We start from the raw sequence: 86,137 nt of genomic DNA on the forward strand, positions 1-86,137 counted from the left end.
CGAAGCCCGTCAGGCAGTCACCCTCAAAGAGGCCGCCTGAGTTGCAAAACCGTGTCCAGACAATCCGAGCCGGTACACAAAACATATACTTGATACATGCTTGCCGAAGTGAAACCGAACGTGAGTTAAATAATTAATCGGGTGGCATGCAATCTGACGGAGGACCTTCGCGACGCACCGTTGTGCGTTGCGTTACAGAACACGTCGAACCTGTCCATGATCACTCTCACCTCATCCGAACTCATGCTGTTACAGCAAAGACTCGGCGAGCGCCGTCGCGAGTTGCTGGCAGCGCTGCACGGCGAATACGGAGATGTCGCCGGAGCCCGACCGCCCGAAGTGCTGGGCCCCGAGTCGCATCCCGACGAGACGGCATCGCGCAAGGCGGGCGATGAGTTGCGCGTTGCGCTCGCGCGGCATGACTTCGTCGAACTGCAGCAGATCAACGCGGCGCTGGCACGCATAGCTGCCGGCCTCTACGGCGCATGCGTCGAATGCGGGGCCGCGATCGGCTACGAGCGGCTTGTCGCCGCGCCCTACACGGCCCGCTGCGTTTCGTGTCAGACCGCGTTTGAAAAACATCGCGCGACCCGCCAATAAGAGGGGCCCATCAGTTACAAAACGCCTGCCTCGCGCGATAAACGCAGTGGCCACGCCCGTCGATGTCGTAAGCCTCGCGGGCGCTGACGCGCAAGATCACATCGCCAGAGGCGATCGAATCGTCGTCCGACGGGTCGCGCGAGCTCAGGGGGAAACGTCAGGGAAACAGTATCGCAGCGTAGTTGCGCGCGCTGGGCAGGACGTGAATAACGTCGATGCGCTCGGGAGGCTCGCCAACAACACGGTAGAAAATCTGGTGACCACCGTGAACCCGGTGACGCACGCCACGGACTTCATAGCGCGGCACGACCGGGAATGCAAGGCACACGTCCACAAGCCGCGCGCACTTGTCGCGCAGCTCGCGCACGAAACCCAGCGCGCGACGGGGATTGTCGCGGGCCATGTAATCGCCGATCGCCTCGAGGTCGGCCTCAGCGTCAGGAAGAATCTGGACAATCATTGCCGGTTGCTGGCCATCGCATGATACTTTGCTTCAAGCCGGTCGAACACGTCGCTGGCGGGCTTGCCCCGACCGGCCTCCGAATCGCCGATGCCGCGATCGATGATGGCATCCAGCGCGTCGAGTTGCAGTTCGCGATCCAGGATGAGCTTCACGCCTTCGCGCAACACCTCGCTTTGAGAGCTGTAGCGACCCGACTCAACCAGCTTCGCCACGTAGCCCTCGAGCTGTTGCCCAAGATCCGCATTGATCATAGCTATACCCCGGAACGTCCATTCGCCCGACCGCCCGATAAATATTATAGGACGATGCGGCGCAGCCGGTCCGGGCACCCAACAGCGTTCCGCGATCACAGTGGCGGCGATCGCGTCGAGTTCCATGCCCTGCGCCTGCAACCCATAGCCCCTTAGCACATAAAGGGGGAATACGATCCCTGCCAGCGCCGAACACAGCCCGCTGAGCGCATAGACGCCCACCTTCGTGCGCGCGACGGGCAGCCCCATCAACAGCGCCGACCGCTCATTGCCTCCGACCGCATAGACATTCCGGCCAAAGCGCGTGAAGTGCGCGACGTAGACCGAGAACGCGAGCATGGCGGTCGCGATAAGCGCACCCGCGTTGAGCGACCCGCCGCCAACGGAAACTCGAGGTGGCGCGGGATCGGGCCTGAATCTGGCCCTGTACGACACAGGAGTCGATCACGATCAACGAACCGACTTTCATGCGATCGCCAGCCTGCGCAAAGATGAGGAAGAACGATGTTGCGGTAGAAACCCGTATATTGCTCCCGAGACCGGGTTGAGAAAGGCGGCCAGTCGATGTCCGCGTTCTTGGCACACAATGCACGAAAATCAAAGGCACCCCTTGTGGCGCAAGGATTCCGCCTCGATTCTGGATTGACAGATCTGTCGCGCTCTACGTGAACCGCGTCAGGTGCGAGTCAGGAGGCGCATGATCCGCGGGTCGTGCCGGACATCGACAACCTGGCCAATGGTGATTCTGGTGGCGGCGTCGTGAGCCGGATTCAGAAGATAGTTGTACGCAAACGGCATCACCGCGCTGGGCACCTTGAGCAAGGCCGTGTTGCCTGCGTCCAGCCACTCGCTGCCGGCGGCCCGCGTCCATGACACGTCTGCGCGCCAGTCGTCCGGCATCGCGTCCTCTTCAATCTGCGCGACCACCACCTCATCGGTAACGTCCACGCGGAGCAAACGATAGGTATCCGGCAGGTCGGCCGTCGAACGGATTTCCTGATGAACGAGCGTCTCCAGGAGTGCGCCGGCGGGATGTTCCGCCAGATAGACGACCGGCCGTCCGGCGAAGTGCCATCGGCCCGGCGCGCGTAATCCCCCTATTCCCCGCAGGTCGGCGTAGTTACTGATTCTCCACAACACCATCAGGCGAAGTACCCTTCGTCGATCTGCACCAGCGCTTCCTCGACCAGCCGTGCACCATGTTCTGTACCAGCCATTTCAAGCGCACTGCGGCCGGCAAACCGGTTTTGCGGGTTTCGCAGCCAGCGCATCGCCTTTTCCGCGTTTCCAAAAGCGGTGTTTGCCTGTGCAACGATCCTCGCCAGGCGGATTGCGCGGTCGGACTCCTCGATTGACAGACGTTCGTGCTGTTGCCGGCGATGGGTCAATGTGCGTCGGGGAATGATGAACGCCAGTTCGTCCGCCTTCAGGCCCTGCGCCCCCAGACGGTCTATCACATCAACGTCGACCCGTTCCTGAGCGAGCATGGCGAGATCCGCGTCATTGCGCACCCGCGCTGCCAGCAACTGCTCGAGAATCGCGAACTCTGCCCGGCGCGGGTCGGTCCCGCCGGACGGTATAAAAGCGACGGTCATCACGGGATGGGCCTCCTTTGGCAAGTTGCCCTCCAATTATAGGCATTTTGCCGCCGCATCGGCAACCCTCGCTTCGCGGCTGGAATTGGCAGTCGAACCCCGTATACCAACGCTGTCAAAGCCAGATTCAAATGTCGTAGCTGCACGAGTTACGTCACTCTTCGCGTTACCCGGAACGCGTGAAATGCGCCGGCGGCCCGTAGGCACAGCTGAACTGCTTCATTGTCGCGCGCCGTGGAAAACACTTTAACGGATGAGTATCACCTTGCCCAATGAGATGGCGGAGCTCGTGCGAGCCGAGGTCGCCCGTGGTGAATACGCATCTGACAGTAAAGTCATGCGCGACGCCTGCCCGTGCGCTGTCGGCACGCGAAGTCCGGGCGCGTCCAACAAAAGTGCGCGATGGCCGTACATGACCTGGAGCAGCATCGATTCAACCCGCCGCGGCGTCGGACGCACACCGTGGTCGAACGGGTCCCGGGGGCCAGAGTCAAGCCTTCACAGCCGTCATCCAGGTCCTCGCACGGGTGACGGCCGCTCAACGAAGTTACACCAAGGTCTGTTCCTGGCCGTTAATTGCTAATCGTTGTGCAACCGACGAGAGTGTTGCGCGAGTGGCAACGCCGCAGTCTACGCAAGTGTGGGAACATCCAGATTGGCGATGCGCTGGTCTGGATTGTCGGCAAGCCGGTGGTCGCGCTCGACCCGATAGAAGATGCCGCCGTTGTATGCGGCGAGAATAATGAATTCGAACGCGAGCGCCGCAAACAACACGATCAGCTGCGGAAACTTACGTACATTCCTGCTTTTCAGTGCGTCGTAGAAATCACGGCTCCATGTGTTCAGGCGGGCGTTGATGCCCACTATCAACAGGTCAACAGGTCCATTGTGACGATCGCGATCAGCATTCCCCGCGCGGTGCCACGTTCCTCGGAGACCCAGTACGGCTTGATCAGGCTCCACGCTGAGACCTCGGGTTGCCCAGTTGGAAGGCCGGATGGTGTGTTGGTCATGAGCTCACCCTTAACGCGAAGCGATCGCGGACCTCCGACACAGTCTGCGCCTCGGACCGCGTCACCCACCCCGCTCGCACCCGCCCAAGGCGGGACGGCTAAGGCCGCCCCACGAAAGACGAAAGACCTAAAGCAAACCGATTTTCAAGGATCCGGCCACCCCGCAGTCGCTCAGTCTGGCGCTTGGATGGCTCGATCCGATTTCAAATCAATCGGAAGGTTCATTTCACTTGGCGCAACGTGCAGGCCCATGAAAAGGCGATGAGCAAACTGGAGTGGTTCTTGCGGAAACACCCGAGCGGGCTTGAGCTTGCGCAGGAACAACTGGCAATCCGGAGTCCAGCCGCCGGGCCATGATGATCGCAAGCAGCGCGACGCCAATTCCAGACATTGCCGCACCGGACAGCCATGGTCTTCCACCGGTGTAGCGGCCGAGCGCATAGCCGCCGATGAACTGCGTGACGATTGCCAGCAAGTTCGAGACGCGCAACGCCAGTACTACCTTCGATATAAAGATGAATGGAACCACGACCGGGAAGTCGCCAGGACGACGAAACCGAATCGGCCCTGCGCTGACGGTGGACATCCTGGGAAACCTGTGCACCGTCATCGAGTCTCATCCGTGGGAAGTCGTCAACGATATCGTCGAAAGCGCAGCGACCCCGGCCATCAAGCGGGCAAAATGGGTAACAAAGCTCTCGTCGGAATCTACTGATTTGATAACTGATCGAACTGGCGACGATCTTACGTTCGCACTTCGTGCCAGCAGTATCGGCTACGGTGCCCGGGCTGGGCTTCAAATTCGCATCCCGCTCTTCGTTCTATCGAAAAGAATTCCGCGTCGCGACTACACGGCCATACATTGATTCGCCCCGTTCGCCTCTTACGCTGCCCGCACTACCCACGTGCCGCTTTTTGATATACGTCCGAGGCGTGTAGTGAATTCTTCCACGATGCGACTGCAAGCAACGCACCCGAATGGGAGGCGAGCCGTGAGAGTCATCGTTTACATCCGTGCCATCGCGTTGTGGTTGCTGTCCGCACATGCTTTCGGCAATCCAGCCACCTATCCACCATTACCGGCGCTTAACATTGACATCTCGCAAACGTCCGTCTCCGGGCTCTCGTCAGGCGGATTCATGGCGGTGCAACTGGGGGTGGCGTATTCGTCAATCATCACGGGTGTCGGGGTTGTCGCGGCCGGTCCGTACTACTGTTCGCAAAATGACCTTCTGACCGCGACGTCCCGATGCTCCTGCACCATCCAGCCGTCCAGCGCGTGCGAGGTCTCGCAAACCAGCACCGATGTGCCGAAGCTCGTCTCGTTGACGAGGGCTGCTTCGGCACGCCACGTCATTGACGATGTCTCGAACATCACGCGGCAACGCATCGTCACGCTCTCAGGCGCGAGCGATGCGACTGTCCCGACGCCAGTCGTCACCCAGTTGATGCAGTTCTATGTCGCACTGGGCGTGCCGGCGCAAAGCATTTCGAATATCGAACTCCCCGATGCCGGCCACACGATGCCCACCATGAACTATGGTGTGGCGTGCGCAACGAGCGAATCACCCTTTATCGGCAAGTGCCATGTTGATGGCGCGAAGGACATACTCGGGTGGATCTACGGTCCTGACCCGCTCGTGCCACCCGGTACGACGACGCGACGGGGACGCTTCCTCCGCTTTGACCAGACCCGGTATCTTCCAGTGGACCGTCCTTCGACTTTCACCTGGACGACGGGCATGGACACTACCGGCTGGCTCTATGTACCGGGCGCATGCGATGGCGGTGCATCTTGCCGGTTGCACGTCGCCCTGCACGGCTGCGAGCAGGGTCAGGACTATCTGCCGCTCGGCTCGCGGCCTGCCGGCCTGTTCTACGGGACGACATTCGTCCGGCACGCAGGCTACACGCAGTGGGCGAACGACAACCGGATTGTCGTGCTGTTTCCGCAGGCTGTTTCCATTCCCGGACTCAACCCGAACGGCTGCTGGGACTGGTGGGGCTACACGGACAGTCACTTCGCCGACCAGCAAGGCGTCCAGATGCGCTCGATACGTAACATGATCGGACAGTTGACTTCTGGCGTCAGGCGTTGATCGACGGGCGGTGCTGGACCAGGGCGATTCAAGGATAGACGCGATGAAACCCATGACCATGCGTCGGGCAGCAACTGCGGCCGTCACTGCATTGTTGGTGAGCCTCGCTCACGCGACGACTGCGGGCGAAGCGTTCGGCAGTCCAGGCGTAGCGGCGATGCACGGACCGTCACAGAAATCCTTCCTCGGCACCGCGCTCAGTCCATCCTCGCAAATTTATTTCACCGGATACCGTGGAATCGTGTCGGAGGTGTATTACCCGGTGCTGGATACAACGGAGACGGTCGACCTTCAGTTTCTCATCGGCGATACGGCCGGCACCTTCGTCGACGAAGAGAAGCTTGCATCGTACAGCGCGGCGCAGACCGACCCGCGCACGATGAGCTGGCAGGTCGCAACCGGCAATGCGGGCCACGACTGGCAGATTGGCAAAACCGTCTACACCGATCCCACACGCAATTCGCTGATCGAACGCGTCACCTTGCAGGCACTGAACGGCAAATCACTGGGTGATTACCGGTTGTACCTGCTGTTCAAGCCGCATCTGGATAACATCGGCTCAGGCAACACGGCGTACACCGCGGTCAGCGCCAATGGCCGGACGATGCTCATAGCCAACCGCAACTCGCGCTATACGGCGCTTGCATCTTCGCTGCCGTGGATGGTGCAGACAGGCACGGCGATGTTGTCGAACGGATTTGTCGGGCGCAGCGATGGCTGGACCGATCTGCTTGGCGGGGCATCGCCCGACAAAAAGATGGACTGGACCTATTCGTCGGCGACGGGTGGCAACGTTGCGCAAATGGGCTGGCTCGACCTTGGCGACGGAACCCGGACCAGCATCTCGTTCAATATCGTGCTGTCTTTCGACAGCACCTCCGCCCGCAACGCCATGCAGACCGCGGCCGCCACGCTCGACGACAACCTCGACGATCTGCGATCGCAGTACGACGCTGCATGGCATCAGTACGCTTCAGGCCTCTCGACACAAAACGGCACTGCTGACGACGAATACTATCTCGCCGCAATGGCGCTCAAGACGATGCAGGACAGGAGCAACGGCGCGATGATCGCGGGCATCGGCACACCGTGGGGCGAGACGCAGGGCGACGGCAATCCTGGTGGTTATCATCTCGTGTGGTCGCGTGATCTGTTCAAGTTCGCCAATGCGCTGATCACTGCGGGCGACACAACGACGCCCGTTACCGTCGTCCACTATCTCTTCGATACGCTGCAACAGAAGACGGACTGCGGCACCGCTGAATACAATGCCGCCGCCTGCCCTCAGGGCTTCAGCCGGGCCGGGCGCTTTCCGCAGAATGCATGGGTCAGCGGCTGGCAGTACTGGCAAGGCACGCAGATGGACGAGCAGGCCATGCCGATTCTGCTTGCGTGGCGTCTGGGTCCGGCCGTCTATAACCCGCTTTGGCCGGCCATCCGTTTGACAGCCGACTACATTCTTCGCACGGGGCCATGGACGTACCAGGACCGCTGGGAAGAAAACTCAGGCTATTCGCCATCGACGATCGCCGCGGAAATCGCCGGACTCGTCGCCGCCGCGCACATAGCCGAAGAAAACGGCGACAACGCGCGTGCGGGCAGTTACCTCGCCGCTGCCGACTACTGGCAGCAGAATGTGATGCGCTGGACCTACACAAACACCGGCTTCTACGGAAACGGTCACTATTACATGCGCATCAATCCAGCCATTATGGGCGGATTGGGAAACGGCCCGCAGCGATACGAACCCGCCTTCTATCCGGACTCCGGACAAAGCTTTGTCGTGAAGAACGGCGGCGGCACACATGACGAGCGCGAGGTCGTCGACGGCGGCTTTCTCGAACTGGTACGCCTGGGCGTGAAACGGGCCGACGACCCGACCATCGTCAGTACGATGGCCGCCTACGACGCCGTGCTCGCGACGACTGAACCGCACGCCAGTCCGGCCTGGTTTCGCTATAACTCCGACGGCTATGGCGAACACAACGACGGCAGCGACTTCGACGGTACGGGTGTCGGGCGTGCGTGGCCTATCTTTACTGCCGAGCGGGGCATGTATAGCATCGCGAAAAGCGGCACGGGGACGAGCGGCACGCCATACCTGAACGCCATCCGGACCTACGCAACGCCCGAAGGCTTCATTCCCGAACAGGTCTGGACGCAGAAGACGACGCTGCCTGGCGACTGGCAAGTCATCACGCCGCCCGGATATGCACCTGGCGAACCGACGAAATCCATGGCGCCGCTCAATTGGGCGATGGGCGAATACATCAGCCTGCTGGCGTCTATCCGGGCAGGCAAGGTCGTCGACATTCCGTCCATCGTGTGCGCCCGCTACAGCAACTGCGCAGTAGAACCGGCGCCCGGTCAGGCTTCGATCGCGATCAGGGTGAACGCGAAAACGCAGCCCGGGCAATACATGTACGTCACCGGCAACGCGGGTGCCCTGGGCAACTGGAACACCAGTCTGGGCCTGCCCGTGGACCCTGCCGCCTATCCGATATGGAGCAACACCGTCAATCTGCAGGCCGCCAGCACCATTCAATACAAGTACTACCGCAAGAACGCCGATGGCAGCGTGACGTGGGAGAACCTGCCAGGCGGCGGCAATCGCACGCTGGATACGCCGTCGGCCGGTAGCGCCGCATTGAGCGACACGGTGAACTGGTAGGAGACAGCGCCAGAGAATTAATCCCTCTGTGCCACCGGCCACCGTAGTCGCATTGGCCCGCATCGCTCCTTGCCTTTTTGAGGTGCCGATGCGGAAACACCGGGCGAAAATCCGCTCGACATGGCTGTTCGCATCATCCGACCGGATGTAGAGGAGGCAATCATGCTGGCAACGAAAGTTGGACTTGTCGACACGACGGGCACGATCGACACGCAAACGATGGCTGCGGTTGCCGCGGCGCTGAATGTGCAGGTGACGCGTGACCTGCCAAAATATTGGCCAGTCAGTGCCTCGGTCTCATACCTCACCGATCATGGAAAAATCCCGCAGGGCGTGTGGCCTGTGCAACTCGTCAAAACCCTGCCTCCCGACGAAGGCGGCTTCCATATGACGCGCCATAACCAGCCCTACGCGAAGGTGATCATCACCCCAGGCAGTGACGAGTGGGCAGTCGACGCAAGTCACGAGACCATTGAAATGCTCATCGACCCGAATGGCAACCGGCTACAGACCTCGAATGCAATAGAGATCGTCGACGGCAAAATCCAGGATGGGACGGGCCGCTTCGAATATCTGGTCGAAGCCTGTGATCCGTGCGAAGCCGATCCGTACACTTACACGATCGATGGTATAGCCGTGTCCGATTTCATTACGCCCCACTTCTACGACCCCGAGGTCACCCCCGACGCGCGCTATAGCTTCACGGGAGCGGTGAAGAAACCACGGCAGATCCTGCCGGGCGGATACATCAGCTGGGTGGACCCCGTCACCAACGAAATGCAGCAGATCCTGTGGGTCGATCCGAATCAGCCTCCCGTCCAGCGCAACCTCGGGTCGGTCTCAGGCGGGAGCCTGCGTCTTTTCATCGAAGCGAAGACATACCGCAAGAGCCGCGAGCACCGGGAGCAATTGAAGCCCGAGGCCAGAGCCAAACGAGCAGCTTATCGGCAAGCCCTGGTTGCAGCCGCTGAAGTGCGCGCTCGACACTATAGCTAGTCCCGGTACAAGTTTTTTATGGTCCTCACCGAGGTATGAGGCGGTGAAGTGGGATTGCAACCTGCGTCCCGGTTCTCTGCCCTCCTTCCCCCTACGGGCAGGCGGCCCTCGTCTGTGTCAAAGCCATTTTGAAATGTCCGCTTTCCAGCCAAGTTCAAATGTCCATTTTTTTGGTTTAGAAGTTTGTTTCTCGGAGCTTTTGCTTCACGCAGTGTCGAAGGATGGCGTTTGAACTGGCAAGGCGCTTACGCGTGTTCCGACTGCAGGCCTCGCAGACGCGTGCGCAATCGTCCGTCGGTGTTGATCTGCTGCAGGAGCACGCGACGCTGCCTGACCTGCAACAGCAACCACGCCGAAAGCGTCGGGTGACGCTCGAACAGTTGCGACAGCGCACCGACCGTCCCACGACTGCCGCGTTCACCCCGAACCGTCACAGGGCTCAACCGGACGTAGCCGCCGATCCGCACATGTTTGAGCAGGGCGCGAAATCCGTAGACGCGTCCGTCCGGATGGAGCGACAAACCCCTTTCGAGCCAGCGATAGAGCTGTCGCCGGTTGACGCCCGTCGCCTGCTCGATATCCTTGACGCACTCGCCCTGCGCATAGCGCTCGATCGCCTGCATGTGCAACTGGAAGGTGTGCCGATCTTCCTCCCTGTTGAGTTCCGTATAGGCGACGGCTGGCCACGCCGTCAGGTCGAGCGCCTGAAAATCGGGTTTGCGCCGGCTCATGTCACTGACTCCACAGCGACAAACTCGGCGAGCAGCGATAGCGCATCGGTTCTCAAGCCCTCGGCACGCGCGCGGCCTGCGTGCAGCAAACCGAAAACTGCGGCACGCACAAGGATGGGATCACCCGTCGAGAACTCGCGCTCGATCGCGAGCAGGCGTCGCGGCGAGCGCAGGAAACGTTCGATCGCGCGCGACAAGGCCGGCGAAATCAGCCCCCGGTTCGCCACGAGGTACGGCAACATACGCTGCCAGTTGTCGATCCACATCCGCGACGCCGCCAGTTCCGCCGGCTGAATCAGCGTAAGCGGGAGCTTTAGCACACCGAATGGAGAATCGTGCAACTGAGGGTCGTGCGTAGGGGCACCGCCGAGGCGCGCCGGGTGTGTCAGCCGTCCTGTGCCATGGCCTCTTGATGCCGCGCATAGTTGAATGGCAAGAGGTCCGTCACGTCGGCGTCCGGTGGACGCTGCGGCAGTTCCTTGAGTACGTGCAACAGGTAGTCGTAGGGTTCGACACCGCAGGCACGGCACGTCAGCATGAGACTGTAAATCGTGGCGCTCGCTTTTGCGCCGTCGACCGTGTCGCTGAACAGCCACGACTTTCTCGAAGTGGCGAACGGCCTGATGTCCCGCTCGCAGATATTGTTGTCTATTGCGGCTCGCCCGTCAGTGACGTAGCGGCTCAGATATTCCCACTGGTTACGCGCATAGGCGATTGCCTTACCGAGCAGGCTCTGGGGCGTCACCTTCGGCGCCAGTTCGTCAAGCCACGCCCTGAACGCCTCGAGCACCGGCACACTGTGTTTCTGCCGCAAGTCGTATGTGTAGTCGGCACGTGTCTGGCCGGCAGGCAGATCGCCTTTGGCCAGGGCCTCGACACGGTACAGGGCCTGGAAGTATTCAAGCGCCTTTGCCACACGAGCGTTCGGCGGCTTCGGCTTTGCGCCATCCCCTTTCTTCTGCGCGGCCTTGTCCGCCTTGACGAACAGCCTGCGCGCGTGCGCCATGCAGCCGAAGTGCGTTGCCTTTTTCAGCGTGCGCCACGCACTGTATCCGTCGCTTACCAGCATGCCGCTGTAGTCGCCGAGGAATTTCTTCGGATGCTCCTGGCCTCGCCCTGGCTGGTACTCGAACAGCACCACGGGTTCGGGGCAGTCTTCGGCGCTGCGGTAGACCCACGCATAGCTTTTACTCTGGGCTGATCTGCCGGGTTCCTTGAGCACCTGAAGCGTGGTCTCGTCGCCGTGGATCAGCGACTGCGACAGCAATGTCCTGTACAGCGCGTCGTACAGGCGGGTGTAGTGCAATTCGCTGGGGCGGATGACCCAGTGTGCCAGCGTGCCCCGGCTCACCGGAATCTGCCAGCGGGCCATGGCGGCCTGCATCCGGTACAACGGCATGCCGTCGACGTATTTCGCGGTCGCCACCGTCGCGATCACCGACGCATCCGCATGGCTGCCCGGCAGTGGCTGTACCGGCATCGGTGCGAGGACGACCGGCGTCTGTTCGGCGTGACGCTCGCAGTGCCGGCACGCGTACTTTGCACGCACGTTCTGGTGAACCGTCCATTTGAGCTCGACATGCAGCTGTTCGCTGATGTCCTCGCCGATGCGATGCATCGGATTGCCACAACACGGGCAACCTCGCTGCTCTTGCGGCAGATCGTACTCGATGCGTTCGCGCTTCAGGTACGCCGGCAACGGCTTGCGTCCCACCTTGCGCCGCTCAGGCTTGCCGGCCGGTGGCAAACCGGTGTCAGGCAGCGCCGGCTGGATACCTTCGTCGTCCTCGTCGCATGGTTCGCTCCGGGCGATCTGCTCGGCTTCGTCGAACACGCGATCCTTGCGTTTTTCGCTTTTCGGCGCGTAACGCTCGGCCGTAAGCAGGCGGACCTGTTCCTCGAGCTGCCCGACGCGCTGGTTCAGCTCGTCAATGTGTTTCGCGTCGCCGGCTACCCGAGCTTCGAGGGCGTGGATATAGCCCTGGACCGCCTCGGGTAAGCGCTTGAGGTCAGGTGCATTCTTCATGCGCTCCAGGATAGCGAAGCGCGGTGCGCCGTGGGTTTACGTCAATTTGTAAAAGGCGCCCGGCCGTTGTTTACGTGCAACGTACCGGGCTAGCTGGCGTGCTCGTAATGGCGTGCAGGATGACGGCGAAGCGCGTCGATGTCGATGCCATCGAGCAGCCAGTGGAGCTGCTGTGTGGTCAGCTCGATCACTTCCTGATCGCGTCGCGGCCACACGAAACGGTCTTGCTCGAGGCGGCGCAATAACAGCCAGAAGCCGGTGCGCTCGTACAGCAGGAGCTTGATCCGGTTGCATTTACGGTTGCGAAACGCGTACACGGCGCGCGCGAGCGGATCCAGTCGCATCGAATTCTCAACCACGGCGGCTAGGGTATTGATGCCGCACCGGAAGTCGACCGGCTCGCGATGCAGATAGACCCGCAGGTCGTCAGCGAAGCGCAGCATCACCGGCTCCTCAATGCGTCGATCATCGCTGTGAGCAGCGCCGTGTCCTGTTGCATACATTCAAGTTCGAGACTCACCCCGTTGGGCAACTGCGCCATCAGGCGTGACGGCAACGGCGGGCGTTGCGACGGACGCATCGGTTCACGCCGTGCAGCAGCCGGCTGGGCGTCGGGCTGGGACGGCATGTGAGGCAAGTGCACAGGTTCGGCATCAACCACTTCCAGAACAGGAACAAATGCCGGCACACCGGCTGGTGTCGGCTGCCGTTCAGTTCGGGAGCGTGTCTTTTTACGCTCGAGGCCAATCCACTTGCGAAGCTGGTTGGCGTTCACGCCAGCCTTTAGTGCCAGCCCGGCAACGGAGGCTCCCGGCTTCTGGCACGCTTCGATCAGCTTGCGCTTGCCACCACGGTCGTACCGGTTCTTGCCGTCGGCCGATTTACCGATCACCCGCAATGGCAGGAAGTCAAAGTCAGTTTGTAGATCAGTCATAAGCTGCGTCCGCAATGTGGTGGCTGCGGACGCAATCTTGTTCCTTCTCATACACCGGTTCCAGATGAGTCGGAACTACCGCTTACGAATCAGCCTTACCTGCAGTTCAGCGTTGGCGACATCCCCGGTTTGCTTCGCGTCCGCGTCGGTGATCGAATCAGACAGGATAACTAACTCTTAGCGATCAAGGTAACGTACCCAGAACTCCGCGAGATAGCGTCGTTCGCCAAACTGGATGAAACCCGGTCGTTCGCAAAAGTGGTTGGTCCTCGGATCGGCTTCGAGCAGCACCCACTGTTCAAGCGCGGCGCGCCGGTAGAACGTCAACCGGCGATCCAGTTTCAGACTGAAGGCTTCGAGGCGGTGTGCGCCTCGCGGCCGGGCAAGCGCCACCGGCTGCCAGATGTGCAGGGAATGTTCCATAAGATCAACGCCTTACGGACGGGATTCGAAGTCTAGGACGCGAATTGACGAATTTAATGCGGACTTATGCGAATTGGCGACTTTATTTCGTTCGGACTGTCGATAATTTTGTCAATTCGACGCGTCATCACCTTGTACGGCAGAGAATCCGGATTGACAGAATTAATGCGCTCTACGGCTCTGGTCGCTCGTGCAGCTGGGCAAGCCGCTGTCGTCGCTGACGCACGAGGACTGTCTGCGCTACCAGGCCTTTCTTGCCGACCCGCAGCCCGCTTCAACCTGGGTCGCCGGCGGCGGTCGCAAGCATCCGAGGGGCGACGCGCGCTGGCGCCCGTTCTACGGGCCGCTGTCGCCCGCGAGTGACGCCAGGCGATGGTGATCCTGAACGTGCTGTTTTCGTGGCTGGTGCAGGCCGGCTATCTGGCCGGCAACCCGCTCGCGCTGTCGCGCCAGCGCACCCGCAGGGCCGCCCCGCGCATCACCCGCTATCTGGAGCCCGGCCTGTGGCAGGAGGTCAAGGACTTCATTGCGTCGATGCCGCAGAACACCGCCCGGGACCGCGCCCACTACCACCGCGTGCGCTGGCTCTTTACGCTGCTGTACCTGGGTGGCCTGCGCATCGCCGAGGCCGGTGGCAATACCATGGGGCAATTCTTCGTGCGGCGCGATATCGACGGCACGATGCGCTGGTGGCTGACGGTGCATGGCAAGGGCGACAAGGAACGCCTGATTCCGGCCACGCGCGAACTGATGGCGGAGCTCACGCGCTACCGGCAATCGTTCGGGATGACGGCCCTGCCCTCACCCGGTGAGGCGACGCCGCTCGTGCTGCCGGTCGGAAAAACGGCGGGTAGCACGGCGGGAAAAACCGCGGGCCGCACGGCGGGCAGCCCAGGCGACCCGACACGAAAGAAAACCGGAGAGGCATCACCCCGGCCGCTGACGCGGGCCGCGCTGCACACGATCGTCAAGGCCGTGTTTGCCGGCGCCGCGCACCGGCTGCGCGCACGCGGCGAAGAATTTGTGGCCCGCGCCGACCTGCTGCAGCAGGCCTCGGCGCACTGACGCCCACCTCGGGCGCGACAGCGCCGGCTTGGGTGCGTCAGCGCCGCCCTTCCGGGGCATGGAAATCCCGGATAACCCCTCTTTGACACCGCGGCCAGAGCCAGTCTCGAAAAGCGCATCATAGTGCGCACATTTTCATAAACTGTGTCAAATGCGCATCATGTTACACATTTCCAAAACTAGCCTATCCAGGAAATATGCGGCCGAACGAGCAGAACGCGCACGATTGCGCGCATACTAGCCACATGTTATGCTAATGCGCATTATGATGCGCAAAAACGTTCTCGATCAGCCTATCAATAACATCGAACGCCTCGCTGCAAGCTTGCGGGCGACGCGGCGCGACCGCAAGCTGACACAACAGACGCTTGCGGAACGCGCAGGCGTCGCGCGGCGCACGGTCACCAATGCCGAGAGCGCGGAGAATGTGGGCATCAAGGAGTTGTGCCGCCTCGCCAACGCTCTGGGGTACGAACTGGTTCTGCGGCCCAGGGATTCCGTTGTGCTAGAAGACCTCCCGACCATCTTCAAGGACGATGAGGAATGAGTTCCGAGGCATCGCTGGACGTCGAGCGGCTGTTCAGGCAAATCCGTGCGCTCGACGTGCACTCACCGCAAGGTAAAAGCGGCCTGCTGGCGAAGGAAAGCCGGTATGTCTTCAATTATGCGGAGGTGGCCGACTCTGCCGCTGTTTCGCTGACCATGCCGGTTCGCCATCAAAGCTACGCTAGCGGCGATCTGATGGGCGTCTTCGCAATGAATCGACCCGAAGGGTATCTGCGGTACGTCATCGAGGAGCGCCTTGCCCGCTACGGAACACCAAGCGATATGTTCCTGCTGTTTCTCGCGGGACGCAACCAGATCGGGCGACTTACCTATTCCGTCCCGGGTGAGAGCGTGCCAGAGCATGAAGGCGAGCGCCTTGATGAGCTCCTCTCCTTGCCGTCTCGGCGAGTCTTCGAGCGTCTGGTCGACCGGTATGCGCTTGGCTCCGGCATTTCTGGAGTTCAGCCCAAGACGGTGGTGCCGATCGCGGACGAAAGTGACGCCCTGCCCTACGAACACGCCGCGCTGCCGCTCAAGACGGTGATTGTCAAAGCTGAAGGCGACGATTTTCCAGGGGTCGCCCGAAACGAGTTCTTTTGCATGTCGGTCGCGAAGGAGGCTGGACTTGATGTGCCCCAATTCTGGCTCTCGGACGACGGGAAGCTTTTCGTGATGGCGCGCTTTGACCGGCTCGGCGACGGTTCTCCCCTGGGCTTCGAGGATATGGGTGTTCTCACAGGCAAAAGCAAATATGAGGGCAGCTATGAGATGGTTGCAAAGGCCGTCGACATCTACACGCGCTCTGATCAACTGCAGAAGAACCGACTCTTTGAACGTGTTGCTTTATCTTGCCTGCTTCGTGATGGCGACGCCCACATGAAGAATCTGGGTATCGTCTACGACGATCCAACCGGTTCGCGGCGGCTGGCGCCAGTGTTCGATGTCGTATGCACTGACATCTATCCGGATCTCGACGGCAAGATGGCCCTGAAGCTCAATAAGTCCAAGACGTTTCCCGTGCACAGTGCCCTCATCGCATACGGAACGCGTTTGGGGCTGCACGCCGATGACTGCGAGGTCATCATGACGCGTCTGCGCGATGCATACGCGACGGTAGCTGAGCGGTTTGAAGAGGATCGACGGTATCAGGAAGACGACCTCCTAAGCTCCATGCGGCATGCCATTGAGCGCGAGGGCGTTCGGCCTGTCTCGCGGCCGAAATTCCGCTAGTGCCGCTGCCTCTCGGACGGGTCTTGCAGCGCACCGGGAGCAGAAGGCAACACGGCGCGCACTGCCGCGTGGCAACGCGTGCCCCGAGGAGGCTACCGCTGGTTAGCGGTTAAAACTGCCGGCGCAGGAGCAGTGATGAGTCCCGCTGCTGTCATCGCGTGCGGGGCGAATTCGAGCCACTGCCGGACCGTACCTGGATCGCGCGCTCGCTTTGCTGGCGCAAGACACGTTCTTTGCGCCCATCGACCGATAATTCGGTCATGTCAAATACGTAGGACAACCAACAAAGCATCGCATCCGATACCGCTTAAACATCGAGACGCGTCATGCCGTTCTCGAATTAACGACCAATATTTCTGAACCTTTAACCGCCAGAGCGTTGGGCGACCACGCGACCGGAGGTCGTCGGGCAGCTTCCCTGCCCGCCTGGCCATCCGTTTGTCAAGTTGCGGGTTTGCTCCGCCATCTCAAAGGCGTGGTCGACGTCTGTCAATACCGAGACCGGTTATTATGTCAAGCGGCCGCACCTGACTCGCCCTCCTGCACCGCCCGCTATGCCCGCTGATCGGCCTTTACTGACATTCAGATTGACGTCCCAGGGTCGGCTATAGTTTAGGTTTGTAGGATGCCTGCCCTTTACCGTGTGAAGGTCGATACTCAGACACTCTCGGCTCGGCAGCTTCGAATGACACGGTTCGCTGCTGGTCGAAACGCCATCGAATTCGGCGATCCTCGAGAAGCACAGAAAACCAACGCCAAATTGACGCATCTTCCGCGTTTGCTGCGGCCGCCGCGTCAAGGCGAATTCGCTCCATCGCTCCCATATTCGTCACACTGGATTGAATAGCCGCCAATCAAGAATCTCCGGAAACCCTCCCTCACGCCTGTTGCGCCACCAAGCGCGGAATTTCCGAAAACAGATCCCCGACGAGGCCGTAGTCGGCCACGCTAAAGATCGGCGCTTCCCGATCCTTGTTGATCGCGACGATCTGACGCCGCCTCGCCGCCGAAGCCGCCGAGAATCACGTTGAAGAACGAGCGGTTCATCGCGTGGCACATGATGTACGACAGGATCGCGCCCGACGAGCCGACCAGCGACCCGGCGATGATCAGCATCGCGTTGTTCAGCGAGAAGCCGATGCCCGCCGCCGCCCAGCCCGATTACGAGTTCAGCATCGACGCGACCACCGGCACAAGAGCGTCGGGCGACGATGTCGTCGTTCATGTCGATGTTCAGCGCGCCTTCCTTCGTGACGATCAGCTTCATGAAGTCGAGCTTGCGCGCGTAGAGCGCCGACGAATCGGTCGGCACTATCGCCGCGAGGTTCCTGTAGCCGGCGATGTTCACGCCGTTGTGCACGGTCACCTGGTCGGCCACCGTCAGCGGGCAGTTGCCGCCGCGCCGGCCGTCCATTTCCGCGCCGCGCCCGGCCGCGAGGTCGACGACGACCGAGCCCGGCTTCATCGCCTGCACGGTCTCGACGGACAGCAGCGTCGGCGCCGCACGGCCCGGAACCAGCGCGGTCGTGATCAGGATGTCGGCCTGCTTCGCGCGCTCGTGGACGAGCGCCGCCTGCCGCGCAAGCCACGACGGCGGCATCGGCCGCGCGTAGCCGCCGACGCGCCTTCGGCCGCTTCGCGCTCCTCCTGCGTTTCGTACGGGACGTCGAGGAATTTCGCGCCGAGCGATTCGATCTGCTCCTTCACCGCCGGCCGCACGTCGGACGCCTCGATCACCGCGCCGAGGCGCTTCGCGGTCGCGATCGCCTGCAGCCCGGCCACGCCCGCGCCGAGAATCAGCACGCGCGCGGCCTTCACGGTGCCGGCGGCCGTCATCAGCATCGGCATGAAGCGCGGATAGATCGCCGACGCGACGAGCACCGCCTTGTAGCCGGCGATGTTCGCCTGCGAGCTCGGCACGTCGAGGCTCTGCGCGCGTGTCGTGCGCGGCGCGGCCTGAGCGCGAAGCCCGTGACGCCCGCGGCCGCGAGCTTCGCGGCCTGCTCCGTGTTGAACGGCTCGAGCATGCCGATGAGCACCGCGCCGCGTTTGAGCGACGACAGTTCGCCGTCGGCCGGTGCCTGATTGAAATCAGCGATCAGCAGCCACCTTGATATCGTCCCACGTAAAATCATTCAAGTATGCGAACGATTATGGGGCGTGAAATCACAACGTCATCGTCGCAAAAGACGAATTCGTCCTCGTTGCTTTCCCTCAGCCTGCCTCTTTGACCAAGGCGCACATGCGACTGGAGATAGACTCTAGACGCTTGGCATTGACGCCATAGGTGTCGTGGGCGGGAAATCCACAACACAACGCCGCGATATGAATGTGCCCTTTTCGGGACATGGTCGAGACTACAGGCGGCCCGGCGTATCTAAGAAGTCAGCATCGTTGATCCAGACATACGATCGCTCATCCATACGATGTGAGTCATCAACATCGGATAGTTCGCGGGCGGCACTTGCTGGATAAACGCGCCTTGAACCACCGGATACAAACCAATCGTCAGTCACTGCCCGACAACGTAATACGCTCCACTCGATCGTAACGATCGTGGCAGCAGAGGCATCAGGCATTTCACGATTCCCGGGTTTTCTCAACTTCCACTGGCACCGCTGACAGCCACGACATATAGCTCAATGGCTCTATCGTGTCCGGTCGCGTCGGCATTAACGCATTGCAATTTGCGCCTGGCCTGTGGACTGCCACTGTCAACCCATACGCGCGCTCATGACCGTACCCATGCGTCATCGCAACCGAACCCGGCCTGAGGTCATTGTTGATTAGTACCCGCGTTTCTATGCTTCCGTATTGATTGAACACTCGCACAGAATCACCATCACGCAGGCCTCGCGATGACGCGTCCACTTCGCAAATATTCAACGGATTGGTGCGCTGCCGACCTTGCCTGAATCTTTTAGTATTTACGAGCCAACTATTCTGCATATATGGTGTGCGCAACGAAATTAGCCTCAAGGTGCCATCAGGCTCATCTACCCGTTCTGCGAAAATCGCATGACAACGCTCGATGAGCCCCTCCGTGACAAATGCATCGGGAAAACAATCGATCTTCCGGTCTTCATGTTGCAAGCAGCGTTCGTACAATACCGCGCGATCTTCCTGTGGAAAGGTTGCCGTCTGCGAAGGCATTGTTCTGAGTATGTCGATCGAAAGTGCTCTTGCCGCCAGCACTGCATTGATCTCGTGCTCTCCGTCACTTGCGTCAGGATGATCATCGAGCGGCGACATCACACCCGTTGCCTGTGCGATTCTCGCGAGAATCCACCATCCGCTGCGCCGGCCTTCGGCCGGCGGCTCAATGGCGTCCGTGTACTGAACGTAAGGGACCGACTGCATGCCGCTCACCAGCATGTTGATATCCTTGCGTTCTAGCCAGTCCGTTGCAGGCAGAACATAGTCGGCCATCTCGCCGGTGGCGTTGCGGAAGATATCGACGCTTACCATAAGATCCAGTTTTTCGCGGGCCTTCCGCAACCGCTCGCCACCGCCTACCGAAATCAGCGGATTACCCCCTAGGACGAGCAACGCGTGCACATCGCCGCTCTCGATGAAGTCCGGTAACAGCGCGGCCGGCATGGCCGCGAATTCCATCGTTTCCGGCAATCTGAACGCGCCCATCGATGTGTTGAATTGCTGGGAAGGCACGCGCGGCGGAAAGTAATTCAGCAATCCACTCGGTTTGTACGTTCCGCCTTTCCTCCCCAGATTCCCCGTGATGAAGTTGATCATTTCCGCGAGCCAGTAACATAGGCTGCCTTGCTGGCTCTGATTGACACCGGTTGCCACATAAACGGCAGCGGACTTGGCTGCCATCATCTCCTTCGCGACGTCCTCCACTACGCTTGCATCAAGCCCGATCACGCGCGCGACCCTATCCGCTGGGTACAAGCTGCAAAATCGCAACAACTCGTCGACATGCTTGCCATATTGCGCGACTAGCACGTCGTCCGCCCCGCCGCGGAGAACGATCTCGTGGAGCAACGCTGCAAGAAAATAGACATCCGTGCCAGGCTTAATGCGCAATGTTGGACCGGTTTCAATTGTCGAAGACTCGACCTTTCGTGGGTTGACAAAGCGAACCTTGCCGCCGCGCTGGACGATCCGCTTGAGCGTCTCGCCACTGTCGTTCGGCGTCGAGAACAATACCCACCTCGAGACTTTCGGGTTTGAACCGATGCACAGAAGATAGTCGGTATGGAGTATGTCAGGCATCATCAGCGACATCGATGACCCGTAGACCTCGCCGGCCACGACGAACTTGTTGGCGGCATCCTGCGTATTCGCACTGAAGCGCATCCGGGTGCCGATTGCGTCCTGGAACCGCCCCAGCGTGACGAATGCCGAGCTATCGAATGACCACGGATTACCCAGGTACACGGCGACTGAATCCGGCCCAAACTGATCTCGGATGGATTTCAACCGTCTGCCAATGTCACCCATGGCGGAATCCCAGTCGATCTCAAAGAATTCTCCACGCGTCTCCGACCAGCCGTTCATGCGTTTTTGCGGCCAGTTCAGACGATCGGGATCGTGATGCACGTCGAGAAACGACAAGCCCTTATGGCAAGCAACACCACCACTCGGATGACTGAAATCCGGACTGAGGCGGATTACCTTACCCTGATCGTCGAACTCGGCCAGCAATGGGCAGTGAGGATCACAAATTCGGCAAAAGGTGGATTTTCGTTGAGCCAAGACATCGCCTCTCAAATCGATTTCGAAATCAATGCATGGTCACGCGCACAAGCCAGCATGCTTGGAATATCGGTCTTCTTGATGCGTGGCCGCGCCGTAACGCGTCCCGCATCCTTCTCCGAACGATCGATGGCCAACCAGTCGGCGCGCGATACCACGTCCGGATGCTTTCGCTTGATCAACGTAGCCACCGTATCCTTGCTTAGCTTCGCGTGCCGAAGTCGATTTTTCCTTGCATCATCAATCAATGCTTCGACCGTCTCGTGCGCGCATTTTTTGTTGCTGCCGATAACCCCCCGGCAGCCGCGCTTTATCCAGCCGGTGACATAGGCGCCCAGGACCGGTCCGTGAACATCGACAACCCGCCCCGCCACGTTGCGAATGACGCCGCGGTGTTCGTCAAAAGGCAATCCGGGAAATGGCATACCCCGGTATCCGATGGCGCGCAAGACCAGCCCCGCATGTAGCACCGATCGCTCGTCAGTCGGAGTTGCAGTCGGGATCCCTTGTTCGTCTCGTTCGATGCGATTGTGCCCGATCACGACTTCCTCGACTTTCCTGTTGCCGTTCAATTCGACCGGCGACGCAAGAAATCGCAGGACAATGCGCTTGTTCTCCCGATGAGACCGCCGTCCGCTCATCCACTTCAACATCGCTACCTTGCGTCGGACTTCCCAGGACGATCGTTCGTCTAAGATGTCATCTTCGCCTGGAAGGTCCTGTCCTTCGATGATGACATCCACCCCGTCCAGATGTGTCAACTCCTCCAGTTCGGGGTTGTGAAATGCCGCCTGCAAAATGCCACGCCGTCCGAGCACGACCACCTCTCGAACGGCACTGCGACGAAGCGCATCCAACGCATGGTCAGCGATGTCCGTCCGCTCGAGTTCTGCGACAGGCATGGTCAAAATACGCGCAATATCCAGCGCGACATTCCCGTTGCCGATGACCAATGCTCGTTCGCACGACAGGTCGAATTCAAGATGTCGGTGGTCTGGATGGCCATTGTAAAACCCGACGAATTCCCGAGCCGCCCAGCATCCCGGTAATTCCTCACCCGGGATCCTCATCCGCGTATCGCTGCCCGCCCCAACTGCATAGATCACCGCGTCATACCACTGTGCAAGTTCCGTGTGGCCGAGATGAACACCAATCTCGACATTGCCGAAAAAGCGCACGCGAGAGTCCCTGAAATAAAAGTCGAAGAGACGATCGACAATCCGCTTCTTCTCCGGATGATCCGGGGCGACACCTGTTCGAACGAGACCCCACGGATTCGGCAAACGCTCGAAGATATCGATATCGGGCTCGATCTCGTCCGAATCCAGCAGATGCCCGACCGCATACATTGCGGCCGGGCCTGCGCCGACAATCGCAATTCGCAGCGGCAATGCCATCGTCACGCCTCCGTCGCCCTGAAGTATTCACGATTGACCCGCGCGTAATGCCGCCACTTCTCAGGCAGACAACCCACTTCGAAAATCGCCAGCACCGGGCAGACTTCAACGCAGGCCCCACAATCGATGCAGACGTCGGGGTTGATGTACAACTGCTCCGCCCCGTCGAAATCCTCGTCAGACGTCCTGGGGCTGATGCAGTTGACCGGACAAATCTCCGCGCAGGAATAGTCCGCCACGCAGGGGGCGGCAATCACGTGAGCCATCACTTCTCCTCGTATCCATCTGACAGTCGGCCACCGCCTGGACCGGAACCCGGAGCCCTGTTGCGCCGGGTGTTCATCGCTGATCGCCTTACGCGGTGATCAGCTCGTCGATCACCCGGCGACCGCGAGTCAACGCGACTTCGACTGACGGCTCGCCCATTGCCAGTCCTTCCGAACGCACGACGGTGACATCGGTCAGTCCGATAAAGCCGAGAGCGGCACGCAGGTACGTCTCCTGAAAATTCATCGACTGCGCCGGACCTTCGCTATAGACACCGCCACTGGCAGTGAAGAGATATACCTTCTTGCCGGTAATCAGGCCGACGGGGCTAGTTTCGCTATAGCGGAACGTCATGCCGGCACGCGTCACGTGATCGATCCACGCCTTCAGCGCCGAGCTGATCGAGAAGTTGTACATCGGTACACCGATCACAATGACGTCGGCAGCGAGCAGTTCGTCAATCAGCGCATCGGACAACGCCACGGTCTTGGCCTGCTCCGGCGATCGCGAGTCTGACGGTGTGAAGAATGCGCCCATCATCTGCTCGGTCAGATGCGGGACAGGATCGCGAGCCAGATCGCGCACGACGACAGTAGCGCTCGGCCGGGCAGCCGTCCATCTGCTCACAAATTCGGCCGTGAGTTGACGGGAAACGGAGCCCGTGCTGCGGATACTGCTATCGATGTGAAGTAGCGTCGTCATGAATGAAGACTCCATAAGGTTGAATAAAGCGAGGTCGCCCCGATCACCGGCACTGGTCGGTTCACTACGTTGTTCCAAAATACCTGTATCGATCGGGAAAGCTCAGCGCATCCTTCGCCTGCGTCGAGCGCACCGGTGTTTTTTCAAAAGGCCTGATAGCGCAATTCCGACTGATCACCACATGTACGGCACGTAGGGACATGCTATCCATCACCGCGCTTGACGATTAGTTACTTCGCCTGTATTTCACTCGTCCACTGCGGGCCACAATCAACGCCTCGCCGAGATCAGGCGAAGCAAGGGCAGCCCCGCCGCGGCTCGACCGAGTATCTGCCCCACCTCCCGATCGGTCGACACTTTCCGCACCGCAACCGATCATTGAAACGCGCGTCCAGCAAGCACAACCACGATCCGTACCCGGACGAATGATCGCGGATTCCCATCATCCGTGGACGAGTGAATTACCTTTTCCACGCCTAGTCGACACGCTCAGCGACGCCTAGCATTTTTTTGCATGGCTTACCTGACGAATCACCATCAGGTCGCGCAATCGAAACTCATATTGAGGGTGCCCGTGATGAATGCGTCAGTCTCGCTCTCTCCGCTCCCCGAAGCGCCGGAAACAGCCAGCAGGACTCTGTCGACCAATTCGGTTTGTTGCGAAGTTCCGCGTACCGTAGTTTGTCAGCGCATCGTCCATACCCGCGCCAAACTGATTCTCGTCCGCGCACCGGCGGGATTCGGAAAAACTACGGCGATGACGCAGGCCAGAAGCCATCTCGATCATGCGAACGGCCATACCGCATGGCTTACACTCGAACGTGCCGACAACGACGTGCCGCGCTTCATCAATTGCCTGCGTATTGCTATTGCGCAGGCAGGCTTCGACGAGCTTCCGTCTGCCACCCCATTGGAAATTCTGAAAGCGATCTCTCGAGAAGTCACCGCATTCACTTTGTTCCTCGATGACTTCGAGAAGCTTGTTGAACCATCCGTCATCGGGCTGGTACGCGAACTGATCGAGCATCTGCCTCGCAACTGTCAGGTCGTAATCGGTACGCGGGCCGAGCCCGAAATCGGCATTGCACGGTTGCGCGTTCAACACGTATTGCTCGAAATCGATACCGAGGATCTTCGCTTTACGTTGGACGACACGCAACAACTGTTCGAACGGCGGCTGGAGTCGCCCCCATCGTCCGATGATGTGATGCGCCTATACCAGAAGACCGAGGGCTGGGCAGCCGCGTTATCGCTCGCCGTCGTCTCGCTCGCGCGTCATGGCACGCAAAGCGACTTTATCGAGCGCTTTTCTGGCTCGCACCACGATGTCTCGGCATATCTAGCGGAAGATGTGCTTGCGCATCAGCCCGCGGAAATCCGCAAGTTCCTCCTTCGAACCAGCATCTTGCGGCAACTCGATCCTTCCCTTTGCCAAGCCCTGAATCCAAAGCTGGACGCGGACGACATACTGGACCGCTTGGTGAGCACCAATCTGTTCCTCATTCCAGTCGGCGACAAGAACCGTACTTGGCGCTATCACAGCATGTTCGCAGACTATTTGTGTGCGCAATTGCGCCGTGAGGAACCCGAAAAGATTCTACGGCTCCATTTGGCGGCCGCCGGCTGGTACGAGGAGCGGCATGAGATCGTCCCCGCTATCGACCATGCCATCGAAGGGGCGGACCATCCATACGCACTCTCGCTGCTCGCGCAGCATGTAGATCAATTTTTGGAGCAAGGCCGCATGCGGCTGCTGGCACGTTGGTTCGAGGCATTCCAGCCACGCGAACTCGTCATGTATCCGTGTTTGCAGGTCATCGCGGTTTGGGCATTGGCGTTCACCAAGGGGCCTCGCCAGGCAATGGAGTTGCTGGATCGATCAGGCTGCGCGGAGAGCCAGGATCCGCAGGTACGTGCGCATGTCAACGGCCAACGCCCAATGCTGCTCGCGATGATGGACCGGTTCGAGGAAGGCTATACCATTGGCCAGAAATGCCTCGACAATCTGCCGACGATCAACGCGTTTGCTGATGGCGTGCTGTGTAATTCGATGGGCTATATCGTTTCGGTGCTCGGTCAGCATCGCGAAGCGCATCGGCTCCTCGAGGCGGCACGACGCGTGCAGAACAGGGGCGTATTCCTACGCATGCACACCGAATCGACGGAAGGACTAGTCGATTTACAACTCGGGCGTCTGCGCGACGCGGCGGCACGTTTTCGCATTGCAGTCGGATCGACCTACGCGTTCTCCTACAACCTGACGGGCGGTAATGCATGGGCCGGCGTGCTATACGCAGGCTCCGTCTACGAGGCCGATCGTGTCGAGGAAGCCGAGCACCTACTCAACGTCTATCTGCCACTGGCGCGCGACGTCGGCCTCCCCGACCACATCATCATGGGTTACCGGATACGCTCGCGGATCGCGTTCCAGCGAGGCGATGTCGACCGTTCGCTGCAGTTCCTGTCTGAATTAGAATACCTCGGGGTGGAGCGCCAATTGGCACGTGTGGTCTCGTCAGCGAGGCTCGAGCGCGCCCGACTGCTATTGCTGCAGGGATACGCGGATTTTTCACGAGAGGAGCTCGACCGCAGCGACGACGCAACGCTTTGGCAGCGTGTGGCGCGGCTGAGCCTGCCGGCCAGTGACGTCGAAGATGTTGTTACCGGACGAGCGCGCTGGGAAACACAATTCGGTGATCCAGCCTTCGCGCTGCGGCAACTCGAACCTGCGCTTGCCGATGCGGAACGATCGGAGCGCGGCATCCGCGCGCTAAAGCTGCGTCTTCTTTCAGCGATCGCCCTGCAGCGCAACGGCATGACGCAAGCCGCCGTCGAAATGGCGATGTCCGCATTGCATCAAATGTGTCACGAAGGCTTCGTGCGGTCTATCCTTGACGAAGGCGTCGTGCTGATCCCGTTGCTCGAGCGATGCCTTGAAGCTATGCAGAAGAACGGTAGCCAGCGCAACACGCCTGTGCTCGGCGAATATGTACAGCGACTCCTGCACGCGCTCGATCCGTCGCCCGCGGGCGAGCGTCTGCCCGCATCGTCGCGTTGCTCCGGCAGCTTGCTTGAGCCGCTGACGCGCAAGGAGCTGCGCGTCCTGCAATTGCTTGCGGAAGGCTACTCCAACGCCGCGATGGCGGAAAACCTCTTCGTTTCCGACAGCACGGTCCGTACCCACTTGCGCAATATCAACAGCAAATTGAACGCAAGCAGCCGTACGCAAGCCGTCGCCATTGCGCGCAAACTCGGTCTGATGCGTTGAGGCGTACGCGCGGCAAACCGCGCCATCTTTCCTTCCAGGAGAATCCGTTGACGACCCGCACGCAGCAATCCGCAAGTCGGATTGCCGATTTCGACTCGATGTCGACGCTGGGCGCGATTGCCCACCACTACGCGCGCGCGTCCGCGAGTGTATCCAACTGTTCGGGTGCGGCTTCTGTCAGCAATATGGAATGACCGAAACCTCCGGCACGATCGTGTATCTCCCGCCCGAGGATCACTCCCCTTCCGGCAACGCGCGTATGCGGGGCGCCGGCCTGCCGATGCCGGAGGTCGAGATCGCCGTCGTCGATTTGCACGGAAACACGGTTCCGCCGAACACGGTCGGCGAAGTCGTGACGCGCTCGCGGCGAACATGGCCGGCTACTGGCGCATGCCGGAAGCCACTGATGCGGTCATCGCACTCAAGGCTGGCTGAGAACCGGCGATGCCGACTACCTGGACGGAGACGGCTACCTCTACATTCACGATCGCGTGAAGGACATGATTATCTCGGGCGCCGAGAACATCTATCCCGCCGAGGTCGAAGACGCGATCTACGGGCATCCGGATGTCGCGGAAGTGGCCGTGATCGGCGTACCGATGAAAAATGGAGAGAGGCGGTCAAAGCGATCGTCGTACCCAAACCCGGTGTTGCCCCGGAGCCGGACGACATCATTCAATTCGTCCGTGCACGTATCGCAGGGTTCGAGGTTCCCAAGAGCATCGACTTCGTCGATAGATTGCCAAGCAACGCATCCGGCAAGATCCTGCGGCGGGGGACGTTGCCCCCGCGCCTACGCGTCAGAGCCGCTCGACGATCGTCACATTTGCCATGCCACCGCCTTCGCACATCGTCTGGAGGCCATAGCGCTCGCCACGCTGCCCCAGCGCGTGAATGAGCGTTGTCATCAGTTTCGTACCCGATGCCCCAAGCGGGTGTCCAAGCGCGATCGCCCCACCGTTGACATTCAGGCGCGCCGGATCCGCATCGAGGTGCTTCAGCCATGCAAGCGGAATCGGCGCAAATGCCTCGTTGACTTCGTACAAGCCGATATCGGAAATTTTAAGCCCGGCTTTGGCGAGGGCGCGCCGTGTTGCCGGAATCGGCGCTTCCAGCATGATGACCGGATCGTGTCCGAGCACCGATATGTGATGAACACGCGCCAGCGGTTTGACGCCTAGCAGCTTCAGGCCGCGCTCGCTCACAACCATCACGCCCGACGCACCATCACAAACCTGACTGGCGGAAGCCGCAGAAATCCGGCCTCCCTCCTGCAGAAGCTTTACGTTGCCGATGCTGTCGAGCGAAGCATCAAATCGAATGCCTTCATCGACGACATGCAGATCGTCACCCGCCGCGGATTCGGAGTCGCGCACGGCCACGCGAACCGGCTCGATCTCCGCGGCAAAGCGTCCCGCGCGCACTGCCTCCGCTGCGCGCAGATGACTCTGAAGCGCAAACTGATCAAGATCGTCGCGAGAAAACGCGTACTTTGCTGCGATCATTTCGGCGCCATCGAACTGACTGAATTCGCGATGATTGTAGCGCTCACTGACACGCGGGCTGACATATCCTCCCATGCCGCTCTTGATCGCGACCGCATTCGCCGATGCGATCGGCACGCGCGACATGACTTCCACCCCTGCCGCAATCACGACATCCATCGTCCCGGACATGACGGCCTGAGCGGCGAAGTGCATTGCCTGCTGAGACGAACCACACTGCCGATCGACCGAGGTTCCCGGAACCGAAATCGGCAACTTCGAAGCAAGAACGGCAGTGCGCGCGATGTTCATCGATTGTTCGCCGATCTGGCTGACGCAACCGACGATCACATCGTCGACGATTGCCGGATCCGCTTCGCAGCGATCGACGAGCGAGTCAATAACCTGGGCGGCCAGGTCGGCGGGATGCCACCCCGACAGACGCCCATTGCGCCGGCCGCCGGCAGTGCGCACTGCCGCAACAATATATGCTTCAGCCATGCTGGCCTCTTGAATACGTGAATGAGAAAGACAGGAGCGCTCGCCTGAACCTACGATTCTGGTCGCAAATCAAGCGGATCGCGCATCGGCCACAAATTGACCTTGGCCGCAGTATAGGAAGCCGGAGCCTGGCGGGCATCGTCGAATACGACGATCTCGAAACCACCTCAATTTTCGTGCGCTCGCGCCCTATCCAGCGGATGCGAGCGGCTCGATCATTCTCGCGTCGAGAATTTTCGTCATCGCGAATTCGATGAACGCGCTGACCGCGCGCGGTAGTTGTCGCCGATCGAGAAAAACGAAGTAGACGCCGACTCGATGAATCCCATATTCGGGAAGCACACGTACCAGCCGTCCGGCCTCCAGATGTTCACACGTGGTCGCGACCGGAAGCAGTCCGATACCGAGTCCGCCGAGCGTCGCGTAGATCTGCGCCTGAACGCTGTTGACGTGAAACCTCCCCCTCACTGAGATCTCGTGCTCTCCATCCGGTCCCTCAAGACGCCATGTCGTATAGCCGGACAGATTCGTCGGGATTGCGATACAGTCGTGATCCGACAGATCGGACGGAGACTCGGGCATGCCATGCGCGTCGATATACGCGGGACTCGCCACCAGTCCGCCGCTGATCCAGCCTATCTGGCGGGCGACCAGGTTCGGTTCGATTCCCTTGCCGATTCGTAGCGCTACATCTATCCCTTCGGCAAGCAGATCGGCTCGGTTGTCGTTCAGGATGAATTCGAGCCGGACCCGCGGATTGGCCGTTAGGAACTCGTTTACCTGATCGACCGGTAGGATGAGAAAGAAATCGGCCGGCGCGGCGACGCGCACTTTCCCGCTGGGAGTCGCGTTGCCTTCGGAAATTTCCTGGGCCGACTGCGTCACGGATTCGATCTGCGCTGCACTCTGAGAGAACAGCCTCTGTCCCGCATCGGTCAAGACAAGCCGGCGTGTCGAGCGCTGCAGCAGGCGCACCCCGAGATCCTGCTCGAGCGCTTGCACGCGCCTGCTCGTGGAGTTCGGTGGCAGCCCGAGGCGCCGCGCCGCCTCCGCAAAGCTGCCGGCTTTGACGACATTGATGAAGAGCGCCACATCGTTCAGGTCCACCATCGATTGTCTCCATGCTTGTAACAGAGACGTGGCCCCTTTCGATCGGACGGGTGCTTCTCGATTTCAAGTAAAGGCATGCCCCTGGTTATTGCGCTACCGTATCAACGGCAAGCGATTTCGCCAAGTATGCCTCATCAGGCGTCCCGCGACTCCATCGCCATGCGATGAAGCGTGATCGTGCCCGCGATGGCCGCATCAGCGGCGATGCGGGCTGCGCCAGGGGCGCAACCCGCTCGGAACGACGGCTCGGACGAGACGGCCGCGCTCAACTCGCTGTGATTGACTATGCAATACTGACTTCCGGAGCACCGCGACGGCCATCTAGGCTGTACGCGCCCGCGCCGAATGTGACAATTTGCAAGAGCCCTCCGGCAATCGCGAGATTCTTCAGAAAGTGAAACGTCTGATTCTGATCAGCGAACGCATGATGAAAGAACAGCGCGGTAACAATCGAGAACACGGCCAGCAACGCCGCGACGACCCGCGTCTGATATCCGACGATAAGCAGCACGCCGCCACCGATTTCGAGCGTCAGTGCGACGGCATAGCCGAGCATGGGGCTGGGCAGTCCGACCGACGCGATGAAGCCCATGGTGGCGCTCGCAGTCGCTAGCTTGCCGAGCCCGCTGACGAGAAACACTGCGGCCAGGAGGACTCGGCCGAACAGCGAAAACGCTTGGTACGAATTGGTTGATTTCGATTTCATAGTATAGATCCCAAAAAAGTCATTGAAAGTGAGTTGATCGTATTCGCGATTTTCGGGCGATCAGCTGCCCTGAAATCATCGTAGGCATCCACACGTGAACTCACTAGAGATGCGCCTCGGATTTCACTCGTCCAGAATTAAAGCGAATCCTGTTGCGATGTCGTTATCCGATTCGAGCGACCGGGTATCGAGTGAAACCCGTGCGCCCGGTTCCATCGATGTGACTGCTCGCGACTGTCATCCGCGTTCATCGAAGAAGCGACCGTTATGCTCAGCCATGCTTCGCAGCCCCGGGCTCGGCTCATACAACGGTCCGACATGCGCCAGGCGCTCGCACGCGTCGACGATCCATCGCGCGCCCAGACTATCGGCATATCGCAACGCGCCGCCCAGATGACGGGGAAATCCCACGCCGAGAACCAGGCTCATGTCGATGTCGCCGGCCGATTCCGCGATCCCCTCTTCGAGGCAGCGCGCGGCTTCGATCACCATCGGCAACATCATGCGCTGCACGATGTCTTCTGCCTGAAGTTCGCGGATGCCGCTCGGCTGTATTGTCCGAAGCAACTCGTGCGTGTCATCCGCGACGAGCTTCTGCATGCGGCCTCTCTCGTCGCGCAAGTACCTGTAGAATCCGAGTTCGCGCTTTTGTCCGAGCCGCCCGGCAGCGGCCATCAGCTTGACCGCGTGTTGACCGGCGAAATCCATTCGCGGTCGATAGCCACCGCTGATGACGTCGATCACGTGCGACGCCGTGTCCATTCCGACGACGTCCTGCAAATAGGCCGGCCCCATCGGCCAGCCGAACGCCTCCATGGCGGCATCGATCGCGACGAAGTCGACCCCGTCGCGCACCAGCAGCAGGAAAGCGACGATATACGCGGTCAGAATCCGGTTGACCAGAAAGCCCGGACAATCAGCGACGACAACTGGCGTCTTACCCATCGACCGCGCAAAGTTGACGACAGTCGCAATGGTCTGCGGCGAGGTCCGCGGCGCGCGGATCACTTCGACGAGCGGCATCTGCGGCACTGGGTTGAAGAAATGCATCCCGGCAAAACGTTCCGGGCGAGCCAGTGCGGTCGATAGTTCGGCGATCGACAGCGACGACGTGTTCGATGCGAGCACGGCATCGGAGGGAATCCGCTGTTCCACTTCGGCCAGCACGTCGCGCTTCACACCGATATTCTCGACGACGGCTTCGATGACGAGATCCACGCTGTCAATATCTTCAAAGTCGAGCGTCGGCACGATGCTTTGCTCGATTTCCCGCGCCTCGTAGTCCGAAACCTTTCCGCTGCTGACCCGCTTCTTGAGCAGTTTCGCCGCTTCGCGCACACCCAGATCCAGTGCCGCCTGCGCAATATCCTTCATGATGATCGGCGTGCCGCGCAATGCGCTCTGGTACGCGATGCCGCCACCCATAATGCCCGCACCGAGCACCGCAGCCCGGTGCACCGGACGTGCGGCGCGCGCCGCGTCGCGGCTTTTTCTCTTCAAGGCCTGCTCGTTGACGAAGATGCCGGCCAACGACGCAGCTGCCTGGGTCTTCGCCAGTTTCGCGAATGTGTCGGCTTCGATTTCGAGTGCCCCCTCTCGTGCCATCGATGCCGCGTCACCGATTAATTCGACCGCCGCAGCGGCTGCGGGAAAATGCTGGCCGTACCGCCGCGCGGCGGCCCTTCCCCGCTCCAGTGCGTCGACGGATACCTCGAAAGGCGCAAGCCGCGCGCGCCGGCGCGGCGCCCACGCATCGGGGCGATCGATCGCCTCGCGCAAACATGACAGCGCCCTGCTTCGAAGGCTCGGTGGCTCACACACGACGTCGACGACGCCCGCCTCTTTGGCAGCCGTGGCCGTTCTTGCATCAGCACTGATGATCCAGTCGAGCGCAACCGCTACGCCCGCGATGCGAGGCAGTCGGACCGTCCCGCCAAACCCCGGCACGATGCCGAGACTGACCTCGGGAAGTCCGACCTGCGCCGTCGTCGCGATAACCCTGAAGTCGCTCGTCAGCGCCAGTTCCAGACCGCCCCCAAGCGCCACGCCGTTGATGGCCGACACGCTGGGATACGGTACATCTTCGAGACGGGTGAAGATCGTGCTGCACGCCGCATCCCAAGCGCGCAGCTCGGCCTCGGGTAGACGAAACGTTCTCGAGAATTCGAAGATGTCGGCGCCGACGATGAACGAATCCTTGGCGCTCGTGACGATGAGTCCGCGGATGTCGTCGGCGGCGTACAGCGCGTCAAGCGCCGCAGCAAGCTCCGTGAGCGCCGCCCGATCCAGCGCATTGACCGTCTGTCCGTAACGATCAAAGCACAGCTCCGCCACACCGCCTTCCAGACGCGTGACGCGCAACGTTTTCCCTTCCCATATCATGCGGATGTCCTCTTCCGGTTGATTCAAGACGACAATGATTCGCTTCGGTCCGCCGTCAGCGCACTTGCTTCGGGGCGTCGTTATTTCGTCGCACCAGTCAATCACAGTCGGCTGCCGCGTTCAGTCCTCGAGCCGCGCCAGCACCTGCTGCAATCGCGTGCGGCATTCCGCGACCATTCGCTCGATGAGAGCCTCGCATGTCGGGATATCGTGGATCAGCCCGATCACCTGGCCCGCCGTGATGATGCCGCCGTCGATATCGCCGTTGGCAAGCGCGACCTTGCCAAGCGAACCGGCCACCAGCGGGTGAATGTCCTTGAACTCGCAGCCGCCCGGCCGGCGCTCGATGGCGACGACCTCGTCGGCTACGGCATTCTTGAACACGCGCGCTGTATTGTTCAGTGTCCGGAATATCAGTTGTGTGTCCCGTTCTGTCGCCCGAACGAGCGCGTCCTTGATGTGCGGATGAACGGGCGCCTCGACCGTCGCACAAAAGCGAGTACCCATGTTGACGCCCTGTGCGCCCAGAGCGAACGCTGCGGCCATGCCCCGTCCATCGCCGATACCCCCCGACGCGACGACCGGAATCTCGAGTGCCTGAACGGCGCGCGGGATCAGGATCAGCCCCGACACATCGTCCTCGCCGGGATGGCCGGCGCACTCGAAGCCGTCGATGCTCACGATGTCGACGCCATTGCGCTGCGCGGACAACGCGTGCCTGACGGTCGTGCACTTGTGAACGATAACGCCGTCCGCGGCCTTGACCTTTTCAATGAACGCCTTCGGGCTGTTGCCCGCTGTTTCGATGATGCTGACGCCCGCCTGCAATGCGGCATCGAGGTAGGCTTCGTACGGCGGAGGGCTCGCAGTCGGGAGGATCGTCAGGTTCACGGCGAACGGCCGAGACGTCATCTCGCGGCAACGTTCGATTTCGGCAGCCAGCGCATCCGGCGTCGGCTGCGTGAGTGCGGTGAGCGTACCGAGACCGCCTGCGTTGGACACCGCCGAGGCCAACTCCGCGGTTCCCACCCACATCATCCCGCCCTGGATGATCGGATAGCGAATACCCAAAATTTCCGTGACGCGCGTCCTCATTGCTTGAGTTTCCTGTCGTCGAGTCCCAGGTCGCGGCCAATGATTTCCTTCATGATTTCATTGGCGCCCGCAAAAATCCGTGATATGCGCGCATCGGTGAACATCCTCGCGATGCGGTACTCCTCCATGTAGCCGGCGCCACCATGGAACTGCACGCACGTGTCGATCACCTTGTTCTCAAGCTCGGTCGCGAGCAGCTTCGCCTCCGATGCCATGACCGACGTGAGCACCTTCGCGTTCGCCTCCATCACGCAGTGATCCACCAGTGCCTGCACGGCATCGAGTTGCGCGCGCATCGCAGCCATTTCGAAACGAAGGTGCTGGAACGATCCGAGCGGCCGGCCGAACGCCTTCCTTTCCTTGATGAAGTCGAGCGTGATGTCGAACGCTGCCTGAGCCTGCGCGATCGACCCGATGGCGACCTGAAGGCGCTCCTCCGCGAGCAGTTCCGACATGTAGACGAAACCCTTGGCCGGATCGCCCAACACATGGCTCTTGGGCACCTTCACGTCGTCGAAGAACAGCTCCGCTGTGTCTTGCGCGTGCAGGCCGATCTTCCGTAGCTTGTTGCCGCGCTTGAATCCCGGCATGTCAGCTTCGACGATGAATAGTCCGATTCCGTGACGGCTTTCCGGCGCGGTTCTCGCGGCGACGATGATTACGTCAGCCAGACAGCCGTTCGAGATATACGTCTTCGCGCCATTGAGCAGCCAATGGTCGCCCATGTCCCGCGCGCGCGACGTCATGCCGGCGAGGTCGCTGCCTGCTCCGGGCTCCGTCATCGCGATCGCGAGAATCTCTTGACCCCGGATTGCTGGCGGCAGATAGCGGGCCTTTTGCTCAACGGTGCCGAATCTGCCGAGATAAGGCGCGACAACGCGGGAATGAAGGTTTATGTAAAAGCCGATTTCCCCGTGGCGAACGTTCTCCTCGTACAGGACCTGTTCGTAACGCAGATCAGCCAGATCCAGTCCGCCGTACGTTTCCGGCGCCCACATGAGCAGATAGCCTTGCTCCCCCGCTTTCAGAAAGGCTTCGCGATCCACGAAACCTTGCTCGCGCCAACGCTCGGCGTGCGGACCGATTTCCCCCTGGAAGAAGCGGCTGACTGTATCCCGGAATGCAAGATGATCGGCGTCGAAATGGGTGCGTCGCATGTTCAAGTCCCCTCGCGCTGGATCGTCACGCCGATTGCGCAAAAAACGGCTCGTTCGCCTTTGCGCGCGCTCGCAGCCATTCCGACGGCCGGAACCTTTCGCCAAATTGCGACGCGAGCCTGTCGCACTCGACGACAAACACGCCCAGACCGATCGTTTCGATCAGTGACAGCGTACCGCCCGTCCACGTCGGAAACCCGAGCCCCATCACGGCACCGACATCGGCGTCGGCGGGGGCAGTCAGGACGCCTTCCTCAACGCAGCGAGCGGCCTCGAGCGCCTGAATATAAAGCAACCGCTGCTTGACCTCCTCGACGGACGGCTGCCGTTCCAGCTGCGGGTAAAGCGCGCTCAGACCATTCCACAAGCGTTTTTTCGCATCCTGCGGATACTCATAGAACCCCATCCCCGATTTGCGGCCCAGACGGCCCATTGCTATCAGCTTCTCGATGACGGGAGCCGCGTGCTGCCGCAGACAGCGATCGGGCAAACCGTCCGCAATCGCCTGTTCGATGACTTGCTTCTGAAGTTCAAGCGAGACCTCGTCGGTCACTGCGAGCGGCCCGGTCGCCATCCCGGCCAGCCTCGCTGCGTTTTCGATGAGCGCCGGCGCCACGCCTTGCGCCAGCATCGCCATGCCCTCATCGATAAATGAGCAAAAGATCCGGCTCGTATAGAAGCCCGGGCTGTCGTTCACGACGATCGGGGTCTTGCGCAGTTGCTTGATGAATCCGAGTGCTCGCGCGAGGGTCAACTCAGACGTATCTCGCCCGACGATGACTTCGACGAGCTGCATACGCTCCACCGGCGAGAAGAAATGGATACCAATGAACTGTGCGGGGCGAACACTGTATTGCGCCAGCCCCGTGATCGGTAGGGTCGACGTGTTGCTTGCAAATATGGCCGACGCCGGCAAAACCGCCTCCGCCTTCCGGATCACGTCTGCCTTGATCTCGCGATTCTCGAAGACAGCTTCGACCACCAAGTCACAGTTCGCGACAGACGCGAATGCTTCAGAAGGCGTGATGCGAGCGAGCACGTCGGACGCGGACTGTTCGCTGCGGCGGCCCTTCGCCACCTCCTTTCCGAGCAGCGCGGCGCAGCGCGCCTTGCCTTGCTCGGCAGTCGCCGGATTCGCGTCCAGCAGCACGACATCGATGCCCGATACGGCCGCAGCATACGCGATGCCGCTGCCCATCATGCCGGCCCCCAGCACGCCGAGTCTCGTGACTTTCGCATCGGGAAGGCTTGGCCGTCCGAGGCCTTTGTCCGCGGCCAGTTTGTTGATGAACAGCGTACGAATCAGATTGCGGGCGACCGGTCCCGCCAGGAGGCTGCCGAAATAGCTCGCCTCGACGCGTAGCGCCGCATCGAGAGGCAACTGCGTGCCTTCATAGACGCAACACTGTATGGCGGCGGGCGCCGGATAGTTGTCCCGCGTCACCGCACGCAGCGCGGCGACGCCCACCCCGAACGTCTTCGCCGCGTGGAAGGCGAGCGCGCCCGTGCCGCAAGGCACCTTGAATCCCTTCACGTCCCACGGTTGGCACGCGGCAGGATGTGCAAGCACCCATTCGCGCGCAGTCACATACACGAGATCCGGAGCGACCACCTCGTCCACGAGACCCATTTTCAGCGCTTCCGCCGGCCCGACATGGCGTCCGTCGAGCAGCAACGCCATCGTGCGCTCGATCCCGATCAGCCTGGGCAGGCGCTGGGTCCCGCCCGCGCCCGGCAGCAACCCCACCGTCACCTCGGGCAATCCCACCACAGCCTTCGGATCGTCGACCAGAACGCGATAGTGGCACGCGAGGCACAGTTCATAACCGCCGCCGAGCGCCAGCCCGTTGATGGCCGCCGCAACCGGTTTGCCAGAGGTCTCGAGGCTGCGGAAGATCTGCGACGCATGCAGCGTCATGTCGCGCGCCGACTGCGCCGAGACGCGTCGATCGTGCGCAGTCACGAAGTCCTTGAGGTCCGCGCCGGCGATAAACCCGCTTGCCTTGGCCGAGGTCAGGACTGCACCTCGAATGTCGTCGCGCGTGCGGATCGCTTCCACGACGCCTGCCAGGTCGCCCAGCAGTTCAGGAACGAAGACGTTCATCGTCCGTCCCGGCACGTCGATAGCAACTCGCGCGATGCCGTCTGCGTCGATCTCGAAGTCGATGGTATTCATGATGGTCGCTTAGATGCGTTCGATGATCGTGGCCGTTGCCTGCCCTGCGGCGGCGCACAGCGTAACGAGGCCGATATTGAGATCGCGCCGCTCCAGTTCGTCGAGCAGCGTGCCGAGCAGCATTGCGCCCGTGGCGCCAAGCGGATGGCCGAGCGCGATCGCTCCGCCGTTGACGTTGACCCGATCGAATGGGACGTCGAACGTCTGCATGTAGCACATCGGCACCACGGCGAACGCTTCATTGATTTCGAACAGGTCGATATCGTCGATGCTCATGCCCAGCCGCGACAACAATCTTTCCGTCACCGGCATCGGCCCCCCCAAGCTCAGCAACGGCTCCGACGCACCCGACGCGTAGCCGCGAATCCGCGCGCGCGGCTTCAGATCGTTCCACTCGCCAAACATCCGATTCCCGACCAGAACGGCGCTTGCACCATCGACGATGCCGCTCGAATTGCCACTCGTATGGATATGCTCGATCTTCTCAAGATGCGGGTAGCGCTGCTGGGCAAGCGCGTCATACCCCGCCTCGCCCAGTTCCGCGAATGCGGGTGCCAGTTTTGCGAGGTCGGACGCCGTGGTTCCCGGGCGAATCGCTTCGTCACGGGCCAGGACGGGCTCGCCAAGCATGTCACGCACGACAATCAGCGACGAGTCGAAACGGCCCGCGCCGCGCGCCAGATCAGCTCGGCGCTGACTCTCCGCCGCATAGCCGTCGACGTCGCCACGAGAGAATCCGCCGAGCGCGGCCATGAGATCGGCCGCCACGCCATTGGGCATGTATGGAAATCGATGTGCGAGCCGAGGATCCGTGTAACAGGCGCCGCCATCCGATCCGATAGGAACGCGCGACATCGACTCCACGCCGCCGCCGATCGCGGCGTCCGCGCGGCCAGCCTGGATCAGACCGGCGGCCTGATTGACGGCGTCGAGAGCGGACGTGCAGAAGCGGTTGATCTGGTAGCCGGCGACGTGTTCACCGTACCCTGCATTGAGCAGCGCAAAACGCGTCAGGTCTGCACCCTGTTCCCCGACGGGCATCACGATACCGAGACCAACATCGTCGATCTGACGCGTGTCGAGCCGATTCCGATCCTTCAGGGCAGTCAACACTTGACTCGCCAGCTCGACTGGCGTGATCGCATGCAACGCGCCGCCGGCACGCCCGCGACCGCGCGGCGTACGAACATGGTCATAAATCAACGCTTCGGTCATATTGGTTCTCATTCGTGCAATAAACATCGCATCAGCGTGGCCGAAAAGAGCATGCATCGCACTTGCGCCGATACGTCCGGGTTGTGATCCGCCGGCGTACCGATCGGCAATGGGACCCGGACTCATTTTGGCCGGTGCGGGTATTCCCAGGATCGTCGAAACCGACGTTTTTCGCGGCTTTCGGCATGCAAGTCACGCGCGATGCTTGGAGGTCCGAACGGCATCGGCTCCCGCGCTTCTTCACTTCCCGTGGAAAGTCGGAGCGCGCTTTTCCGTGAACGCATTGACCCCCTCCACAAAGTCCTCGCTCCGGACCAGCGCGGATTGCGTGTCGGCTTCCCAAGCCAACATCGTGTCGAGTTGGATCGGATGACGGGCGAGCACGGCCTTGGTCGTCGCGATCGTTCCCGGCGGGGCGGCAGCGAGCCGTTCGGCGAGCGCTAGCGCGGTCCCGAGCACGGCGGATGGCGGGCAAAGCCTGTCCACTATGCCAAGCTCTTTCGCTTCGCTGCCCGTGATGGATTCGCAGAGCATTAGAATCTCGCGCGCCACACCGATACCGACACGCTGCGGCAGCGTCCACATCAAGCCATAGTCCGGCGTGAGCCCGACTCGCCCGAACGCGGCGCAAAAACTCGCGTTCTCGTCGGCCACCACGAAATCGCACGCAAGCGCAAGGGAAAATCCGGCTCCATACGCGCCACCTTCGACAGCGGCGACGACCGGCCACGGTCCGCTTGTGATTGCACGAACGATGCGGTGTCCGTGCTTCATCTTCCGCCGCATTTCGAGCGTGGACGCATTAAGGCCACCCAGATCGCCGCCCGCGCAAAAATGGCGCCCGCCATAGAGCACAACCGCCCGGACGTTCGTATCGTCCTGAAGGCACGCCAATTCCGCCGCCAGTTCGGTGTATAGCCGAGCCGTCAAAGCATTGCGCTTTTCCGGCATGTTCATCGTGATCAGCGCGACGTTCCCGTTTCGGGTGATGGATAGCACTTCGCTCATAACGATCCTGAAGACTGGATGAAAGGCCACTGCGTGTCGCGAGGTGCGCCCATTGCGCATTTCCGGTCCTTGCGGAGATCGCTCGCAACCGGCAGCAAACTCGCATGCCTGAATGGTCCATCAGACACGCAGCATTGACGATCTCGGCTAGATCGCCGCGTAGACCGCATCGACGAGCGCACGCCGGCGCGGATTGGCGTCCATCTGATCGCTCATCATGTTCATGACATAGCCAACCGAAACGTCGGCAGCCGGATCGGCAAAGCCGAAGGAACCACCCCAACCACCGTGACCGAACGCTTGCGGATTGGGTCCCCAGCAGTCGTCGACGTTGCGCAGGAAGCCGGCCGCCCACGGGCGGCGAATACCTCGTACTTTGTCGATTCCGTCGATACGCACCTTCGACGCCTCCGCGACCGCAGATGACCCGGCAAGCGTCCGGCCATCTTTGCCCGGCTTCAGCAGCAGCCCGTACATCGACGCCAGCGCGCGCGCGTTCGAAAATGCGTTCATCGCGATAACGTCGGCGCGCTGGAACTCCAGCGTATCCGCTACCTCGCTCGTGAGTGGCGGGTTCTGCAGCCCGCGCTGCGCTTCGCTGAGCGACGGAACCGCATTGCGAGAATCCATTTTTTTCTCGCTCAGCATGCTTGCCACACGGGGGCGGTCTTCCGGGAGTAGGCCCACGGAGATGTCGAGACCGAACGAGCCCTTCAGTTCCTCTGCGACGAATTGCTGAATCGATCGGCCTTCAATTCGCTTGAATAGCTCCGTCGCGATAATGCCGATCACGTTGCTATACCCCGATGCGGTGCCGATCGGCCAAAGCGGTGTTTGCGCAGCAAGGCGCCGGGCAGACGGCTCACCCGCAAACATATCTTCCAGAGTCGCTGGCGTGTCGAAGCCGGTGATCCCGGACTGATGCGACAGCAGCATCCCGATCGTGAGTTCGCCCTTTCCGTTCGCCGCGAACTCGGGCCAATACTTGCTTATCTTGTCCTCGAATGAAGCCAGGCCGCGATCGATTAGCATAGCGAAGCACACACCGCCAAGTCCTTTTGACGTAGACCAGATGCAGGCAATGGTGTTCTGCTCCCACGGTACGGTCGCTGCAATATCCTTCCAGCCTCCCCACAGATCTGCAACCAATTCACCATGCACCGTAACCGCGAAACTCGCACCGACCTCCCCGAGGTCACGGAAATTCTTATGAAATGCTTCGCGCAGTCGCTCATGCTCCGGCGCACAGTAGCCGTGTACCACGATATCGCCGGACCTCACGGTTTGCGTAGACATAACCAGCTCTCCTCCTCAATTCAGCCGTAATTGGCGCAATTCGATGACATTTCGTCCGTGAATATTCCGGCCCTTCCACGTCATGGTCTTCGTCGAAAGAGACGAATTGCATCAAATACGATTGACTCAGGGAGCTGTATCGCTTCCGTGGCTCTAGTCGATCAACAAGTGTCGCGTCAGAAATTTGCACAAACCGCCGCCGTTACCGAACTCGCGGGATGGGCAGATACGTTGACTGTGAGGCGGCGGTAGCTCAAAGGTGTCGACGCACGCGGGTTTCCAATTCGTCTTTTCCGACGAAGACTGGGTACAAAGGCGAGATCGACAATGCATCAGCATACGGAGTAGGGCGATATCACCTGCAGTGGCATGCCCGAGCGCGTTGGCTCCAACATAACGCCTTCCGTATTCCTCAAGGCGCGCGATCGCGCGCCTTGAGCCGATGAACTGGGAATTGGAATCGGACATGATCGAAACCGACGTCTTGATAGTGGGAACAGGCCCTGCGGGAGCGGCTTCGTCGTTGTTTCTGTCGAAGCATGGCATCTCGAATACCGCAATTTCGCGGGGCCGGAGTACCGCGACTACGCCGCGCGCGCATATCACCAATCAGCGAACGATGGAGGCGCTGCGCGACGCGGGCCTCGAAAAGCAGTGCATGGCGCTTGCCAGCCCGGGAGCCGACATCGAGCACCACTTCTGGCTGCAAAGCCTCGGTGGCAAAGAGCTGGCACGTACCTACGCTTGGGGTAACGACCCGAGCCGCAAGAGCGACTACGAGTCGGCCAGTCCCTGTTCACTGGTCGACCTGCCTCAGACTCAGATGGAACCTATCCTGCTAACCGAGGCGGCGCGCCTCGGCTCGCAGATTCGATTCGACATGGAGTTGCTGTCGTTCGAGCAGGACGATGCAGGTGTCACCGCAACCATTCGCGATCTACTGACCAACGAGACCATTCAGATCCGCGCGAAATACATGATCGGAGCGGACGGTGCCCGCAGCCGGGTCGTCGAACAGCTCGGCATCCCGCTCGAGGGGCAGCACGGGCTCGGTAACATCTTCAACGTCCTGGTCGACGTCGATCTCAGCAACTATGTTGCCCATCGGCGCGGGATCTTCTATCAGATCATTCAGCCGGACGTGTCGACGTGGTCGCCCGTCGGGTTATTTCGCATGGTGCGGCCTTGGGATCAATGGATCGCAGTGCTCGTCGTCCCGGAAGCCGCGGGAACGCCCAAGCCGACGACGCAGGACTTCGAGAAGCGCATTCGTGAACTCGTCGGCGATCCCCATCTGGCGATGAATATCATTTCGGCGTCGATGTGGACAATCAACGACGTCGTTGCCGCGCACTACGCTGTCGGCCGCGTCCTGTGCATGGGCGACGCGGTGCATCGCCATCCTCCCGCCAACGGATTGGGCTCGAACACCTGCATCCAGGACGCATTCAACTTGGCCTGGAAGCTGGCGCTCGTGCTGCAGGGCAAAGCGCACCCGACGCTGCTCGACAGCTTCAACGCCGAGCGTCAGCCGGTGGGCCACCAGATCGTCAAGCGTGCAAACAAGAGCATGATGCTCAATGCCACAGTGTGGGATCTGCTTGGGGCCGGAACGCGCGGCGACTCGACGGAGAGGCGGCTGCCCGCGGTCCAGACGCGCGAGGCGCGCGACGCGCTGCGGCGCGCACTTGATGCGATGAAGTACGAGCAGCACGCGCATGGCGTCGAGATGAATCGCCGCTATGCGTCCGGCGCGGTAGTCCGGGACGGCACGCCTGATCCCGGTTTCGAGCGGGATCCGGAGCTTTACTATCAGCCGAGCACCCGCCCCGGCTCACCGCTCCCTCATGCGTGGCTTGGCACGCGTCTGCCTGAACCACGAATTTCGACACTGGACGTCGTAGGCAAGCAGCGTTTCGCGCTTCTCACCGGCCACGGCGGAGGACCATGGCGCGAAGCCGCCCGAGCGGTATCCGAGCGCACCGGTGTCGACATCAAGGTCGTCACGATCGGACCGTCGCTCGACTACGAGGATCTTTATGGCACCTGGCACTCCGTGTCGGAGATCGAGGAAGACGGTTGCATTCTTGTCCGGCCCGATCTCCATATCGGCTGGCGTTGCGCAACGCTGCCTGCCGAACCCCTGCAAGCCCTGGATAGCGCAATGACACAGATTCTCGGATTGACTCCAGCCCGGTAATGTCACAAACGGCTGTCGATGGCCGCTGCCGAGAGCCCAGGTACACGCGACCGGTTCTCGGCGGCGGTCTTTGGCGTTTGTCATGAGTTTCGAATTCGAGCTCGAATCGTGCACGAGTCGCTGGCGTGCGAAGGAATACGGGCGTCGGCGCGAATACTCCAGACGCCCGATCGGCTGCTCGGCTATTACCCGGCCGTGTCCCTAGCGCCGATGGCTTCGGCGACTTGCACGAGATATCGTGCGTCGTCGTAGTGCAGTCGTTCGACGTAGCGGCCATCGACGTCCACGAGCCCCTTTCCTGCGTTCTCCGGCTTATCGAACGCCGCGATGATGGCGCGCGCCCATGCGACCGCCGCCGGATTGGGCGTAAATGCCCGATTGGCGATCTCGATCTGGTTCGGATGGATGAGAGTCTTGCCGTCGAATCCGAGGCTCGCGCCCTCCGCACATTGCGTCGCCAGCCCTTCGGGATTCGCGGCGTCGAAGAATACACCGTCCAAGATCCCGAGCCCGAAAGCACGTGCAGCCATCACGCTCAACGACAGCGCCGTTTGCAACCCCGGGCGCGCGACGCCTTGACCGCACCGCATCTCCTTGGCAAGGTCGCTCGACCCGATGACCCAAGCCTCGACGCCAGCCTCCGCCCCTGCCATACCGATCTCGTTCAGCTTGAGCATTGCCGCACACGTCTCCATCATGATCCACATCGGCACGTCACCGTGCATGTCCGCACGAGCCACCGCGAGGTCGCTCGCCGCAGAGATCTTTGGAACGAGTATGGCATCGGGCTTCGCCTGCGCTGCGGCGGCCACATCCTCCCGGCCCCACGGCGTGCTCAAGGCGTTCACCCGGATCACGACTTCTCGCGATGCGAAGCGTCTGTCGCGAGCCGCTTCGACAGCTGCGGCGCGAGCTTGAAGTTTTTCATTGGGTCCGACGGAGTCCTCCAGGTCCAGGACGACGACATCGCAGCGCGCGGAACATGCTTTCTCCATTGCGCGAGCATTCTGCGCCGGCACATACAGGGCACTGCGTCTAGGGCGTACAGGGGGGGAGATGGTCATACGGCATCCCTTTCTCAAGGTTACTGTCCTTTTCATGATTGAGCACCTTCGCAGGACACTCTCGCTACGAGCTCAGATCTCGTTCTCGAAAACCGCCTCGATCGCGCCGAGTTCGTCGATCTCGCAGCGCACTCGGTCACCCGCCTCGAGGAACACAGGCGGCTTCATCGCCGCGCCAATACCTCCGGGCGTTCCGCTGAAAACGATGTCGCCGGGTTCGAGCGTCATCGCTTGCGACAGATACGCGACCTGATCGAAAACGTCGAAAATGAGTTCGCGCGTGTTCGAATTCTGTCGGACCTCATCGTTGACGATCGAGCGAATACCAAGGCGATGTGGATCCCCAATTTCGTCTGCTGTCGTGATCCAGGGGCCAAACGGCCCGTGCGAATCGAAAGACTTGCCGAGCACCCATTGCGGAGTCCGCATCTGCCAGTCGCGGGCAGTGACGTCATTGCCCACGCAGTAGCCGAAGACATGGTCGGGCGCGTTCGCTTTGGAGACGTGACGGCCGCGCTTGCCTATGACGAAAACCAGCTCGACCTCGTAGTCCACCGACGTCGAAGTCTTTGGAATCTGGATTGGCGCGAACGGCGGATGCACAGTATTGGGCTGTTTGCAGAACCAGACCTGATGCTTTGGAATCTCGAGGCCTGCTTCTGCGACGTGATCTGCGTAGTTCAGCCCCATCGCCATGATCTTGCCGGGCCGCGCGATCGGGGGAAGCAGATGAACCTGCTCGAGCGCAATGGTATGTTCGGCCTTTTCGACGACCCGCTGAACCTCCGCACAAGCGTCGCTCCATGTATCGATCAGATCGATCATGGTTGAAGCAAGACGCGGGAGTGCGTGCTGGATACGGACGATTTTCGTGCCGTCCACGACGCCGATTTCTGGGAAGCCGCCGTGGACGCTGAATGTGACAAGTTTCATACGTGAGATGTGCAGTGAAGGGTGTTGACCAGTCGAAACACGCCAAATCAAATCACCAACCCGGATGTACTCACGTTTGCCGGCATTTCCGCGAGGGATGCGACGAGCCGAGACACATGTTCATTCCGGCAACTCGGTCAGTTCATCGTCAGATCGGTGCAGCTCGGCGATATTCCGCTCTTGGAAGTATTGTTTCCGTCGTCCGCACGACGGTCTTCGTCGAAAGAGACGAATTGCGCGCCTAGACCGTCGTCGGCAAAGGTCGATCAATTTCCTCGAATCGATCTCGTCAAAATGCATGACCCGATGCCTCTTCAAGCGTAATTCGTCTCTTCCGACGAAGACCCTCGAAAAGGCGAGATAAACAATGCGACACGGTACGAAGGCTGGGGGAGTTCACGACACATCCAGTCCGTATATGACTTGCGAGACGAGCATCGCGGTGCCGTCTCGCGGCCCGCCGCCTCTTGTTTGGACCAGACATGACATCTGACCAGAATCTCGCCGATATCGGCTCGATGACAACACTCGCCGAAGTTGCGCGGCGCCATGCACTCGCTCGACCGGAATCGGTCGCATTCTCCTTCGAAGGCCGTGAAACGACATTCGCGCTGTTCGATCAGCGCTCGAACCAGGTCGCACATACGCTAGTCGCCGCAGGCGTCGCCCCCGGCCACCGGGTGGCATATCTGGGCAAGAACAGTGACCGCTACTTCGAGATCTTCTTCGGCGCGGCCAAAGCCGGCGTCGTGATGACGCCGATCGGCTGGCGGTTGGCTCCGGCCGAAGCCGCCGCGATCCTCGAGGATTGCGGTGCCCACGTGGTCTTCGTCGGCCCCGACGCGGCGAGCCAGGCCGATACGGCGCTGGCCACCATGGCCGATCGGCCGTCGGTGATCGCGATCGACGGCGCATCGATCTACGGCGCGACGTCGTTCGACATGTGGCTCGCAGACGCGCCGAAGGACGCTCCGCCAGTCGAGATTCATCCAAGCACGGTTGCGCTGCAGGTTTACACCTCAGGCACCACTGGTCGTCCGAAGGGCGTGATGTTGACACACGAGAACCTGCTGGCCAAGCATCGCGAACTGACGCTGGCGCAAATGGACTGGTACCGATGGACACCCGACGACGTCAGCCTCGTCGCGATGCCGGTCGCGCATGTCGGCGGCAGCCTGTGGGGGATCGCCGGACTGCTACACGGCGCCAAGGGCGTGATTGCGCGCGAATTCGATCCACTCACGGTGCTCGATTTCATCGAACGCGATCGCATCTCGAAGATGTTCATGGTCCCATCTGCGCTGCAGATCGTCGTACGTCAGCCACGCAGTCGCGAAGTAGACTTCGGGCGGCTGAAGTACATCCTCTACGGTGCGTCGCCTATCCCAGTCGATCTGCTGCGCGAATGCATGGACGTGTTCGGCTGCGGATTCTGTCAGCAGTACGGTATGACAGAAACTGCCGGCGCGATCGCCTACCTGCCGCCGGAAGATCACGATCCGAACGGCAATCCGAGGATGCGGGCTGCGGGCCTGCCGATGCCGGGAGTCGAAATCAGGATTATCGATTCGCTCGGCAATGCCGTCCCTGCGCACACGGTCGGTGAAATCGTGACACGGTCGAGCGGCAATATGACTGGCTACTGGCGCATGCCTGAAGCGACGTCGTCGACTGTGAATCCGGACGGTTGGCTGCGTACCGGCGACGCTGGCTACCTGGATGAAAACGGCTACCTCTACATCCACGATCGCGTGAAGGACATGATCATTTCGGGTGCGGAAAACATCTATCCCGCCGAAGTCGAGAACGCAATCTACGGCCATCCCTCGGTCGCGGAGGTGGCCGTGATCGGAGTGCCCGACGAGAAATGGGGTGAGGCCGTCAAAGCAGTGATCGTGGTCAATCCCGGCGCTATCGCAAATATCGAAGACATCCTTGCGTTCGCGCGCGCCAGGATCGCCGGCTTCAAGGTTCCCAAGAGCATCGACTTCGTCGAAGCGCTCCCGAGAAATGCGTCCGGCAAGATCCTGCGACGTCAGCTGCAGGAGCCCTACTGGGCGGGGCGTACGCGCAAGGTGAATTGATTGACGCCTCGGCACACGCGCGGTCACGGCACCTGCGGGTACGGATGACCGCGAACTGCGTTGAGATGCGCGATGTCCAGGTACCATACATGCATACATGCGCACGCGGAGCTGCGCAACAATTTTGACGGGGAACCGCCCGTGCCGATGCGACGGAGCGGTTCCTTAGCGACCGCGAGCGGCGGCCAGTACTGCGCCATGCCCGTGCGGGCATCGCCCACCCTCATCCGGTATATGACTGAGCGATCATCTCATGTCCCCAAATGTCGCCCACAAGGTTGTATTCCGACTGGTGATTCGGCGGTGCACCACCGTATCCGTATTCACAGAACCATCCAGACGGCGTTTGCATGTAGAACGAGAACATGCTGTCGTTCGCGTGCCGACCGGGCGCCATGAGAACCGGCACGCCGTTGCGCCGCGCCAGATCGTACGCGAGGCCGACATCGTCGAGATTGTCGACCTCCACCATCAGATGGTGAATGCGCTTCGGGAGCGGGCCCACCCCGAAGCCGATCGTGTGATCCCGCTCGCAGCAGTGCATGAAAATCGGCTCGCGCCGCTCGCCGCCGGCATCGAAGCGGACCTCGACCGTGCCGCGCATCCCGAGCACCTGCCGATAAAAACGGTAGGTTTCCTCAACACCCGCGTCGCGAATCACGATATGTCCGAGTCCAGCGCGTCCCGTCACAAATTTGCCGTGCATGCCTCGCCCCGGCCGATAAGGCTGGTGGCGATCGACTAGCGGGCCGTGAAAAATTTCTATCGGAAGTCCCCCCGGGTCAGAAAGCCGGAGGAGCTCCAGCACGCAGCGCTTTTCCGCCTCGGCCGCCGAGGCCACCTTGAAGAGCACGCCACATTCCTCGAGGTGACGCTGCATCATGCGGAACTCTTCGGGTCCTGCCACGCGATATCCTGCAAACAACACGTCGTCTTCGTCACTCTGCTCGACGAGAATCCGATGATGCCAGTAGTCCATGCGTAGGCTGAGCGCACCGTCGCTGTCAGCCCACTCCATCCCCAAGATCTCGGTGGCATAAAAGCGCCATGCATCTAGATCCCGGATGCCGATACCGAGGTAACCCAGTTCGGTCACGCCTATACTGTTCATTGAGTAAATCTCCCGTTTCGTTACTTCCGCTAAGCCGGAAACGACCGCCGTTCCCGGCCCCCTACTTCGCGGACCATCCGCCGTCGACAGGCACCAAGTGACCGGTGATCGCTGCCGATTCGTCCGAACAGAGAAATACGAATACCTCCGCGCATTCCTCGGGCGTGACGGCCCGGCCGATCGGATGAACCGACGCGGCAAGCTCATCGAACGCTTCGTGCGTGAATCGCTTCTGCGCCTGTTCCGTGTACGTTGCGCCAGGAGCGATCACGTTTACTCGAATGTTGTCGGACGCATACTGAATCGCGGCCTTGCGCGTCAGGTGAACAACGCCCGCCTTAGCGGCGTGATAGGCAGCGGAAACCGCATCGGAAACACGCACACCCGCCATTGACGACGTGTTGCAGACCACCCCGCCCCGCTGACGAAGCATGACCGCGATCTCCTGTTTCATGCTGAGAAACGTGGTGACGAGATTGCGATTGATCGTCTCGTCGAACGCATCGGTCGATGTTTCATGCAGCTTGCCGAGCGGGGCGTCCGATGGCGCGATGTTGCCGACGTTGTTGACGGCGACGTCAAGGCGGCCGTGCGTTTCGACGATGCGCGCGATCACGTCGCCGATCTGCTGTTCGTCGCGGCTGTCGCATTGCATGAACGTCGCATCGTGGCCCTGCTCGCGCAGCTCGCGCTCCAGCGGTGGACCGTCTTGGGCCGTCGATCCGGTAAAGACGACAGAGGCGCCTTCCCTCAGGAAAGCAAGTACGACCGCTTTCCCAATGCCCTTTGTTCCCCCTGTCACCAGGGCGATCTTCGATTGAAGCCGAGGCTTTCGTGTGCTCGTCATGATCTTGTACGTGATTCCAGAAAATACGACATTGCAAAGGCTCGGGCCGCAGTGGCGTGGCTCGACGCCGTGCCGACGGAATCGGCCGCGCCTTTATCGCCACTGCTCCGAGTTCCGTGTTTTCCGCGCTGTTCGATGACGAAACATCCGTTTCGTCGTGCGCGAAATTTAATTCGAATTGATGTACGCACTCATGCCTCTGCGACCGTCGACGACGAATCCGGCTTCTGGATTGCCTCACGGTTTCGCTCGCCTAGCCGGCGCAGCAGAAAGTACGACAGCGATGGAATGAGAACGAGCGCGCCGATCATGTTCCAGAGGAACATGAAGGTCAGCAGGATGCCCATGTCCGCCTGAAACTTGATCGGCGACCAGATCCAGGTGATCACGCCGGCAGACATCGTCAAGCCAACGAGTGCTACGACGCGCCCCGTGAATTGGAGGGAACGCATGTACGCTTCACGCAACGGAACGCCATCGCGCTGAAAATTCAATTGCACACTCAACAAATACAGCGCGTAGTCGACACCAGCGCCGACGCCCAGTGCGATCACGGGCAGCGTCGCCACTTTTGCGCCGATTCCCAGCACCACCATCAATGCCTCACAAAGCACGGACGTGATCAGCAGCGGCACCAGTGCCACGATGACTGCTCGCCCGCTCCGGAATGTGATCAGGCATAGCACCACGACGGCGGCATAGAGCAGTGCCAGCATGCGGTGATGAGCCTGCTTGACGACGATGTTCGTCGCCGCCTCGATTCCGGCCGAACCGGCTGCCAGCTCGAACCGGCGCCCAGGCGAGCTGTGTGCGTTGCCGAACGACTCGGCGGACGCAACGACGCGTGCAAGTGTGTCGGCCTTGTGATCGCCAAGGTACGCAATCAGGGGCATCACGGAACACCGCTGATCGACCATTTCCGGATGGTCTGCGATCACGTCCGCAAGCGCCGTGTTAAGGACGTTTGCATCCCGCGGGATCGAGAACCACTTCGGGTTACCCTCGAACTGACCGGCCGTCGCAAGCCGCACCATGTCGGCCGCCGAAGCGGTGCCCTTCACGCCCTCCACCTGCCGCAGGTTGGCGCCCATTCGATCGAGTTCGACCAGCGTTGGGTAGTTGTTGCATTGCCCCGGCGGCGTGACGAGCATCACGACGAACTGATCGCTGGACAACCGATAGTGGGCTTTCACATACGCATCATCGCGGTTGTAGGGCGAGTCGGAGCGGAGCTCCGGCGCGCCGGGATCCAGATCCCCCGTCTTGAGTTCCTGGCTGATCCCGAAGGCCGACAGTCCGATTGCGAACGACACCGCGATCGCAGCCTGCGCCCACTTGCCCGACGTGAAATGCAGCAGGCACGCCCACACGCGGGCCAGCCAATCGTGCCTCTCGCCGGCTCGCTCCGCCTCGAGTTTGCGGGCGGCGGCCTTCTCGTTGACGCCCACATACGACAAGAGCACGGGAACCAGTATCAACTTCGTGAAAATCAGTACCGTCACGCCAATACTGGTCGTCAACGCCAGATCGTGAATGACCGGAATGTCGATTACCATCAACACGGCAAAGCCGACCACGTTGGTCAGCAGCGCGGTCACACCCGCGAGGAAGAGGCGCCGAAACGTGTAGCGGGCCGCCACGTAACGATGCGTGCCCTGCGCGATATCCTGCATGATGCCGTTCATCTTCTGCGCGCCGTGTGACAGGCCGATCGCGAAGATCAGGAACGGCACCAGAATCGAATACGGATTGAGCACGTAACCGAGTAGCTCCATGAGCCCCAGTAGCCAAATCACGGCCAGCGCCGATACGCCGATCAGCAGCAATGTGCTCCGAAGGTCCCGCGTGAATGCAAAGACGAACAATCCGGCGATGACGACCGAGATGCCAAAGAACGCCATCACGTGGCTCAAGCCGTCGATCAAGTCTCCGACAATCTCGGCAAAACCCACGATATGCACACTGACCGTGGGGCTTTCCAGCGACAGGACCTTGTGCTTGAGTTCGCTCGAGAACGTCGCGTAATCGAGCGGCTTGCGCGTATCGGGATTGGAGTCCAGCAGCGGCACTACGATCATGCTCGAACGCATGTCGTCCGCCACGTAGCTGCCGACGATACCCGCACGCGCGATGTTGACTCTGAGCTGCCCCAGACTGGCCGGCGAGCCATCGAAATTGTCCGGCATGACCGGACCGCCGCGGTAACCTTCTTCGGTGACTTCCGTCCAACGCAGGCTGCTGGTCCACAGGCCGCGCATTGCGGAACGGTCCACCCCTGGGATCAGATAGACCGCGTCATTGACTTTCTGCAGAACCGTGAGGTAGTCCTTGTCGAAGATGTTGCCGCGCTTGTTTTCGACGACGATACGCACGACATTTCCGAGTCCGTGCAACGCATCCTGGTGTTCGAGATAGTTCTGAATATACGGATGCTTGCTTGGCAACATCTTCTCGAAGCTCGCATTCACTCGCAGATGAAGCGCATGCCATCCGAGGAAAAGCGTCGCAAGAATGCATGCAAGCAGCAGCACCGGGCGATTGTTGAAGATGATGCGCTCGAGCCATATCCCGCTCGTGCGATCGAAATCATTGAGGTCGCGTACGACCGGTCTGGCAATGCTGGCGTTGGTATCGACCTTCATGACGCGTCACTCACTCATTGGAGGTTGACGATCTGCACGCCGCCGAGGCCGGTCAGCACAACCCGGTTGCGTCCGACGGATGCGACATCGGTGATGAGATCCGGCCTCTGCACGGCGACGGCGCGAAACGTGTCGCCCTCGTCCCGGCTCATGATCAGATGGCCATCCTGGGTCGCGAACAACAATCGGCCGTCATCGAGCACGCATGCGCCCGTCAGGCTCGTATGGACGCCTGTGGATAAGCGCTGCCAGGTGGCTCCGCCATCTCGTGAGCGATAAGCGGAACCGCCAAGGCCATACGCGATCACGTACCCGTGCGAACCGACCACGCCGAGAAAGCTGCCGTTGTAGCCCGTCGAGATCGCGACGAAGCGATCCCGAAGCCGGTCGAGTTTGAACAGCGTGCCGTGTTCCGACGCGAGATAGACATCGCCACCCGCGTCGCTGGCGGCGGTGTAGTGAAGCATCTTGTCGTTATCGACCTTCTCGATCCAAGAAGCCCAGCTCTTTCCACCATCGCGCGTGCCGAGAATGGTTCCGAACGGCCCCACTGCCCACCCCGTCTGCGCGTTCTCGAACCACAGGTCGAGTATGGGTATCGCAGGGCCGTTCTGGTAGTTGAGCATCGTCTCCTTCAGCAGCCGCGTGGCGGCCGCGTCGCCACTCGCCGCCCGCGAGGTGAAATGCGCTTTCAGCAGATCTGCCGCCGCACGGCCGTCGAACTGCTTGACCCAGTGTTCACCGCCGTCGGTCGTCGCGAGAATGACGCCGTCATGACCCGACGCCCAACCCAGCGAAGCCGACACGAAACGGACGGCGACCAGATCCGACCCGACCGGGCTTGGGACCTGACGCCATGTCGCGCCGCCGTCATCGGACAGTACGATCAAGCCTCGCACCCCGACCGCCACGAGCCGCGAGCCGGCCCGTGCGATTGCGCCGAGCTGCGTGGTAGCCGCGAAACCTGTTGTTTGCGCGGGCGCATCCAGCGGATCCACGAACGTGCCGCCGGCCGGCGCCGAAGTGCCGGTAGCTATGCCGGTCATGAGCGCAAGCGAGACCAGCAAGCCCACGCAATGCGATGCGCGGCGGAGTAAAGCGTTGCGGCGGCCCCGGCCATCGCGAGTCGCGCAGCACACTATTGCACCCCCCGCGTCGCCAGCGCATCGGCGGTAAAGTAATTCGCCGGCAGCGGCCCGCGCTTGTGGAATCCTTCGCCCACGCCGAACGAACCCAACGCCCAGTTCTGCTTCACGAAGTCATAGATCAACTGGTTGTTGTTCATCGGCGCCGGCACGTCGTACGCCTGCCACACCGGGAACCACTGCACACGCACCAGCTTGTTCGCGTGGTCGAACCCCTCGTAGCCGACCATGTCCCAGCTGTCCTCGTCCAGGAAGAACACCTTCTTGCTGTCGACGTGACGCGCGCCAGGCTTCAGCGTCGCCTCGACGACCCACACGCGATGCAGCTCATAGCGCACGTTGTCCGGATTGACGTGATCCTTTTGCAGCAGCTGGTCAATCGGCGTGTTCAGGTATTTGTACACGTTGTACGGAACGTAGAGTTCCTTCTTGCCCACCAGCTTGAAGTCGAACCGGTCCATCTTGCCGTCGAAACCATTGGTCTCGTCCCACAGGAAGATCCCGCTGTTCGACGTCACCACCGTGTCGTACTTGAACTCCGGCGCGAGCCGCACCCGCCGCTGCCCCGGCGTGTAGAACCATGCCGTCGGCTCACGCTCGTCCATCCGCGTCCACTGGATCCGCATGTCCATCTCCCCGGCCTGCGACGCCGGCCCGACGTGCAGGTTGGAGATCGCGTACATCTGGTTCGACTTCGTTTTGCTGTTATCCCAGTAGTCGACGTAATACTGCAACTGCCCATGCGTGCTGAGCGTCTTGTTGCCCGCCGAATCGACCAGCCATGCCTCGTAGTCGCCGCTGTAGTACACCGGGAAGTACCGGGCGAAGAAGTTGTACAGCGCCTCCTGCCCCGTCGACGGAATCGGAAACGGAATCTGCGCATGCGCATCTACCAGCCCCGGACCGTCGCCGACCAGTTTGGGCGACATCACGCGCTTGATCGTGTTCTCATAGACCCAGTCGGGGAAGCAGGCCGTGCGATGCGTCGGATAGACCTCCATCCGGTATGTCTTCGGAAATCGCTTGAACAGTTCCTTCTGGCCATCGTCCAGCTTGTCCGCGTACTTGTCGACATTGGCTGCCGTGATCGAGAACAACGGCTTCTCGCTGGCGAACGGATCGACGTATGGTGTGCCGCCATCGGCGCTGTGCGGCTTGTAGCCGGCCGGTGCCTGGCACAGGCCGCCCGTCCACTCGGGAATCTCGCCGTCCTTGCTGCCTGCCCGTTCGGCGCCCAGCGGTGTGAGCGTCTTCCCGAGACCAGCGGCATCGGCCGCGCCCGGCGCAGCGCTCGCTTGCATGCCGACGAGCGTCATCGCACCCGCGGCCGTCAGTGTCAGTAGAAGTTTCATCTGTCTCCTCCAATTCATTGCACTGATGCATCGCGTCAACATCACTGTCGTCGCCATCAGCAGGTGCCCGCTCGCTCTGGTTGTCGTGTCGCGGCCCCCACCGGATTCGCTTCGATCCGCCATTCATCGACCGGGCAGGCCCATTCTGTATTTGCCGCGCACTTCATACGTCGTCGAAACCGACGAATCTGATAGCGCCTCACTACGTGCGCGACGGATATGTCAGAAACGGCGCAGCGAATGGTTCGCGCATGAATGCCGATAGAGCGTTGCCACGCGTTCGAACGCATGCTTGCCAGGTGATTGCATCTTCCGTTAGGTAATATATTTGTTATCCGAATTAACTATATAAGTCCGCGGACGAACTTCGAGGATCGCCATCGAACCGGATATCATGCCGTGAAAAATCCGATGCACACCGGAAACCGATCGCATTCGTGCCGATGCGGGCTGTGCATCGGACACTTTCACCATCGAGGAAGAAAATCGCGAACCCAGGGGAGCTCGTGCGCTGCACTGTGCAGCTGAAAATGGGACTCGGGAAAGTCACCAGCTTTTGTATGCATCACCGTTAGCCGTGCACGCATATGGGGGGAGTTGTTAGGCTGTGCCGGCAAACACAATCACATCGACCGTCAGTTGATTCGCTGCTTCATGCACAGAACTCGTCGGAGTTCGACCGCACCTCCCGCACTGGTCGGTATCGTGCTGCGTTTAGCCAATGCCACCGTCAATGGTCACTTCGGCACCGGTGATGTAGGAAGCCTCGTCCGACGCCAGGAACAGGACCAACCGTGCGACTTCGTCCGGCGTTCCGAGCCGCTGCATCGGAATCATGCCCTTGTAGTGATTCAACTGCTCGGCCGAGTTCTGCCCGAGCATAGGCGTGTCGATGATGCCCGGATAGATCGAATTCACGCGGATGCCGAGCGCCGCGAATTCCGATGCCGCGAGCTTCGACATGCCCCGAACCGCCCACTTGGTACTGGCATATGCAAATATGCCCGGGACGTTGTTCAAGGCGGCATTGGAGCATACATTGATGATCACTCCGCCGCCATTTTTCACCATAATCTCGGATGCCGCACGCATGCCCAGAAACACGCCTAACTGGTTCGCGCGATAGTGGAGCTGCCAGAGCGGGACGTCGGTGTCCGTCAAACTGGCCGGTTTGAAGACACCGGCATTGTTCACCAGGACATCGATCTGCTCGAAGCGATCGAGCGTCTGGCGCATCACCTCGCCCCAACCTGCTTCGTCGCCAACGTCATGGCGAACAAAAAGCCCACGACCTCCGAAGCGCGCCGCGATCTCTTCGCCTCTTTCATCGATATCGGTGACAACGACTTTCGCCCCCTGCTCCGCGAACAGCTTCGCCTCGGCGGCGCCTTGCCCGCTGGCTGCACCGGTGACGATTACAACCTTGTCTTGTACGTTTGCCATATAACGCCTCCATGACCGAGGTGATGCAGTCGATTAATGATTTGCGTAAGTCTCGCGGCAGACAGCTCCGCAACGCAGAGACCGCTCGAGCGTGTTCTGTAGTGACGTGGCCTCGAGTGGAACGTCCATATCGGCTCGAAACCCGGTTACCAACAGGAATCTCTGACACAACAGAGCCCGTCGGCAACCGCGTCACAATTCCCGCGCCGGCTTTACCATTCGACTGCTGTGCGATGCGGCCACAGGAAACGCGCGGTATCTGCGCCCGTGTAATCCGGGTCGAGATACACATGCATGCGTTTGATCAGACCGGCTTCGTTGAACTCGAATATGCTGCAGAAACGCCCGCCGGGTGTGCGTCCGCCGCACCATTCCACGTTGTCGCTGCTGGTTCCTTCAGTCGTCCCTTCGGCCGCGACGAAGTTGCCTTGCTCTATGTAGAGCAGATCGTCGACATGATGGACGGTGCGCAACCTGGTCGGCTGAATGCCGCGTCCCAGTTCCATGAGCGCTTCAAGTCCGCGGCCGATACCGAATTTCGGGAAAAAAAACTGAAAATCCTCGACAAACAACTCGGCCGGAAACTCCCGGTCAATGCGCCGGAAGTATTCCTTAACCGTCGAAACGTGGCTCATGGTTTCTCCTTGCGCGTTGATCGTGTCATACCTGTGGCGCCCTTGCGGCCATCGCGAGTCGCGCGGCACACTATTGCACCCCCCGCGTCGCCAACGCATCGGCGGTAAAGTAATTCGCCGGCAACGGCCCGCGCTTGTGGAATCCTTCGCCCACGCCGAACGAACCCAACGCCCAGTTCTGCTTCACGAAGTCATAGATCAACTGGTTGTTGTTCATCGGCGCCGGCACGTCGTACGCCTGCCACACCGGGAACCACTGCACACGCACCAGCTTGTTCGCGTGGTCGAACCCCTCGTAGCCGACCATGTCCCAGCTGTCCTCGTCCAGGAAGAACACCTTCTTGCTGTCGACGTGACGCGCGCCAGGCTTCAGCGTCGCCTCGACGACCCACACGCGATGCAGCTCATAGCGCACGTTGTCCGGATTGACGTGATCCTTTTGCAGCAGCTGGTCAATCGGCGTGTTCAGGTATTTGTACACGTTGTACGGAACGTAGAGTTCCTTCTTGCCCACCAGCTTGAAGTCGAACCGGTCCATCTTGCCGTCGAAACCATTGGTCTCGTCCCACAGGAAGATCCCGCTGTTCGACGTCACCACCGTGTCGTACTTGAACTCCGGCGCGAGCCGCACCCGCCGCTGCCCCGGCGTGTAGAACCATGCCGTCGGCTCACGCTCGTCCATCCGCGTCCACTGGATCCGCATGTCCATCTCCCCGGCCTGCGACGCCGGCCCGACGTGCAGGTTGGAGATCGCGTACATCTGGTTCGACTTCGTTTTGCTGTTATCCCAGTAGTCGACGTAATACTGCAACTGCCCATGCGTGCTGAGCGTCTTGTTGCCCGCCGAATCGACCAGCCATGCCTCGTAGTCGCCGCTGTAGTACACCGGGAAGTACCGGGCGAAGAAGTTGTACAGCGCCTCCTGCCCCGTCGACGGAATCGGAAACGGAATCTGCGCATGCGCATCTACCAGCCCCGGACCGTCGCCGACCAGTTTGGGCGACATCACGCGCTTGATCGTGTTCTCATAGACCCAGTCGGGGAAGCAGGCCGTGCGATGCGTCGGATAGACCTCCATCCGGTATGTCTTCGGAAATCGCTTGAACAGTTCCTTCTGGCCATCGTCCAGCTTGTCCGCGTACTTGTCGACATTGGCTGCCGTGATCGAGAACAACGGCTTCTCGCTGGCGAACGGATCGACGTATGGTGTGCCGCCATCGGCGCTGTGCGGCTTGTAGCCGGCCGGTGCCTGGCACAGGCCGCCCGTCCACTCGGGAATCTCGCCGTCCTTGCTGCCTGCCCGTTCGGCGCCCAGCGGTGTGAGCGTCTTCCCGAGACCAGCGGCATCGGCCGCGCCCGGCGCAGCGCTCGCTTGCATGCCGACGAGCGTCATCGCACCCGCGGCCGTCAGTGTCAGTAGAAGTTTCATCTGTCTCCTCCAATTCATTGCACTGATGCATCGCGTCAACATCACTGTCGTCGCCATCAGCAGGTGCCCGCTCGCTCTGGTTGTCGTGTCGCGGCCCCCACCGGATTCGCTTCGATCCGCCATTCATCGACCGGGCAGGCCCATTCTGTATTTGCCGCGCACTTCATACGTCGTCGAAACCGACGAAATTTCGCACGCGTGCGGTAATCGGCATGCTCGCGAAAATCACCACATCAGCGTTACTCCACGCGGTACTTCTGCACGACGTCTTCGAGTAACGTGAGTCCGTGGCCGGGACGTTCGCTCAAATGCAGCACGCCGTCAGTCAGAATCGGAAGTCCGTCGAAGAGCATGGTCGACCAGTCCATCCATTCAGCGACCAGACCGTTGGGAACCGCGGCGATGCAATGCGCGAAGACCTCCGGTATCAGGTGGCTCGCGACCGGCACGCCGAATGACTCCGCCAATGCGGCGGCCTTCCGGAATTGCGTGATGCCTCCCATTCGGCACATGTCCACCATCAGGTAATCAACTGCTCTCGCCTTGAGAAGTGGCAGCAACGATACGGGGTTGTAGTGGTACTCCCCGGAACAGATCGGCACGTCCAGCGCCTGTGCGATCGCAGCCTGACCTTCGATGTCGTGCATGGCGGTAGGGTCTTCAAGCCAGAAGAGTTCGTATTCTTCCAGTGCCCGCCCGACCCTGATCGCGCGGGAAGGCGTCCACGTCTGGTTGACGTCGTACATCAGGTCGATGTCGTACCCGATCGCTTCCCGAATAGCGCGTACACGCGCGACGACCTGGTCGATCCGCGCGTCGCGCTCAGCGTACGGCCTGATCTTGATCGCTCGATGCCCTTGCGCTACCAGCTCGGCTGCCTGGCGCTGCAGGACGTCGGGCCTGCTGCCAACGGCCGTGCTGCTCTGGTAGGTTCTCGCGTGGTCGGAGTAGCCGCCCAGCAAGCGCCAGAGCGGCTGCCCCGCATCTTTTCCGGCGATGTCCCACAGTGCGATGTCGATCGCGGTTGCAGCGATGTTCAGGAGCCCGCCTGGACCTACAAAATTGGCGGGGTAGATCATCTTTGCGAAAAGATGCTCGACTCGGCGCGGATCTTCTCCGACAACCAGTTCACCGAGTTCGCGTACCATCGCGGTCAGCGAACGCTGGAACTCAGTGGTCAGCGTGAACGTATGACCCATGCCGTCGATTCCCGTATCGGTTCGGATACGGACCACAACCACCGGCATCTGACTCTGATACCGGCCGATGACCTGTGGAATGACCGTAGTCACGACTTCGACGCGAGTGATTTTCACCGGTGTATCTCCTGATTCGTGTGGCGAGAATGTCGGCTAAACACGGATGCGCGGATCGTCGCAATCGCAAGCTGTGACGCACTTTCACGACTGCCCGCCGTCGATCGCGAAACGTGATCAGCGAAGCCGTCCCTGCTCACGCAACCGCATGCCAATCTCCCGAATGCGCGCTTCCCCTTCCTGCAGGGCGGCCGCGTTCGTGTGGACAGAGTAGTAGCCGAGCACCAGATCGTGTGGGTGCTTGACGGCCGAGCCAAATACGAATTCGGCATCTGCGTCGGCGTGAAACTCGATTGCGTCTTCCGATTCCTCGAACACCGCGAGTTCACCCGCTCTCACTTCGCTCGGTACCCGAAGCTTTCCGATGCTAACGGCAGCCCAAGCCACGGCATGTCCTTCTGGCGGCTCGTAACGCCAGCACTCCCCGGCCTTCAGTTTGACCGACAGATAGTTGATCGGCGTCGGCGCCGTCAGCGGACTCCTCGCCTTGCCATAGCACCCCAGCAGCACCGTTACCGGGCCGTCGCGCTCGATGTCGCCGGGCTCGAGATAAATGCTTTCCGGCTCCCCCAACTCCATTCCAGGCGGCAGCGCAACCCAAAGCTGAAAACCGCGGACACGATCGGCATCTCCGAAGTCGCCGCCATGCCATGCACCGCCTCCCGCCTGCATCCACTCCACCCCACCCTGCGGAATCGTTCCGCTGCGGCCCAATGTATCCTCGAAACCCACGTTGCCCTCGAGAATCCAGGTCAGTGTCGCAATACCCGAATGCGGGTGCAAATGCACGCCTTGCGGTGTCGTACCGGTCAGGTCGATCAAATCGAGAAAGACGAATGGCCGCAACGCGTTGCCGAGATCCGATGGACTCATCAAGCGCGTGACGGGCCCCTGCTTATGACCGCGCGTGCGCGTAACGACGCGACGCCTGAGGACGGTTTGGTCATTCGACGAGAACTGGGACATGAATCGTTCCTTTGGCTCAGGGAGCCCAATGCCTACAGATGAAATCGATGGTATGCAGTCCCGTGTCGTACGACTAGCGCCTTGATCTGGATTTCACCCGTCCATGATCGGACGCAATCGCGACGTGACGCGCGAGCGCGCATCAAGGCATCCGCGCGTGAAGCAAACGAAGAAACGTCTTCGCATCGCGTCGACACCGCGATCGATGCTCGCATGCACGACATACAAATCGTCATAACCGACGATGACTGCGATTTCACGCGCGCCTACCATTCGCCTCGCCTGATATCGTGGCCGTCCTCCTATCTGATATCGACTCCATACGGAAGACGCGATGCCGGTATCGCCAGGTCACTCATGCCTGGCTTGCTCGGCCGCTCCCCGCGTGCAGGGCAGCCACACCAACCGGTCGCTGGGTCTTGGCGCAACACTGCCAGGCACTTTTTATCCAAAGAGATTTCGGAGGCAAAGAGATGGATTTGCAATGGAGTGACAGGGATCTGGCGTTTCGCGACGAAGTACGCGCGTTCTTAGCCACGCATCTGACCGACGAATTGCGCGCCGCCGGTCGCCTGATGACGAGCGTCTACGCAGATCACCACGCCGCAATGGCATGGCAGCGCATTCTCGCTGCCAAAGGTTGGGCCGCGCCGGCCTGGCCCATCGAATATGGAGGCTGCGGTTGGACCGCGACGCAACGCTACCTGTTCGCTCGCGAGCGGGTAGCCGCAGGTGCGCCACCGCTGTCGCCAATGGGTATCCAGATGTGCGCCCCGGCCCTGATCAAATTCGGCACCGACGCACAGAAGGCGTACTTCCTGCCGCGCATGCTGAGCGGCGAGCATGTGTGGTGTCAGGGCTACTCCGAACCACAATCGGGTTCCGACCTCGCTTCATTGAAGATGCATGCCCGCGAAGACGGCGACGATCTGGTCTGCGACGGCTCCAAGATCTGGGCAACCCATGCACACGATGCGAACTGGATCTTCTGCCTCGTGCGAACATCGCGAGAGGACAAACCACAGCTCGGTATCACCTTCCTGTTGATCGACATGCGCACCCCCGGCATCAGCATCCAGCCGATCGTGATGTCGTCTGGCGAGCATATCCAGAACCAGGTGTTCTTCGATCAGGTTCGCGTGCCAAAGGTCAATGTCATCGGCACGATCGGTGCTGGATGGACGGTCGCCAAATACGTGCTCGAATTCGAACGGGGTGGTACTGCCTATACGCCGGAATTGCACGAGATGCTCGACAACCTGCGCGAGTTCGCAAAAACCGCGCCTGGCGAGACGACCGAGCGGCTGATCGACGATCCACATTTCGCGAGCAAGCTCGCTGCCGCGCGCATTCGCATCGCCGCACTCGAAGTGTACGAACTCCGAACGATGTCGGCGTTGTCGGCCGGACGATCGCCCGGGACCAATGCATCGGTCATGAAGATCCTCGGGACCGAGTTGAGCCAGCACCTAACCGAGCTCGGGATGGAAGCGGCGGGTCGTTACGGCCGCTCGTTCCAGCCGCAGGCGGCGTGCCCCGGCGGTCCTGTGAAGTTATGGCACACCACCGGGCCGTACGTCGGGGCGCAAGCGGCCATGCTCGCCCCGCTGCGCTATCTCAACGATCGGGCCGGATCGATCTATGCCGGCTCAAACGAAATCCAGCGCAACATCCTGGCCAAAGCGGCATTGGGTCTGCACTGATACAACGCTATCGGCTCCACACAAAGGAGCCGGGATGGGAACGCATCGATTGCGCCGATGCGCCGCCCAAGGCGCCGACGACAAATCAGAAGGACCGCAACGGTCCTCATGAAAGGCGGGTCGGCCCGTATCTTGATGAGCATGAGGAGTTCAAACGTGAATTTCGACTTTACCGAAGAACAGAACTTGCTGCGGCGAACCTTGCAATCGTTTCTGCACGATCACTATGCTTTTGAAGCCCGGCGCGACGCAACGCTGTCCGACGCCGGCTGGCGCCGCGACATGTGGCGCGCACTGGCGCAGGACCTGGGTCTGCTCGCGGTCACACTGCCCGAGCAGGCCGGCGGTTTCGGCGGTGGTGCCGTCGAGACGATGATCGTGATGGAAGAGCTCGGTTCAGTAATCTTTGTCGAGCCGTTTCTCGAAACCTGTGTCATGGCTTCGGGCGTCCTCAAACGTGTGGGTGGAGCACTCGCCAATGCCGTGCTAGCGGATATCGCCGCGGGAGAGTCGGTCATCGCGTGCGCATGGTTCGAAGGTGGTACCGGATATCGGCTGTCGAACGTTGCCACGCGTGCGCGTCGCCAGGTAGGCGGTGGCTGGCGACTCGACGGCCGGAAGACCGTCGTCATGGCTGCACCGTGGGCGTCGAAGCTGCTCGTGACCGCGCGGACGTCGGGTGCTACGGGCGATCACGACAGCATCTCGCTATTTCTTGTCGATAAGGATGCTGCCGGCGTGTCGATGATCGATTATCCGACCATCGATGGCAGACGGGCGTCCGACATCGTGTTCGACAATGTCGAACTATCGCCGGACGCGCTGCTCGGCGACGACGGCGCTTCCCTGCCGCTCGTCGAGCAGGTCGGCGACGAGGCCATTGCTGCGATCTGCGCAGAGGCAGTTGGCGTGCTGAAACGCATGCAAGCGGACACGGTGTCGTATACGCAGGAGCGGCGCCAGTTCGGTCAGGCTCTGGCGAGTTTTCAAGCGCTGCAACATCGCATGGTCGACATGTATTTGCAAGTGGAGATGGCGATCTCGGCCATGTACCTCGCGACCTTGTCGCTGGCGGATGCCACATCCGATCGTGCGCGTGCCGTTTCGGCGGCCAAGGTAACGATCGCGAAAGCCTGCCGGTTCGTTGGCCAAAATGCTGTGCAACTGCATGGCGCGATGGGAATGACCGATGAGTTGCCGCTTGGCCACTATTTCAAGCGCGCTACCACGCTCGAAAATGAGTTCGGCAGCGTCGACTTCCATCTGGCGCGTCATGCACGGCTCGAGGCGCTGCGGCAACACTGAGCAGGCTGCGACACTGCGTTTGAAAAATGTTTTTATGCCTGATCGCCGGAGAGCGCATTTGTTGCTCCGGCGAGAGGCGCGTATTGGCCAGCACACATTTCCTTCCATCGCATCTTCCGCAAGCCCCTCTCCTCATTCCCGCAGTGAGGCGACCGCACAAACTGGCCATCCCGGCCATCATGCATCGCCTCACTCGTGAATGCCCGGAGATCGGCGCCGTGGAGATCCTTGGAAACGAGGGATGTAGAGAAGAGCAGTAGCGCCACAGCAATCCACGTGCTCATTACGCCACGAGCGACGTTAGGCCTGCAAATTCTGTGGGCCAGTTTGAACAGGATGCAACGTCGTTAGATTAATGGAGATGCGCACCCACCGCGCTGTCGCGCCCATCCGCCAAAGCTGCACGTCCGTCTACGCGACGTCGTCAACCAGACAAGAGGCTCGTCAATCGCGCCAAGGCAACACAAGCGCCTTGGCGCCGATCTCGCGACTACACTAGAACGTGGTCTGCAGCGTTAGGGAAATCCACGGCTTGTCATTCCACATGAACGGTCCGTTCCCGCCGGCATAGTAGTTAGGGCCACCAGGCGCAAAACGGGTCGTCCCGCTCGTATGGCTGTGGTACCCGTTGTATTGCAGCGTGATGTTGTATTTGTTGTAGATCGCCGCATGCAATCCGATCGTATACACCAACGCGCCCTGATTACCGATGGCGGTGGACAGAGAGGGCGTGTTGCCGTAAAGCCCGTACATCACAAACACCGGCATATCCATGTCGACACCCGGAAATACCTGCAACCATTGCGGGTCAAACTGCATCGCCGCGACGACTGAACTGTTCGTCGAACAGCCGTCCCATTTGCTGCCTGTCGGGCACGCCGATTGGTTGCTCGTACCGTTATATAGCGCCGCATTCTTGATCGAGCCAACCCTTTGCGTAAAGGCTACTTCCCCCGTAAGCGTGCCGCCTTCATATAACGGGGTTTTGCTCAGCGGCATCAGCGCGTTGGCGATCAGGTTGATCGTATCGCCACGAGCCCCCGAGCTGCCGGACAGATCGGCGGGTTGCGGGCCAGGAACCGAATTTAGTGCCGTGTTATGTCGATACGAGACCTCGAACCCTGTACTCAGAATGCCTATGCCCGCTTCCGAGCTGACGCCGAAAAGCTGTGCACCGCGGTTGTACGCGAGGTGATAGTTGGAAGTTCCCATGGCCGGATCTCGACCAAAAAGCACCCAGGGCTGCGCCTCATCGAGGCGACGGTAGTAAAATCCGAGATTGCCGCCCGCGAGAAACGACGGACTCCAGGTGGCACGAATACCAAAGTTGTTGTTGACGTTCTTCGGCTTGAAGTCGTTGCCACGAGGAACGGCTCCCAGCAACTGCGAGGGCCCGTAGAACAGGAAGTCCGACACGCCAAGATAGGTTCCGCCTTCAGGCAGCAGATTGTGCTCGAACTCGAAGAAATATTGCGCTGCCAGCGAAAGCTCAGGCGTAATGGCGGTCTGCGCATAAAATTGCGCTCTGGGAAGGGCCAGCTCCTTCAACGTAGAGCCCGGCGATGCGGAGCCCTTGATGCCATCGACCGGATTCTGCCCGTAACTGATGCTCTCATCGCCGAAGAAGATTGCAGTGCCCCAGATCTGCGTCAACCGCCCGAGCTTGATTGACGTCGAGTGTCCACCCAGATCGAAGTTTCCATAGATGAACGCGTCGAGCAATTGCGTTCCGTTCTCGTAATAACTGCGCGTATACGAGGAGTACCGATTACCAGGGTAGGAACCGAGTGCTGAATACGGGACGCCGGGGGCAGCGAAACCCGGATTGAATCTCACGGTATCGTTGTACGCGAAGTCCTTGAATAGCGACGCACTGACGCGAAATCCGAAATCTTGGCGATAGGATACCGACAGCTCAGTGAGATCGGATATTCGATTGGTCACGAGACTGCCGGCATGATCGAATTTGTAGTCGGATTCGTCGAAATTGGGATTATTTCCAATTCCCGAATTCACGCCGTTTACGCGCATGCCGCCGATGTATTGGATAGTGTTATCCCATCGCCCCTCGATATCATCTCCGAGCTTGAACTGAAATGCGTGTGCCGACATCGAGCTTGCGAGCATCATTCCTCCGCATGCCATCACGCCGATACTGGTACGAACTCGAGCCGCACATCTCCTGCTTTTCTGCCTCACTTCGATCTCCTCACGTCCATTGGAATTTGAAAATTAGTCGTGCGGTTCTTGCAATAACGCATGAAACGAAAGCCAATCATTCACGGAAACAGACGGATCGACATTCCGGAAAAAATACCTGGGGGGATACAGTTCGCGCCGTAATATGTGCACGCAACCTGATTCGCCTGTTCTCCGGACGATCCATCTCCGATGTTCGCCAGAATCAGCGCTACCGTCGCGACTGCAACCAGCAAACCGATTGCGTAGGCGGATCTTTTCATTGCCGTCTCCCCTTCGATGATTCAGTGCTGCCATCCTGGCTCAGATGTCCGGCCGTTTCGACGGGTCAATCGATTGAACAGGACGGTACGGGCAATCCGCCACAACAGTCCGAACGACGCTTTCAGTCGTCGCCACCAAGCCTCATTTGAAATCGGCAACACGTCGCGGTCCCAATGAGGAGGGGGCCTCGATGGAGTTGTCAAACCATGGTGACGATTATGAAACGTAGCGTCGTGTCGTCATCGTCGGAAGCGACGAATTCATCTTCTCGACGGACACATGATGCGAATCTCCGTGACCGTCACGTTCCTCAACGCATGCGAGTGCGCCGAGACTCGGGCGAAGGTGGCCTCGTTACTATTCTTCTTGCCTCGACAATTGAGGCCTCGACATGGCGCTAGCACGTATACGCTGAGGGAATGTGGGGAACAGTCTATGAGCGCTTTCGTCAGCCCTCGCGAGGTCAGTGTCGACGGGGTGGCAAGTAAGCCGGTCTAACAACCGATGCGGTTCTTCCGTGAACTGTAGCTGGAAGGCCCCGGCGTGGTCGTTGCATCGTCGACGCCGGCCGATACGGTGGCTGATCGAATTTGGATTCCAAGCACCTTGCGAAATCGAACTGCCCGTAAGCCGATCTGGTACGCAGCCGGGCACGGCAATCCAGCTAGTTTCGCTTCCCAGCAACAGTGTTGAGTGAAAAGAGGGGTATTCGTCCTTTTCGTCCGCGACGGTCGGCGCCATGGAACTGGAACACGTGCTTCGCGAGATCGATGCCGAGGATGTCGATTTCCATGATGGGCCTCCACACGTCAGATATTGGTGGTCGTCAGTGTCCCCCGTGGGGGGCGCCGGGTCCATCTCAGTAAAATCTGGCGGTTTTATTTGATTTTCCCTTTAAAAACAATAGGGTGCGAATTCCCCATTTTGCGAGAGCGCATCCCCTTTTGACGCAAGATCTGACGCTTGTGTTCGACCGTGTCTGATCGGCGAGCGCGTGATCGAGTGCGGCATGGCAAATCCGCACCATGCGCTTGGTGTTTGCGCGGACGTTTCATCGAGCTGCCATTCGAAATCAACGCGCGACGAAACTACCTTCCCTCTGCACGCACTATCAGCAGATTGCGTACGTCAACGACGCCCGGCACATCCCTCGCCACTGACGTCGCGAGGTCGACCTGACTTAACTCCGGAACATATCCTTCGAGCGATACCGATCCGCCCTTTGCCACCACGACAATACGGTCAACATTGAGCCCTTTCGTTTTCGAAAGACTGCGCAGCACCGCTTTCCCGAGTTTGCGATTCTCTGCGCGGATTTCCTTCGCAGTTTGCACGCGGCCTGCTGATGATTCCGACGCCAGAGCGCCGCTCGCACCGCCCTGTGCATGCACGGTAGCCGCGCCTAATAGAAGATTCACACCCACCGCGTACGTCAACAATGTCTTTCCCCTCATTTCCTTTCTCCTAATGGACCGACGTCCGGGGTGCAAACGAACCAACCGGCACTGTCGCCTTTGTCATTGAACTGTGGAATTGCAGCGCCGGCAGGCGCGGTACCTCCCCCCCGCCGGCCGAGGTGATCAGAACGAGTGGCGAACGCCGATCACCGATGCGACCGTTGTGCCTTCGGTTCCAAATAGTGCGCCGTTGATGGAGATCCCCGTGTTCATCGCGCCATGGTTATTGACTGCGCCAACCTGTGCGTAAAGCATCGTTCGCTTCGACAGGAAATACTGCGCACCAAGCGAGCCCATCACCGAATGATTGCTTGTCTGATTGCGGTCGCTTGTGACCCACACGCCCCCGTTCACGTCAAGGGTCGGAAGTACATGGTAGTCGAGGCCGCCGCCATACACGTTATTGTTGAAGGATCCGGCAACCTTGTAGTTGACGAACGACAGCTTCGCTGTGACCGCCCCGAATTTGTATGCAGCACCGATTGTACGACCCTCAAACTGCACCGTTGTGGGGATCGGCGTCTGGGCCGTCCCGCCGCTGTTCCCGTCGTATATCGCCGCATTGATCATGAACCCGCCGAGTTCATACTTCAGGCTTGCAGAATATTGACGGCCCGCCTGGAAGTTGCCTGCCGCTCCCCCCAGCGCATACATGAGACTTGCCTGGAACCCGCTGATATTTGGACTCGAGTATGAAATAGCGTTCGAATTGTAGACACTTGTAGCAAACACGTTGTCGACCATGTTCACCAACCCGCTTCCGAACATGGAAAAATCACGAGGATCAGACTGATACAGGGCGAGAAAAAAGGGGGAAAACTGCAATCCTACCTTGCCTGTGCCGTACTTCCCATCAAGCGCGATCCATGCCTGGCAGCCGAACAGGTTTCCGTTACAGTTGGCGAGTCCGCCGTTGACGACGCTGAACCCGCTTTCGAGCTTGAAATTCAGTTTCAGCCCGTCGCCCAGATCCTCTGTTCCCGACACTCCAAACACGGAAGGCGTGAGCCCGGCCGAGATCAATGAGAACTGCTTGCCAGCATCCGATCCGTCCGACGCATTTGCCGTCTTGCTAGTGTAGAGCAAGCCGGCATCGACGACCCCATACAACGTCACGCTACTTTGCGCCTTCGCCGCACCGCCAGCCATAAGCGCCCCTGCGCAGGCAGCAAGTTTGACAACAATGAGTCTCTTTCGAAGCATATTTTGTCTCCAGAACCATGTCTGAAACCCGAAGGTTTCGTTTATCTACTTTGCACTCCTGTTTTTACTTTTTTCATGTTTTTATTCGCTTCCCGATTCCCAGGTGTCTTGCGACGGATTCGTGAGTTTTCTTCGAGCGAATCACAATGACTTTCGAGCGTTCGAAGCAGCCCGGGCGAGTCGCAATTTCGGACGCAATGACTTTTCGGATCGACTGTTCAGAAGTTCCGGTTGCTAGAACTAACGACGTCATACTGGGTCGAGTCATCCGGGCTTGCTTGCCCCCGGAACAGACTGATTGAACATCGCCGTATAGCTTTTGCGTGTTTCACGCGATTAGCTTCAGCCACCCGCTTCGTCATCACTTCGCTGCCATGAACTGAGCCGCCACCCGGCGTCACCCTGTTTCGCCATGGTCTGGACTTGACCGTACGTCGAGCAATACAAAACCAGTACCTTTGCCATGAATATTGGACGGTTGACAGCCACCCGACGAACTCGACATTGCTAAGGAACGCAATTCAATATGCACGACCGTTTTTTGCACGCCAGACTTTGAGCGCCTGGCTTCGATCCGTCGCACCCCTGCTCTGCTAAATCTTGTCTTCACGGCAGATTACGAAGCGGCGCCCTCAATAGCAACGACCCGAGGTTCGCAAATTGCGAACCTCGGGTGCAAAAAATTCCCCCTAGGGAAAGCACTTGAGGGACGACCCGAGAGTGGCCGCCGCGCGTCAGAATCGATACCGTGGCATCCAGTACTTGCAGTTTGGGATGGAAGCACTGACCCGATAACACCGGAAATTGCCTGAACGGAGCTGGCACATCAGCGCATCTGTGATGAGGAGGTTCAGCAGGCGTGTGCGAGCGGACGACGGCGAGATCACCGATGACCCGCACGCAGTACGCGTGTCATTGCGGCGCCTCCGCTTGCCGACGGTACGTGCTCGTTTAGGTCTGCGCATCACGCGACAGTACTTCCCCGCTGCAAGCAGGTGGTTGTTACCATGGCCGACGAGTTCGCGCGCCCCTTCCTGCTGCATGTCCTGCTGACGGCTTCAGCGTATCCGCCATTACGAGTGGCTTGCCAACCGCCGCCGGGCAGCCCGATTCGCCGGCCTGTCGCGAGCTACTCGGCGCCACTGCCTCCGCCACCACGCAGCGCGCCGTCGACGAAGATTATCGTGACCACTACCTGTGCATCATCGGGCAATCGCTGCGCGACTGCCCGGTGTGCCGCGAGGGGCACATGGTGCGCATTGAATGCGGCGGTGTACGCGGCATCCTGGCGACGGGGGCTGCTTGGACAGGTTTTTTGCCAAGGTATTGCTAGGCACGGCGCCAAGCCTCTCTCTTTTGATTTTATTGAGGCAGCAGCCCTTGCATTACGCCACCTGTCATGTGGTCAGATGTCTTTACGAGCGCAAGAAGGCCAGCCGTCCAGGTCGAAATTGCATTCTCGGTGTCACGCATTCTCAGCGTCACGCACTAATGGCGCCCCCTGAAGGAGCCGGCTTTTCCGTTACCGGTCCCTTCAGTCGTCCGGAACGCGACAGGCTGCGTTTGTCACTATCGTGACAGCCACGGATAGCGCGCTGTGTCCGCGTCTTCATAGTCAGGATCGAGATAGATGAAGCATCGCTGGATCCTGAATTCGCGGATCTCGAAGACGTCGCACCAGCGCCCCGCGTGGGACACGCCGGCGCGCCAGTCGACCCCGCCTTTGCTCGTTCCATAACTCGTGCCCTCGACGACCACCGTGTCGCCCTGCTGGATCACGTTGACATAGGCAAGATCGTGCTTGAATTTCGACACGATTGACCCGAGGTCCGCAAAAAGCTTCTCGAAAGATGCGCGGCCCGATGCGATGCCCCACTTCGGAAAGTAGACTTCCGCGTGGTCGTCGAAGAGATCGAAGAACGGTGCGCCGCGGTCCAGCCGACGCAGGTATTCGAGTGCGATGGTCTTGCGTTGCTCATCGGTCATTGTTGCGGTTTCCATGTTCCGTCTCCGTGATAGATTTCAGTGAAGCGTGCTCAGATACGCGATGATCTTCCGCCGACGCGCCTCATCGCCTTCGAAGTAAGTCATCGCATTCCCCGGCGCGACCGTCTGCGTATCCGACAGCCATGCGTCGAGTAGCTTTTCATCCCACACCTTACCCGAGGCTCCCGCCTTCATGCCCGCCGAGTAATTGAATCCGGGCTGCGCAGCCATCGGCCTGCCGACGATGCCGAATAGGTTCGGCCCCTGCCCGTTCGGCTCATTCTTGCCGAACGTGTGGCACACGGCGCAATTATTGGTCGCAAGCTTCTTGCCCAACGCGACGATATCTGCAGCCTCTTGAGCGTGAAGTGCCGCGCTCGCGAGGGCGCACGATATCCAGATTCCCATCGATAGAGTGCTCATGCGTTTCATGGTGCCTCCCGTCATGCGCGTGAAGAGTTCTCTGCATGTGCCGCATTTGCCGCGCGATACGCAAACGCGATGATGGGTCCGAGCGTGCCGCCGCCCGCCCAATACGCGCGCGCCGATGCTGACGCCACGCAATTGCCCACGCCATACAGGCCTTTGATGGGTGCATCGCGCACGTCGAGCACCTGGCCGTGCGAATTGGTCTTCGGACCGCCCTTGGTATCGAGATTGCCGGCGACGATCAGCGCGGCGTAGTAGGGCCCCTTCGCGCTGAGCGGGTACATCGTTTCGTTTTTCTGATCGGCTTTCTTCTGGACCGGTCCGTTGAAGAGCTTTTCGACCACGCGTTCGCCGCGATGGAAGTCGGCATCTTTACCCGCTTTCGCAAAACCGTTGAAACGCTTGATGGTCGCATCGAGGTTCTGTACGAATTCGTCGCTCAGTTGCATGCCTCCGAGGACCCCCGCATGTTTCGCCAGCCGTTCGCGAATTGCATCCGCCAGTTCCTGTAGCGTATTACCGCGCAATACGTGCCGGTCGTTGGAGCCGGGCGGCACGATCGGACTGCCATAGTCGTCGCTCGCGCAGTGGTCCTGCGCCTGCTGATCCCAAATCGAGATCAGCGCGAGATTCGGATACTCGCCTTTCGAACCGTCCCACTGGGAAAACGTCGCGCAGACCTCGTTGTAAGCCAGTTTCTCGTTGACAACCCGCTTGCCATATCGGTTTACGTACAGCATCGAGTCACCCGTCGGTGTGAAGATGCCGGAAAGCGATCCGTCCTTTGCGATCGCCTTGTCGAGCGAGATCGGCGCCATCCACGAGTAGTTCATGTTGCGTAACTGCACATCGAAGTCGCTCGAAATGCGTACGAAGTCGCCTTCGTTGGTGACGGCGGCGCATCCGCCATACACCGCTCCATGCAGGAAATTCCTGCGCAGTTCCGGATCATGCGTAAAGCCGCCCGTCGCAAACACCACGGCTTTTTTCGCACGTGCGCGAAAAACCGTACCCTCCTCGGTGAACGCTTCGACGCCCGTCACCGCGCCGTTCGCATCGACGAGCACCTTCTGCACGCGATAACCCGTTCGGATATCCACACCATCTCGTCGCGCCGCCGCGCTCATCGTGCGGATCGCCACGCGCCCGCCATCGGACATGCTGGGCAAGCCGTCTTTAGGAAATAGGACGCGGCCTCGCGGAGCCTTGTTTTCCGGCAGCTCGGCCCAGTAATCGGGCACGTCCCCTTCGTGCCGATACGGCAATGCGCCTTTCGCCGCCAGCAGTTCCGCAGCCGGCGATGCACTGTCGTAGATCGCTTCGCACATCTCGTACTCCCAGTCCGAGAGTCCGAGCTTCGGCAGCGAAGGGTCGTATTGCTCTGGTCTCGAAAGACGCGCGACGTAGCGCATATAGTCGTCTTTCGGATCGGCGATGCCGGCGCGCCGCATTGGCTCGTTGTTGGGCACCCAGTACCAGAAGGCCGCTTTCGCCGCCGTGCCGCCGACGCTGCCCGCCTTCTCGAGAATCGCCACGCGGTTACCGAGCCAGCGGGAGAAAAGTGCACAGGGCAAGCCGCCGCCTCCACCGCCGCACACGACGATGTCGTATTCCGCGTCGAATTTCAGTTGATCTGCGGCCTTGGCGGAAAGCGTCACAGCACCGAATGCCGCGGCCGCAGTACCCGCGCCTGCAGCCTTGATGAAATTGCGCCGCGAGGTGGCAGGCGTGCGAATTTCGTCATTCATGTTTTGTCTCCGATGTGATAGTTTTCGATCGATGGATGCGGTCATGCGCTTGCGAGTAGTGCCTTGTTTCGCCGATGCTGAAAGCGCTTACGCGCCAACGGTGCTCTCATCGTCGTCTCCGTGTTGGTGTCGTGTACTGTCAGGCATGGAGTGCACCATACGTCGACTTGATCGCCGCGTCTTTCAGGTTTCGCGGTTTACAGATTCGGGGCAGGAGCGGACATAGAGGGTCATTACTAAGGTGAAAATCGCGGACGCCGCGTTCGCAAATGGCGAACTGTCGATACGCGATCGCGCCAGCGCGCCGCTCTATACTCAAACAAAGTCATAAATATCAAGCCCGCACGCGTGCGCGGTTGACGGATACGGAGACAACCATGACAGCAACGGCTCAGCAACCAGCTGCCAGACTTACCGACGCGTTCAGCACAGTACCCGGCGTGCCCGGGCTCGAATACTGCATCTCGGGCGCGCAGCCATATACATTCGATGTGGACAACACGTCGGATACGATCTGTCTGCTGCTCGGCACGATTGTTTCGAAGACGCGTTACGACGACGGGCCTGCGCTTGCGCTCACCTTTCGCGCGGAAACGGCGGCCTTTCATCCACGTGGCGGAAGAATGCATATCGAGGCGCAACAAGTCTCCTTGGGCTTCGTTGCGTTTCGCTATGCGGACGAATTCAAGCGCAACATGAGCGGGGTGCACGTGGATGCGTTGAGAAGCATCGGAAACCGCGACAATCTCGGCGCCGATGCGATACGTCACCTGGTGCGCTACGCACGGCTGAAGACGTCGTCGAATGCGGCGCTACCTGTCGATCCGTGGGAAATCCAGTGTCTTGCGGCGCTCTCGTGGGTCGAAACGACGCGGCAACTGGACGCCATCAAAGACAATCTTCGACCAACGCTGTCGAGCGTCGAGTTCGGTCGGCTCGAACAATATGTGGAAGAGAACCTCGAGTGCGCGCTGAGTTGCGCGCAAATCGCGGCGACACTCGATCTCCCTGTGCGCGTCATCTCCGATGGCGTGAAGGCACGGACAGGTTATTCGCTTTATCGCTTCGTGGTGGAAAAGCGCCTGAGCGCCGCAGCCCACTTGCTGCGCGCGACGGACACACCGCTTTCCGACGTGTCAGCCGCGTGTGGCTTCTCATCGCAGCAGCACATGACGGCGCTTTTTTCCGAACGCATGGGCACGACGCCGTTGCGTTACAGGAAGAATGGAAGTTGACATGCAACGGATGGACGCCAGGTTGTCGAAGTAATTACAGTGAGACGCCGACAGCCGTATGGCCTGCTCCACACAAGAAAGCCGTCGGTCGGAGTTGGCGGATGGATGAAACGTATATCAAGGTCCGAGGCCAGTGGAAATATTTGTATCGCGCAGTCGACAAGGAGGGTAACACGGTGGATTTTCTACTGCTGCCCATCGTGACAAGGCCGCGGCGCGGCGCTACTTCGAAAAGTCAATCGAGCAAAACGGCGAACCCGAGACGGTGACAATCGATAAAAGCGGTGCGAACCTGGCCGCGCTGGATGCTCTCAACGCGGAACGGGAAACACCGATCAAGATTCGCCAGAACAAGTATCTGAGCAATGTCGTCGAGCAGGATCATCGGGCGATCAAGCGACGCACGCGGGCTATGCTCGGCTTCAAGAATTTTCGTTGCGCCCGGATCCTGTTGAGCGGCATCGAGCTCATGCACATGATCGCCAAGGGCCAAATGCATGACCGTGGCATCGGATACACTCACGCCCAGCAGTTTTACTCACTGGCAACATAAGCAATCCAACTTATACTGCCGTTTGTTCGCCATCTTGCCCTTACCGTGACAAAACCTATTTGACAGACACGCCGAGTCTCACGACGCGGCCAACCGACGGAACGCCACTGCTGTTGACGAGAAAGAGCAGGTAATGCCCCGGAGGTGCGATATTGCCGCTTGCCGGTGCCGTAATATCGAGCGTGCCAGCGGTTGCCCCACGCCTGAAGGTCAACGTGTTGAGGCGCTGATTTTCGTTAAAGGCATGGGTTACGGACGTGATGCGAATAAGCGTTACCTTGGAGATACTCGACGCATTAGTACTCTGGACGGAGAACGTCTGGCCGTAACTGATGCTGGATGTCACTGCCGATAGCGCTGGCCGTGCTCCTTTGAACAGGTAGGGAGGCGAAAATGCTTCCGGCACCAGTTGGCCGTTTCCACCGGTACTGAGCACCCGACCATCAGGCAAAAGCACGGCCGCCGAGTGATAGATCCGCGGAATAGCTGCGCTGCTTGTTGCCAGCGTTGTCCAACGTTCTGTCACGGGATTCCAGAGTTCGGCCGAGTAGACGGCGTGTGTCGCGTCGTTGAAACCGGGGCCGGATGTACCGCCCGTCACCAGGACGTTCCCGTCCGGCAGCAAGGTCGCATTCACCTGGCGCCGCGCAACGCTCATGGGTGCTACGGAACGCCATGCGGGCGACGGCTGGTTCAAGTCGATGACTTCCGCCGACTTGGTCGGCGGATCTCCGCCACCGAGGACCAGGACCTTGCCGTCGTACATCACAGCAGATCCGTAGGTCCGATTTCCGAACGTACGCGTTGTGAGCCGTGTCCATGATCCGGCGCCAGAAGTATCCAGGTAGCGGGTGATGGCGGTGGGGCCGACATTGATGACCTTTCCGTTCGGCGCGAGAAACATCATCGGGTAGAGATCCAAACCAAGCTGTGCGCTTGTCAGATTTCGCCACGTATTCGTTCCGGCCCGATAAACCTGCGGAAGCGTGTTGTTGGCATAGCTGGTACTCATGGTTCCCGAAACGACGAGTGCATCGCCATTCGCAAGTGTCGTCACTGTCGGATACCAGCGTCCGGCATTCATGCTGGGTGCGGCGGACCAAGAGTTCGTGGCCGGATTATAAAGACTGGCATATCGAACGCCGTCGCCGTTCGCGCTTGTATTGATTCCGTTGTGTCCGCCAGCGACAAACAGTCGCCCGTCCGCGAGAAACGCATGACCCGAGCAAAAAGCGTTATAGCTTAACGGTGCTAATGTCGTCAGATTTTGAGTTGCAGGGTCCCACAGCCGGGGATCGTTACCAACATTCGTACCATCGCCGCTCCATATCATGACCTTGCCGTTAGGCAGCAGATGATTATGGACGGGGTAGAAAGGCAGACTGATGAGTGACTGCCATTGGCCAATCTGACCTGGCGTTTGCGCGCTCGCTGGGAGGACAATTAACGTGGTCAGCGCGCTCAGCAGGCACGACAGTGCGCGAACAAAAGGTCTGTCGGTTTCCATGATTTACGCTCACGGCTTAAGGAGAAATACCCGAATGGGCGCCTCGTGCTCCTCATGTGCATCGCCAGTAGCTTCATGTCCAATGGCAACGATCATGCCAGACTGATTGATTCCGACAGCCGCTGTTAATACAAGCGCAGATGGACCAATAAGACTGTTTAGATCCTGAAGCCCGTTAGCTGGTGTCCAGAGGAATGCACGGTTACCCGAATTGCTCCCTGATGTTCCGACAATGTTGCCTCGCGCATTGATGCCAAGGGCTTGGCTAAACTTGCCGCCCGGCAGCGTCCCAAGATCAATGATCCCACCGCCCGACAGCCACAGCGTTGCGCGGCGTGCTCCGCTCGCATCTTCAGAAAACCCCACGACGTTACCCGATGCGCTTATTCCAGTTGGCTCACTCATCATGTAATTTGAAAGTACGCCCAGTTCTTGGGGAGTGCCCGCTTTTGGCCAGAGAATGGCACGTCGACCGGCTCCGTTATCCACGACGCCAACCACGTCGCTCCGGTCATTCAGGGCTAATGCCCTCACGGTAACACCTGAGCCGCCTGCCAATGCAGTGACTGCCCCGTTCGCCGCCCAGATGACGGCGCGCTCTCCATCAGGACCGCTCGAATATCCAGCCGCCTGGCCGCTATTGTTTATCGCGAATGCGGTGCTGGCGGTGTCGCCTGCCAGTGGCGGTAGTTCTTGCGTGCTTCCTGCTGCCGTCGTCACGAATCCACGCACGGCGATCGCCGTGTTAGATCCTCCGACAACACTGCCGGCATCGTTGATGCCGAACGTGATCGTGTAGTCACTGTTGGCCAGCCCGCCGATGACTCGCACCGCACGATTAGCGAAAACAAGCCCTCGGGGCCTGCCGTCGCGTTCAGTGCCTGTGACAGGAACGCCTCCACCGACAGCGGCACCCGTCACATTTGGACCATGCACGGTTGCGGGATGCCCTTGTAAAAGGGTGGCGATGTCAATGACCGTGTAGGTGGCCGCCCACGCTTTACCACCGGCAAGCAGGAGAGATAAAAGGAACAGTGCGCCGGCGAGCTTCGGTGCCAGGCGCGGGAGGAAAAGACGTTCATGCTCGTTCATGACTTCCTCGGTATCGACACGAGGTTTTCCGCGAATCGTAATAAAGCCTTCGTCTTCGGAAAATGTCGGCGTTCAGCGTAACGACGATGCTGGAAACGAGTAATTTGAGGTTCCGAACGGGGATTAAGGTGGCTTGCGAATTAGACGGTCAACTCACTACCGTTCGTCCCACACTGTCGGCGTCAGTCTGCATATTTAGTTAAATATTCGTCACATCCTTTGACACCGAAGACAGCCCGCGGGTTCCAAAGAACACGCGGGCTTCTGACGTGTGCTCGATTGCAGTGTCGCCATTCTTCGCAATTATACGAATCGGGTGGAGGCTCAATAGAAACTGAGCGTTGAGGCGATTAAACGCGGAAGCCTGGTCGCAGCATCAGGGTCTGCGCCCCGGATGGATCTGTTGCAGTAAGGCGCTCCGCTATGATGTGCGGAACGACACGAACAGTTGAAAGCTCGATGAAGACGTTGAATCCGGTGGTGGCCCGAGTGCTTAGACGCCTGCATTTTCCGCTCGACGTAATCCTGACCTGCGTGCGCTGGTATGTAGCCTATCTTCTGAGCCTGCGGCACCTCGAAGATATGATGGCCGAGCGCGGCGTTTCGGTCGACCATTCGACAGTGCACCGCTGGGCCGTCAAGCTGTTGCCAGCGCTGGAGAAAGCGTTTCGCCTGCGCAAGCGGCCAGTTGGCAAGAGCTGGCGCATGGACGAGCGCCCGATACAGTGAACATCGACAAAAACGGTGCCAATCTCGCCGCGCTCGATGGGATCAATGCCGACCGTGAACGCCCATCAAGATCCGCCAGTCGAAATATCTCAACAACCTGGTTGAGCAGGACCATAGGGCCACCAAGCTGCGGACGCGACCCATGCTGGGGTTCAAGAGTTTTCGCTGTGCCCGGATCCTTCTGGCCGGCATTGAGTTGATGCACATGATCGCGAAAGGGCAGATGAAGTGTGTTCGTGGAACCTATCCGTCCGCCGCCGATCAATTCTACGACCTCGCAATATAAGTTGCACTTTGCATATCGATTTCGCTCGCTCATCGATTCTTATCGCGACAGAGTCGCCCCTTGCGATATCGGGCGCCGTAGTTGACCAACGTGCCCGCGTTCTTCTCCAGGTAACTGGAAGCAGTGTTCAGATTCCACCACAACGTATTGAATTCGTATCCCTGCCTTGCGAGGCGCTGACTGTCCAGTGCCTTGATCCGCTCCAACGCCTTGCGGCTCTTTCCATGCCAGACCAGCCATTTGGCGCGGATGATCTCGGTCTCCACCGATTCGCGTTCCATCGAGTCGATCATCTTGCTGCCGAATACCCTCGACGGTCTTCCCAAACTCACCGGGTTCGTCGTCGCTGATCACTGTCACGCGTTCACCGCTAGCCGTCCAGATCGAAGCAGAACGCCTCTTGGCGGTGGTCTTCGAAGGGATAGCGTTGCCGCGCCAACTACCGTTGAAAGCTTGTTTCGCCCCTAGCCGAGGAGGCAGAGCCGAACAAGCATATATGCGGCAAAGGGTACGAATACCCCTACGGCAGAGACGCCGATCAGAAAACACAGATCAGCGGATTTTCGGAACGACTCAAGCGTCTGGTGGCTGGGCGTCGCCATCGCGTTGACGTGCGACCAAACCGGCCGCGTGGAAGGAATGTCGCGGCTAAGGCGCGAACGGTCGAGGCGATTTCGAGTGCGAAACGCATGCGTCCGTCGCGGTCGCCGCCGTACTCGTCGTCACGTCGATTGGCGATTGGCGAGAGGAACGAGTGAATCAGATAGCCGTGCGCGGCGTGGACATCGAGCACGTCGAACGGTCCTCGAAGCACTTGCAATGGACGCACAAACCGGCCCCTTTCGCGGTCGAACGACACTTCCACGCCGGCGGGTGGAGCGTTGAGCTCGCGGGATCCGACGAACGACCTACACTGCTAATACGGCACCACTGCCGTATCGGAGGTCTCACCGTTTCGCTCGACGACCACTGGGCCGAATTTGTCGGAGATGCGTGCGAGTCGGGCGCTACAACACGGCGATCGTCGAAAGGGACGATCGAGCTCGATAACGGTCATCCGAAATGACGCATCATTGATACCCTCCTCAACGTTACCTGATGAACACCGAACAATTTTTCCTGACGACATCAACGCTGGATGCTCCGAACTGTTCGATATTTGGTGCGGACGGCGCATCTATCCATGGCGTCATCATCTAGTCCATCGGCACAGTAATAACAGCGCGCCCTGCGGCGCGTTTCACAAGCTCCGCGTGGTGCGATGGCGGGCCCCACCACCTTGCGAGTCCACGCGGAATCCGGTGGCCGAGCACAAGCAGGTCGGCGTCGAGTAAGCCTGCATACCTGGTCATGCTGTCGACCACGTTGCCTACTGCGACATATCCGCGAGAAACGGTCCCGCTCTCCCTTAAATGTTGCAGCGCTTCCCTTAAAGCCTGCTTTGCTGCGTTTTCCATCTGGACATATTCGATGCCCGATACGTGTCCCACACTGCAGCCTACAGCCGAGACAATATCCACTACCGACAGCACGTGAACAGTCGCGCTCAACGCATACCCCAAGCGGGTCACGCGCAGTAATGCCGATCTGGATTCAGGTGATCCATCGTAGTAGACGAGCAGATTGTAGTGGTCAGGCATACGGACCCTCGAATCGTGCGACGAAGGGAGTTTCGTCGAATCTGTAATTTCCATAACACCCCGGTGGACGTGGTATTCCAGAGACGCATAACTTTTGTGTCGCCCCGTCGGTGTTCACCGTCGCGGAATAAAACCGCCGTGTGAGTGGCGAGGCGTGAACAAGTGAAGGGTGGCGGCCGGGACAACGCGCCACGAAATCGGAGAAATTCCATTCAACACATGACCAACCAGTATCAATCATTGGTCGGCCCGATGCGTTGAAACTGTTCTCTTCTCCTTTCAATCGCGTCCCTTGGCGTCATGCCATATCGCGCCTTGAATGCGCGACTAAAATGCGCAGGAGTGGAAAATCCACATCGATATGCAATCTCACTTACTTGAATTGATCTTTCGACGCATCGTTCTAGCAGGTTTGCGGCAAGTTCCAGCCGCCTTGACCAGACGTAGCGCATCAATGAACTACCCTCAGTTTTGAAAAGTCGATTCAGGTGTGCTTCGGAAGCATTTACTGCGGACGCAATGAGGGTTGCCGTCAGGTCCGCGTTACGAAGATTTTGCGCGATAAACCGCTTCGCGCGGAACAACGTCGCATCACCGCTCCTCGATCGTATCAAGGCAGATGGATCCTCAATGAGAATGTCCACAAGGTCCAGCAATTGTTCGCCCTGTCGGCGACGCATGTTTGTACTCGTGGACCCATTTTGCCGGGCGACGCCTGAGATAACATCGCCGATGGCTCGAACATCTGATGTCGCGATGTCAGGCACAACCAGACCACGCAGGTCATGCCGAAAGCCTCTCTCTTTCAAGGCGCTCTTGGGAATTCGCACTGCGATCATCTGCGCGCGTTCTGCAAAGATCTGCCGGTATGGCTTTGCCGGATCGACAAGCACCATGCTGCCCGCCTCGAAACGTCGTACCTGTCCATTCTGTTCAAGCACCATCGAGCCCGTTTCGATCAGCTTGACGAACAGATACGGTTCGGAAAGCTCCGCGATCGGTGACAAAGACTGATGAGCAAGTTCAACGCAAAGCAACTCCACTTGCCCCAGATTCCAGCTCATTGAGCTCGAGCCTGCCGAATCTCCCGGCGAAAACTCGCAATGCAGTCCATATGCGCTGGACGTCTGATGACGCCAGCTGTCTCTGCTGTCGGCGTGTTCACCCAACACTACGTGAACCTTTTCAGTCTGCATATCGTGGCGGCTCCCATCGACGCACTTTCGACGTGCGTGAATTCGCGTTCGTTGCCGAGTTCCATGAACTGAAAACAGTTACCTCGCCGCTTTTATTCCACGGCTCCTCGATCCAAAGGATGGCAGGAACAGATAGTGCGGACCAGTCAAGTAATCCGTCGGTTCTGGAGAACTTCTTTGTGTCCGTCGCACGTAAGCTGCAAAGCCATGTAGCTGCAATCGCCCTCACGCGGCGGCACCTGCAAACATGGCCTGAATAGCCCAGCGCTTACCGTGTCCATCTTTCCATCTGGAGAACCGCCTATGAATGCCGTCCAATCGTATTTCTGGAATCCGGAGTCGCATCCGGCGCTAGAGCAGCACATCACGCCCGTGCGAATCGCGCGCGGGGATGGTTGTTATCTGCTCGACGATCGGGGTAACAAGCTGGTGGACGGATCGTCGGGGCTTTGGAACGTTCTCGTCGGACATAACCGCCGGGAGATCAAGGAAGCGATCATTCGACAACTCGACGAACTCGAATACTCAACGCTCTTTGGCGGCGCAATCACGCATCCCCGCGCGGAAGAGCTAGCGAAGCTGCTCATCGAAATGCTCGAACCGGAAGGGATGCGCCGGGTGTTTTTCAGCCTCGGCGGCTCTGATGCAATCGAGACCGCATTGAAGCTCGCACGCCAGTACTGGAAAGTGGAACGGCAAGCCGATCGCACGAAGTTCATTTCTCTGAAGATGGCCTATCACGGCACGCATTTCGGTTCCGCTGCCGTAACAGGGTTCACTGCATTCCGGCGCAACCATGAGCCGAATTTGCCCGGCTGCTCTCACGTGGAAGCGCCGTGGCTTTATCGCAACCCCTTTACGCAGGACCCAAAAGAACTGGCGCACATCTGCGCGGAGTTGCTCGAAAGAGAAATTGTCTTTCAGGGCGCCGACACGGTGGCTGCGTTCATCGCCGAACCAATACAAGGCGCTGGCGGTGTCATCGTGCCCCCGGCTGACTACTGGCCGCTCGTCCGCGAGGTGTGCGACAGGCATGGTGTATTGTTGATCGCCGATGAGGTCGTCACTGGTTTTGGACGTACGGGGACAATGTTTGGCAGCCGCGGCTGGGGCGTGAAGCCGGACATCATGTGCTTCGCCAAAGGGATTTCGTCAGGCTATGTGCCACTTGGCGCGACGACAGTCAATGAAAGAATCGAGCGGGCCTTTCTGAACAATGGCGATTTCACGGGCGCAATCATGCATGGTTACACGAGCTCAGGTCATCCCGTCGCCTGCGCGGCTGCCCTCGCAACGCTGAAGATCTTGCGCGAAGAGAATCTCGTCGCAAACGCCGCGAGGCAGGGTGATTATCTGCTCCAGGCGTTGCGGCCGTTTGCCGAACGCTATCGCACGGTCGGAGACGTTCGTGGGAAAGGTCTGCTGGTCGGACTCGACCTTGTAAAAGACAAGTCGTCGCGAGAGCCCGTCGATATGATGTCCGGGTACGCGGCGGCCGTCTGCGACGTTGCACGTCAGCACGGCGCACTCATACGCCCGATGGGTGCATTGATTGCCGTGACGCCACCACTCGTCGTCGAAGCACCTCAGATCGATGCAATTGTATCGGCGCTTGCCGCTGGCTTCGAGAAGGTGCCAGTTTCTTGAAGCCCGCTCAGTTCCTTTACCGGACTGTTGCTGTCTTGGCCTCTGATCGTCGACATCAAACGCTGATTCGGTCGCGGTGAATAACATCGGCACTCCATAGCTGGAAAACAGGACGAAATAGCGCTGGAGTCTTTTTCCAGCAGGATGCGGCGCTATAGACATGTCACGATCAACATCTTTGTCTTATGGTGAAAGGCACCAGAGGAAGCTCATGAAGATCGAAGAATATGTGATTCTTGTAACCGGCGCAAATCGCGACTCGACCTTCAATTTGCGAAACAGACGATGGCGCGAGAGGCACAAAAAGGTCTACGCCACCGAGCGAAACATATCACCACCATGAACAATGTCATTCCTGTCAAGTTCGATATCACCCAAACGCGCTGTCGATAACCGCCAAGTGTCAATGTGCGCATTCTGACACTCCTTCTCTACATGAGGTGAGGCACGCCGACAATGAGCCCTAGCCAGTCGGTGCTGCTGCCGTACTCCCAGGCCGTGCCGGGGTCATTGACGAGAAGCTTTCGGGGCAGAGTCTGGGCAGCTACGTCAAGCAGCATGTCTACGGGCCGCTGGGAATGCGCGACTCAACATTCGCGCCCAGCGACGAGCAGCGCGAGCGGCTGCTGCGCGTGATGCAACGTCAGGCCGACGGCACCCTCGCGCCTTCCAACGTCGATCTGCCGCCGACCTCCGAATGGGACGCTGCCGGCCACGGCTCTTACGGCACGGTGCAGGACTACGGCCGCTTCCTGCAGGCATGGCTCAACGATGGTGCCGGCGTCCTTGAACCGGAGACCGTGCGGATAGCACTGCAGAACCATCTCGGACAGATCAGGGTCCCCGAACTTATGAAGTCCACGCTGCCCGGACTGTCGAATGACGTGCCCGCAGCGCCGGTGCCGCAGGGCTGGGGCCTGGGCTTCCACCTCACACTCGCCGACGTGCCGGACATGCGCAGCAGCGGCACGGGTGACTGGGCCGGTGTCTTCAACTGCTACTACTGGATCGACCGCTCCAAGGGCATCGGCGCGGTACTGATGACGCAGTTGCTGCCCTTCTACGACACGCCTGTCATCGAGACACTCATTAGGTTCGAGATGGCCGTATACCAGCAGGTGGAAGCAGCCGTACCCGCGGCATGACGCCAGAGCGCGCGCGGTGCGATCGGGACCAGCTGTCTGTGTGCTCAGGTTGGTGCGCTCGCCGTCGGCCTTGAGCGACCGCTCTCGTGCTGTCAGGTCTGGCGGTTAGGTATCCGGCTTGTGTCGTGTACTGCCGGTCGGGCGACGGTCAAAGCGACCGCTCGCCTGGAGTGTTCGACCATCGTCCGTTGCGGAACTGCGGATTCAACCGTTGGATGGACTCTGGCAGGTTGATGAAACGGCGGTGGAATGAAGCGATGAAGAAGACGAAATCGCTTTATCATGGTCATCGCTTCCCTGCCGGCGTCATCAGCTGCGCGGTTCGCTGGTACTTCCGATTCGGCCTGAGCCTGCGCGACATTGAGTCGTTGTTGCTCGAGCGTGATGTCGTGATCACGGACGAAACGTTCCAACGCTTTGTCGCGGTAGTTTGCAGTTGGCTTGCCCCCATCGACGGGACTTCGCTTCCATTCACGAGGCCGGGCTCTTACTTTTTGGCCGCGCCTTTACATTGTTATCTTCGAGTTTGCCGAAAAGTGAACTCATGGTCTGCCTCGCCCGCGCGAGGCGGCTCATGATGGTGCCGATAGGCACGTCGAGCACCTTGGCGGCCTCGTTGTAACTGAGCCCCTCGATTGCAACGAGAAGCATGACGACGCGTTGCGCTTCGGGTAACTGTCCGACGGCACTCACGATCTGCCCATACATTGCATCGGTTTCTGGCGTCCGCGCAGCAGGATCGGCCACCGTCTCGAGAAACGCTTCGTCCCATTCCACACTCGACCGACTACGGACCTTGCGGGCCCATAGTTCGTTGATCCATGTGGAGTGGACAATCGAAAACATCCAGCTGATCGCCGACGTGTCGGGCTGCAACTGGTGCAGGCGCTCAAGCGCGCGGACGCAAGCGCGCTGTACAAGATCCTCCGCATCGTGCCTGTCGCCCGTAATGCGTAACGCGAAGGTCCACAGTCGCGGCAGCATTTCGGGAAGCATGCTGGGTAAGTCTGCGTCGCTCGCCGGCACATGCATTTCATCCCGACTTACAGTTCGTGGCTTAACCAGGTCGAACGCTTCTTCCCGCTGATTGCCGGCAAGGCCATACGCCGTGGCTCGTTTGGTTCGGTCAAGCAACTGGTTAAACGTATCGATCAATTTGTCTCTCACTACAACCAGAACTGCAAGCCATTCATGTGGACTGCTACCACTGATTCCATCCTCGCCAAGCTACAAAGACTACGTACGCGAACCAGCGGAACGGGATACTAGTTCCTTGCGCCAGACGAGAGTCTGGACGCGATGGTGCGCAACGAGTTCCTGAAGAGTGTCGAAGATGATGTCGGGAGCCGCACCCTTTCGCGTCTTCCGGACGCGATCCCAGGCTTCGGCCCGGCCGCTTGATCCATGCGCAATGGATGCCGAGATCGTTGGCGGGAATGACGTCCGCGCGCAGACTTTGCCCGATATGGAGGATCTCGCTGCGATCAATCCCCAGATCGGCATATTATCGATAATCGATAATTGGTAAACTAGCGTCAGTCTAAATCTATGTCAACATACGGAAGTCGCTATTTTTGCTACGTGAAAACCCTATGAATCAACTCACCTCGCTCGCCAAGTCATTTCAGGAAAAGCGGCAGCCCATTTCGAGTGTTGTGGCCGATTCGTTACGCGAAGCGATTTTTCGCGCCGTGCTGAAACAGGGGGAATCCTTACGGCAGGACGCGATCGCGAAGCAGTTCGGCGTTAGTCAGGTGACCGTGCGGGAGGCCTTCCGGCTGCTCGCGGGAGAAGGAATCGTTGAAATCGTGCCACGGCGGGGTGCGGTGGTCGCGTCGCTCTCGCCGGCGGATGTGGAAGAGATCGTCGAGCTCCGTATCGCGCTTGAAACCATGTTGGTCGCGCACGCGATTCCGCGCCTGGACGAAAACGATTTCATAGCGGTGGATAAGATCGTCCGGAAGCTTGATAGGACCCGTTCGATGGATGAGCAACTCGCCCTGAATGTGGACTTTCACACGCACTTGTACGCGAGGGCGGAGCGGCCGCGTACATTGGCGACGTTGGAAAAGCTACGGCTCGCACTTGAACCGTATCTGCGATTGCTGTGGGCCCGGTCGGACTACAAATCCCACTCGCAAGATGATCACCGGCAGATTGTTTCACTGTGCAGGAAGCGCGATGTGAAGGGGGCACAGGATGTCCTGGCGAAACATATTGCAAACACCGGTCAGGAAATCATGCATTTGCTCAATCGTGAATAGTCACAAGCTGACGTTGACCCCGCTAAGGCGCTCCTCGGGTTGCAGTTGCCTGTACCAAGTTCTTTCGTTCATCGAACACCCTATACGGGACAGGGTGTTGCACTTTAGATTTGAGGCCGCTGCGGAAAAAGCAAAGCCACACTTCGCCTCCTCAATGGGACGCGAAGCGTGGAGACACTTTACAGCGAGTAGTACAGTTCGAATTCGACCGGGTGCGTGGTCATACGCACGCGTTGCAGTTCGCCTTCCTTCAGTT

Annotated in this window: 67 protein-coding genes and 12 pseudogenes; 22 read left to right on the forward strand and 57 right to left on the reverse strand. The window is 59.9% G+C overall.

The genetic code is table 11. The features are described from left to right. Nucleotides 1–216: 216 nt before the first annotated feature. Nucleotides 217–600, forward strand: coding sequence for a TraR/DksA family transcriptional regulator (locus J8I87_RS26765; RefSeq protein WP_209935083.1), 384 nt, complete (start codon nucleotides 217–219; stop codon nucleotides 598–600). 157 nt (nucleotides 601–757) lie between these two features. Here the strand turns inward: J8I87_RS26765 and J8I87_RS26770 are convergent, their stop codons facing one another. The 7 genes and pseudogenes from J8I87_RS26770 to J8I87_RS44960 all read right to left on the reverse strand — a co-directional run bounded on the left by J8I87_RS26770 (nucleotide 758) and on the right by J8I87_RS44960 (nucleotide 4,508). Beyond that, nucleotides 758–1,060 carry a type II toxin-antitoxin system RelE/ParE family toxin gene (locus J8I87_RS26770; protein ID WP_209935084.1) on the reverse strand — a complete coding sequence of 101 codons (303 nt, stop codon included), beginning with the start codon at nucleotides 1,058–1,060 and terminating at the stop codon, nucleotides 758–760. Beyond that, nucleotides 1,057–1,314: a type II toxin-antitoxin system ParD family antitoxin gene (locus J8I87_RS26775; RefSeq protein ID WP_209935145.1), complete on the reverse strand. Its 258-nt coding sequence runs from the start codon at nucleotides 1,312–1,314 to the stop codon at nucleotides 1,057–1,059. The genes J8I87_RS26770 and J8I87_RS26775 overlap by 4 nt, the downstream gene beginning before the upstream one ends. Before the next feature lie 93 nt (nucleotides 1,315–1,407). Continuing rightward, nucleotides 1,408–1,704: pseudogene (locus J8I87_RS26780) on the reverse strand (ABC transporter permease subunit); the annotation flags it as partial. 285 nt (nucleotides 1,705–1,989) lie between these two features. Next, the gene (locus tag J8I87_RS26785; RefSeq protein ID WP_209935146.1) at nucleotides 1,990–2,460 is read right to left on the reverse strand and encodes an RES family NAD+ phosphorylase; all 471 of its coding nucleotides are present in this window, start codon (nucleotides 2,458–2,460) and stop codon (nucleotides 1,990–1,992) included. After that, on the reverse strand, nucleotides 2,457–2,912 hold the full coding sequence (locus tag J8I87_RS26790; RefSeq protein WP_209935085.1) for an antitoxin Xre/MbcA/ParS toxin-binding domain-containing protein: 456 nt from the start codon (nucleotides 2,910–2,912) through the stop codon (nucleotides 2,457–2,459). Before J8I87_RS26790 ends, J8I87_RS26785 begins: the two co-directional genes overlap by 4 nt. Before the next feature lie 630 nt (nucleotides 2,913–3,542). Then, nucleotides 3,543–3,922: pseudogene (locus tag J8I87_RS26795) on the reverse strand (ABC transporter ATP-binding protein/permease); the annotation flags it as partial. Between the two features lie 226 nt (nucleotides 3,923–4,148). After that, entirely contained in the window at nucleotides 4,149–4,508 is a 360-nt protein-coding gene (locus J8I87_RS44960; RefSeq protein WP_245254180.1) for a hypothetical protein, read from the reverse strand. On the opposite strand from J8I87_RS44960, the gene J8I87_RS26805 reads away from it, so the two are divergent. From J8I87_RS26805 to J8I87_RS26820, 4 genes are all read left to right on the forward strand, one after another. Beyond that, a complete protein-coding gene (locus J8I87_RS26805; protein WP_209935087.1) occupies nucleotides 4,501–4,788 on the forward strand; it encodes a hypothetical protein in 288 nt (95 codons plus the stop codon). The genes J8I87_RS44960 and J8I87_RS26805 overlap by 8 nt on opposite strands. 126 nt (nucleotides 4,789–4,914) lie before the next feature. Further along, nucleotides 4,915–6,021, forward strand: a complete 1,107-nt coding sequence (locus tag J8I87_RS26810; RefSeq protein WP_313066121.1) for a poly(3-hydroxybutyrate) depolymerase — start codon at nucleotides 4,915–4,917, stop codon at nucleotides 6,019–6,021. Between the two features lie 43 nt (nucleotides 6,022–6,064). Then, the gene (locus tag J8I87_RS26815) at nucleotides 6,065–8,692 is read left to right on the forward strand and encodes a glycoside hydrolase family 15 protein (RefSeq protein ID WP_209935088.1); all 2,628 of its coding nucleotides are present in this window, start codon (nucleotides 6,065–6,067) and stop codon (nucleotides 8,690–8,692) included. A 162-nt stretch (nucleotides 8,693–8,854) separates the two neighbouring features. After that, nucleotides 8,855–9,688 (forward strand): hypothetical protein, encoded by an 834-nt coding sequence (locus J8I87_RS26820; protein WP_209935089.1) that lies wholly within the window; start codon nucleotides 8,855–8,857, stop codon nucleotides 9,686–9,688. A gap of 245 nt (nucleotides 9,689–9,933) precedes the next feature. Here the strand turns inward: J8I87_RS26820 and J8I87_RS26825 are convergent, their stop codons facing one another. The 6 genes from J8I87_RS26825 to J8I87_RS26850 all read right to left on the reverse strand — a co-directional run bounded on the left by J8I87_RS26825 (nucleotide 9,934) and on the right by J8I87_RS26850 (nucleotide 13,802). Continuing rightward, a complete protein-coding gene (locus tag J8I87_RS26825) occupies nucleotides 9,934–10,419 on the reverse strand; it encodes a helix-turn-helix domain-containing protein (protein WP_245254181.1) in 486 nt (161 codons plus the stop codon). Then, the gene (locus J8I87_RS26830; protein WP_313066128.1) at nucleotides 10,416–10,760 is read right to left on the reverse strand and encodes a hypothetical protein; all 345 of its coding nucleotides are present in this window, start codon (nucleotides 10,758–10,760) and stop codon (nucleotides 10,416–10,418) included. The genes J8I87_RS26825 and J8I87_RS26830 overlap by 4 nt, the downstream gene beginning before the upstream one ends. A gap of 44 nt (nucleotides 10,761–10,804) precedes the next feature. Further along, complete coding sequence (gene tnpC, locus J8I87_RS26835) at nucleotides 10,805–12,445, reverse strand: IS66 family transposase (protein WP_209935090.1); 1,641 nt, start codon at nucleotides 12,443–12,445, stop codon at nucleotides 10,805–10,807. Between the two features lie 89 nt (nucleotides 12,446–12,534). Beyond that, nucleotides 12,535–12,888 carry an IS66 family insertion sequence element accessory protein TnpB gene (gene tnpB, locus J8I87_RS26840; protein WP_209935091.1) on the reverse strand — a complete coding sequence of 118 codons (354 nt, stop codon included), beginning with the start codon at nucleotides 12,886–12,888 and terminating at the stop codon, nucleotides 12,535–12,537. Beyond that, nucleotides 12,888–13,430, reverse strand: a complete 543-nt coding sequence (gene tnpA / locus J8I87_RS26845) for an IS66-like element accessory protein TnpA (RefSeq protein ID WP_245254182.1) — start codon at nucleotides 13,428–13,430, stop codon at nucleotides 12,888–12,890. Before tnpA ends, tnpB begins: the two co-directional genes overlap by 1 nt. 126 nt (nucleotides 13,431–13,556) lie before the next feature. Then, nucleotides 13,557–13,802 (reverse strand): hypothetical protein, encoded by a 246-nt coding sequence (locus tag J8I87_RS26850; protein ID WP_313066135.1) that lies wholly within the window; start codon nucleotides 13,800–13,802, stop codon nucleotides 13,557–13,559. 172 nt (nucleotides 13,803–13,974) lie between these two features. Here J8I87_RS26850 and J8I87_RS26855 point away from each other — a divergent pair. From J8I87_RS26855 to J8I87_RS26865, 3 genes and pseudogenes are all read left to right on the forward strand, one after another. Further along, a pseudogene (locus J8I87_RS26855) lies at nucleotides 13,975–14,864 on the forward strand (tyrosine-type recombinase/integrase); the annotation flags it as partial. 268 nt (nucleotides 14,865–15,132) lie between these two features. Further along, on the forward strand, nucleotides 15,133–15,414 hold the full coding sequence (locus J8I87_RS26860; protein ID WP_209935093.1) for a helix-turn-helix transcriptional regulator: 282 nt from the start codon (nucleotides 15,133–15,135) through the stop codon (nucleotides 15,412–15,414). Further along, on the forward strand, nucleotides 15,411–16,643 hold the full coding sequence (locus tag J8I87_RS26865) for a type II toxin-antitoxin system HipA family toxin (RefSeq protein WP_209935094.1): 1,233 nt from the start codon (nucleotides 15,411–15,413) through the stop codon (nucleotides 16,641–16,643). The genes J8I87_RS26860 and J8I87_RS26865 overlap by 4 nt, the downstream gene beginning before the upstream one ends. 878 nt (nucleotides 16,644–17,521) lie before the next feature. Here J8I87_RS26865 and J8I87_RS44965 read toward each other — a convergent pair. From J8I87_RS44965 to J8I87_RS26895, 7 genes and pseudogenes are all read right to left on the reverse strand, one after another. Continuing rightward, nucleotides 17,522–17,632 (reverse strand): annotated as a pseudogene (locus tag J8I87_RS44965) (electron transfer flavoprotein subunit alpha/FixB family protein); the annotation flags it as partial. A gap of 1 nt (nucleotide 17,633) precedes the next feature. Continuing rightward, a pseudogene (locus tag J8I87_RS26870) lies at nucleotides 17,634–17,837 on the reverse strand (NAD(P)(+) transhydrogenase (Re/Si-specific) subunit beta); the annotation flags it as partial. Continuing rightward, nucleotides 17,813–18,727: pseudogene (locus tag J8I87_RS26875) on the reverse strand (NAD(P) transhydrogenase subunit alpha); the annotation flags it as partial. The pseudogenes J8I87_RS26870 and J8I87_RS26875, both read right to left, overlap by 25 nt. 496 nt (nucleotides 18,728–19,223) lie before the next feature. Beyond that, the gene (locus tag J8I87_RS26880; RefSeq protein ID WP_209935095.1) at nucleotides 19,224–21,362 is read right to left on the reverse strand and encodes a molybdopterin-dependent oxidoreductase; all 2,139 of its coding nucleotides are present in this window, start codon (nucleotides 21,360–21,362) and stop codon (nucleotides 19,224–19,226) included. Nucleotides 21,363–21,373: 11 nt separating this feature from the next. After that, nucleotides 21,374–22,759, reverse strand: coding sequence for an FAD-dependent oxidoreductase (locus J8I87_RS26885; protein ID WP_209935096.1), 1,386 nt, complete (start codon nucleotides 22,757–22,759; stop codon nucleotides 21,374–21,376). A gap of 2 nt (nucleotides 22,760–22,761) precedes the next feature. Further along, entirely contained in the window at nucleotides 22,762–23,025 is a 264-nt protein-coding gene (locus J8I87_RS26890) for a ferredoxin family protein (protein WP_209935097.1), read from the reverse strand. Nucleotides 23,026–23,113: 88 nt separating this feature from the next. Further along, nucleotides 23,114–23,728, reverse strand: coding sequence for an FMN-dependent NADH-azoreductase (locus J8I87_RS26895; RefSeq protein ID WP_209935098.1), 615 nt, complete (start codon nucleotides 23,726–23,728; stop codon nucleotides 23,114–23,116). Nucleotides 23,729–24,242: 514 nt separating this feature from the next. Between J8I87_RS26895 and J8I87_RS26900 the strand changes: the two genes are divergently transcribed. Together J8I87_RS26900 and J8I87_RS26905 are read left to right on the forward strand one after the other, a co-directional pair. After that, nucleotides 24,243–26,996 carry a LuxR C-terminal-related transcriptional regulator gene (locus J8I87_RS26900; protein WP_245254183.1) on the forward strand — a complete coding sequence of 918 codons (2,754 nt, stop codon included), beginning with the start codon at nucleotides 24,243–24,245 and terminating at the stop codon, nucleotides 26,994–26,996. Between the two features lie 133 nt (nucleotides 26,997–27,129). Further along, a pseudogene (locus J8I87_RS26905) lies at nucleotides 27,130–27,786 on the forward strand (AMP-binding enzyme); the annotation flags it as partial. Between the two features lie 10 nt (nucleotides 27,787–27,796). On the opposite strand, the gene J8I87_RS26910 reads toward J8I87_RS26905, so the two are convergent. From J8I87_RS26910 to J8I87_RS26955, 10 genes are all read right to left on the reverse strand, one after another. Beyond that, nucleotides 27,797–28,981 carry an acetyl-CoA C-acetyltransferase gene (locus tag J8I87_RS26910; protein ID WP_209935100.1) on the reverse strand — a complete coding sequence of 395 codons (1,185 nt, stop codon included), beginning with the start codon at nucleotides 28,979–28,981 and terminating at the stop codon, nucleotides 27,797–27,799. A gap of 189 nt (nucleotides 28,982–29,170) precedes the next feature. Beyond that, nucleotides 29,171–30,091, reverse strand: a complete 921-nt coding sequence (locus tag J8I87_RS26915; protein ID WP_209935101.1) for a LysR family transcriptional regulator — start codon at nucleotides 30,089–30,091, stop codon at nucleotides 29,171–29,173. Nucleotides 30,092–30,374: 283 nt separating this feature from the next. Next, a complete protein-coding gene (locus J8I87_RS26920; RefSeq protein ID WP_209935102.1) occupies nucleotides 30,375–30,797 on the reverse strand; it encodes a DoxX family protein in 423 nt (140 codons plus the stop codon). Between the two features lie 237 nt (nucleotides 30,798–31,034). After that, nucleotides 31,035–33,206 carry a fatty acid oxidation complex subunit alpha FadB gene (gene fadB, locus J8I87_RS26925; RefSeq protein WP_245254184.1) on the reverse strand — a complete coding sequence of 724 codons (2,172 nt, stop codon included), beginning with the start codon at nucleotides 33,204–33,206 and terminating at the stop codon, nucleotides 31,035–31,037. A gap of 93 nt (nucleotides 33,207–33,299) precedes the next feature. Continuing rightward, a complete protein-coding gene (locus J8I87_RS26930) occupies nucleotides 33,300–34,274 on the reverse strand; it encodes an NAD(P)H-dependent flavin oxidoreductase (RefSeq protein WP_209935103.1) in 975 nt (324 codons plus the stop codon). After that, nucleotides 34,271–35,431, reverse strand: a complete 1,161-nt coding sequence (locus tag J8I87_RS26935) for an acyl-CoA dehydrogenase family protein (protein ID WP_209935104.1) — start codon at nucleotides 35,429–35,431, stop codon at nucleotides 34,271–34,273. The genes J8I87_RS26930 and J8I87_RS26935 overlap by 4 nt, the downstream gene beginning before the upstream one ends. Nucleotides 35,432–35,456: 25 nt before the next feature. Continuing rightward, the gene (locus tag J8I87_RS26940) at nucleotides 35,457–37,607 is read right to left on the reverse strand and encodes a 3-hydroxyacyl-CoA dehydrogenase NAD-binding domain-containing protein (protein WP_209935105.1); all 2,151 of its coding nucleotides are present in this window, start codon (nucleotides 37,605–37,607) and stop codon (nucleotides 35,457–35,459) included. 9 nt (nucleotides 37,608–37,616) lie between these two features. Next, nucleotides 37,617–38,822 (reverse strand): acetyl-CoA C-acetyltransferase, encoded by a 1,206-nt coding sequence (locus J8I87_RS26945; protein ID WP_209935106.1) that lies wholly within the window; start codon nucleotides 38,820–38,822, stop codon nucleotides 37,617–37,619. Nucleotides 38,823–39,062: 240 nt separating this feature from the next. Continuing rightward, nucleotides 39,063–39,890: an enoyl-CoA hydratase-related protein gene (locus tag J8I87_RS26950; protein WP_313066148.1), complete on the reverse strand. Its 828-nt coding sequence runs from the start codon at nucleotides 39,888–39,890 to the stop codon at nucleotides 39,063–39,065. 87 nt (nucleotides 39,891–39,977) lie between these two features. Then, nucleotides 39,978–41,126 (reverse strand): serine hydrolase domain-containing protein, encoded by a 1,149-nt coding sequence (locus J8I87_RS26955; protein WP_209935108.1) that lies wholly within the window; start codon nucleotides 41,124–41,126, stop codon nucleotides 39,978–39,980. Between the two features lie 466 nt (nucleotides 41,127–41,592). On the opposite strand from J8I87_RS26955, the gene J8I87_RS26960 reads away from it, so the two are divergent. Then, on the forward strand, nucleotides 41,593–43,326 hold the full coding sequence (locus J8I87_RS26960; RefSeq protein WP_209935109.1) for an FAD-dependent monooxygenase: 1,734 nt from the start codon (nucleotides 41,593–41,595) through the stop codon (nucleotides 43,324–43,326). Between the two features lie 185 nt (nucleotides 43,327–43,511). Here the strand turns inward: J8I87_RS26960 and J8I87_RS26965 are convergent, their stop codons facing one another. Together J8I87_RS26965 and J8I87_RS26970 are read right to left on the reverse strand one after the other, a co-directional pair. Beyond that, complete coding sequence (locus J8I87_RS26965) at nucleotides 43,512–44,390, reverse strand: HpcH/HpaI aldolase/citrate lyase family protein (protein ID WP_209935110.1); 879 nt, start codon at nucleotides 44,388–44,390, stop codon at nucleotides 43,512–43,514. 72 nt (nucleotides 44,391–44,462) lie between these two features. Next, nucleotides 44,463–45,323 (reverse strand): fumarylacetoacetate hydrolase family protein, encoded by an 861-nt coding sequence (locus tag J8I87_RS26970; protein WP_209935111.1) that lies wholly within the window; start codon nucleotides 45,321–45,323, stop codon nucleotides 44,463–44,465. A gap of 518 nt (nucleotides 45,324–45,841) precedes the next feature. On the opposite strand from J8I87_RS26970, the gene J8I87_RS26975 reads away from it, so the two are divergent. After that, nucleotides 45,842–47,407 carry a fatty acid--CoA ligase gene (locus J8I87_RS26975; RefSeq protein WP_209935152.1) on the forward strand — a complete coding sequence of 522 codons (1,566 nt, stop codon included), beginning with the start codon at nucleotides 45,842–45,844 and terminating at the stop codon, nucleotides 47,405–47,407. Nucleotides 47,408–47,630: 223 nt separating this feature from the next. Here the strand turns inward: J8I87_RS26975 and J8I87_RS26980 are convergent, their stop codons facing one another. From J8I87_RS26980 to J8I87_RS27025, 10 genes are all read right to left on the reverse strand, one after another. Beyond that, nucleotides 47,631–48,518, reverse strand: a complete 888-nt coding sequence (locus tag J8I87_RS26980; RefSeq protein WP_209935112.1) for a VOC family protein — start codon at nucleotides 48,516–48,518, stop codon at nucleotides 47,631–47,633. A gap of 61 nt (nucleotides 48,519–48,579) precedes the next feature. Beyond that, a complete protein-coding gene (locus J8I87_RS26985) occupies nucleotides 48,580–49,365 on the reverse strand; it encodes an SDR family NAD(P)-dependent oxidoreductase (protein WP_209935113.1) in 786 nt (261 codons plus the stop codon). A 191-nt stretch (nucleotides 49,366–49,556) separates the two neighbouring features. Continuing rightward, nucleotides 49,557–52,007 carry an RND family transporter gene (locus J8I87_RS26990; RefSeq protein ID WP_209935114.1) on the reverse strand — a complete coding sequence of 817 codons (2,451 nt, stop codon included), beginning with the start codon at nucleotides 52,005–52,007 and terminating at the stop codon, nucleotides 49,557–49,559. Nucleotides 52,008–52,021: 14 nt separating this feature from the next. Further along, nucleotides 52,022–53,053 carry a glycosyl hydrolase gene (locus J8I87_RS26995; RefSeq protein ID WP_209935115.1) on the reverse strand — a complete coding sequence of 344 codons (1,032 nt, stop codon included), beginning with the start codon at nucleotides 53,051–53,053 and terminating at the stop codon, nucleotides 52,022–52,024. 92 nt (nucleotides 53,054–53,145) lie between these two features. Further along, nucleotides 53,146–54,504: a DUF1329 domain-containing protein gene (locus J8I87_RS27000; RefSeq protein ID WP_209935116.1), complete on the reverse strand. Its 1,359-nt coding sequence runs from the start codon at nucleotides 54,502–54,504 to the stop codon at nucleotides 53,146–53,148. A 714-nt stretch (nucleotides 54,505–55,218) separates the two neighbouring features. Continuing rightward, the gene (locus J8I87_RS27005; RefSeq protein WP_209935118.1) at nucleotides 55,219–55,947 is read right to left on the reverse strand and encodes an SDR family NAD(P)-dependent oxidoreductase; all 729 of its coding nucleotides are present in this window, start codon (nucleotides 55,945–55,947) and stop codon (nucleotides 55,219–55,221) included. A gap of 212 nt (nucleotides 55,948–56,159) precedes the next feature. Next, nucleotides 56,160–56,582: a nuclear transport factor 2 family protein gene (locus tag J8I87_RS27010; RefSeq protein WP_209935119.1), complete on the reverse strand. Its 423-nt coding sequence runs from the start codon at nucleotides 56,580–56,582 to the stop codon at nucleotides 56,160–56,162. 70 nt (nucleotides 56,583–56,652) lie between these two features. After that, nucleotides 56,653–58,011, reverse strand: a complete 1,359-nt coding sequence (locus J8I87_RS27015) for a DUF1329 domain-containing protein (protein ID WP_209935116.1) — start codon at nucleotides 58,009–58,011, stop codon at nucleotides 56,653–56,655. A 239-nt stretch (nucleotides 58,012–58,250) separates the two neighbouring features. Further along, nucleotides 58,251–59,327, reverse strand: a complete 1,077-nt coding sequence (locus J8I87_RS27020; protein ID WP_313066157.1) for a mandelate racemase/muconate lactonizing enzyme family protein — start codon at nucleotides 59,325–59,327, stop codon at nucleotides 58,251–58,253. A gap of 117 nt (nucleotides 59,328–59,444) precedes the next feature. After that, nucleotides 59,445–60,293, reverse strand: coding sequence for a pirin family protein (locus J8I87_RS27025; RefSeq protein WP_209935121.1), 849 nt, complete (start codon nucleotides 60,291–60,293; stop codon nucleotides 59,445–59,447). A 473-nt stretch (nucleotides 60,294–60,766) separates the two neighbouring features. Between J8I87_RS27025 and J8I87_RS27030 the strand changes: the two genes are divergently transcribed. After that, a complete protein-coding gene (locus J8I87_RS27030) occupies nucleotides 60,767–61,996 on the forward strand; it encodes an acyl-CoA dehydrogenase family protein (protein WP_209935123.1) in 1,230 nt (409 codons plus the stop codon). A 156-nt stretch (nucleotides 61,997–62,152) separates the two neighbouring features. Continuing rightward, on the forward strand, nucleotides 62,153–63,301 hold the full coding sequence (locus tag J8I87_RS27035; RefSeq protein WP_209935124.1) for an acyl-CoA dehydrogenase family protein: 1,149 nt from the start codon (nucleotides 62,153–62,155) through the stop codon (nucleotides 63,299–63,301). Nucleotides 63,302–63,796: 495 nt separating this feature from the next. Here the strand turns inward: J8I87_RS27035 and J8I87_RS27040 are convergent, their stop codons facing one another. From J8I87_RS27040 to J8I87_RS27070, 8 genes are all read right to left on the reverse strand, one after another. Beyond that, complete coding sequence (locus J8I87_RS27040; RefSeq protein WP_313066176.1) at nucleotides 63,797–65,446, reverse strand: DUF1302 domain-containing protein; 1,650 nt, start codon at nucleotides 65,444–65,446, stop codon at nucleotides 63,797–63,799. A 134-nt stretch (nucleotides 65,447–65,580) separates the two neighbouring features. Beyond that, on the reverse strand, nucleotides 65,581–65,763 hold the full coding sequence (locus tag J8I87_RS27045; RefSeq protein WP_209935126.1) for a hypothetical protein: 183 nt from the start codon (nucleotides 65,761–65,763) through the stop codon (nucleotides 65,581–65,583). A 665-nt stretch (nucleotides 65,764–66,428) separates the two neighbouring features. Then, a complete protein-coding gene (locus J8I87_RS45740) occupies nucleotides 66,429–66,557 on the reverse strand; it encodes a hypothetical protein (protein ID WP_280923101.1) in 129 nt (42 codons plus the stop codon). Between the two features lie 295 nt (nucleotides 66,558–66,852). Continuing rightward, a complete protein-coding gene (locus tag J8I87_RS27050) occupies nucleotides 66,853–67,218 on the reverse strand; it encodes a BON domain-containing protein (protein WP_209935127.1) in 366 nt (121 codons plus the stop codon). Between the two features lie 126 nt (nucleotides 67,219–67,344). After that, nucleotides 67,345–68,424: a porin gene (locus J8I87_RS27055; RefSeq protein WP_209935128.1), complete on the reverse strand. Its 1,080-nt coding sequence runs from the start codon at nucleotides 68,422–68,424 to the stop codon at nucleotides 67,345–67,347. A 1,569-nt stretch (nucleotides 68,425–69,993) separates the two neighbouring features. Further along, nucleotides 69,994–70,425, reverse strand: a complete 432-nt coding sequence (locus J8I87_RS27060; RefSeq protein WP_209935130.1) for a nuclear transport factor 2 family protein — start codon at nucleotides 70,423–70,425, stop codon at nucleotides 69,994–69,996. Nucleotides 70,426–70,446: 21 nt separating this feature from the next. Continuing rightward, nucleotides 70,447–70,842: a c-type cytochrome gene (locus J8I87_RS27065; RefSeq protein WP_209935131.1), complete on the reverse strand. Its 396-nt coding sequence runs from the start codon at nucleotides 70,840–70,842 to the stop codon at nucleotides 70,447–70,449. An 11-nt stretch (nucleotides 70,843–70,853) separates the two neighbouring features. Next, on the reverse strand, nucleotides 70,854–72,587 hold the full coding sequence (locus tag J8I87_RS27070; RefSeq protein ID WP_209935132.1) for an FAD-dependent oxidoreductase: 1,734 nt from the start codon (nucleotides 72,585–72,587) through the stop codon (nucleotides 70,854–70,856). A gap of 377 nt (nucleotides 72,588–72,964) precedes the next feature. Between J8I87_RS27070 and J8I87_RS27075 the strand changes: the two genes are divergently transcribed. Both J8I87_RS27075 and J8I87_RS27080 read left to right on the forward strand, forming a co-directional pair. After that, complete coding sequence (locus J8I87_RS27075; protein ID WP_209935133.1) at nucleotides 72,965–73,822, forward strand: AraC family transcriptional regulator; 858 nt, start codon at nucleotides 72,965–72,967, stop codon at nucleotides 73,820–73,822. A 71-nt stretch (nucleotides 73,823–73,893) separates the two neighbouring features. Further along, nucleotides 73,894–74,375 (forward strand): annotated as a pseudogene (locus tag J8I87_RS27080) (IS6 family transposase); the annotation flags it as partial. 55 nt (nucleotides 74,376–74,430) lie between these two features. On the opposite strand, the gene J8I87_RS27085 reads toward J8I87_RS27080, so the two are convergent. Both J8I87_RS27085 and J8I87_RS27090 read right to left on the reverse strand, forming a co-directional pair. Next, nucleotides 74,431–75,882, reverse strand: a complete 1,452-nt coding sequence (locus tag J8I87_RS27085) for a galactose oxidase-like domain-containing protein (RefSeq protein ID WP_209935134.1) — start codon at nucleotides 75,880–75,882, stop codon at nucleotides 74,431–74,433. 9 nt (nucleotides 75,883–75,891) lie between these two features. After that, on the reverse strand, nucleotides 75,892–76,974 hold the full coding sequence (locus J8I87_RS27090) for a hypothetical protein (protein WP_209935136.1): 1,083 nt from the start codon (nucleotides 76,972–76,974) through the stop codon (nucleotides 75,892–75,894). A gap of 459 nt (nucleotides 76,975–77,433) precedes the next feature. Here J8I87_RS27090 and J8I87_RS27095 point away from each other — a divergent pair. Then, nucleotides 77,434–77,989: pseudogene (locus J8I87_RS27095) on the forward strand (IS6 family transposase). Between the two features lie 29 nt (nucleotides 77,990–78,018). Here the strand turns inward: J8I87_RS27095 and J8I87_RS27100 are convergent. The 4 genes and pseudogenes from J8I87_RS27100 to J8I87_RS27115 form a co-directional block, all read right to left on the reverse strand. Continuing rightward, complete coding sequence (locus J8I87_RS27100) at nucleotides 78,019–78,270, reverse strand: hypothetical protein (protein ID WP_209935137.1); 252 nt, start codon at nucleotides 78,268–78,270, stop codon at nucleotides 78,019–78,021. A 371-nt stretch (nucleotides 78,271–78,641) separates the two neighbouring features. After that, nucleotides 78,642–78,779: pseudogene (locus J8I87_RS44970) on the reverse strand (oxidoreductase); the annotation flags it as partial. Between the two features lie 406 nt (nucleotides 78,780–79,185). Further along, complete coding sequence (locus tag J8I87_RS27110) at nucleotides 79,186–79,629, reverse strand: universal stress protein (RefSeq protein ID WP_209935139.1); 444 nt, start codon at nucleotides 79,627–79,629, stop codon at nucleotides 79,186–79,188. Nucleotides 79,630–79,862: 233 nt separating this feature from the next. Continuing rightward, a complete protein-coding gene (locus J8I87_RS27115; protein ID WP_409518806.1) occupies nucleotides 79,863–80,693 on the reverse strand; it encodes a helix-turn-helix domain-containing protein in 831 nt (276 codons plus the stop codon). Between the two features lie 435 nt (nucleotides 80,694–81,128). Here J8I87_RS27115 and J8I87_RS27120 point away from each other — a divergent pair, with 435 nt between their 5' ends. The 3 genes and pseudogenes from J8I87_RS27120 to J8I87_RS44975 form a co-directional block, all read left to right on the forward strand. Beyond that, a complete protein-coding gene (locus J8I87_RS27120; RefSeq protein WP_209935142.1) occupies nucleotides 81,129–82,472 on the forward strand; it encodes an aminotransferase class III-fold pyridoxal phosphate-dependent enzyme in 1,344 nt (447 codons plus the stop codon). Between the two features lie 509 nt (nucleotides 82,473–82,981). Beyond that, nucleotides 82,982–83,617, forward strand: coding sequence for a serine hydrolase domain-containing protein (locus J8I87_RS27125; protein WP_209935154.1), 636 nt, complete (start codon nucleotides 82,982–82,984; stop codon nucleotides 83,615–83,617). A 257-nt stretch (nucleotides 83,618–83,874) separates the two neighbouring features. Then, a pseudogene (locus J8I87_RS44975) lies at nucleotides 83,875–84,030 on the forward strand (IS6 family transposase); the annotation flags it as partial. Between the two features lie 58 nt (nucleotides 84,031–84,088). On the opposite strand, the gene J8I87_RS27135 reads toward J8I87_RS44975, so the two are convergent. Beyond that, nucleotides 84,089–84,649 (reverse strand): RNA polymerase sigma factor, encoded by a 561-nt coding sequence (locus tag J8I87_RS27135; RefSeq protein ID WP_209935155.1) that lies wholly within the window; start codon nucleotides 84,647–84,649, stop codon nucleotides 84,089–84,091. Between J8I87_RS27135 and J8I87_RS27140 the strand changes: the two are divergent. Together J8I87_RS27140 and J8I87_RS27145 are read left to right on the forward strand one after the other, a co-directional pair. Beyond that, a pseudogene (locus tag J8I87_RS27140) lies at nucleotides 84,635–84,886 on the forward strand (IS630 family transposase); the annotation flags it as partial. The gene J8I87_RS27135 and the pseudogene J8I87_RS27140 sit on opposite strands and share 15 nt — an antisense overlap. Before the next feature lie 323 nt (nucleotides 84,887–85,209). Beyond that, on the forward strand, nucleotides 85,210–85,881 hold the full coding sequence (locus J8I87_RS27145) for a GntR family transcriptional regulator (protein ID WP_209935144.1): 672 nt from the start codon (nucleotides 85,210–85,212) through the stop codon (nucleotides 85,879–85,881). The last annotated feature ends 256 nt before the right edge of the window (nucleotides 85,882–86,137 follow it).

Source organism: Paraburkholderia sp. LEh10, assembly GCF_017814945.1.
Classification (GTDB): Bacteria; Pseudomonadota; Gammaproteobacteria; order Burkholderiales; family Burkholderiaceae; genus Paraburkholderia.

Excerpts from the sequence above, each read along its gene's own strand:
- J8I87_RS26765 (WP_209935083.1), top strand. The coding sequence starts at position 217 with ATGATCACTCTCACCTCATCCGAACTCATGCTGTTACAGCAAAGACTC.
- J8I87_RS26770 (WP_209935084.1), bottom strand. The coding sequence starts at position 1,060 with ATGATTGTCCAGATTCTTCCTGACGCTGAGGCCGACCTCGAGGCGATC.
- J8I87_RS26775 (WP_209935145.1), bottom strand. The coding sequence starts at position 1,314 with ATGATCAATGCGGATCTTGGGCAACAGCTCGAGGGCTACGTGGCGAAG.
- J8I87_RS44960 (WP_245254180.1), bottom strand. The coding sequence starts at position 4,508 with ATGTCCACCGTCAGCGCAGGGCCGATTCGGTTTCGTCGTCCTGGCGAC.
- J8I87_RS26815 (WP_209935088.1), top strand. The coding sequence starts at position 6,065 with ATGAAACCCATGACCATGCGTCGGGCAGCAACTGCGGCCGTCACTGCA.
- J8I87_RS26820 (WP_209935089.1), top strand. The coding sequence starts at position 8,855 with ATGCTGGCAACGAAAGTTGGACTTGTCGACACGACGGGCACGATCGAC.
- J8I87_RS26825 (WP_245254181.1), bottom strand. The coding sequence starts at position 10,419 with ATGAGCCGGCGCAAACCCGATTTTCAGGCGCTCGACCTGACGGCGTGG.
- tnpC (WP_209935090.1), bottom strand. The coding sequence starts at position 12,445 with ATGAAGAATGCACCTGACCTCAAGCGCTTACCCGAGGCGGTCCAGGGC.
- tnpB (WP_209935091.1), bottom strand. The coding sequence starts at position 12,888 with ATGCTGCGCTTCGCTGACGACCTGCGGGTCTATCTGCATCGCGAGCCG.
- tnpA (WP_245254182.1), bottom strand. The coding sequence starts at position 13,430 with ATGAGAAGGAACAAGATTGCGTCCGCAGCCACCACATTGCGGACGCAG.
- J8I87_RS26850 (WP_313066135.1), bottom strand. The coding sequence starts at position 13,802 with ATGGAACATTCCCTGCACATCTGGCAGCCGGTGGCGCTTGCCCGGCCG.
- J8I87_RS26860 (WP_209935093.1), top strand. The coding sequence starts at position 15,133 with ATGATGCGCAAAAACGTTCTCGATCAGCCTATCAATAACATCGAACGC.
- J8I87_RS26865 (WP_209935094.1), top strand. The coding sequence starts at position 15,411 with ATGAGTTCCGAGGCATCGCTGGACGTCGAGCGGCTGTTCAGGCAAATC.
- J8I87_RS26885 (WP_209935096.1), bottom strand. The coding sequence starts at position 22,759 with ATGGCATTGCCGCTGCGAATTGCGATTGTCGGCGCAGGCCCGGCCGCA.
- J8I87_RS26890 (WP_209935097.1), bottom strand. The coding sequence starts at position 23,025 with ATGGCTCACGTGATTGCCGCCCCCTGCGTGGCGGACTATTCCTGCGCG.
- J8I87_RS26895 (WP_209935098.1), bottom strand. The coding sequence starts at position 23,728 with ATGACGACGCTACTTCACATCGATAGCAGTATCCGCAGCACGGGCTCC.
- J8I87_RS26900 (WP_245254183.1), top strand. The coding sequence starts at position 24,243 with ATGGCTTACCTGACGAATCACCATCAGGTCGCGCAATCGAAACTCATA.
- J8I87_RS26910 (WP_209935100.1), bottom strand. The coding sequence starts at position 28,981 with ATGGCTGAAGCATATATTGTTGCGGCAGTGCGCACTGCCGGCGGCCGG.
- J8I87_RS26915 (WP_209935101.1), bottom strand. The coding sequence starts at position 30,091 with ATGGTGGACCTGAACGATGTGGCGCTCTTCATCAATGTCGTCAAAGCC.
- J8I87_RS26920 (WP_209935102.1), bottom strand. The coding sequence starts at position 30,797 with ATGAAATCGAAATCAACCAATTCGTACCAAGCGTTTTCGCTGTTCGGC.
- J8I87_RS26930 (WP_209935103.1), bottom strand. The coding sequence starts at position 34,274 with ATGAGGACGCGCGTCACGGAAATTTTGGGTATTCGCTATCCGATCATC.
- J8I87_RS26935 (WP_209935104.1), bottom strand. The coding sequence starts at position 35,431 with ATGCGACGCACCCATTTCGACGCCGATCATCTTGCATTCCGGGATACA.
- J8I87_RS26940 (WP_209935105.1), bottom strand. The coding sequence starts at position 37,607 with ATGAATACCATCGACTTCGAGATCGACGCAGACGGCATCGCGCGAGTT.
- J8I87_RS26945 (WP_209935106.1), bottom strand. The coding sequence starts at position 38,822 with ATGACCGAAGCGTTGATTTATGACCATGTTCGTACGCCGCGCGGTCGC.
- J8I87_RS26950 (WP_313066148.1), bottom strand. The coding sequence starts at position 39,890 with ATGCGCAATGGGCGCACCTCGCGACACGCAGTGGCCTTTCATCCAGTC.
- J8I87_RS26955 (WP_209935108.1), bottom strand. The coding sequence starts at position 41,126 with ATGTCTACGCAAACCGTGAGGTCCGGCGATATCGTGGTACACGGCTAC.
- J8I87_RS26960 (WP_209935109.1), top strand. The coding sequence starts at position 41,593 with ATGATCGAAACCGACGTCTTGATAGTGGGAACAGGCCCTGCGGGAGCG.
- J8I87_RS26965 (WP_209935110.1), bottom strand. The coding sequence starts at position 44,390 with ATGACCATCTCCCCCCCTGTACGCCCTAGACGCAGTGCCCTGTATGTG.
- J8I87_RS26970 (WP_209935111.1), bottom strand. The coding sequence starts at position 45,323 with ATGAAACTTGTCACATTCAGCGTCCACGGCGGCTTCCCAGAAATCGGC.
- J8I87_RS26975 (WP_209935152.1), top strand. The coding sequence starts at position 45,842 with ATGACAACACTCGCCGAAGTTGCGCGGCGCCATGCACTCGCTCGACCG.
- J8I87_RS26980 (WP_209935112.1), bottom strand. The coding sequence starts at position 48,518 with ATGAACAGTATAGGCGTGACCGAACTGGGTTACCTCGGTATCGGCATC.
- J8I87_RS26985 (WP_209935113.1), bottom strand. The coding sequence starts at position 49,365 with ATGACGAGCACACGAAAGCCTCGGCTTCAATCGAAGATCGCCCTGGTG.
- J8I87_RS26990 (WP_209935114.1), bottom strand. The coding sequence starts at position 52,007 with ATGAAGGTCGATACCAACGCCAGCATTGCCAGACCGGTCGTACGCGAC.
- J8I87_RS26995 (WP_209935115.1), bottom strand. The coding sequence starts at position 53,053 with ATGACCGGCATAGCTACCGGCACTTCGGCGCCGGCCGGCGGCACGTTC.
- J8I87_RS27000 (WP_209935116.1), bottom strand. The coding sequence starts at position 54,504 with ATGAAACTTCTACTGACACTGACGGCCGCGGGTGCGATGACGCTCGTC.
- J8I87_RS27005 (WP_209935118.1), bottom strand. The coding sequence starts at position 55,947 with ATGGCAAACGTACAAGACAAGGTTGTAATCGTCACCGGTGCAGCCAGC.
- J8I87_RS27010 (WP_209935119.1), bottom strand. The coding sequence starts at position 56,582 with ATGAGCCACGTTTCGACGGTTAAGGAATACTTCCGGCGCATTGACCGG.
- J8I87_RS27015 (WP_209935116.1), bottom strand. The coding sequence starts at position 58,011 with ATGAAACTTCTACTGACACTGACGGCCGCGGGTGCGATGACGCTCGTC.
- J8I87_RS27025 (WP_209935121.1), bottom strand. The coding sequence starts at position 60,293 with ATGTCCCAGTTCTCGTCGAATGACCAAACCGTCCTCAGGCGTCGCGTC.
- J8I87_RS27030 (WP_209935123.1), top strand. The coding sequence starts at position 60,767 with ATGGATTTGCAATGGAGTGACAGGGATCTGGCGTTTCGCGACGAAGTA.
- J8I87_RS27040 (WP_313066176.1), bottom strand. The coding sequence starts at position 65,446 with ATGGCATGCGGAGGAATGATGCTCGCAAGCTCGATGTCGGCACACGCA.
- J8I87_RS27045 (WP_209935126.1), bottom strand. The coding sequence starts at position 65,763 with ATGAAAAGATCCGCCTACGCAATCGGTTTGCTGGTTGCAGTCGCGACG.
- J8I87_RS45740 (WP_280923101.1), bottom strand. The coding sequence starts at position 66,557 with ATGGAAATCGACATCCTCGGCATCGATCTCGCGAAGCACGTGTTCCAG.
- J8I87_RS27050 (WP_209935127.1), bottom strand. The coding sequence starts at position 67,218 with ATGAGGGGAAAGACATTGTTGACGTACGCGGTGGGTGTGAATCTTCTA.
- J8I87_RS27055 (WP_209935128.1), bottom strand. The coding sequence starts at position 68,424 with ATGCTTCGAAAGAGACTCATTGTTGTCAAACTTGCTGCCTGCGCAGGG.
- J8I87_RS27060 (WP_209935130.1), bottom strand. The coding sequence starts at position 70,425 with ATGGAAACCGCAACAATGACCGATGAGCAACGCAAGACCATCGCACTC.
- J8I87_RS27065 (WP_209935131.1), bottom strand. The coding sequence starts at position 70,842 with ATGAAACGCATGAGCACTCTATCGATGGGAATCTGGATATCGTGCGCC.
- J8I87_RS27070 (WP_209935132.1), bottom strand. The coding sequence starts at position 72,587 with ATGAATGACGAAATTCGCACGCCTGCCACCTCGCGGCGCAATTTCATC.
- J8I87_RS27075 (WP_209935133.1), top strand. The coding sequence starts at position 72,965 with ATGACAGCAACGGCTCAGCAACCAGCTGCCAGACTTACCGACGCGTTC.
- J8I87_RS27085 (WP_209935134.1), bottom strand. The coding sequence starts at position 75,882 with ATGGAAACCGACAGACCTTTTGTTCGCGCACTGTCGTGCCTGCTGAGC.
- J8I87_RS27090 (WP_209935136.1), bottom strand. The coding sequence starts at position 76,974 with ATGAACGAGCATGAACGTCTTTTCCTCCCGCGCCTGGCACCGAAGCTC.
- J8I87_RS27100 (WP_209935137.1), bottom strand. The coding sequence starts at position 78,270 with ATGGAACGCGAATCGGTGGAGACCGAGATCATCCGCGCCAAATGGCTG.
- J8I87_RS27110 (WP_209935139.1), bottom strand. The coding sequence starts at position 79,629 with ATGCCTGACCACTACAATCTGCTCGTCTACTACGATGGATCACCTGAA.
- J8I87_RS27115 (WP_409518806.1), bottom strand. The coding sequence starts at position 80,693 with ATGAGCTGGAATCTGGGGCAAGTGGAGTTGCTTTGCGTTGAACTTGCT.
- J8I87_RS27120 (WP_209935142.1), top strand. The coding sequence starts at position 81,129 with ATGAATGCCGTCCAATCGTATTTCTGGAATCCGGAGTCGCATCCGGCG.
- J8I87_RS27135 (WP_209935155.1), bottom strand. The coding sequence starts at position 84,649 with ATGCATGTGCCGGCGAGCGACGCAGACTTACCCAGCATGCTTCCCGAA.
- J8I87_RS27145 (WP_209935144.1), top strand. The coding sequence starts at position 85,210 with ATGAATCAACTCACCTCGCTCGCCAAGTCATTTCAGGAAAAGCGGCAG.